The following is a 111910-nucleotide window of genomic DNA, read 5'->3' as shown; positions in this document are numbered from 1 at the left end:
GAGCGCCTTCGGCCACTCGTCCACCCGCGCCGCGTCCTTCGACAGACCGCGCGGCCACAGCCGGTCGACCAGGATGCGCACGCCGTCCTCGGGCTCGGGCGGGTCGTAGACGCGACGGACGCGAACGCTCACGGCGGTGCCTTTCGACAGGGAGATTCGGCGTCGGGGAGAACCAGGACAACCTGTTCCATTCCTGACTCTATGCGCCGGGCCGGCCGAACACCGCCTGGAAACTGACCAGTTCCTTACAAGTGTCGGTCAAGGTCGAAGCATGATCACACGCAAGCCCGGTGTGGCCCTGCTCGCCGCATCCCTGCTCCTGACCGGATGCGGCGGCGGTGCCACGGCTGCATCCGACCACGAGGCCTCGACCGCCACGGCCCCCGCGCCGAACACCCCCGCCCCCGAGATCTCCATCGAGGCGGCTCCGCAGCAGCTGCCCGGACTCGGGCCGAAGACCCGGGCGCAGGTGCCGTCCGACGCCCGGCAGGCCGTCGTGGTGACCGGTCAGGGCAAGAACTCCTCGCGCTCCACCGTCGTCCTGTACGAACGCACCTCCGCAGGCTGGCAGGCGGGCGCGAGCTGGCCCGCGCACAACGCCTTCAAGGGCTGGACCGACCACCATGAGCTCGGCGACCTGCGTTCACCGATCGGTGTCTACGCCCTCACGGACGCCGGCGGTCTGCTCGACGACCCCGGAACCAAGCTGACGTACGACCGCTCCAACGGCTTCACCTCAACCGGCACCGGCTTCGAGGGCGAGCCGCTGGCCGGCTCCTTCGACTACGTCGTCGCCATCAACTACAACCGGCAGCCCGGCATGTCGCCCCTGGACTGGACCCGCCCCCTCGGCGGGAACCGCGGCGGCGGGATATGGTTCCACGTCGACCACGGCGGCCCCACACACGGGTGTGTGAGTATCGCGAAGGGGCACATGAAGGAGCTGCTCCGCACGCTGGACCCGGCGCTCCATCCCGTCGTCGTCATGGGCGACGCCACGTCCCTGGCCCGCTGAACCGCTTAGGATCCGCCGCGTGTGCGCACATGTACTGGTCGCCGAGGACGACGCGATGCAGGCCGAACTCATACGCCGCTCCCTGATCGCGGAGGGTCACACCGTCACCGTCGTCCACGACGGACGGGCCGCCCTCGACGCGGCCCGGCGGCTCGCCCCCGACCTCGTCGTCCTGGACCTGATGCTCCCCGTGATCGACGGCTTCGGGGTGTGCCGGGTGCTGCGCGCGGACGACGAGATCCCGGTCCTGATGCTCACCGCGCGCTCGGCCGAGGACGACGTCCTGCTCGGCCTGGAGCTGGGCGCGGACGACTACATGGTCAAGCCGTACAGCCCGCGCGAGCTGATGGCCCGAATCCGGACCGTCCTGCGGCGCAGCGGACGGGCCGACGCCGACCGGCGCGAGGATCCCGTCGTACGCGCCGCCGGCCTCGCGGTCGATCCCGTACGGCACGAAGTGCGCTGTGACGGGTCGCCGGTGGAGTGCACGCCCGCCGAGTTCGAGATCCTGCTGGCCATGACCGGGGAGCCGGAACGGGTCTTCTCCCGGCGGCAGTTGCTGGAAGTCACCCGGGGCACCGACCGGGCGTCCACGGAACGGGCCGTCGACGTCCACATCATGAACCTGCGCCGGAAGATCGAGGCCGATCCGCGCCGCCCCGTCCGGCTGCTGACCGTGTTCGGCGTCGGCTACAAGCTCAGCGGCGGTCACGGATGAGCGGACGCATCCCGCTGCACAAGCGCCTCCTGGTGAGACTGCTGATCGCCTCCGGCCTCATCGCCGTGTGCTCGGTCGCGGCGACCGCGTGGCTGGCCGTGGCGACCACCACCCGCGCCCTCAGGGAGGAACAGGGCCAGGCCCTTGCCACGGACATGGAGGTACTCGCCGAACTCAGCGGCTACGCGGCCACCCACCCCGACTGGAAGGGAGTCACGGCGACCGTGCGGGAGCTGTCCGCGAAGACGGGACGCCGGATCGCCCTGACCACGCCCGGCCGTGCGACCATCGCCGACTCCGCGCCGACCGGCACCTCCCTGCCGCCGAGCGCCGCCGCCACCGTCGACCCGCTGCGCGTCGACACCTCCAGCGAGCGCGGCGCCCAGCTGAGCGGCATCGACCCGCGGGCGGTGGGCCCGTACCGGCTCACGAAGGAGGAACGCACCAAGCTCGACCTCCTGGCCCGGAAACGACGAAGCTGCTTCGACCTCAACGGCGTGGAGACCACCCTCGCGCGCACGCCGAGCGGCCGCCCGGTGGTGGCCGACGCGGAGGGCACCGATCAGCCCTCGTACGTGCCGGAGCAGTGCGCCGACGGACTGCTCAACACGCCGACCCCCACGGAGGAGAAGGCGCTGAGCGCGCTTCAGAGGCTCTCACGCGGCTGTCTGACCCGGGCGGGCCTGGACCCCGGAATGCCCGTGTCCCTCGGGACCGGCCTTCGTGGCCCGGCCTACCTGAGCCCGTCCATGGATCCCCACTTCGCCAAGGACGGCGCCGTGGAGACGCAGGAGGCGGAGTCCTGCCTCGACGACGCCCACCGCACCCAGCTCGACCCCTATGTCGCACCGGTCGCCGAACTGTTCCTGGGCGGCGGAGACACCCCTGCCGTGCGGTTCGACATGTCACCGGCCAACAAGGCGAAGATCGTGGGCACCGCGGGGCTCGTGCTCGCCGTCACCGTGGCCGTCACCGCCGTGATCGCCACCCGGCTCGTACGGCCGCTGCGCGCACTGACCGCTGCGGCCCAGCAGCCGCCGGAGCGCCATGTCCGCGTCCCCGTCACCACCCGGGACGAGACCGGCATCCTGGCCGCGGCCTTCAACGACCTGACCGAACGCCGCGAACGCCTGGAGGCCCAGCGCAAGGCGATGGTCAGCGACATCGCCCATGAACTGCGCAGTCCGCTCACCAACATCCGCGGCTGGCTGGAGGTCACCCGGGACGGCGTCGTCGATCCCGACCCCGCCCTGCTCGCCGCGCTGCACGAGGAGGCCCTCGTCCTCCAGCGCGTCATCGACGACCTCCAGGACCTCGCGGCCGCCGACGCGGGCACCCTGCGCCTGCACCGCGAGCCCGTGCGCTGCGACGAACTCCTCCAGCAGGTCTCCGCCGCCCACCGCGTCGCGGCCGACGCGGCCGGCGTCGACCTGCGCACCGTCGTGGAGGGCACCCCATGGCTGAACGCCGACCCGGTCCGCATGCGGCAGGCACTCGGCAACCTGGTGTCCAACGCGGTGCGCCACACCCCCGCGGACGGCACCGTCACGCTCGCCGCACGCGACGACGGCGACGATGTCGTCCTGGAGGTCTCGGACACCGGCACGGGCATCGCGCCCGAGGACCTGCCGCATGTCTTCGACAGGTTCTGGCGCGCGGAGAAGTCCCGGAGCCGTCGCACGGGCGGCAGTGGGCTGGGTCTGCCCATAGTCCGTCATCTGGTCGCGGCCCACGGCGGAAGGGCTGAGGCGGTGAGCGAGCCCGGCAAGGGCAGCGTCTTCAGCCTGCGGCTGCCGGGCGGTCCGACGTAGGCCGGGACGTCCTCACTGCTCGCGCATCCTCCAGGGGGAGCCGTACGCCGTCAGCAGGTCGAGGAACGGCCGGGCCGGGAAGGCCTCCGGGCCGAGGACGCCCGAGCCCGACCAGCCGCCGGTGGCGAGGAGTTCGAGGGCGACGACCGGGTTGACGGCCGTCTGCCACACGACGGCCTGACAGCCGTACTCCGCCATGGACCACTGGTTGTCGACCACGTGGTACAGGTACACCTCGCGTGGCGCGCCGTCCTTGGTGCCCCGCACCAAGGTGCCCGCGCACGTCTTGCCGTGCATCCGCTCGCCCAGCGTGGCCGGGTCGGGCAGACACGCGGCGACCACGTCCCGGGGCGACACCGCGACCGGTCCTGCGGTGCTCGGCACGGTCACCGGGTCGGTGCGGTCCAGGCCCAGCAGGTGCAGTGTCCTGAGGGTCTGGATGAACTCCTCGCCCAGGCCGTACTTGAAGGTCACCCGGCGTGCGTCGATCCAGCGCGGCACGAGCAGCACCTCCTCGTGCTCCACGTTCACGCACTCGACCGGGCCGATGCCCTCGGGGAAGTCGAACACCTCGGGCTCGCTGAACGGCGCCGTGGTGAACCAGCCGCGGTCGGCCTCGTACACCACCGGAGGGTTCAGGCACTCCTCGATCGTGGTCCAGATACTGAAGGACGGGGCGAAGTCGTAGCCGTCGACGGTCAGGTTCGCGCCGTCACGGATGCCGATCTCCTCGATCTCGTCGAAGAGTTCATCGGCGGCGTGCCGGGCGAACACATCGGACAGTCCCGGCTCCACCCCCATGCCGACGAGCGCCAGCACACCCGCCTTCTCCCAGTCGGCGGCCTGCGCGAACTGGGCGTCGCCGAGCTTGACCCCGCACTCGTCGTGCGGGCGGTCGGGGTGGGGATGCGACAACGACATCGCCATGTCGACATATGTGGCTCCGGCCGCGTGTGCCGCCCGGAACAGCGGCATCACGAAGCGCGGGTCGGTGGCGTTCAGGAGCACGTCGCACGCGTGCCGCTCCAGCAGTGCCGCCACCGCCGCCTCGTCGCCCGCGTCCACGCGCTCGGCACGGAACCTCCGGTCGCCGACCGCCGTGACGGCCGCGTCCGCTCTTGCCGGGTCGAAGTCGGCGACCACCATCGCCTCGAAGAAGGACCGCCGGGCCGCGATCCGGGTGACGGCGGTGCCCACACCGCCGGCGCCCACGAGCAGTACACGCATGACAGAACTCCCTGTCGGTCGAACGGTGCGGACGAGGCCCCACAGGGATACAACGCCGCCCGCTCGCTTAAGGTCAATGGCGTTGGCATAAGGAGGCTGCCGTGCCCAAACCCGTGGTGCCCGAGGAGAAGCGGCGCCGGCGTCGCCCCACCAAGAGCGGCACGGTGCTGTCCGAGCAGCTGATCGTCGAGACCGCCCTGCGCATGCTGCGCGAGCACGGCAGCGCCGGACTCACCGCCCGTCGCCTCGGCCTCGCCCTCGATGCCGACCCGAGCACGCTGTACCGCTACTTCCGTGGCATGGACGACCTGACCCTCGCCATCGGCGACGCGCTCATCGGCCAGGCACTGCGGGGCTGGCGGCCCACGGGGGAGTGGCGGGCGGACCTGCGCGCCTTCGGGCTGCGCGTCCACGCCGCGTACGTCGCCCATCCGCAGGCGGCACTGCTCACGGCGAGCCGGGTCACCGGGCGGTCCAACGAACTGGCCGCCGACGAGGCCGTCCTGGACGTGCTGCGCACGGCCGGGTTCCCGGTGCCGGACACGGTACGGATCTACCAGGCCTTCATCGACCAGAGCCTGGCTTTCGCCGCACTCGACGCCGCCTCACTGACCCTGCCGAGCGCCTCGCTCCACGACGACGAGGACATGTGGCGCTCGACCTACGCCCGTCTGCCCCGCACCACCCACCCCCGCATCGCCGAGGCGGCACCCCTCCTGGCGACCCGCATGGTCACCAGCGCCTACCCGACGGCCCTGGAGATGCTCCTGGACAGCGCCACCGCAAGACTCGAGGAGCTGCGGGACCAGGCGCCACGATGATCGCCCTCGGCGCGACGCTCATCGCCGGAACCTGAGATCGCGGACCCCGAAGGCTCAGGTGGTGCTGCCATAGTGAACCCTCGATCCGATAGATGTAGCGAGCACCCAGGAACCCCGTGGACACGAGCGAGAGCAACACCCACCCCGATTCAGAGGCCGCCGACCAGGCCGGGCCACCCCGCCGCGGCTGGCGCCGCTGGGCGATGGACACCCGTCCGCTGCGCCGCCCGGCCTACCGCCGCCTGTGGAGCTCGACCATCGTCACCGCGGTCGGCAGCCAGCTCACCGCCGTCGCCGTGCCCAAGCAGATCTACGACATCACCGGCTCCTCCGCCTGGGTCGGCTACGCCAGCCTGGCGGGTCTGCTGCCCATGGTCGTGTTCGCCCTGTGGGGCGGCGCCGTCGCCGACACCGTGGACCGCCGCAAGCTGCTGCTGATCACCAACATCGGCATAGCCGTGACCTCGCTGCTGTTCTGGATCCAGGCCGCCGCCGGCCTCGACTCCGTGGCCGTGCTGATGATCCTGCTCGCCGTCCAACAGGCCTTCTTCGGCCTCAACGCCCCGGCCCGCAACGCCTCCATAGCCCGCCTGGTCCCCGAGCACGAACTGCCCGCCGCGAACGCCCTCGGCTCCACCGTCATGCAGACCGGCCTGGTCGCGGGCCCCCTCCTCGCCGGCGCCCTCATCCCCGTCATCGGCCTGCCCGAGCTGTATCTGATCGACGCCCTCGCCCTGTGCGTCGTGGTCTGGGCCGTCGTACGACTCCCCTCTCTGCCGCCACTGGACGGCCGGTCGGCCCGTCGTGCCGGGCTGCGCGAGATCGGGGCCGGGTTCCGCTACATCTCCCTGCACAAGGTGCTGCTGCTGTCCTTCCTCGCCGACGTCGTCGCCATGGTCCTCGGCATGCCCCGCGCCCTGTTCCCACAGCTCGCCGCCGAGACCTACGCCTCGTACGGCGAAGGGCTCGCCCTCGGCCTGCTGTTCGCGGCGATCCCCATCGGGGCGGTGGCGGGCGGGCTGTTCTCCGGTACGTTCTCCCGGATCCGCCGGCACGGCTGGATGGTCATCGGCGCGGTCGTCGCCTGGGGCGTGGCCATCACCGGCTTCGGGCTGAGCGACAGCCTGTGGCTCGCGGTGGCGTTCCTGGCCGTGGCCGGGATCGCCGACATGGTCTCGATGGTCTTCCGCGGGGCGATCCTGCTGTCCGCCGCCACGGACGAGATGCGCGGCCGTATGCAGGGCGTGTTCACGGTCGTCGTCGCGGGCGGCCCGCGCCTCGCCGACCTCCTGCACGGCACCGCCGGCTCCGCCTTCGGTCCGCGTACGGCGGTGGCGGGCGGCGGCATCCTGGTCGTCACCGTCATGCTGGGCCTGGCCGCCGCGATGCCCGCACTGCGCCGCTACAGCGTCTGACGCCCTACAGCGAACCCCGCCGGTGCATCGAGTACTGCTCCATCAGCTTGCCCCGGGTCATCTCCAGCCGGTGCGCGAGGATCTCCGCCACGACTCGCACCAGGGACAGTCCGAGGGGCGGATCCTCCTCGCACAGCCGGAGCACGGCGGCCGCGTCGAACTCGTAGGCGCGTACGGGGCTGAAGGCCTCCGCCCCGAAGTCCCACTCGTGCGGCGGGAACAGCCAGGACCAGCCGAGCAGATCGCCCGCGCCGAGGCTCGCCACGGTGACCCGTTGCAGGGAGTTCACCCGCTGGGTGAGCGAGACCGCGCCCGAGCGGATGACCCAGAAGCGGTCGGCCCGGTCGCCCGCCTCGAAGATCCGGGAGTCCTCCGGGAAGGAGACCTCCCGCGCCAGTTCCATCAGGTGCTGCCGCTGGGGCGGAGGAAGGGCGGTCAGCAGTTTTATCGCTTTGGTCATGACGCGGGGCTCCTCGCCGGCGATCGGATCCGGTGCTTTCCCTACGCCCATTTCAGCCGCTGCGGACGCGCGGAGCACCTCGGCGGACGGCAGTTGCGGACGGCAACCCCGGGTTCGCCCGGCGGGCATGAAAAAGCCCTGGCTGGACGGGGGAGACCAGCCAGGGCCGTTAGCGGTGGCGGACGGAGGACGGATACGGTCGACCCCGTCACCACGTATGAATGAACGGTAAACCATTCAGGGGCCTCTTGTGTACACGAAAGCCGGTCACGTGTCCTGTTTCACTCCGTGCCCGGTTTCAGGGCCTCACCGCTCCTCACTGTGCCGGCCCGGGGTGACGATCTCGTCCAGCACCCCGAGCACGGCCTCGTACGCCAGCGTCCGCACGGCCGCGTCCCTGGCCTTGTCCGGATCGGTGGGTGTGAGCGCATCGCTGCGCGACCGCCACATCCGCTTCTCCTGTTCCGCGTAGGCCCTGGCCCGCTGGATGCGCCGCAGCAGTTCGTCCGAGTCCACGACATCCGTCATGGTTTCCGGGTACCCCGATGTCGCGCGGGGATGGCCCGCACTCCTGTTTGCGGCAAGAGGTTTGGCGCGATGCGCAGGGGTGAGCCGCATAGGAGAGACCTTTTGTACAGCCGGGCCCGGCTTCTTTCCGCACGAACAGGAGCCACAGGGATGTACGAGGACCGCAGGACCGACCCCGGCCTCGGCGCGTCGGCGGTGAGCCGTCCCGGGCGGCCCTGCGCACCCGCAGAGGCGCGCAGGGCCGTGGAGCGTGCAGTGACCGAACGCTGTCGCGCCACCGGAACCCCGTGCGGCGCCAACGCCCTGGGTGACGCGCTGCTGGTCGCCACGGAGCTGACCACCAACGCGATCCTGCACGGCGGCGGCATCACGGACTTCCGCGTCGACATCGAAGGGCCCGCGGTACGGGTCTCGGTCTGCGACCGCAGCGATGCCCTCCCGGTGTCCGCCCCGCCGGTCGACGGACAGGGCCGGCAGCGGGTCGGCGGGCGCGGCTGGCCGATCGTCTGCCTGCTGGCCCGCGACATACGGGTCGCGGACCTGCCGTCGGGCGGCAAGTGCATCACCGCCGTGGTGCCGCTGTCCTGAACCCCGGGGTCACCGTTTCGGCGCCGCGACCGGCACGTTCAACGGCCGCGCCAGACCGACCACGCCCTCGTCCAGGCGCTGTAGATGCCGCAGCACCCGGTCGGTGACCCGGCCGAACCGGGGGGTGCCGGGGATGTCGGGCTCCAGCAGGGCGGCGATGCTCGCCCCCGCCTCGACCTCGGCGGTGCTGTGCTCGTCCGCGACATGCGCGGCGATGGCTTCGATATTGTGCGCGATCCGCCGTCCGGCCCGGCGCAGCCGGGGGTCCGCCGCGATCGACGGGTGGGTGGGCAGGAGTTCGGCGGTCGCGGCCAGCGCACGCGCGTGGTACGCGCAGGTCTCCAGGAGCGCGACCACATAGCGGGCGGTGTCGCGCCGCGTCCGCATGGGCGTGATCGGGTGGGTGAGCGGCTGCGTGGCCGCGCTCAGCTCGGCCAGCGCCTCGTCCAGGTCGCGCGCCTTGTCCAGCAGGTCGACCTCGGGCCCGCCGCTGAGTTGGTCGATGGCGGCCTCGGCGACGTCGCCGAGCCGTTCCAGCACCGTTCCCAGGAGGTCGTTCGTACGGCGGTCCGTGTGGACCGGCAGCACCAGAGCCGCCGCGGCGATCCCGCAGGCCGCGCCTAGCGCCGTCTCCTCGATGCGCACCAGCAGTACCGAGAGGCTGTAGGTGTGCAGCAGGGTGTAGAGCAGGCCCAGTGCCGCGGTGACGAAGAAGGACATCAGCGTGTAGGACAGCGGTGCCGAGTAGAACATCGCGAACACGAACACCAGCACCAGCCCGAACGCCGGCCAGGTGTGCCCGCCGACCAGGCCCGCGAGCACGATCCCGGCCACCACACCGAGCACGGTCCCGACGAGCCGGCGATAGCCCTTGACCAGGATCTCGCCTGTCGATGCCGTGTTTATGAAGACGAGCCAGCACGTCAGGACCGCCCAGTACCAGCGCTGGCTGGAGAGCAGCTCACCACCGGCGATGGCGAGCGCGGAACCCACGGCCACCTGCACGGCGGCCCGCGTGGTGGCGCGGCGCAGACCGGTTTCCGCCTGCTCGCTCTCCGCGGCGCCGGTGATTGCCGCGTCCTCGGCGTCGAGTTCCTCGCGTGAACGGGCCGCTTCCGGGCTGTCGTCCGAGTCGTCCTGCGGACCGTCGAGGGCGATCCGCAGCCCGAGGACCGCGCGGGCCGTCTCGCCGATGCCCCGGAAGACGTCCTGGACGGCGGGCGGCGCCGGCGGCAGGTTCTCCTCGTCGCGGTAGCCGAGCAGCCGGTTGCGCACCTGGGACAGCCCGGCACCGGTGCTCTGGGAGACGGGCCGCAGGACGAGCAGCCGGAGCGCCTCCAGATCGCGGCGCAGGGTGGCAGTCGCCTCGTCCCGCACCGGAAGCGGGCTGCCCGATGGTGCGGGCGCGCCCGGCAGATGCAGGGTGAGCGTGTCCGCCCGCTCTGCGCTGCGCGCGGTCAGCAGCAACAGGCCGAGCCGTTCGGCGGCGATCTCGGCATCCGCGACCCGGCGTTGCACCAGCCGCGCCACGGCCTCGTCGGACGTTCCGTCATCCAGCCGGTCCTGGATCAGCATGGCCGTCTCGTGCAGACGCGCGGTGCCGTCGCGTACGTCCTCCAGCGCTTTGTCCACGTCGTCGGGACCTGCGTCCAGCAGGTCGAGCTGTGCGGACACGAGTTGTGCCATCCGGGCGCGGAACGCCTCCCGCAGCCGCTCCAGCGTTCCCGTCGCCGTCTGAGGCACGAGCACGAACCGCACCACTGCACTGCACAGGAAGGCGACGACGATCGCTCCGCACAGCTCGGGCAGGGCCGAGACGGTGGCACCGACAAACAGGGACAGGAAGTACACCTGGAAGCCGATCAGCCCGAGCGCCGTGCCCCGGTCGCCGAACCGGCGCACATACACACCGGCGAAGACGAGCACGACGAAGAAGACGTCACCGGCCACGACGCGGGAGTGCAGCAATGCCCCGAGGCTCACGGCGGCCAGCGCCACCGGCAGCCCCAGCGCGAGCGTGACGGCCTGCTGGGCGCGCTGTTTCTCCCGGATGGCGAAGGTGGCGACCATCGCCGCCATGGCCCCCGCCACCAGATGGGTCACGTCGGATCCCAGCAGGGCCAGCACGGCCAGCGCGAGGGCGATGGCGCCCACCGTCCGCAGCCCGGCGGTCAGCCGGAGCAGTCCGGGGTCGGACGCCGCCGCGAGGTCCCGCAGCCGCGCCCGGTCCCCTCGTCCCGCTGCTCTCACGCCGCCGTACTCACTCCCCGCCGCCCGCCAAGATCCGGACCTCAGCATCGCACGCCGGGCGCCTCCTCAGGAGTGCCGGTCGGTCGAGCGCGGCAGGGTCACTGTTCCTGCCTCTCCGTGCCCTCGACATGCGCCTGTACCTGTTCGTGCGTCAGATACGCGTTGGTGTACTCGAAGTCATGCAGCTTGGCGGGCTTGCGGGACTGGAAGCCGGTGCGTACGAAATCGTCGCCGGCGAGCGCGTTGAGCACCCAGTTCGTCATCACCCGCGTCTTGGCGACGTTGGTGCGCAGCGCCGACCAGTGGTAGCCGCGGGCCACCGCCTGGGCGGGCACGCCCCGCAGTTCGATGCCGAGCGGCTTGGACACGGCGTCCTTGCCGCCGAGGTCGACGACCAGGCCGAGGTCCTTGTGGACATACGGCGACATCGGCTGGTTGCGCAGAGTCGAAATGACGTTGTCGGCGACGTGCTTGCCCTGGCGCATGGCGTGCTGCGCGGTCGGCGGGCAGACCGCACCCTCCTCGTCCTTGGCCTTGTCGGGCACCGCGGCCGCGTCGCCGAGCGCGAAGACGCCGTCGTGGCCGGGCAGGTTCATCTCGGCGGTGACCGCGAGCCGCCCCCGGACCGTCTCCGCGCCGAGTGTGGCGATGAGCGGGCTGGCGACCACACCGGCGGTCCAGATCAGGGTGCGGGTGGGCACCACGCGCCCGTCGGTGAACGTGACCTCCTCGGGCCCCGCCTTGTCGATGGACACGCCCAGGGAGATCTCGATACCGCGCCGGCCCAGGATCTCCTGGGCGCTGCGGCCGAGTTTGTCGCCGAGCTCGGGCATCAGCTTCGGGGCGATGTCGATCAGATGCCACTTGATCAGGGCGGGGTCGATGCGCGGGTAGCGCTTGACGGCGGCGTGCGTGAGGCGCTGGAGGCACGCCGCGGTCTCGGTACCCGCGTATCCGCCGCCGACGACCACGAACTGGAGCCGCGAGGCGCGTTCGGCCGGGTCCTGGCTGGCGTCGGCGACATCGAGCTGGGAGATGACGTGGTCCCGGATGTAGGCGGCCTCGGCAAGGGTCTTCATGCCGAACGCGTGGTCCGTGAGCCCGGGGATGTCGAAGGTACGGGTGACGCTGCCGGGCGCCAGCACGATGTAGTCGTACGGCTCGTCGACGATCTGGCCGTTGATGGTGCGGATGACGCAGACCTTCGCCTTGAGGTCCACGCCTATCGCGCCGCCCGGGATGATCCGGGTGCGGTACTTCTTGCTGCGGCGCAGCGAGACGGCGATCGACTGCGGCGTCAGCACGCCGGAGGCGACCTGGGGCAGCAGCGGCAGATAGAGCTGGTAGGCGAACGGCGTCACCAGGGTGACGTCGGCCTCGTCCGGGGCGAGTTTGCGTTCAAGGCGGCGTAGGCACCCCACTCCGGCGAAGCCTGCGCCAACCACCAGGATCCTGGGTCGTGTCACGGTGTTCATCCCTTCTGCGGCTCCAGGCGGTCGCACTGGACGCTGTTCGCATGCCCCTGGATCGCTGCTTCGCACCTCTGATCCCACCGTGCCTCCAGCCGTTCCGCCAGCTGGGCGCGGCAGGCAGACGAACGCGTCGATGACCACCATGCCCCGCCCGGAGCTCCGGCGCACCGGACCGGTGTGAATGAGGTGTGTGCGCGATGCCTTGACGGGTGATTGGTCTGGGCCTACCGTCCGAAACGTTCGTTCAGGACAGGGATCGAAATTCATGGATGTGAACCTCTCGATCACCCCCCACCCCCAGGAGGCAGGATGTTCCCACGCCTGCGGACGGTCACCGTGGCCGGCGCGGTCTGCGCCGCGTCACTGCTGGCCGTCCCACACGCCGCCGCCGAAGTGGAGCCCGGCGGCTGGACGTCCGTATCACCCACCTACACCGTGCAGGAACGCGGCTGCGGACAGGTCGACGGTCTGACCTTCCGGCTCACCTGCTCGACGGCGAGCGGCGACCAACGGGCTGAACGGCGTTACGCCACCTACACCGGCGGCACCCGGCAGTTCGAGGGCTACTTCCGCATCACCGGCCTCAGCGGCACCCGGATCAGCCTCAAACAGACCTTCAACGAGTCGGCTGCGGGTCCGTACTTCATGCTCGCCGTCGAGCGCGGCGGCCGGCTGTACGCGGTGCACGGCGGCGCCACGCTGTCGAACGCCGGGACCGTCGGCGCGACCGTACGCGTCAACACCGTCCATGTGGTCGGCGACGAGCACCGCACCTACATCAACGGCTCGCTCCAGCACACCTACGACAGCCCCGGCGGCAGCTTCTACGACAAGTTCGGCGCCTACCGCACCAACAGCGGCAACGGGACCGCCACCGTGGAGTGGAGCGGCATCCGTTTCTGGCGCAAGTAGAGCAAGTAGCCGTATGCCCAGGAAGTCACGTATCGCGGTGCCGGCAGTGCTGTTCCTGGCGCTGTCGGCCTGCACGACCCACGCGGCGGAACCCGACCGGCCGCTGAAGGCCGCCCTCACCACACCCACCGACATCGACCTCGTCTGGCACGACGACCGGCCCGGAGTCGCGGGCCACGTCCTGGAGTTCGCCACCGAGGCGGACGGCCCGTTCACGGTGCTGAAGTACCTGCCCCGGCAGGTGACGACCTACAGGCACCCCGACCTCATCCCGCACACGACGTTCCACTACCGGCTGCGGTCCTATCGCGGTCCCACATCCGAACCGGCCCGCGTCGACCGCACGGATACCATCCGCTTCACCTGGAACGACGAGTCGGCCGACGAGGACGGCTTCCTCCTGGAGATCCGCAGGAAGGGCAGCGCCCGCTACGAACCGCTCGCGGTCCTCGATCCGGACGTCACCTCCACCGAACTGGCCACGCTGCCCGGCGAGAAGGACGCCTCGTACCGGGTGCGGGCCTTCGTCCTGGGGGCGCAGTCGAACGTGGTCCGGCTGACGACCGGGGAGTAGGCGGTCACCGGAAAACGTTGTCGGACTCCTCCCAACCCGTCAGCTCATCCGGCGCTCCCTGCCGCCAACTGCGCGAGCGTGCCTGGTACATGGCGTCGATCTCGAACGCGTAGTGCTCGACGATCGCGTCCCGGCGCAGCTTCATCGACGGCGTCAGCAGCCCGTTGGACAGGGCGAACGGCTCCGGCAGCACACGGAACACGCGGATGGACTCCGAACGCGACACGCTGCTGTTGGCCGCCGCCACGGCACGAGCGATCTCCTCGCGCAGCGCGTTCTCCTCCCGGGCGTCCCGGCTCGGCGTGTCGCTCGGGAGGGCGAGGACCCCGCGCCAGTGCGCCAGGAACTCCGGGTCCAGGGTGATCAGGGCGCCGACGCAGGGCCGGTTGTCACCGACGACGACGGCCTGATGGACCAGGGGATGCATGCGCAGCCGCTGCTCCAGGGGCGCGGGGGCGACGCTCTTGCCGCCGCTGGTGATGATGATTTCCTTCTTGCGGCCGGTGATCGTCAGATAGCCGTCGGGATCGAGCCGTCCGATGTCGCCGGTGGCCAGCCAGCCGCCGTACAGAGCAGCCCGCGTGGCGGCCTCGTCGTTGACGTAGCCGTGGAAGACAGAGGGACCGTGCACCAGGATCTCCCCGTCGTCGGCCACCCGGATGTCCGTGCCCGGCAGAGCCTTCCCCACGGTTCCGGACCTCTCCCGGCCCAGCGGCTGCGCCGTGATGCCGCCGCTGGTCTCGGTGAGGCCGTACGCGTCGTGCACGTAGATGCCGATGCCCTCGTAGAAGAGGGAGAGTTCGCGGTTGAGGGGTGAGCCGCCGGATGCCGCCACGAGCATCCTGCCGCCGAGCGCGGCGCGCAGCTTGCGGTACACCGTCCGCTCGTACAGGGCGTGCTGAAGCCGCAGATCGAATCCGGGCCCAGGACCCTCGCCGAGCCGGTTCCGCTCCGCGGCCATGGCGAAGTCCCGCGCCGTGTCGGCGGCCCGCTCGAACAGCGCGCCGCGGCCGGCCTGTTGGGCCGTGCGCAGGAAGTTCTTGTACATCTTCTCGAAGATGGACGGGACGGCGCAGAAGTACGTGGGCCGGAAGGAGCGCAGGGCCGCCGACAGTGCCGCCTCGCTGAGGTCCGGTTCGTGGCCCATCATCATGCCGCCGCGGATGCACACCCCCTGAACCACCAGGCCGTACACATGGGAGAAGGGGAGGAAGGCGAGCACCGATGCCTGCCCTCCCGGGGGTACCACCGTGTGGCCCCAGCCCGCGAGCAGGGTGTCGCAGGGACTCGCCAGTCCGCGATGGCTCAGCGCGCAGCCGAGGGGCCGGCCCGTCGTGCCGGAGGTGTAGGTGATGGCCGCGGTGGAGTCCGGCATCACGATGCGGCGCAGCGAGTCGACCGTGGTGAGCGGGATGAGCGCACCCCGCTCGGTGAGCTGTTCCAGCGCCCCCGCGTCCAACTGCCAGACATGGCGCAGCAGCGGCAGCCCCGAGCACACGGAGCCGACCGTCATGATGGCCTGCTCGTCCTCCACGACCATGGCCACGCAGGCGGCGTCCCGCAGGATCCACTCGATCTGGTCGCGGGACGCCGTCGGATAGATCGGCACGACTTCGGCGCCCACCGCCCACAGGGCGTAACTGAGCACCGTCCACTCGTACCGGGTGCGCGCCATGATCGCCACGCGGTTGCCCGGCAGGATCCCGGACGCGATGAGCCCCTTGGCCAAGTCGACCACTTCGTCGCGGAGTTCCACGGCGGTCACCTCCTCCCAGTCCGGGGAGGAGGGGTCGGGGCGGCGCGCGACCATCGGCAAGGTGGGTTGGTGGGCCGCCGTTTCGAAGATGCTGTCGGCGAGTCCGCCGTTCATGGACGAGGTGGTCGGGGGAGCGAGGGCGAAGTCGCGCATGCGCTGCTCCTGCTGCTGTTTACCGGGTGTGACTTCGCCGACGAGCACGGTTATCGGCGGGCTCGAATCTAGCCCAGGTGACAGCTCGTGGTGCAAGGAACGGAGAAGTCACCTCCCCAGGAGCTTCACACGATGTACGGCGTCCACCACACCGTGGCGAGCGGCGGCAGCGTGATCCGGATGCTCTGGCCCTCCGTTTTGACCGGGTCCGGGTTGGTGACGTCGCTGCCCCCGTAGTCCGAGGAGTCCGTGTTGAGCGTCTCCTGCCAGGCGGGGACGGAGTCCGGGACGCCGAGGCGGTAGTCGTGGCGGACGACGGGGGAGAAGTTGGAGACCGAGAGCAGGGGGGCGCCCTCCGCGTCGTACCTGAGGAAGGCGAAGACGTTGTCCTCGGTGGCGTCTCCGACGACCCACTGGAAGCCGGCCGGTTCGGTGTCCCGCTGCCACAGGGCCGGAGTCGCCCGGTAGATCGTGTTGAGGTCGCGGACGAGATCCCGTACTCCGCGGTGGTCTGCCTCGGCGCCGTACGCGGGGTCCAGCAGCCACCAGTCGGGCCCGTGTGCCTCGGACCATTCGGCGCCCTGGGCGAACTCCTGGCCCATGAAGAGGAGTTGTTTGCCGGGGTGGGCCCACATGAAGCCGAGGTAGGCGCGGTGGTTGGCGCGCTGCTGCCACCAGTCGCCGGGCATCTTCGAGACGAGGGCCTGCTTGCCGTGCACGACCTCGTCGTGGGAGATCGGCAGGACGTAGTTCTCGCTGTACGCGTAGACCATCGAGAAGGTCATCTCGTTGTGGTGGTGCTTGCGGTGGACGGGCTCGTGCTGGATGTAGCCCAGCGAGTCGTGCATCCAGCCCATGTTCCACTTCAGCCCGAAGCCCAGACCACCGCTGTCGGTGGGCCGCGTCACCCCGTCCCAAGCCGTGGACTCCTCGGCGATCATCACGACTCCCGGCGCCCGCCGGTACACGGTCGCGTTCATCTCCCGCAGGAACGCAACCGCGTTGAGGTCCTCGCGCCCTCCGTACACATTCGGAGTCCACTGACCGGAGTCGCGCGAGTAGTCGAGGTAGAGCATCGAGGCGACGGCGTCCACCCGCAGCCCGTCGATGTGGAACTCCTCGCACCAGTACACGGCGTTGGCGACGAGGAAGTTGCGTACCTCGGTGCGCCCGTAGTCGAACTCGTACGTCCCCCAGTCCGGATGCTCGGCCCGCCGCTCGTCTCCCGGCTCGTACAGCGGATCCCCGTCGAAGCGGGCCAACGCCCAGTCGTCCTTGGGGAAATGGGCGGGCACCCAGTCCATGATCACGCCGATCCCGGCCCGGTGCAGGGCGTCCACCAGATACTTGAAGTCGTCGGGCGTGCCGAGACGGGCGGTCGGTGCGTAGTACGAGGTCACCTGGTAGCCCCAGGAGCCCCCGAAGGGGTGTTCCGCGACCGGCATCAGCTCGACGTGGGTGAAGCCGAGATCCGCGACGTAGGCCGGTAGCTGCTCGGCCAGTTGACGGTACGTCAGTCCCGGTCGCCAGGACGGCAGATGGACCTCGTACACGGAGAACGGCGCCACATGCACGGGCACGTCACCGCGCCGCCTCAGCCACTCCGCATCGCCCCACTCGTAGGCGGACGCCGTCACCACGGACGCCGTGTCCGGCGGCACCTCGGTTCGGCGGGCCATCGGGTCGGCCTTGAGGAAGCGGCCGCCGTACCGGGAGGTGATCTCGAACTTGTAGCGTGCGCCCTCGCCGATGCCGGGGAGGAACAGCTCCCATACGCCGGACGACCCGAGGGACCGCATCGGGAACGCCGTCCCGTCCCAGCAGGTGAAGTCCCCGGCGACGCGGACACCTTGGGCGTTCGGCGCCCAGACGGTGAAGCGGGTGCCGGTGACGCTCTGGTGTGTCATGGGCTCGGCGCCGAGCGCCTGCCAGAGCTGCTCGTGCCGGCCCTCGCGGATCAGGTGCAGATCGAGATCATCGAGGGCGGGCAGGAAGCGGTACGGGTCGTGTACTTCGTTCTCCCCGTCCTCGTACGTGACCAGCAGCGTGTACGACGGGATCTCGTCCAGCGGCAGTACGGCGGAGAAGAGGCCGTCCCCGTCCGAGGTGAGCCTGTTGCGCTGTCCGTCGGCCACGACGCTCACCGCGCGGGCGAACGGACGCAGCGCCCGGAAGGCGATCCCGCCCGGCACCGGATGGGCGCCGAGGAGGGCGTGCGGGTCGTGGTGTGCGCCGGACAGAAGGCGCTCACGGTCGGCGGGGTCCAGAGGCGCGGCCGTGGGCGGCAGCGGGCCGGACGGCTCGGGGAGGGAGGTGTCACGCAGGGCCACGGTTTCAGCTTCCTCTCACGGCGAGACGCTCGATCGCCGCCATCGGCACCGAGAGCCAGTCCGGGCGGTTTCTGGCTTCGTACAGCACTTCGTACACGGCACGGTCGGTCTCATAGGCACGCAGCAGCCCGTGCTTCTTGCGTGGATCCCAGCCCGCACGGGTGGCGTAGCCCGCACAGTAGGCCTCCCGGCAGCGGCGCGCCCACTCGGGGCGCCACGGTCGGCGCTGCCGGGCCGCGTAGTCGAAGGAGCGCAGCATGCCCGCGATGTCCCGCACCGGCGACTGGGCACTGCACCGCTCGACGAGCGGGCGGGACGGCTCGCCCTCGAAGTCGATGACGAACCACTCGCGGCCCGCGCGCAGCACCTGTCCGAGGTGCAGGTCGCCGTGGATCCGCTGGGCGGGCGGCCCGGGATCACAGGTCGTGAGTGCGGAGAAGGCGGTCCGCAGTCCGGGGACGAACGGCGTCAGCGCCGGTACGCAGCGCGCGGCGGCGTCCAGCCGCGCGATCATCGCAGCCGCCGCGCGGCTGCTCTCCTCGTGCGCACCGGCCGGAAACGCCGAGGCCAGCGCGAGGTGCACCTCGGCCATGGCCTGCCCCAACTGGTGCGCCTGCGTGGTGAAGTCGGCACCGGAGGACAGCGCCTGAAGCGCCAGGGCCCAGCCGTCGGACGCATCGCGCAGATACGGCTGGAGCACGCCGAGCGTCGCCTCCTGCGGGTGCGTGGTCCGGAACCAGGCCACCGGGGCGGGCACCCGGCGGCAGCCCAGCCCGGCCAGCGCGCCGGGCACCTCGAGATCGGGGTTGACGCCCGGCTGGATGCGCCGGAAGACCTTCAGGATGAAGGCGTCGCCGTACACCAGCGAGGAGTTGGACTGCTCGGCGTCCAGCAGCCGGGGCGGCAGCCCGGCGGGGATCTCCGTGGACGGGGCGGCCTCGAAGCGGAGAGGGCCCACCGTGCCGGGATGCCGCAGCCGCTCCAGGAGCAGCTGTGCCGAGCGCGGGTCGTGCAGCGCGTCGTACACCGTCAGACCGGCCAGCGGCCCTTCCTCGGCCCGCCCGATCAGGGCCCGGCCGAGGCGGGGCGAGAGGTGCCGGCGTACACCGAGCAACAGCTGATAGCAGTCGCCGGCCGGGGAAGCACCCGTGCCGCCGGGGGCGGGTACGCCCGCGGGACCGGCGTGCACCAGCAGGTGCAGACAGCCCGGATACAGCTCCGTCATGGACAGCAGGGCGAGGTCGGTCACGGGCCGGTCCTTGCCCGCGAACCACCGCTGCCGCGGCAGCCATTCGCGCAGCAGCCCGGCGAGCGAGGCCATGGGCCCCGCGACAGCCGTACGACCGGGTTGCAGCGATGCGGTCTTCGGCATGGTGACGCGTCCTTTCCTCGGCGCACACTCAGTGGCGTCGGCCGATGCGGGATGCGACTCGGACGAGCCGGAACCAGTAGAAGCCGTGGCCCCCCAGGGTCAGCAGATAGGGCAGTTCACCGATGGCGGGGAAGCGGACTCCGCCGAACAGCTCAACGGGATGCCGGCCGCTGAACTCGCGCAGGTCCAGCTCGGTGGGCTGCGCGAAACGCGCGAAGTTGCTCACGCAGAGCACCAGGTCGTCCTCGTACTCGCGCAGGAACGCGATGACCGCCGGGTTGGAGGACTGTAGTTCGGTGTACGAGCCGAGTCCGAAGGCCGGGTTCTGCTTGCGGATCTCGATCATGCGGTGGGTCCAGTGCAGCAGGGAGGACGGCGAGGACATGGACGCCTCGACGTTGGTGACCTGGTGGCCGTAGACCGGATCCATGATCGTCGGCAGATAGAGGCGGCCCGGGTCGCAGGTGGAGAAGCCCGCGTTGCGGTCCGGGGTCCACTGCATCGGCGTGCGGACGGCGTCGCGGTCGCCGAGCCAGATGTTGTCGCCCATGCCGATCTCGTCGCCGTAGTAGAGGATCGGCGAGCCCGGGAGGGACAGCAGCAGGGCCGTGAACAGCTCGATCGTGTGGCGGTCGTTGTCCAGCAGGGGCGCGAGTCGGCGGCGGATGCCGATGTTGGCGCGCATACGCGGGTCCTTCGCGTACTCCGCCCACATGTAGTCGCGTTCCTCGTCGGTGACCATTTCCAGGGTCAGCTCGTCGTGGTTGCGCAGGAAGATGCCCCACTGGCAGTTGGAGGGAATCGCGGGGGTCTTCGCCAGGATTTCCGAGACCGGGTAGCGGGATTCCCGCCGTACGGCCATGAAGATGCGCGGCATCACCGGGAAGTGGAACGCCATATGGCATTCGTCGCCGCCCGACGAGTAGTCGCCGAAGTAGTCGACGACGTCCTCCGGCCACTGGTTCGCCTCCGCGAGCAGCACGGTGTCCGGATACAGCGCGTCGATCTCACGGCGGACGCGTTTCAGGAACTGGTGGGAGGCGGGGAGGTTCTCGCAGTTCGTGCCCTCGGCCGCGTACAGATACGGCACCGCGTCGAGCCGGTAGCCGTCGATGCCGAGGTCGAGCCAGAAGCGGAGGGCGGCCAGGATTTCCTCCTGGACGGCCGGGTTCTCATAGTTCAGGTCCGGCTGGTGGGAGAAGAAGCGATGGAAGAAGTACTGACCCCGCACCGGGTCGAAGGTCCAGTTGGAGGCCTCGGTGTCGACGAAGATGATCCGGGCGTCCTGGAACTGCTTGTCGTCGTCGGCCCACATGTAGTAGTCGCCGTAGGGGCCGTCGGGATTGATGCGGGATTCCTGGAACCACGGGTGCTGGTCGCTGGTGTGGTTCATGACGAAGTCGATGATGACGCGCATGCCGCGTTGATGGGCGGAGTCGACGAACTCCACGAAATCGGCCAGGTCGCCGAATTCCGGCAGGACGGCCGTGTAGTCGGAGACGTCGTAACCGCCGTCCCTCAGGGGCGATTGAAAGAAGGGCGGCAGCCAGAGACAGTCGACGCCCAGCCACTGGAGATAGTCGAGCTTGGACGTCAGGCCCTTGAGGTCGCCGACGCCGTCGCCGTTGCTGTCCTGGAAGGAGCGGACGAGGACCTCGTAGAAGACGGCTCGTTTGAACCAGTCCGGGTCGCGGTCCCTGGCCGGAGTGTCCTCGAAGGTGTCGTGGACGGGCTCGTTGACAGTCATGACGCTGCTGACCCTCCGTTCTGCGGCGAGGCGGACGGTCGCTCCACGTGGAGCACGTGCGCGGGGGCCCGGCCGGGCTCCAGGCGGACGTAGTTGGTCCTGCTCCACCGGTAGGTCTCATCCGTCAGTTCGTCGTGCACGGACACCGACTCGTGCCAGTCCAGGCCGAGACGCGGCATGTCCAACGAGACCGTGGCCTCCTGGGTGTGGTGGGGGTCGAGGTTGGCGACCACGAGGATCGTGTCGTCGCCCGTACGTTTGCTGTACGCGACGAGGGCGTCGTTGTCGGTCCCGTGGAAGGTGAGGTTTCTGAGGTGCCGCAGTGCGGGGTGGCGGCGCCGGATCGTGTTGAGTCGGGTGATGAGCGGGGTGATGGTGTTTCCGGCGGCTTCGGCCGCTGCCCAGTCGCGGGGCTTGAGCTGGTATTTCTCCGAGTCGAGGTATTCCTCGCTGCCCTCGCGCAGGGGCACGTTCTCGCAGAGTTCGTAGCCGCTGTAGACGCCCCAGGTCGGTGACAGGGTGGCCGCCAGTACGGCCCGTACCTCGAAGGCCGGCCGCCCGCCTTGCTGGAGATACGCGTGCAGAATGTCGGGGGTGTTGACGAAGAAGTTCGGCCGCATATAGCCGGCCGCCTCACCTGAGAGCTCCGTCAGATACTCCGTCAGCTCCTGCTTTTCGTTGCGCCAGGTGAAATAGGTGTACGACTGCTGGAAACCGATCTGCGCCAGGGTGTGCATCATCGCCGGCCGGGTGAACGCCTCCGCCAGGAAGATCACATCCGGGTCGGTGCGGCCGATGTCCGCCAGCACCCGCTGCCAGAAGACGACCGGCTTGGTGTGCGGATTGTCCACCCGGAAGATCCGCACCCCGTGGCCCATCCACAACCGCAGCACCCGCAGCGTCTCCGCGACGAGCCCGTCCAGGTCCGCGTCGAAGGCGATCGGATAGATGTCCTGGTACTTCTTCGGCGGATTCTCCGCATACGCGATCGACCCGTCCGGACGGTGATGGAACCACTCCGGGTGCTTCTGCACCCACGGATGATCCGGCGAACACTGCAACGCGAAGTCCAGCGCCACCTCCATGCCCAGCGCCCGCGCCTGCGCGACGAACCAGTCGAAGTCCTCGAAGCTGCCCAGCGCAGGGTGGATCGCGTCGTGCCCGCCCTCCGGCGAGCCGATCGCCCACGGCACCCCGACATCCTCCGCAGTGGGGTTGAGGGTGTTGTTGCGGCCCTTGCGGAACGTGCTGCCGATCGGATGGACCGGCGGCAGATACACCACGTCGAAGCCCATGGCGGCGATCGCCGGCAACCTGCGGGCCGCCGTACGGAACGTCCCGTGCGGCTCCTCGGCTGTGCCCTCCGAACGCGGGAAGAACTCATACCAGGACCCGAACAGCGCCCGCTCCCGCTCCACCAGCAACGGCAACGCCTCCGACACGGTCACCAACTCCCGCAACGGATACCGCGCCAGCACCGCGTCCATCTCCGGTCCGAAGGCCGCAGCCAGGCGCACGGCGGACGGCAGCGAGTCGTCGAGCATCGTCTCCGCGGCCGCCAGCACCGCCGTACGGCCCGCGGCCGCCGGAACGCCCGCTGCCGCCCGGCGGTAGAGCTCCGCGCCCTCCTCCAGGACCAGGCCGGTGTCGATTCCGGCCGGCACCTTGATACGGGCGGCGTGGCGCCAGGTGGCCACCGGATCGCTCCAGGCCTCCACGTGATACGTCCAGTTGCCGACGGCGTCCGGTGTGACGTCGGCGCCCCAGCGGTCGGAGCCCGGCTCCAGCTCGCGCATGGGCGTCCAGGGGCCGGGGCGGCCCTGAGGATCCGTCAGCACGACATTCGCGGCGACCGCGTCGTGGCCCTCGCGGAACACCGTCGCGGTGACCTGGAAGGTCTCGCCCGCGACCGCCTTGGCGGGGTGCCTGCCGCGCTCCACGGCCGGACGGACGCTGCGGACGGGAATGCGGCCGATGGCCGGAGTCGGACTCATGGGATGACACCTCCGTCATGCTGGAGGCCGGGCTGGCGCCCGGCCGGGTGGTTTCGAAGTTGCGCCGGAAGGGGGTCCACTACCTCAGAGTTGCGCTGGAATTGGGCTGGCTATCTCCCTGCCGGGGAGCGCTTCCGCCGCCACAGCGGACCTCGCCGCCGGACGGCGCTCAGCCTGGGCCGTGCGTTCTGTTCCCGCAGGTAGGTGACCAGGTTGGTCCGCAGATAGCGCTCCGCGGCGTCCGCGGCCTCCCGTGCGCACCGCTTCCCCATCAGGACACAGAGGGTGTAGCCCGAGTCCTCGAAGGTGGCCCGCACCGTGCGGTCGGCGGGAGCCGCGAGCATCGCTCGTTCCCAGGCCCGGTACCGCTGCAGTTGCCGGGCCACCTCGGCTTTGGCGGGAAGCAGCATGGCGCAGTTTCACCTTCCGGATCGTGCCCCGACGCAGGGCAGGGGCCTTCACACATGGTGCATGCGCGACGACTCAGCGTCTTGTTAGAGCTTCAACCATCTCGGATGTGCCTCCCATGCCTCGGATGTGCGCTCGTGTTGCACGAATGGCGTAGCGCTCCCACTCTTGAGGTGACTCAGAAGCGATCATCGCTCACGCTTCGTACTCGGGGCTCGTCCCGCCAGGGGCGAGCAGGAGCAGGAGCTTCGCCGGTGAGGAGCCAACGACGATGAAGACCGCAAGTGCCTGCTACTACCACCTCGATGTGGAAGTCAGCCCGGAACGCGTCGGACAAGTCAGGCGCATCCTGGCCGCTCACCTCAGGTTCTGGGATCTCGAGACGCTCGTCGAGCCCGTCTGCGGCGGCGCCGAGATGTTGCTGAAGGCCATCGACGAGCATGCGACGGACAAGCACACCTCGATCGAGATGTGGTGGAACGGCCAGCACCTCATCACAGCCGTCGGGGACAACGACCGCGACCTGCGCCCCGACCAGGACCTGCGTGCCTGTCTGGAACGGCTCGCCGCCACCAGCGACGGCTGGGGCTGCTGCGCCACGGACACCGGCAGCAAGGTCATCTGGTTCTCGCAGCGGGCCCGCGCCGGCGAACGCATCCCGCTCGTCGCGACGGCCCCCGCGCCGAGCCTGCGGGAGGTCCTCCGGGTGCCCCGCGAGGTACCGGTCGCCGCCCTCGCCGGTTCGGTGCGCATGGCGGACGGCGCCCTGGAGGCCGCCCGGTGACCGCGAAGCGGAAACGGAAGGCAGGGGTGTCCACGTGGAGCGGGCACCCCTACCCGTTGGGTGCCGCCTTCGACGGGAAGGGCACCAACTTCGCGCTCTTCAGCGAGGTCGCCGAACGCGTCGAGCTGGCCCTCGTCGACGACGACGGCACCCACCGGAAGGTCCCGCTGACCGAGGTCGACGGCTTCGTCTGGCACGGGTATCTGCCCGGAGTCGGCCCCGGCCAGCGCTACGGCTACCGGGTGCACGGCCCCTGGGCCCCGGCCGCGGGCCACCGGTGCAATCCGAAGAAGCTGCTCCTCGACCCGTACACCAGGGCGGTGGACGGACAGGTCGACAACCACGCCTCCCTCTTCGAGCGTGCGCCGAACGGACCCGCCCCGGCCGACAGCGCGGGCCACACCATGCTCGGCGTGGTGACCGACCCGGCCTTCGACTGGGGGGACGACAGCCCGCCCCGGCGGCCGTACGCCGAGACCGTGATCTACGAGGCCCATGTGAAGGGCCTCACCCGTACCCACCCCGACGTGCCGCCCGATCTGCGCGGCACCTACGCCGGGCTCGCCCACCCCGCGGCCATCGAGCACCTCACCTCCCTGGGCGTGACCGCCGTGGAGCTGATGCCGGTGCACCAGTTCGTGCAGGACGGCGTGCTCAGCGACCGGGGCCTGTCGAACTACTGGGGCTACAACACCATCGGCTTCTTCGCCCCCCACAACGCCTACGCCGCGCACGGCACCCGCGGCCAGCAGGTCACCGAGTTCAAGGCGATGGTGAAGGCGCTGCACGCGGCCGGGCTCGAAGTGATCCTGGACGTCGTCTACAACCACACCGCCGAGGGCAACGAGAAGGGTCCCACCCTCTCCTTCCGCGGTATCGACAACGCCTCGTACTACCGCCTGGTGGACGGCGACTGGACCCACTACTACGACACCACAGGCACCGGCAACAGCCTGCTGATGCGGCACCCCTACGTCCTTCAGCTGATCATGGACTCGTTGCGGTACTGGGTGACGGAGATGCATGTCGACGGCTTCCGCTTCGACCTCGCGGCCACGCTGGCCCGGCAGTTCCACGAGGTGGACCGGCTGTCGGCGTTCTTCGACCTGATCCAGCAGGACCCGGTGATCAGCCGCGTCAAGCTGATCGCCGAGCCCTGGGACGTGGGGGAGGGCGGCTACCAGGTCGGCAACTTCCCGCCGCTGTGGTCGGAGTGGAACGGCAAGTACCGCGATGCCGTACGGGACTTCTGGCGGGCCGGGGAGCACACGCTGGGCGAGTTCGCATCCCGCCTGACCGGCTCGTCCGACCTGTACCAGCACAGCAGACGGCGGCCGCGCGCCAGCGTCAACTTCGTGACCGCACATGACGGGTTCACGCTGCGCGACCTCGTCTCGTACAACGACAAGCACAACGAGGCCAACGGCGAGGGCGACCGGGACGGCGAGAGCGTCAACCGGTCCTGGAACTGCGGGGCCGAGGGCGAGACCGGCCCCCCGGCCGTGCGGGAGCTGCGCGCCCGCCAGCAGCGCAACTTCCTGGCCACGCTGCTGCTGTCGCAGGGCATCCCGATGCTCTGCCACGGCGACGAACTGGGCCGCACCCAGCGCGGCAACAACAACGCCTACTGCCAGGACAACGAAGTCTCCTGGATCGACTGGCGGTTGACCGGCGAGCAGCGCGAGCTGATGGACTTCGCGCGGTACGTCATCGGACTGCGCGCAGACCACCCCGTACTGCGCCGCCGCCGGTTCTTCCGCGGCGAGACCGTCACCCACGCCGGCCAGCCGGTGCCCGACCTGGTGTGGCTGCTGCCGGACGCGCGCGAGATGACGGACGAGGACTGGCGGCGCTCCGACGCGCACTCCGTCGGCGTGTTCCTCAACGGCGACGCGATCGCCGAACCCGACCCGTGCGGCCGGCCCGTCGTGGACGACTCCTTTCTGCTGTTGCTGAACAGCTACTGGGAGCCGGTCGACTTCCACCTGCCGGGCGTCGCCTACGGCGAACGCTGGACGACACTGATCGACACCGCCGAGCCGGGTGCCCCCGACGAGTCGGAGCACAAGGCGGGCACCGCGATGACGGTCGAGGCGCGCAGCCTGGTACTGCTCTCACGGCCCTCCCGCTCGGCCGGCTGAGGCTCAGCCCGCGCGGCGCGAGGTCACCGTGAACTGTGCGCCGTCGGCGTCGCGCAGCACGGCGTCCTCGGCGCTCTCCGACAGAACGCTGCCGCCGTTCTTCTCCGCCGCGCGGGTGCAGGCCGCGACGTCCGGGACCGCGAAGTGGACCTGCCAGTGCGGCCGGATCGTGGGGTCGGGAGCCGACCCCAGCGCCCCCGACTCGATGCGCGCCACGACCTCACCGCGGCTGCGCAGCACGACCTCACCGCCCTCGTAGTGGACCTCGACGGAGCCGGGGCGGTCCGTGGCCCAGTCGAGGATCTCGCCGTAGAAGATGGCGGCGTCGAAGGCGTCGCGGGTGTGCAGCCGGATGAAGGTCGGGGCCGAGCGTCGCCAGTTCTCCCAGTTGCCGACGAGCTCGCCCTCCCAGATCCCGAAGGTCGCGCCGTCCCGGTCGGCCAGCAGGGCAGCTCGTCCCGGCGGCAAGGAGATCGGTCCCACCGCCGCCGTACCGCCCCGCTCCTGCGCGCGTGCCACGACCTCGTCCGCGCTGCGGACGGCGAAGTAGGGCGTCCAGGCCACGGCCATCTGCCACATCGTGGCGACCGCGGCGATCCCCGCGACCGGTGTGCCGCCCGCCAGAGCCACTCGAAAGCGGTCGCCGAGCTTGGCCGGCCGCCAGCGCCACCCCAGCACCGCCGTGTAGAACGATTCGGTGGCCTCCAGATCGCGGCTGGTCAGGCTCACCCAGCAGGGCGCGCCGAACACGCAGCTGCTGGAGACGACCTCGGCCGCACCACGGGGGAGTGTTGTGTCTTTGTTCATTGCAGTCGCGTCCTGGTCTCGTCGACCGGCGGCCCACCGGTGTCGTACCAGTGTCCAACCGGAACCGCTCCGGGCGCCTGCCGAGTACCCAGGCGTACAGTCAGAAACGGCAGATCGGCGCAATCGACCGGAGGAGCCCATGCCCACCGACGGGGGCTCGGAGCGGATCTCCGAGCTGCAGGAAGAGGTCGATCAACTCAAGGAAGCGGTCGCCTCGCATGCTGTCGTGGACCAGGCGATCGGCATGATCGTCGCGCTCGGCCGGGTGACGCCGGACGAGGGGTGGAAGGTACTCAAGGACGTTTCCCAGCACACGAACATCAAACTGCGCAATGTCGCGGAACTGATTCTGATCTGGGGCCGCAAGGGCATCATGCCGCCGGAGATCAGAGTGGAACTCGAAGACGCCCTGGACCGCTACGGCCCCACGGAGATTCCCGGCGCACCACCACAGCGGTGAGCCGGGAACGGTGTGCGCGGGGCCGCGCGCGTGATCAGCGGGCCTCGGTGACGAGTTCCTCACGCAGACGTGCGCAGCAGCCGCTGAGCAGCCTGGAGACGTGCATCTGCGAGATTCCGAGCTGCTGGGCGATGTGGCTCTGCGTCATGCCGCCGAAGAACCGCAGGTAGAGGATGGTCCGCTCGCGCTCCGGAAGCGACTTGAGGACGGGCCCGGCGGCGACCCGGTCGACCACGACGTCAATGGACGGGTCCGGCCCGCCGAGCGCGTCCGCCAGCGCGTACCCGTCCGTGCCGGGCATCTCGGCGTCCAGCGACAGTGCGGTGAAACACTCCAGGGCCTCCAGGCCGGTCCGCACCTCGCCCTCGCTGAGCTGCGCGTGCTCGGCGATCTCGGCGACGGTCGGAGCGCGCCCCGGAGTCGTCTGGGCCAGCTCCTTCATCGAGCGCCGTACCCGATTGCGCAGGTCCTGGACGCGCCGCGGCACGTGCAGCGTCCACATGTGGTCGCGGAAGTGCCGCTTGATCTCACCGGTGACGGTCGGCACGGCATAGGCCTCGAAGGCGCGGCCGCGCGCCGGGTCGTAGTGGTCGACAGCCTTCACCAGGCCCAGGGCCGCCACCTGGTAGAGGTCCTCCAGGGACTCGCCGCGCCCCTTGAACCGGACGGCGATCCGCTCCGCCATGGGCAGCCAGGCCTCCACCAGCTCGTCCCGGAGCGCTTTGCGTCGCGGCCCCTCGGGCAGTCGTGAAAGCCGTGCGAACGCGTCGTCGGTGTCGGGGGCGTCGTCGTGCGGATGTGGCTTCGTTCTGCCGGCGATACGCATCGTGCGCACCTCCCTCAGCAGGTGCTGGGTGGAGAGTCACCATGGGAGGCGCGGGCTCGGACCGGAACAGAAGACACCCGGGGCCGATTCCGGCTCCCACGGACGTGCCTCCTGTCCGAAGCACTGGGATTGCGATTCCTTGGTCAGCAAGAATACAAACAAATCGGCATATTTCGCGAGTCAGCTTTGACCACTTATTGAGACAGTTACCTCTGCTACAGAGGTAATCTCGACAGCGTGGACGACGAGACCTTCCCGGAAGAACTGGCCGACGCGCTCGTCGGGGTGCAACGGCTGATCCGGCGCCGACTGCGCCGGGAGATGGCCGCACCCCAACTGCGCGGGGCCGAGGTGGAGTTGCTGCGGCTGGTCGTGGCACGTCCCGGCATCGGCATATCGGACGCGGCCAAAGACCTGTATCTCGCGAGCAATTCGGTGTCGACGCTGGTCAACCGGCTGGCAACAGAGGGCTATCTCATCCGCGAGACGGATCCGGCGGACCGCCGGGCCGCGCGTCTGCTGCCCACCCCCGCGGCGCGGTCCCGGCTGCGCGAGTGGCGCGCGCGGCGCGCGGAGCTCGTACGACAGCAGGTGGCCCGGCTCGACGAGGGGGAGCGGGAGGCGCTCCGGACGGCGATCCCGGCCCTGCGCACGCTCGCCGTCCATCTGCACGAGGAGGCCGCGGAGTCATGACCAGGGACGTATCGGCCGAGCCGCATGCGGCCGTCGCCTGCACCGGACTCGCCTATGCCTTCGGTGACACAAACGCCGTGGACGGGCTCGACCTGTCGGTCATGGAGGGCGAGTGCTTCGGGCTGCTCGGCCCCAACGGCGCCGGCAAGACCACGGCGATCCGCTGTATGACCACCCTCCTGCCGGTCCCCGCCGGCATGGTCCGCGTCTTCGGGCACGACGCCGCGAAGGACCGGATGGCCGTACGACGCCTGCTGGGCTACGTGCCGCAGCAGCTGTCCGCCGACGCCGGACTCACCGGCAGGGAGAACATCGCCCTGTTCGCCCGCGTCTTCGACGTGCCGCGCCGCGAACGCGCCGAGCGTGTCGGACAGGCCCTGACCGCGGTCGGCCTCACCGACGCCGCCGACCGGCTGGCGAGCACGTACTCGGGCGGCATGGTCCGGCGGCTCGAGCTGGCGCAGGCCCTGGTCAGCGCACCCCGGCTGCTCATCCTCGACGAGCCGACCATCGGCCTCGACCCGATCGCGCGGACCGACGTGTGGGAACACATCAACGCCGTCCGCACGGCCACCGGCATGACCGTGCTGGTGACCACCCACTACATGGACGAGGCCGACCAGTACTGCGACCGGGTCGGCCTGATGCACCACGGCCGTATCCGGGCCCTCGGCACCCCCGCCGAGCTGCGCCGGGGGCTCGCCGCCCGCCGGGGCACGGACTCGCTGCCCTCCCTTGAGGACGTCTTCCGGGATGTCGCCGGCAGCGGTCTCGATGACCAGTCAGGAGGTTTCCGCGATGTCCGAAGCACCCGCCGCACCGCGCGCCGTGTCGGCTGACCCCGCGCTCGGGCTCCTGCTGAAGGCGCCCGAGCCCCGCGCAGGTTGGCGCCTGCTGCCCGCCCGGGTCGTGGCGATGTGCGTCGTCGAACTACAGAAGCTGCGCCACGACCGTACCGAGCTCTACACCCGCGCGATCCAGCCCGCCCTGTGGCTGCTGATCTTCGGCCAGACCTTCACCCGGATCAAGGCGATCCCCACCGAGGGCATCCCCTACATCGACTACCTGGCACCCGGCATCATCGCCCAGTCGGCGATGTTCATCGCCATTTTCTACGGCATCCAGATCATCTGGGAACGCGACGCCGGGATCCTCAACAAGCTCCTGGTCACGCCCACCCCGCGGACGGCGCTGACCACGGGGAAGGCGTTCGCGGCCGGAGTGAAGTCGCTGATCCAGGCCGTCGTCGTGATCGTCATCGCCGCGCTGCTCGGCGTGTCGATGACCTGGAACCCGCTGCGTCTGCTCGGAGTCGCGGCGGTCGTCGTCCTCGGATCGGCCTTCTTCTCCTGCCTGTCCATGACCATCGCGGGGATCGTGCTCAGCCGCGACCGGCTGATGGGCATCGGGCAGGCGATCACGATGCCGCTGTTCTTCGGCTCCAACGCCCTGTACCCCCTGTCCGTCATGCCGGGCTGGCTCCAGACGGTCAGCAAGTTCAACCCGCTGAGCTATGAGGTCGACGCCCTGCGCGGCCTTCTCCTCGGCACCGACGCACATCTGGCGACCGACTTCGCGGTGCTAGTCGTGGCCGCCGCGCTCGGCATCACCGCGGCCTCCGCGCTCCTCGGCAGGCTGGCCCGCTGATCATGCCGCCGGACGTGATGTGCGGCACGCCCGCGGGGGCGGCCGTACGGTCCGGGGACGGATTCTTCCTGCGCACGGCTTGATCAGTGATCAAGAGGACGAAATCGCTGGCCACAGCCCATTCTGCTCATTTGACAGTGCGCTGAGCCCACAGATAAGAAGCAGCTCTCTGAGGTCGAGAGGTGCACCGTGTACGAGCCGAACGTGGTCGGGGACTGGCAGGAGTACGACGAGCATGCCGGTCTGCGTGTCCGCGTCCACTGCCTTCGGGCGGCCGAGCCACCGCGTGGACGTGACGACGCAGCCGAGGGGATGACGTACTTCAATCTCCGGGTGACCGTCGAGAACCGCGGCGAGCGGCACTTCGGGATCCACCTCGAGGACGGGCAGATCGATGTGCGGGTCGGCCCCGACGGCGAGAGCGCGTTCATCGACTGGCGCAACTCGCAGTTCATCGAGGGCTTCGACGTCTACCCGCTGCGCCGGGCCACCGCCGTGCTCTACGCCGCGGGACCCGAGGCGTCCCTGAGCCAGGTGGACGTCCAGATCCAGCTGCGGGTCGACGAGGAGTGGACCGACCGCAGGCTGTGGGCGGGCGGCGTCGGCCTCGACGAGGGGCAGGCCCACCCGTCCGTGGGCCGGGAGAGCCTGGCGCACCAGGTCAGCAACTTCCTGCGGGAGCAGGCGGATGAAGGCACCGCCTGAGCGTCAGTGCGGGATGCCGTCGATGATCTCGCGGGCACCCTGACGCAGCAGGGCCACGGCGACCGACGTGCCGAGGGTGGCGGGGTCGAGCCGTCCCGCCCATTCGTGGGCGTTGAGGCGGACCTTGCCGTCGGGTGTGAACACACAGGCGCGCAGGGACAGTTCGCCGCTGCGGTCGACGTGCGCGTACCCGGCGATCGGGCTGTTGCAGTGCCCCTGCAGAACGTGCAGGAACATACGCTCCGCGGTGGCCTCCCGATGCGTGTCCGGGTCGCCGAGGGCACTGACCGCGTCGATGAGCTCGGTGTCGCCCTCCCGGCACTGCAGGGCGAGAACGCCCGCGCCGATCGGCGGCATCATGACCTCGGGGGAGAGGATCTCGCTGATCACGTCACGGCGGTCGATGCGTTCCAGCCCGGCGACCGCGAGCAGCAGCGCGTCCGCGTCACCGGCCGCGAGCTTCGCCAGGCGCCGGTTGGCGTTGCCGCGGAACGGCACGCACTCCAGCTGCGGGTGGGTGGCGGCCAGCTGGGCGACGCGGCGCACGGAGGAGGTGCCGATGCGGGTGCCGGCCGGGAGTTCGTCCAGGGTGAGGCCGCCGGGATGGATCAGGGCGTCGCGGATGTCGTCCCGCTTCAGGAACGCCGCGAACACCGTGCCCGCCGGGAGCGGCCGGTCGGCGGGCACGTCCTTCACGCAGTGCACGGCGAGATCGGCCTCGCCGGCCAGCAGCGCGGCGTCGACCTCCTTGGTGAACGCCCCCTTGCCCTCGACCTGCGACAGATCGCCGAGCCACTTGTCGCCGGTCGTCTTCACCGGCACGACCTCGGTGCGTACACCGGGATGTGCTGCGGTCAACTCGGCGCGGACACGCTCCACTTGGGCGAGCGCCATCGGCGAGTCGCGGGAGACGATGCGAATCAGATCGTGCACGGGCATGCGAACACGATAGACCGTCCGCGGGGCCCGCCGGTCGCGTACAGCTCGACCAGCGGTCAGCCGACGACCCGGAGGCTGTACCGGAGTTTCTCCTTCGCACGGGCGCCGAGCCGGTCGTAGAAGCGGGCCGCGCCCTCGTTCCAGGCGGGTGTCTGCCACTGGACCTCGGCGATGCCGAGCCGCCGCGCCTCGTCGACCACGGCGTCCATGAGCAGCGGACCGATGCCCAGGCCGCGGTGGCCGGGGGTCAGGAAGAGGCAGTCCATGTGGAGGTACTCGCTTCCCTCCCAGGTGGAGACCTCGGGTGCGCAGCTGGCATAGCCGGCCAGCTCACCGTCGGGCAGTTCGGCCACCAGACAGCGCAGGCGTGGTGCCGGGGTGTCGAAGAGGAGTACCGCGAGCCGTTCGGCCAGGTCGGGGGCGGGTGGTGCGGCGCGTTCGTAGACCGCGTGCAGGGCGGCCAGTTCGGCGACGCGCGGCAGGTCGGCGCGCTCGGCGTGTCTGACGCGCGGAGTCACCGGAGGTCCGCAGCCACGGTGTCCGCGCTCCAGGCGGCGACACGGTCCGCGACCGGACCGGTGCCGTCGAGCACATGGCGCGCGAACGCGTCCCGTTCGTGCGACAGGACGGCCGCCTCCCATACGCACGGCGCGAGTCCGGCGCGGCCGGGCCGCAGCTGCTCGGGCTGCCCTGCCGGGCCGACGAACACGGCCAGGTCGGACATGTATCCCTCGATCCACGTGTGGACCAGGACGTAGTCCCCGTCGCAGCCGGCGTGCACGAGGAGCACGGCGAGTCCGAGTGATCCCCGCAGCGGGCCCTGTTCCAGCTGGGCCGCGGCGATCCCCAGCGCGCTCTCCGCGTCCCGGTCGGTCACCGTGCGGCCGGGAGCCTCGATCGTGTACGCCTTCACCAGATGACCGGCGATCTCCCGCGTGCCCAGCGGCCGGGTGGCGCGTGCGTGGTGGCCCTCCGCCAGCGAGAGCAGGGCCTTCGTGTCGACCGCCGACGGTAGCTGTTCGTGAAGATCCATCCGTCCATCATCGGGCGCGGGCGGCTTGATCGTCCACCGTCACGACAGTGGCTCGCTGAGCTCGATTGCCCGCATCGCCGCGGCGAGCGCCTGATCGTCGCCGACGTCCAGCGCCGTGTCCGTGAGCTTGATGACGTGCTCGTCGCCGTGGGCGAGCGCATGGTCGAGGACCTCGTCCGCGGTGAGGCGGGCAGGAGACGTGTAGTCGATCGGCTCGGCCGGGGCGTACATGGCGGTGACGGCCGCGGACGCCGTCCAGGCCGCGTGCAGGCTCGGTGCCCACAGGTCACGGGGCAGCGAACCCAGCGTCCGCAGCACGGCGTTGGGGGCCGTCGCCGCGTGCACGAGCATGGTCTCCTCACCGTGCCCATGGGTGGCGTAGCGGTGCGTCGCGGCCCGCACCAGCTCGGCCAGGCGTTCCCGGGCCGTGTCCGGATCGGTCACCCCTTGCGCCCAGAGCGGCAGTTGACGTACGGCGGCCAGTCGGGCCGTGAAACTGCCCTGCGGGTCGTGTACGGCGGGGACGGCGTCGAGGGACTCCGCGGCGGTCGGCGCGCCGGGCAGTGCGGCGATACCGGACACGGGGTGATGGCGGGCCGCCCAGTAGCCCAGCCCATGGGCGAGTTCCGTACGTCGGGGCTCGTTCTCCCCGTGTTCCAGGGCTCGGACGGCGTGGCCCACCCGGATGACCGGGTGGGTCGAGCCGCCGTACAGGCCGGGGAGGAGGTGCGGCCACCAGGTGGCGAGGACGCCGCGCCACGGTTGTTCCGTCAGGGCACGGGAGAAGTGATCGATCCAGTCCGCTGCCCGGCGTGGATCGCCCAGCGCCTCGGCCCAGTTGTCGTCCGTCACGGGCGCGACCCGGTCCGGGAAGTCCTCGAGCTTCCTTCGGTAGAGGTCAAGCCAGCGGTGCACGGCGCCCGCGTGTCCGTGCGCGGAGAGTGCCTCGACGACCATGGGGGCGTGGTTGGTGAGTCGTCCGAGGCGCTCCGGTCCCGTCGCGTGGAGTCTTTCCAGTGCCTCGTCGAGGTGCCCGCTCGTGTCCATGCCGAGGACGCTATTGCGTGTCGCGGGGCCGGGGATCGGGCGCCGGACGGAACCGGGTCCTACGACCTGAGCCCGAGAACGTCGTCGTCGAGGGCGACGTGGACCGTGTGATGCCCGGTTCCGTCGGCGGGCACCACGGGTTCGCCGGGGCGTCCGTCGACCGTGCAGGACCGCACCCGGCTGCCGGACCCGGACAGGCCGATGTCGAGCGTCATGTCCCGGTAGCGCAGCCCGCGCAGACTCACCGGGCCCCATCCCTCGGGCAGACACGGGCGCAGCCGGAGGGCGTTCTCGGTGAACGTCAGCCCGAACAGGCCCTCGTGCAGCAGCCGCAGATACGCCGTCCCCGACCAGGTCTGGTCGGGCTGCGAGACGAAGTGCTCGGCGCGTCCGCTCCCGCCGGTCTGCCAGCCGCCGTCGACGGCCCCGCTCACGGAGTCGTACAGCTCGTAGAAGCCGGTGCCGGAGAACAGGCCGGCGAGCAGGTCGACGGCGCGCGCGAACAGGTCGGTGCGGCCCGCGTCGGCGGCGGCCTGACCGTACAGGCCGTGCACCAGTGGCCAGACCATGACGTTGTGGCGCCCGGGTCTGGTGTCGCCGAAGCGGGGGAAGTGCGGCCAGACGTTGACGATGCCGTGCGGCTGCCAGTGGGTGGTGTCCAGGACCTGGCGGGCTTGGTGGCGGTCCGCGACACCGAGGAGCAGGGCCAGGGCGAGCCCGGCACCCTCCTGCGAGGTGTCCGCCTGCCCGGTGGCGTGGAGGAGGTAGGCGTACGTACCGGCTTCGGGTCGCCACAGATGCCGGTCGACGGCACGGCGCAGCTCTGCGGCATCCGCCCGGAAGGACGCTGCCAGCCCGGTCTCACCGAGCGTCTCGGCCATGTCGGCCAGGACCGACCGGGCGCCGTAGTAGAGGCAGTTGGTCGACAGGCACATCACACGGTCGGTGCCCGGGTGGTCGAGGACGAACGACGAGCGGACGCGGTCCGACGCGGGCGGGTCCGGGTAGCCGGAGATCCCGTCGTTCATGAAGCCGGGCCCCCGGAACAGGCCGTAGGTGGCGTCGAAGTCACGCGCCCGGCGCGCGGCGAGTGTGTGGACGGACGTCTCGTACGCCTGGGCCAGAAAGGCGCGGTCGCCCGTGACCTGGTAGTGGTGCCAGGCGGCCGGGACCCACACGATCTGGTCCCACCACTGGTTGTCCTGCTGGACGATCAGCCCGTCCGGACCCCGTTCGACGACCGACCACAGCGTGTTGCGGCCGACGGCCGGCGCCAGCAGGCTCACCGCATGCCATGCGTTGACGGCCGCGTCCCGGGTCCACCGCTGCGGCGCGGGATACCCGCCACCGGCCCGTACGACGGTGCCGGGCGGGTCGGTGAGCAGTCCGGCCCTGTCGTACACCGACGGGTCGGCACGGACGCTGTGGGCGCCGGCCAGATCCGTCAGCGCGGTCGCGTACAGGCCGCCGAGCCGCCGCTGGGTGGCCGGGTCTTCGAAGACGAGGGAAGGCATGGTGTACCCGTTCCCGCCGGCCGCCTCCTCCGCACGCAGGGGGACGATGCCGGAACCGGCCGCTCCCAGTGCGGTCAGGAAGCGCCGCCGTGAGATCCGCTGCTGCTCGTCGACCGCCATGTGCCGTCCTCCCGGACTCCCGGAGCCGGGGTGGCTCCGGGAGCCTGGAGAACGAGCGGGCCGGTGATCGGTGGCGGGATCAGGCGTTGGGGTCGAACGCGATCCCGGACGGCTTGGCCGAGGACAGGTGGGAGTTGAAGCTGCCGTCCTTCAGGCCGAAGTTGGCGCTGCCCCAGTCGGCCGCGACCAGCTTGTCGCGGACGCCCGAGGGGTAGCCGTTCCAGCCGACCAGCGGCGGGTACTGCCAGGTGCCCTCGTGATTCTCCGGCGGCTCGTCGTTCGAGTTCGCCAGACGGAAGCAGTGCGTGCTGACGCCGTCCTTGTGGTAGACGACCTTCGCGTGCGTGCCGTCGAAGCGGACCGACGAGGCGGCACTCACGGTGAACGAGCCGTGGTTGGAGGTCGACACGTACTGGACCGAGTTGTTCTGCACCCACACCACGACGTGCTCCCAGTCGTGCCGGTGCCCGCCGAGGCTGCTGCCCGCGACGGCCTGGTCCTTCTCGAAGTACAGGCCGTACAGGTAGGCGCACCAGCCGTTGTTGCACTTGTAGCGCGAGTACGAGTTGGTGTTGTCCAGGTCCGAGGCGTCCCGGCATTCGCCGTTGAGCGCCCCGGTCGGGTTCAGACCGCCGTTCAGGGTTCCGTCCGAGCTGATCGCGGGCGTGGAGTAGCAACCGTCCGTGTCGTAGTCGAACGCGGGCTGGTACGTCTGCTCGGCCGACTCCGCGTTGGCGGGAAGCGCCGTGGGGGGAGCTGCGAAGGCGGTGGTGGGGATGGCGACGACGAGGGCGATGGCACCGCCCAGGCCGGTGAGCCACCTCCGGCGGTGTATGGCGGACTTCTTCGACGACACTGCGTCCTCCTCTTGGTACGGGCGCAGCCCAACGGCTGTGGGGGGAAAGGGGAGTTCAGCATCCCGGACTCTTCCCTTCCGGCCAAGAGGTCACAGGCGTCCCAGTGGTGAAGCGCAGCCCAATAATCGGAAGCGCCCATGTCGTGTCACACCGGTTTGTCCGGTAGATACGCCGCCGACTCCCCCGGGGTCAGATCCGGCCGGAGCCTGAGCCAGGACGGCTGGCGCAGCATCCCCGCCCTCGTGCGGGTGCTGTAGCGGACCTCGCCGACGAGCCGGGGCACGGTCCAGTACGCTCCCGCCACCGCCGGGGCGGGAGCGAAGGGGCACCGGTCCGTCTCGGCGGCCCGCAGCAGTTCGGCGAGCTGTTCCCGTTCGGCCTCGCTCCAGCCGGTGCCCACGTTGCCGACATAGCGGAGCCCTCCCGTGCTCCGCTGGCCGACCAGGACGGCACCGGGCAGATCCGCCGCCTTGAGCCGGCCCTTGCCGGGCACCCAGCCGCCGACCAGGACGTCCGCGGTGCGCATGTTCCGGATCTTGATCCAGGCCCGGGACCGCACCCCGGGCTCGTAGACCGAGTCGAGCCGCTTGCAGACCAGTCCCTCCAGTCCGTGGTCGCGCGTGGCCCGCAGGGCCTGTTCGCCGTGGCCGACGAGTGCGGCGGGGGTCGACCAGAACGGCCCCTCAAGGCCCAGCGCCTCCAACTGCCCGCGCCGACGGGCATAGGAGAGGGGGAGGAGGGAGCGCTGTCCCAGGTGCATGACGTCGAACAGCACCAGATGGACGGGGCTTTGAGCCGCAAGGCGTGCGGCTCGGGCGGGTGCGTGGGCCAGGCCCATCCGGGACTGGAGCAGCTGGAAGTCGGCCCGGCCGTGGCCGTCCAGCGCCAGGATCTCCCCGTCCAGCACCGCGGGCGTGGCGCCCAGTGCCTCACCCAGCGGCAGCAGTTCGGGGTAGGCGCCGGTGGTCTCCTCCCCGGACCGGGCGCGCAGCACCACGCCGCCGTCCCCGGCGAGATAGACCACGACCCGTTGGCCGTCCTGCTTGGTCTCGTAGGCCCAGCGCGCGTCCTGCGCGGCGGGCGGCAGGGCGCCTGGTGTGGCGAGCATCGGCGGGATCAGCGGCAGGGTGGTCACGGCTCAGTTGTCGACGGCCCCGCCCGCTGTCACTCGCCCCGCCCGCCTGTTTCCCCTGAACGGCGCTGCCTACAGACTGCTCGCGGGTGTGAGCAGGTCGTCGAGGCCCACCCGGCGGAAGAACTCCGCCCGGATCCGGTCGGCCACCGCGGAGACCACCTCGCTGCCGTCGCGGCTGGGATCGACATGGACCCGGAACGGCCGTTGCCCGGAGGGCAGTTCGACGGTGCGCACGACGGCGTCGGCGACCTCGGAGACGTCCGCGTCCGGTGGGATCAGCCCGGCGAGCCGTACGTTGACGTCGTCCATCAGCGCCTTGTAACGGGCGTCGTAGGCGGTGGCCCGGTCGGAGTCGGCGGGGGAGCCGGCGTGCGCGAAGTGGTTCGTGCCGGAGGTGAAGGCGCCGGGAACCACGATCGTCGTGTCGATCCCGAACCGTATGAGCTCGGCGGCATAACTGACGGCCAGGGCGTCCATCGCCGCCTTGGCCGCGAAGTAGGGGGCGAGGAAGGGCGGGCAGCCGCCGCGTGTGCTGGAGGAACCGATCCACACGAGGTGACCCTGGCCCTCGCGACGCAGCTGGGGCAGCGCAGCCCGGTTGACCCGCTGGGCGCCGAGCACGTTGGTGTCGTAGACGTCGGCGAACTGCTCGGGTGTGAAGGCCTCGGCGGGGCCCAGCACCATGTGGCCCGCGTTGTGCACCAGGGTGTCGAGACGGCCCTGTTCCTCGATGACGTGGGCGACGGCTGTGTCCGCGCTGTCCTGGCTGCTCACGTCGAGTTCCACGGCCCTGAGGTCGGCGCCGTGCTCGGTGGCGTATGCGGCGAGGTCGGTGGCGGCCTGCGCGTTGCGGGTGCCGAGGGCGCGCATGCCCGCGTAGACGGTGTGGCCGCCGCGGGCGAGCGCGCGGACGGTGAGGGCGCCGAAGCCGCTGGAGGCGCCGGTGACGAGGACGACCTTGCTGTCGTTCATGACTGGTCCTTGGGGAGTGAGAGGCGATGGGGGGTCAGACGATGCCGCCGTTGGCGCGCAGCACCTGCCCGTTGACCCAGTGGCCGGCCGGGCTGACCAGGAAGGACACGACGGAGGCGATGTCCTGCGGCGTGCCCAGGCGCTCCAGTGGAGGCTGCGCGGCGAGACGGGCGATGGTCTCCTCGTCCTTGCCGTCGAGGAAGAGGTCGGTGGCGGTGGGGCCGGGCGCGACGGCGTTCACGGTCACATCACGGCCGCGCAGCTCTCTGGCCAGGATCCGGGTGAGTGTCTCGACCGCTGCCTTGCCGGAGGCGTAGGCGCCGTAGCCGGGGAAGAGCAGTCCGACGACCGAGGTCGAGAAGTTGACCAGGGCGCCGCCCGGACGCAGTCGGCGCGCGGCCTGCTGGTCGACGACGAAGGCGCCGCGGACGTTGGTGCGGTACTGCGCGTCCAGCTCGTCGAGGTCGAGCTCCGTGACGGGGGAGAGGGCCATCCGGCCGGCCGCGTGCACCACCGCGTCGATCCCGCCGTACGTGGCTTCCGCCAGGTCGAACACGGCGGCGACCTCTGTCTCGTCGGCGACGTCCGCGCGGGCGGCGACGGCCGTGCCTCCGGCGGCTTCGATGGTGTGCACGGTCTGCTCGGCCGCGTCCTTGTTACCCGCGTACCCGACGACGACGGCGAACCCGTCGGCGGCGAGTTGCTGGGCGACCTGCCGTCCGATGCCGCGCGAAGCTCCGGTGACGATCGCGACACGCTGCTCTGTCCGGTGCGGAGTGGTCATGACGAATCCCTTCGTAGCGCTGCTACGTTCATTTCGTATCGACGATAACATGGATTCGTAGCGACGGTAACCTGCAACTCGTATCAGTGCTACGAATGGCGTACTGTGAACGCATGGATGCGAGGGAAAAGATCCTGGAAGCGGCCACGGACCTGCTGGCCGAGGCGTCGGTCGCCGATGTCTCGACGCGCGCGGTGTGCGAGGCCGCAGGAGTGGGCGCGCCGATGCTCTACCGGCTCTTCGGCGACAAGGCGGGGCTGCTGTCCGCCGTGGTCGACCGGGGATTCGAGCAGTACCTCGCCTCCAAGCGTGCGGCCCGGCCCAGCGGCGACCCGGTCGCCGACATCAAGAGCGGCTGGGACAACCACCTGCGGTTCGCGTTGGACCACCCCAACCACTACCGCCTGATGTACTCGCCCGAGCTCACCGCACCGCCCGCCGCGGCGAAGGAGGCCCACGACCTGCTGCACGGCATCCTGGAGCGCTGCGCGGCCGCCGGACGGCTGACCGTCCCGCCCGCCCTGGCGACCCAGGTGATCATGTCGGCGAACGTCGGGGCCGCGCTGTCGATGCTCACCCGGCCCGAGCAGTACCCCGATCCGCAGTTCTCGGCCCGGCTGCGCGACTCCGTGATCGACTCGCTGACCCGCCCGGCCGACTCGGCCGTACGCCGAGAGGACGGAGCCGTCCCGGTGGCGGCCGCCACGCTCGCCGCCCGGCTGCGGGCCGAACAGCCGCAGGAACTGACCGCGGCGGAGGCGGCCCTGCTCCAGCAGTGGCTGGAGAAGCTCTCCGCGACGTGACGCGTCAGCGGTCCCCTGGAGGTGGCTGGACGAGCCCCGACCGGAGAGCCCACCCGGCAGGGCACGTCTCGGCCAATGTTAAGTCAACTGCTTGACTGAGTTGGCGGGGCTCGATTGTCTGGTGGTGCACCGATCCCCCCCACGGCTGAGGAGCCACTCATGCAGTCGAGTGCCGACCAGCAGCTCACCTATCCGATGTACGGACCTACGGCGCTGGGGGCACCCGAGGAGTGGGATCGGCTGCGCCGGGAGTGCCCTGTGGCGCGCGTGACCCTGCCCAGCGGAGACGAGGCGTCCCTGCTGACCCGATACGCGGACGTCCGTGAGGTGCTCTCCGACGGGCGGTTCAGCAGGAGGCTGGACGCGGACGACGCCGCCAGGATCGCCGACAGCGAGTCGGGCGGAGTGTTCAACAGGGGCGCCGACCGCGACCGCTTCTCCCGCTGGTCCGACGCCCTTCTCAACCTGATCCGGTACACCCAGGCGGAGACCGACGCGGCGCAGGACGAGTTCGCCGGCTACCTGACCGGGTACGTCGTTGCCAAGCGCAAGGAACCCGCGGACGACCTGCCGAGCGAGCTCATCACGGCGGTGGAGCCCGACGACTACCGGCTCTCCGAGCGGGAGTCGGTGTTCACCGGCCAGGCGTTGCTGGTGGCCGGGCACGAGACGACCGCGAACATGATCGGCAAGATGGTGGCCATGCTGCTCGCCGACCGGCGACCCTGGGAAAGGCTGCCCGCCGACCGCAAGCTGATCCGGCCGACGGTCGAGGAGGCGCTCCGGCTCGACGCCAACGCCGGGGTCGGCATGCCCCGCTGCATCAGTGAGACCGTCGAGGTCGGCGGCGCGACGTTAGCGGTCGGCGCGACCGTGATGTGCAGCATGGCCGCCGCCAACCGGGATGATGAAACGGCCTTCGAGGCCGCCGAGGAGATGACCCTCGACCGCTCGCCCAACGCTCATCTCGCCCTCGGCGCAGGACCCCACCCCTGCCTCGGACAGGCGCTGGCCCGCACGGAGCTGCAAACCGTCCTCGACGTGCTCTTGCGTAGGCTTCCGTCTTTGGAACTCGCCGTCGACGCGGCGGACCTGCGGCGGCTCGAGGGACTGGCCGTCGGAGGGCTGAGGGAAGTCCCGGTGAAGTGGTGATCATGGCAGGCAGGGCGGTACGTGCGGAGCAGGTCAACGCGACCCGGGAGCTGATCCTGACCGCGGCGGAGCGGCTGTTCGCCGAGCGCGGGGTGTACGCGGTGTCCAACCGTCAGGTCAGCGAGGCCGCCGGTCAGGGCAACAACGCCGCGGTCGGCTACCACTTCGGCACCAAGGCCGACCTGGTCCGCGCGATCGTCCGCAAGCACGACGGACGCATCGAGGAGATCCGCTCCCGGCTGCTCGCCGGGATCGGTGCCTCCACCGACGTACGCGACTGGGTGGACTGCCTGGTTCGGCCCGTGCCCGAACATCTCGCGGCACTCGGCAGTCCCACCTGGTATGCCCGCTTCTGCGCCCAGGTGATGACCGACCCCACGCTGTACGAGATCATGATGGAGGAGTCCCTCAGCTCGCCCTCGCTGCGGCAGATCATCGATGGTCTGCGGCGCTGTCTGCCCGACCTGCCGCCCGACGTGCGCGCCGAACGCGGCGACATGGCACGCCATTTGATCCTGCACATCTCCGCCGAACGGGAGCGCGCACTCGCCGAGCAGGCTCCCACCCCGAGGGCCAACTGGAACGACGCCGCGACCGGGCTGACCGACGCGGTCGTCGGTATCTGGCGGGCACCTGTGACGCCGAGCCCGTGACGTGCTACTTGAGTCAGGCAAGCACATATGCGTTACTTGAGTCAAGCAATCCGAGCCGAATTACTTGAGTAAGGCAAGCAGTGGGGTTAGGGTGATCGGCATGTTTCCCTTACCGCCGACGGCCGCTCCGTCACTGGAAGCGATCGAGATCGAGCGGGCCCTCACCCGTGCCGCCTACCTGAATGCCAGCGCTCGGCGGCATGCCGTGCTGGCGGCCCTGGCCGGCGTGCCGCTCGACCGGGCCGCGGTGGCGCTGCTGCGCAGGCTCGCCGACTCGGAGCCGCTGCGGCTGGGGGAGCTGGCCCAGCAACTCGCCGTGGAGGCATCCCATGTCACCCGGCAGGTTCAGCAGTTGGAGAGATCCGGTCATGTCGTACGTGTCCCCGACCCCGACGACGGGCGCGCCCTGCGTGTACGGCTGACACCGCTCGGCGCGGACGCCGTCGCCCGCGTCCGCGACATCGGCGCACGCGGCATGCAACTGGCCCTGGCCGACTGGTCGCCGGAGGAGCTGCGGCAACTGGCCCTGCTCTTCGGGCGGATGGTGGACGCTCTCCTCGCGTACGCCGTCGACGAGGGCCAGGCGCCCGACACCCCCACGGACTGACGGACGGGGCCCGGACGTGTCCATGTACGGAAGCACCAGCGAGAAACCGGCGCTTGCCCGCGGGTCCGGTCAGCACGTCCTGATCGTCGCCGGCGAACCGGACATTGCCGAACTCCTGTCGACCACGCTGGAACTGGCGGGCTACCGCATCAGCACGGCCGACAGCGGGGCCGCGGCGCTCGCCCGGGTCCTGGAGAGCCAGTTCGACCTGGTGGTCTTCGATGCGACCCTGCCGGACGTTCCGGGCCTCGGCCGGGCACGCAGGCCGCCCGCCGAGCACCGCCCGCCGGTCCTGTTCCTGACGGCCTACGACACCCTCGACAGCCTCCTGCCGGAACTCGGCCTGGGGGAGCGGGACTACGTCACCAAGCCCTTCCGGGTGGCCGAAGTCCTGGCCCGCGCCCAGGTCCTGCTGCGCGGCGCCGGCCCCGTACGGGTCCGTGACGGCGCCCTGCGCCACCAGGACCTGGCCCTGGACGACACCCTGTGCCAGGCGCGGCGCGGGACGCGCGTACTCGACCTCACGCCCGCGGAGTACCGGCTCCTGCGCTACCTCCTGGTCAACGCGCACCGGGTGCTGTCCAAGGAGCAGATCGGCCGTTACGTCTGGGGCGACTTCCGCGGCGACAACGCCATCGAGCAACTCGTCTCCCGGCTCAGGCGCAAGGTGGACCAGGACGCGCCCACGCTGATTCACACCCGGCGGGGCTTCGGCTACTGGCTCGGCCGTGAGGAGGCGGGATCCTGACGGGCCTCCGAGAGGTCTGAGCTCGGTCAAGTCCCGGGTGCTGTACGCAAGTTGGGCACCGGTGGGGTGTGATCCGGGTCACGTCAGCCTTCTGTCAGGTAACTGACCGGAAGGAGTCAGCCCGGCCTGTTTGCATGTGCTCATCGAGGCCTCGACGACTTGATCCCGGCGCTCCGCCCCGACGGAGCCCCCACCACCGAGGAGAGCCATGGCCGACACCCTGACCGGCACCCCGTCCGACGCGGCCGCGGAGGTACCCGCCTATCCCATGCAGCGCGACGCGCGGTGCCCCCTCGCGCCGCCGCCGGCGGTGCACCCCATCCGTGAGACGGAACCGATCAGCCGCGTGCGGATCTGGAACGGTGCCACCCCGTGGCTGATCACCCGCCACGCGGACCAGCGCGCCCTGCTCACCGACCCGAGGGTCAGCGACGACGACCTCGACCCCGGTTTCCCCTACGTCAACGCGCACCGGGCCGAGATCGCACCCCACACGCCCCGCCTCATTACCAACACCGACGCGCCCGAGCACACCCGGCTGCGCCGCTCGGTCAACGCCCCGTTCATCGTCAAGCGGATCGAGGCCATGCGGCCCTACATCCAGAAGCTCGTCGACGATCTCATCGACGCCATGCTGGACGGTCCGAACCCCGCCGATCTGCTGACCGCGGTCGCGCTGCCGCTGCCCTCGCTGGTGATCGCCGAGCTGCTCGGAGTGCCGTACCAGGACCACGACTTCTTCCAGCGCAGCAGCAGCCTCGTCCTCGACGGCTCGGCGGACCCGGCCGAGGTGCGGCAGGTGAGCGGGGCGCTGATGAAGTACCTGGCCGACCTGCTCACGGAGAAGATGGAACACCCCGGCGACGACGTGGTGTCCGAGATGGGCGGCAAGGTCAAGGCGGGCGAGATGACCCACGCCGAGGCCGCGAGCATGGGCGTCGCCATGCTGATCGCCGGCCACGAGACCACGGCCACGATGATCAGCCTCGGCACGCTCGCCCTGCTGGAGAACCCCGACCAGCTCGCCCTGCTCCGCGACACCGACGACCCGAAGGTCATCGCGAGCGCGGTGGACGAGCTGCTGCGCTACCTGTCCATCGTCCAGACCGGAGTGCGCCGGGTCGCCAAGGACGACATCGAGATCGGCGACCAGGTCATCCGCAAGGGCGAGGGCATGATCTTCGACCTGCACTCCGCGAACTGGGATGCCGAGGCGTTCCCCGAGGCCGAGCGGCTCGACATCACCCGCGCCGCCCGCCAGCACCAGGCCTTCGGCTACGGCCCGCACCAGTGCCTGGGCCAGAACCTCGCCCGCCTCGAACTCCAGGTCGTCTACGGCACCCTGTACCGCCGAGTCCCCACGCTGCGCCTGGCCGCGCCGATCGAGCAGCTCGCCTTCGACCACACCGGGACTACGTACGGCGTCAAGTGCCTGCCTGTTGCCTGGTGACCGACCCTCTGCACAGCCAAGCGCCCCCACGAACGAAGGAACCAACCATGCGAGTGGAACTCGACGAACCGAAGTGCGTGGCCTCGGGACAGTGCGTCATGGCCGCTCCCGACGTCTTCGACCAGCGGGACGACGACGGCGTGGCGATCCTCCTCGACGAGGAACCCGCCGCCGACCTCCACGACGAAGTGCGCGAAGCCGCCGCGATCTGCCCGGCCGCCGCCATCCGGCTGGTGGAGCAGTGAACCGGATCCTGGTCGTCGGAGCCTCGGCCGCCGGCCTCGCGGCGGCCGAGACGCTCCGCCGCGAGGGCTACGACGGCACGATCACCCTCGTCGGCGAAGAGCCGCACCTGCCGTACGACCGTCCGCCGCTGTCCAAGCAGCTGCTGAGTTCGGAGTGGGACGCCGGACGGCTCGACCTGCGCGCCCCCGACGACCTGGCTGCCCTCGGCCTCGACCTGCGTCTCGGCGCGGAGGCCATCCGCCTCGAACTCCCCGAACGCACCGTGCACTTGGCCGACGGTTCCGAGGTGAGGTACGACGGTCTGATCCTGGCCACCGGGGTCCGACCGCGCCGCCTGCCCGGTGAGGGCGCGCATGTGCTGCGCACGCTGGACGACGCCCTGACGCTGCGGGACCGGCTGGGTCCGGGCCGGCGGCTGGTCGTCGTCGGCGCGGGCTTCCTCGGCGCGGAGGCCGCCGCCGTCGCCTGGCGTCTCGGCGCCCGGGTGACGCTTCTGGAACCCGCGCCGGTGCCGTTGGCGCACGCCGTCGGCACCGCTGTCGGCCACGTCCTGTCGCAGGCCCACCGGGAACGGGGGGTGGACCTGCGCTGCGGGGTCACGGTCACCGAGGTGACCGAGGACGGCGTGCGGCTCGCCGACGGTGAAGTGGTCGAGGCCGACGAGGTGTTGGTCGCGATCGGCTCGCTGCCCAACACCGAGTGGCTCGACGGCAGCGGGCTGACCGTGGGCGACGGCGTGATCTGCGACGAGTACTGCGAGGCCGCGAAGAACGTATACGCGGCCGGTGACGTCGCCCGCTGGTACAACCCGCTGTTCGGCACCGCGATGCGCATCGAGCACCGCACCAATGCCGCCGAACAGGGCATGGCCGCCGCCCGCAACCTGCTCAACCTCCAGGGCCGCAAGGCGTTCGCGCCGGTGCCGTACTTCTGGTCCGACCAGTACGACATGAAGATCCAGGCGTACGGGTTCCTGCGTGGCCACGACGAAGTCGCCGTGGTGGACGGCGACTTGGCGGAACGCCGCTTCCTGGCCGTGTACCGCACCGGTGACCGGGTGTCCGGCGTTCTCGCGGTCGGTATGCCGCCCCGGGCCATCCGGCAGTGGCGGCAGGCGATCGCGTCCGGTGCCGACTGGCGCGAAACCGTACCCGCCGAGGCATCGGCCGCGGCTGAACCGAAGGAGGCAGTCCATGGCGGGATCCCCAGTCACAGAGCGTCGTGACGTCGTCGTTGTCACGGGGGCGGGAGGGATGGGGACGGCGGTCGCACGCCGGCTCGGCAGCGGCCGCACGCTGTTCCTCGCCGAGGCCTCACGCGGCCAACTCGACCGTGCCGTCGACGCGTTGCGTGCCGAGGGGTACGAGGTCGAGGGCATGGTCGTCGACGTGTGCGACCGGGCGTCGGTCGAGCGGCTCGCCGAAGCCGCCTCCGACGCCGGGCGGTTGACGGCGGTCGTGCACACCGCGGGCGTCTCCGCGGCGATGGCCTCGGCCCGCACGATCCTCGAAGTGAACATCGTCGGCACGGTCCATGTGCTGGACGCCTTCGAACCCGTGGCCGTCCGGGGCACCGCGATGGTGTGCGTGTCCAGCATGGCCGGTCACTACTCCTCCCTCACCCGGGAGCAGGAGGCCGTACTGGCCACGGCGCCCGCGGAGGAACTCCTCGGGATGGACGCCGTCGCCGCCGTCGGAGACGACGGGATCATGGCGTACATCCTCTCCAAACGCGCCAACCACGTGCGGGTGGAGGCCGCCGCGCAGGCCTGGAGCCGGCGCGGTGCGCGGGTCAACTCGGTGAGTCCCGGGGTGGTTTCCACGGCGATGGCGAAGGCCGAGGCCGACTCGGAATCCGGCGAGCACATGCTCAAGATGCTGGAGGCCTGCGGCGCGGGCCGGGCCGGGACACCGGAGGAGATCGCCTCCGCGGTGGCCTACCTCACCGGCCCGGAGTCGCTGTACGTCAACGGCACGGACCTGCTTGTCGACGGCGGCCAGGCAGCCTGGATCCGCAGGCACCGCGTGGCGTGACCGGCACGGCAGAATCCGGCGTACGGTTCGGCTCGTCTGCCGCACCTGCGCCTCTTCCTTGGAAAGGGCCTCTGATCCGTGGCGGAGGCCTTTTCCCGGCACCCGGAGGACGAGTTGCCCGGACGGCGTCGGGAGCAGTGCGACCGGCAGGAACCGGGCACGTTGGAGGCAACCGGGGTGCGGGTCGGCGTTCGTCGACTCGGTGATGGCGCGGGCCGGTCGGCAAACCGCTCGTCGAGACCACGATGAAAGAGTTCAACAGGGTCTTCTCACTCGACGTGGCCAGCGGGTTCCTGGCGGTCCGCGAGGGTGGCGGCAGCATCGTCATCATTTCACCAGGGCGTCCGGGCCGACACCGTCCACCCTGGGGCCATCTCGAAGGGCGGGTCCAGGTCGGCGACCAGGACGAGCCGCAGGTTCCTGCCGTTCATGTCCGCGTCGGGCTGCCTCGTACACTCTCCTCCTGCCGCCGGCAGGCCTCGGAGATGTCGCGCCTCGCCGCTTACCCCCGGACTGCCACCACAGGGAGCCATCCGCCCGTCCACCCGTTCGGCAGCACGACGCGCCTGCGGGCCGGGGCACCCCTAGCATGCTGACTGTGCGACCCATTCTCCCGAAGATCGAGGGCGGCCGGGTACAGGGCCTCCTGCAGCTCATCGAGGACGGCATCCACCTCGTCGTCGCGGCGCTCCTCGTACTGCTCGCCGGGATCCTGACCGTCGAGGTCGTCCACGACGTCATCAGGTCGATCCAGGGGCCGTACCGCGAGGAGACGGTCGTTCTCTCTGCCCTGGACAACGGCCTTGTGCTGTTCATCGTGGCCGAGCTGCTCCACACCGTCCGCCTCACCATCCGGAACCAGACCCTCGACGCGGAGCCGTTCCTCGTCGTCGGCCTGATTGCCGGCATCCGCAAGGTGCTCATCGTGACGGCCGAGGCGGAGAAGTCCTTCCGGTGGAACGTCGAGGGGATCGAACTGCTCATCCTGGCCGGGCTGATCCTCGTGATGGCGACAGCGGTGTACGTGTGGCGACGCTCGACGCGGCCGGGAGACTACTTCCCGCTTCAGGAGGCGCGGCGCTCCCCGTCGCCGGAGCCGTCACCCACCCCGGTGCGCAGGTCCTGATCCGTCACCTTGCGCAGCCACGGCCGCCATCACACCCGTTGCTCCTCGCGAGCGGAGCCGAGGGATGGTCCGCGTCAACCGGCCCTGGCTGCTCTTCACCGGCCTCTCCCGAGCGCTCCCTGGCGTGTTCGCCACCACGGCGTTCGGCCTCATGAGCAGCGACACCTGGGGGTCACCCCTCACGTGGGACCGCTCCGCGACGCGGTGTTCACCCTGCTGTCGATCCGCACGCCCGTCCGACCACCCGGGCAGTCGGACGCCTGGGCCTGGCAGGGCAATACGGGGAGGCCAATTGGGCCCGACATGCGCATGCGTTCGCGCGCCCCCGTCGGCCAGGCTGACGGGGAAGCCCAGGGGCCGGGAGCCGCCCCGGCGCCCGCAGCCGGAGGTTGCCGCCATGACCGTGATGTCCATCGCCAGGTTCGAAAGGTTCTTCCGCGCGGCCGCGGGGCTGGACGTCGACAAGAACGATCTCAAGCGCTACAGCGACTTCGTCGACGCCAAGCTCTACGACCTGCTGACCGTCGCCCAGGCCACTGCCAAGGCCAACGGGCGCGACATCATCCGGACCTGTGACCTACCGGTCACGAAAGGCCTGCAAGAGAGCATTCACCACTTCCGGAAGATCGACCAGGATGTAGAACTCAAGCCGATCCTGGAACAGCTCGCCACCCACCCCGCTCTGGACCGCACGCCCGACGAGGAGACCGAGGCGGCCTATCCGGACATCATCGGCGGACTCAGCCTGGCCCTTGCCCAGAGCTTCAAGATCCTCCACCCCGACCTGAAGAACCCCCAGACCCAGCACTGGGGCGAGGCCCGAGCCGTCTTCGACCTCCTGCTGTGAGTGGCGACCGGACCAGGCGGTGCAGGTCACGGCCCAACAGCGTCAGCGCGCTCTGCTACCTCGGCTGACGCACCTGGTCGGTGAGCCGGCCGAGACCGCGGCGGGCATCCGCCGGCTGCTGGAGCAGACCGCTGTGCGGCTTGCGGGGATCCGCACGATCCCCGACCGGCTCGTGTCGTCAGCCGATCCCGATGCCCGACCAATCCGCAAGGGCAAGCCCCAGCACCCCAGGTCGATCGGCTCACATCCCGCGCGTCGGAGAGCTCGGATTGTGGCGGCTCGACCTCGCAGGGATCATCGAAGGCATGGACAGGAAGTCCGAGTGGAAGAAGGCCCCTCCGGCGGGCTGAACGTATGCCTGCCCCTGGCCGACGGAGCGGAGCGGCTGGGCGTCGTGGAGCTGAACATGAGCACCCTGGACGGGCTCAAGCTACGCCGCTGTCGCCATGGCAGGCTGCCGCAACGCCCGGCGCAGCGGGGCAGACCTGAACGACCTCGCCGGCACCGTGGACGAGGCGCTGGCCAAGTGGCTTCCGGAGCAGTTCTGCCCGGGCATCTTCACCCAGTTGCACATGCCCACCGGTGTGCTGCGCTGGTGCAACTGCGGCCACCCGCCTCCGTTGCTCATCCGTCGCCACCGCCTGCTCCACAAGGCCTTGGAGCGGCCAGCTGAGCCTCCTTTGGGTCTGCCCGCCAGTCTCGCCGGGACCGCCCGTCAGGTGCACGACGTCAGCCTCGAACCCGGTGACCGAATACTGCTCTACTCAGACTGCGTCGTGGAGTCACGCGATGATGCAGGCGAAGAGTTCGGCCTGGAGACGTTGACGTCGGTGGATCCAGCAGGAGAGTCCGGGTCCGGGCGAGCAGGCCGATGGCGGTCAGGGACAGTTCCAGCCAGATACTGCACGGATCCCTCACCATCACGGGTGTCGGTGAGGAAGGCCTGGTGGCGCATGCCCTCGTCGAGGTCGAACAGCGCCAACTGGGCTCCGGGGTGCGGGCGTTCGCGCCGCACGATGATTCTTGTGCCGTCGGGACAGCCGTCAGATCGACCATGCCGGTCAACTCGGCGACCTCGGAGCCGGCCCGCAGGTGGGTGAGGAACGCTGCCCGGGCCTTGTCGGCGTTGTCCAAAGTCTCAGTCTTGACGAGACTCGCGAGTTCTTGCACATTCCTCTCGCTGTCGACGGTCGCCGAGGGTTGTGTGCTGCAATCGGAACATGTCTCTGGGCGAGCTTCGCGACCTGCTGGAACGGCATGTGCGTCCCGATTTGACCACTGCCATCGACGGTGTCCGGATCTGCAAGGCCGACCATGCCGTGCCGCCGGAGTCCGCCATGTCCGGCACGGTCCTGGCGGTCATCGCCCAGGGCCGCAAGCGTCTGGCACTCGGAGACCGCGTCTACGAGTACGGCGCTGGTCAGTACCTCATCGCCTCGGTAGACCTCCCGGTGACGGGGCATTTCATCGACGCCGCCCCGGGACGCCCCACGCTCGGTTTCGGGATGACTCTGGAACCTGCTGTGATCGCGGAGCTGCTGTTGCAGGCCGGGCCGGGGGACCTACCGAGGTCCCCCGGCACCGCACCCCCGGGCATCGCGGTCAGCGATGCCCCGGACGAGTTGCTCGACGCTGTCGTACGGCTGGTGCGCCTGCTCGACCGGCCACAGGACCGGAATGCACTGGTTCCGCTGGTCAAGCGCGAAATTCTCTGGCGATTGATGACCGGGGAACAAAGCGGCGCCGTGCGCCAGCTCGGCCTGGCCGACAGCAGCCTGACGCACATCAGACGTGCCGTGCAGTGGATCCGGGAGAACTACACCCAGCCGTTCCGAGTCGAGGAGGTAGCGAAGCTTTCCGGCATGAGCGTCTCTGCTTTCCACCGGAATTTTCAGTCGATAACGGCGATGACCCCGATCCAGTTCCAGAAACACATCCGGCTACAGGCGGCGAGACTGCTGCTGGTGAACAGCCCGAATGACATCACCGGCGTCGGACACCGCGTCGGATACGACAATCCCTCTCAGTTCAGCCGCGAGTACCGGCGTCAATTCGGTGCCCCGCCCAGCATTGACGCGGAGCGCATGCGTGGCGGAGCCGGTCCCGCTGCCGCTGCACTGCCGTAAAAACCGCCTGAGCGAAGAGGATCGTGCAACCACGCGAGAGGATCTTGCTGGCACAGAGCTCGTGGCGCTGTTTGCATGGGGGTACCGGGATTTTCCACGGATTCCGGGACGCGAAGCAGGAGGCGGGTAATGAATTTCGCCGATCGCTCACTGATCGCCTCCGAGGGAGAGAAATATGAATTTCCGCACCGTGGACGACGCCGTCGCCCGCGCCCTCGCGATCGGGCCGGACTCGTCGACGACCGCGCACACGATCGACATCACGACGCTGGGCGCACGCAGCGGCATCGCGCGGCGCATCGAGATCTGGTTCCACCGCGTCGACGGTCGCTGGTACCTGACCGGCATGCCGGGACCTCGTAACTGGTACGCGAACCTGCGGGCCAATCCGCGGTTCATCGTGCATCTCAAACACGGGGTAACGGCTGACCTACCCGCGACCGCGGCACTGGTCGACGAGCCGACACGGCGGCGAGTGATCACCGAAGTCCTCGAATTGCAGAACCGGCCCGAGATCGCGACGCGGGTCAGCCGGCGCCAGAACTTCGACGAATGGTTCGCGGGCAGCCCGCTGGTCGAGATCGTCTTCGACGACGAGCAGTTGCGGACAGCCTCCTCGGCGCCGACCCGGTAGTTCGAAACCTCAGCAATCAGCGATGCCGTATGCGGCCACTGATCAGACAACCGCCGCCCCACTCCGTGGGTTTCGGCGGCGAACGAGTCCAGGAGTCCTCCATGCAAGAGAACGTGATCAACAAGATCTACATAGACGGTGAGTTCGTCACCCCGCACGGCACTGAACTCGCCGACCTGTTCAACCCCGCCACCGGGAAAGTGATCGGGCAGGTCCAGCTCGCCGACGAGGTGGACACGGATGCGGCTGTCACGGCGGCGAAGCGCGCACTGCCGGCCTGGTCCGCGACATCGAAGGAGGAGCGGCTCGACGCGCTCCGCCGGCTCCAGGCCGCCGTCGCCGCGCGGACGAGCGAGATCCAGGAGGCCGTCCTCCTGGAGTACGGCGGGCCGGTGCGCAACGCGTGGATGGTCGGTTCGGCCGTCGGTGCGTTCGCCGACATGATCACGACCTTGGAGGGATTCGACTTCACACGGCACATCGGCACCGCGACCGTGGAGTTGGAGCCGGTCGGCGTCGCGGGCGTGATCACGCCGTGGAATTCCGATCCGTTCTTCATCTCCAACAACGTCGCGACCGCTCTGGCGGCCGGTTGCACCGTCGTCATCAAGCCGAGCGAGATGAGCGCGATGCAGACCTATGCGCTGACCCGGGCACTCCACGAGGCCGGGCTGCCGCGGGGCGTCTTCAACATCGTGACGGGGCTCGGCAATGTCGTCGGGAGCGCGATCACTCGTCACCCCGACATCGCGAAGATCACCTTCACCGGTTCGACCCCGGTCGGCAAGGTCATCCTTCGCGACGCGGCCGAGACCTTGAAGCGCGTGACGCTCGAACTCGGGGGTAAGTCGCCGTCGATCATTCTCGACGACGCCGATCTCGATCAGGCCGTCACCGGCGCGCTCATGGCCGGGTTCGCCAACAGCAGCCAGGCGTGTGTCGCCGGCACCCGCATCCTCGTCCCGGAGAGCCGACTGGACGAGATCATCGCTGTCGCCACGGAGAAGATGGCCGACTTCCCGGTCGGCGATCCCAGCGACCAGGCAACGGCCATCGGTCCGATGGTCAGCGAACGTCAGTGGGAGCGTGTCCAGGGCTACATCCGTCGCGGTGTCGAGGAAGGCGCCCGGATCGTCGCCGGCGGACCCGGCCGTCCCGAGGGACTGGCGGACGGATACTTCGTGCGACCGACTCTGTTCGCGGACGTCACCAACGACATGACGATCGCGCGTGAGGAGATCTTCGGGCCGGTGCTGTCGATCCTCACCTACCGTGACGAGGACCACGCGGTGGAGATCGCCAACGACACCGACTACGGCCTGCACGCCTATGTGTTCTCGTCGGATCCCGCGCGTGCGCATCGCATCGCGTCGAGGCTCCAGGCGGGCCGGGTGGCGATCAACGGCGGTTTCGAGTCGCTGTCCCCGTTCGGGGGGTTCAAGCAGTCGGGCATTGGGCGGGAGTACGGCACCTTCGGTCTTGAGGAGTTCCTCGAGACGCGGTCGGTGATGGCCTGACCGGCGTGCCAGGGCCTCGTGACTGATACGCGAACCTGCGCGCCCATCCGCGGTTCATGCCGACGTCAGTACGCCGAGCCCTCCCGCCGCGCAGCGTGCACCAGTTGCCGACCGCAGGCCTGCTCGGCGTGCTGGGCCGCGTTCATGATCTCCTCCGCCCGGATCACGGCAGGAGCGCGGCAAACGAGTTCGGCACCCGGGATTTGAGGTGCTGCCATTCGCCGGCGCTCACATGGCGCTCCAGAGATTTCAGTACGGTGCGCACCAGCTTCTCGCTGCCGCCCTCGACCGCATAGGGGAATTCGCTCCGGACCCGTGCGAAGAACTCCTCGTTGCTCATCTTCACGGGCGTCTCGGCCGGCTTCCAGCCGTCGTAGTAGATGCCCCGGACGATGGTCGGCAGCTGGGCGCCGAACTGTACGGCCGTCTCGACCGGGAGACGATCCCGGAGCGGGTGCAGCACGGCCAGGAGAAACCTGTCTCAACCATTTTTCGTGGGCCTTTCGTTCTGGGCGCCTCACGGGCTCAGTCCGCGAGGTCGGCCTTGCCGAACAGGACCGCGTAACTGGAGGGGAGTTGGCTGATGATCTGATTCAGCTCTCCGCCGGTGACAGCGTCGGCAACGGTGGTGAGGACCGCGCTGGCGTCCCACTGCGCCGTACGCGGCCGGGCGTGGGTGCGCTCGGCGACCCGGCGGTAGAACTCCTCGATCCCGAAGCTCTTCGCCTGCTGCGGCGTGGCATGGTTCAGGACCTGTCCCAGTGGGCCGGGCAGCTGGGATGCGAGGTCCTTGACCTCTCCCGGGCTGATCCGTTGGGCCAGCACTTCCAGCACGGCGTTGGTGACGTCCGCGGCTTCGTCCTGGTCGTTGTATTCGCCCAGCTCGCGTACACGGGCGAGGAATCCGTCGTATTTCATCGCTGCCTTCCTTCTGCCCGCTCCGGTCACCGCTGGTCATCGGGGTCGCCCGGTGCGCTGTCGTGCCGTCCGGGTCCGTCCGCCGGCGCGTAGCTGCCGTTCGCAAGGCTCTTGGCCCGGGACTCCCGCTCGGACTCACGCAGGGCACGGCGGAAGCGCCCGGGGCCCCAGGAACGGCCGCCCACGGCCTGTTCGAGTCGGTCGCGGCTGGTCGGGCCGGCTTCTTGGAGCGTGTGGGTGATCTGTTCGATCTCTTCGTCGAGGCGTTGTTCGGCCATGGCGGACGTACGGCTTGCCGTGCCCGCGGTGCCGGCCATCCCCGGCGAGTACAGGGTGCTGCCCGGTCCGGTGCCCGGGCGGTAGCGGCGGGCTCCGGCTCGCTCCCGCTCCTGGCGGCGTGCGGTGCGGTCGGCGATCCGCCGTTCCCGCTCGTGCGCGGCCTGCCGGACGTGCGCGGGCCGCAGGCGGTCTCGTCCGTCCTGTGGGGCGGGCTCGTTGCGCCAGGCTGCTTCGGCTTCCTCAGCGGTGAGCGGCCGGGCGATGTTCTCCAGGGACTGCTGTTCGGCCCGGACACCGAAGAAGACCTCGGCCACCCCGCCCAACGCCATTGCTGCCGCTCCGACGAGGAAGCCGATGGCCACCAGGTCGGCCTCGCCACTGTGAATCAGGTGGCCGAACAGAAGCGGGCCGGTGATTCCGCCCACGGCCGTGCCGATCGCGAAGAACAGCGAGATGGACAGGGCTCGGGTCTCCATGGGGAAGACCTCGCTCACCGTCAGGTAGGCCGAGCTCGCTCCCGCGGACGCGACGAAAAAGGTCAGCGAGACCAGAAGGAAGAACGACCATGTCGTCAGGGAGCCGTTGATCAGCAGGACGGCGAGGACGGCTGCCACGACTGCCGAGCCGAAGTAGGTGCCCGCGATCATCGGCTTTCTGCCAACGGTGTCGAAGAGCCGGCCGAGAAGGAGTGGTCCGAGGAAGTTGGCGATCGCGAAGAGGACAAGGAAGTAGGGGATCGAGCCGGAGCCGATGTCGAAGAAGCCGTTCAGGATCGTGCCCAGGTCGAAGACGATCGCGTTGTACAGGAACGCCTGCCCGACGAAGAGCGCCAGACCGAGAACGGCGCGACGCGGGTACCGCCGCAGGGCCACGCCGGCGATCTCCGTGAACGGGATGACGTCGCGCTGCCGTACGGTGACCGCCTCGCCCGGTTCCGGCAGCTCACGGCCGGTCTCCTGGCGCACCTCGGCCTCGATCCGGTCGACGATGCGTTCGGCCTCGGCTTGATGCCCGTGGATGAACAGCCAGCGCGGGCTCTCCGGCACATGGCGGCGTACCAGCATGATGCCCAGGCCCAGAATGCCGCCCAGGCCGAAGGCCAGCCGCCAGCCGAGGTCGGCTGCCAGCAGCCCCTCGTTGAGAAGCAGCACGGCGACCAGGCTGCCGAGCGCCGCACCGATCCAATAGCTGCCGTTGATGGCCAGATCCACCTGCCCGCGGTTGCGGGCAGGAATCAGCTCGTCGATGGCCGAGTTGATCGCGGCATACTCCCCGCCGATGCCCATACCGGTGATGAATCGGGCAAGGTACAGGTACCAGGGGTCATGGGCGAACGCGGTCGCGACGGTGGCGAGGATGTAGATGCCGAGCGTGAGCATGAACAGCTTCTTGCGCCCGTAGCGGTCGGTGAGCCTCCCGAACAGGAGAGCGCCCGCACATGCGCCTGCGACGTAGATGGCGGCGGCAGTGCCTATGTCGGCGCTGGTCAGGTTGATGCCGCTGCCCGGCTCGGTCATACGGGCGGCAACCGCCCCGACGATCGTCACTTCGAGTCCGTCCAGAATCCAGACGGTTCCCAGACCGATCACGATCCGCCAATGGAATGGGGACCACGGCAGCCGGTCAAGCCGGGCGGGGACCTTGGTGGTGACGACACCGAGCTCGGCGGTGGTGGTCATGCCATGCCTCCTCGATCAGGGCCATGGGCTGTTGCCTGGAGAGGGGCAGAACGGGCCGGAATGGGCCGGTCCGCATAGGGTGGTCTGCTGTGCTGCGCTGCCACCTTCTGGGACACCGTTTTCGCTTTCTTCATGAGGGCGACACGATGCTCTGGCACTGCGCGCGTGGGTGCGGAGCGGAGGGCAGCAAGCGATATCCGACGGCCCAGGACGCCGAGCGTTACGCACGGGCATTCGACCGCGAGGACCAGGCGGACATGGGCCGGAGAGCACCGCTGGGCCTGCTCCCCCTTCGGCTGCTGCGCGCCTGGCGGCTGCGGCGCCGAAAGGAAGCCGGTGGGGAGCCGCGTGCCGAGTCTCCGCCGCCGTGAGGGGTTGTGACACGGGACGTCGTTCATGAGTCACCCCGGGTGTCGAGCCTCGCCGGGCCGGCCGCGGTGCCGGACGGGTGCCCGGAACCGCGGCGTTCGCGTCTCAGCCGCCGGTCTCGGTGCTTTCACTCGTCTCGCTGATCTCGACGTGCCGGGGCTTTGTGACCTCGGCCTTGGGGACGGTGATGGTGAGCACCCCGTCCGACATCTGCGCATTGATCTTTTCGGTGTCGATCTCCCCGGGGAGCCGCAGCCGGTACTCGAAGGCTCCGGTGCGGCGGGTGCTCCGGCGCAGGACGCCTTTGCGTTCCTTCTCCTTGATCTCTCCGGTGACCACCAGCTCCTGGCCGTTCGCTTCGGCGTTGATGTCCTTGCTCTTGACGCCGGGGAGTTCGATCTCGACGTGGAAGGCGTCGTCGGACTCCGTGACATCCGCCAGGGGTGTCCAGGCGACTGCGGGAGCAGCGCCTCCCACCGTGGATTCGATCAGTCCGCTCATCTCGCTGAGCAGTTGGTCGAACTCCGTCAGCGGATTGCGTGCCCAGCCAAGAGGCCTGTCCTGCATTGCGCCACCGCGGTGGCGCCGGACGGGCGTGGTCATTCCCATCGCCTCCTTCTCCTTCTCGTGATCTCGTCGCCCGCTGGGTGTCATGCGAGCCAAGCGGACTCCTTCGGACGGGTGTGAGGGGAGCTGTCGGTGCCGCCGGGCGCGGCCGCGTGGCCCAGGTAGCGGTGCACGAAGTGGATGCTCATCGCGCCTTCGCCGACCGCGGAGGCCACGCGCTTCACCGAGCCGCTGCGTACGTCGCCGGCGGCGAAGACGCCGGGCAGGCTGGTCTCCAACGTCAGGCAGTCGCGGCCCTGGCTCTGCCACAGCTCGGGAACGGAGCATGCCTGCGCCTCCGCGCCGGTGAGCACGTAGCCGCGCGCGTCGAGGGCGAGCGCGCCGGACAGCCAATCGGTGTGAGGGTCTGCGCCGGTGAAGACGAACAGGGCCCGCGCCGCGAGTTGGTGGTGCTCGCCCGTACGGTGGTCGACCACGGTGACTGCTTCCAGCGCCTTGTCGCCGAGTGCCTCGGTCACCTCGGTGTGCAGCCACACGCGCACCCACGGGTGGCGCTCGATCTGATCGATCAGGTAGCGGGACATGTGCGCGTTGAGGCTCGGCCCACGGACGAGCAGATACACCTGCGGTGAGTACCCGGCCAGGAAGAGCGCGGCCTGCCCTGCGGAGTTGCCGCCGCCGACCACCGCCACCGGGTCGGTACGGCACTGCTGGGCCTCGTAGACGGTCGCCGAGTAGTGGACGCTCGCGCCCTCCAACGGCTCGATGCCGGGCACATGGAGGCGGCGGTAGCGGGCGCCGGTGGCCAGGACGACGGTACGGGCGGTGATCTCGCTGCCGTCGGCGAACCCGACGGCGTAGTGGCCGTCCCGCCGTTCGAGCCGGGCCGCCTCCGCAGGGACGCTGATCCGGGCGCCGAACTTGCCCGCCTGGAGCACCGCGCGCTCGGTGAGTTCGGCGCCGGAGATGCCGGAGGGGAAGCCGAAGCAGTTGTCGATGCGGGACGACGTCCCGGCCTGGCCGCCGGTGGCCATCGCCTCGACCACGGTCGTGCCGAGGCCCTCCGAGGCGGCGTTCACCGCGGCGGCGAGACCGGCCGGACCGGAGCCGACGATGAGGAGATCGCCGCGGCCGTTGCCCGACGGCAGGGGCGGCAGGCCGATCAACCGGGCCAGTTCGGCGTTGCTCGGATTGCGCAGCAGGCTCGTGTTCCGCCAGATCACCAGCGGCGTCTGCTCCGGACCGACCGCGAAGCGGCGCAGCAGCGCCTCGGCCTCCTCGTCCGTCTCCAGGTCGATCCAGCGGTGCGGCAGCCGGTTGCGGGCGGCGAACTCGCGCAGCCGCCGGGTGTCGGGCGAGTAGCGCGAGCCGATGATGCGGAAACCGGCGCCCTGCCCGACGAGCAGGGCACGGCGGCCCAGGCAGGCGCGAAGCACCACATCACCAAGGACGGAGTCCCGGGTCACCAGGTCACGCAGCTGATCCATCGACAGGGCGAGGACCTCGCCGGGCTCCCTGACCACGGCGGCGTAGAAGGCCACCTGTCCGTTCAGGAGGCCGAGTTCGCCGATGAAGCGGCCAGGACCGTGCACCCGCAGCAGGTGTTCATCGGGCGTGCCGTAGCCCTCGACGATGGCGATCGAGCCACTGAGGACGACGTAGAACGTCTCGCACCGCTCCCCCTCCCGGATCAGGACGTCACCGGCGTCGACCGTGCGCCGCCGGCCGTGCTGCGCCAGACGGGCCATCTGGTCGTCCGACAGGCGGGGATAGGCGCCGTAGATGTCGGGGGTCTCGAAGGGGACGCTCTCCTCCGCCTCGTCCGGCACCGGCGCTGCGCCCGGCCGCGTCTCGTCGCCGGGCATCACACGAGCGCCTCGTGGACGAAGCACCACCGCCAGTCCTCGCCGGGCTCCAGCGACGCCACGATCGGATGGCCGTCGGCGGCGGCGTGACGGCGGGCGTGCCGGTTCGGCGAGGAATCGCAGCAGCCGACGTGGCCGCAGGTCAGGCAGAGCCTGAGGTGGACCCAGGGGGAACGTGTGGCCAGGCATTCCTCGCACCCCGGGGCGCGCGGCGTGACGGGGCGTACGAGGGCGAGATGGGGGTCGGTTCGTACGGTCATGGCCGATCACCCTTTCCCGGCCGGTTCGCGGCCCGCGATCGACTGCTCCACCCACCGCCGCAGGGCAGGGGCAGGTGCGGCACCCGACTGCCGGGCGATGGTCTGTCCTTTGTCGAGGACCAGCAGCGTCGGTACGGCCTGGACCTCGAACCGCCGCGCCAGGCGCGGGTTCTTGTCGATGTCGACCTTGACCAGCTTGATCTTTCCCGCGAGATCGGCGGCGACCTTCTCCAGCGCGGGGCTCACCATGCGGCAGGGGCCGCACCAGGTGGCCCACAGGTCGACGACGACGGGCACGGTGGCCTGCTCGACGACCTCGGTGAAGTCGTCGTCGCCCGCGTCGGCCATCCACGGAAGAGGCTGCTTGCAGTTGCCGCACCTGGGGCGGCCCTCGGCGGCCACGGGTACCCGGTTGGTGCGCCCGCAGTGCGGGCAGGTGACGTTGGTGGCTTGCACGGTACTCATGCCGCCCGCGCTCCCTTCACGTCCTCGGGCTGGTCGTAGGTGACCACCAACTCTGCGTGCTCGGCGTCGACACGGACCTTCGCGCCGTCCTGGACGTCGCCGCGCAGCAGGGCGCGCCCGACCAGCGTCTCGACCTCGTGGGAGATGTAGCGGCGCAGCGGCCGGGCTCCGTACACCGGGTCGTAGCCCTGGTGGGCGATCAACTCCCGGGCCGCTTCGGTGAGTTCGATGGTGATGCGGCGTTCGGCGACCCGCTGCCGCAGCTCGTCGAACTGAAGCTCCACGATCCGCTCGATCTGAAGCTCACCGAGCGGCTTGAACAGCACGATGTCGTCGACGCGGTTGAGGAACTCCGGGCGGAAGTGCCCGCGCAGCTCGCCCATGACCAGGGCGCGGGCGTCCGGCTTGATCTCACCCTCGGCGGTGGCGCCGTCGAGGAGGTGCTCGGAGCCGATGTTGGACGTCATGATGATCACGGTGTTGCGGAAGTCGACGGTGCGGCCCTGAGCATCGGTGATGCGGCCGTCATCGAGGATCTGGAGCAGGGTGTTGAAGACATCGGTGTGCGCCTTCTCGATCTCGTCGAACAGCACAACGGAGTACGGCTTGCGGCGTACGGCCTCGGTGAGCTGGCCGCCCTCCTCGTAGCCGACGTATCCGGGCGGGGCCCCCATGAGCCGGCTGACGGTGTGCCGCTCCTGGTACTCGCTCATGTCGAGGCGGACCATGTTCTCCTCGGAGTCGAACAGGGCCCGGGCGAGGGTCTTGGCCAGCTCGGTCTTCCCGACGCCGGTGGGGCCGAGGAAGATGAACGAGCCGATCGGGCGGCGCGGGTCGCGGATGCCGGACCGGGCGCGGATGATGGCGTCGGCGACGAGCTTGACGGCCTCGTCCTGGCCGATGACGCGCTCGCGCAGGATCTCGTCGAGGCGTAGCAGTTTCTCGCGTTCGCCCTCCTGGAGGCGGGCGACGGGGATGCCGGTCCAGGCGGCGACGATCTCGGCGATCTCCTCCTCGGTGACGACCTCGCGCAGCAGTCGGTTCTGCCCTTGTTTGGCGGCCAGTTGCTCCTCTTCCGCGGCGAGTCGGCGCTCCAGGTCCTGGAGGCGGCCGTAGCGGAGTTCGGCGGCGCGGTTGAGGTCGTAGGCGCGTTCGGCCTCCTCCGCCTCGTGGCGGACCTGCTCCAGTTCCTGGCGCAGTTCCTGCACGCGGCGGATCGCCTGCCGTTCGGCCTCCCACTGGGCGTGTTTGGCGTCGGCCTCGCCGCGCAGGTCGGCCAGTTCCTTGCGCAGTTCCTCCAGGCGGGACTTGCTGGCGGGGTCGGTCTCCTTGGACAGAGCCGCCTCCTCGATCTCCAGCCGGGTCACCCGGCGGGTGATCTCGTCGAGTTCGGCGGGCATGGAGTCGATTTCCGTACGCAGCCGGGCACACGCCTCGTCGACGAGGTCGATGGCCTTGTCGGGCAGGAACCGGTCGGTGATGTACCGGTGGGAGAGCGTCGCCGCCGCGACCAGCGAGGTGTCCTGGATCTTGACACCGTGGAAGACCTCCAGGCGTTCACGCAGGCCGCGCAGGATGGAGATGGTGTCCTCCACGCTGGGTTCGTCGACCAATACCTGCTGGAAGCGGCGTTCCAGGGCGGCGTCCTTCTCGATGTGCTGCCGGTACTCGTCCAGGGTGGTCGCGCCGATCATGTGCAGTTCGCCGCGCGCCAGCATGGGCTTGAGCATGTTGCCCGCGTCCATCGCGCCCTCGGCGGCGCCCGCGCCGACCACGGTGTGCAACTCGTCGACGAAGAGCAGGATCCGCCCGTCCGCGGCCTTGACCTCGCTCAGTACGGCCTTGAGGCGTTCCTCGAACTCGCCGCGGTACTTGGCGCCTGCCACGAGCGAGCCCATGTCGAGGGCGAACACCGTCTTGTCGCGCAGTCCTTCGGGCACGTCACCGCGCACGATGCGCTGGGCCAGCCCTTCCACGATGGCGGTCTTGCCGACGCCGGGGTCGCCGATCAGGACGGGGTTGTTCTTGCTCTTGCGGCTGAGGATCTGGGTGACGCGGCGGATCTCGGCGTCCCGGCCGATGACGGGATCGAGCCTGCCGTCCCTGGCCTCGGCGACCAGGTCACGGCCGTACTTCTCCAGGGCCTCGTAGGCCACCTCGGGGTTGGCGGAGGTCACGCGCTGGTTGCCGCGGACCTGGGTGAGCGCGCCCAGGAAGGAGTCCCGGGTCACGCCGTGCTCCTTCAGCAGGCGCCCGGCGGCGGTCGCCGAGCCCTCCTCGGCCAGGGCCAGCAGCAGGTGTTCCACGGACACGTACTCGTCCTTGAGGCGTTTGGCCTCCCGCTCGGCCGCGTCCAGCAGCCGGGCCAGGCGCTGGGTGACGAAGACCTGGCCCGGCGCCGCGCCGGGGCCGGTCACCTTGGCCCGGCGGGAGAGCTCCTCGCGTACGGCCGCGCGCAACTCCTTGGGCTCGGTGCCCGTCTGCTTCAGCAGCCGCGGGATCAGGCCCTCCTCCTGGTCGAGGAGGGCGAGCAGCAGATGCTCGCCGTCGACCTCGGTGTGGCCCAGGCCGCCGGCGGCGCTCTGGGCCTCCTGGAGGGCTTCCTGGGACTTCTGGGTCAGGCGGTTCATGTCCATGGTGGAAGATCACTCCTCATGCCTGCACGCCGCAGCGCGGCTTCGAGCAGGCTGATGCGGTCGAGCAGGTCGAGCACCAGACCGATGGATGCGTAGTTCAGGCACAGCCCGGTGCGCAACCGCTGGACGCGGGCCAGGGCGGCCGGGGCCGTGGGGGCGAACACCAGCCGTCCGGAGGCGTCATGGCCGGCGTCCACCAGTCCGAGGGCGACGAACCGACGGATCAGGTCGGGATGGACGCCTGAGCGGCGGGCCACGGTCTCCAGGGAGAGCCTGGACACGGGCACGATCGCGTACTGCACGCCCACCTCGGTCGTGCGTGCGTGGGACGGGCGGGCCTCGGCCGGTCGGTCGGTCATCAGGTCCTCCTGGGGTCGAACGAGGAGACAGCGGCAAGTTCCTCCAGCAGCTCGCGCTCCCGGTCGCTCAGCCGGGGCGGCACCATGATCCGCAGCTCCGCGTACAGGTCTCCGTTCGCGCCGCGCGGGCCCGGCATGCCCTCGCCGCGCAGCCGCAGGCGCCGTCCGCTGGAGGACCCGGCGGGCACGGTCACCTTCGCCGTGGCACCGCTCGGGGTGGGCACCGGCACGGTCGCGCCCAGCGCCGCCTCCCACGGAGTGACCGGAAGCCGCACGTGGACGTCCCGGCCGTCGAGGCGGAACTCGGGGTGCGGCTGGATCCGCACCCTCAGGTACAGGTCCCCGGCGGGAGCGTCGTCGCCGCTCCCGCGCCCGCCCTCCCCGGCCAGCCGGATGCGCTGCCCGTCGGTGGTGCCGGGCGGTACGTCGACCTGGTAGCGCCGCTGCCCGGACGGTCCGGCGAGGGTGACTGTACGGCGGCCGCCCCGATAGGCCTCCTCGACGGTGAGCGGCAGTTCGGCCTCCTGGTCGGCGCCGGGCACGCGCATCCGCCCGGCGCCGCCGAACAGCGAGCCGAACAGATCCTCGACGTCGACCCCCTCGCCCCCGAAGCCCGCCGTGGAGTACCGCACCCGGGGGCCGCCGCCGGTGGTCCCCCAGAAGCCGCTGCCGGCTCCGACTCCGGCTCCGGCGCCGACCCGCTCCTCCCAGTCCTCCGGGACCTTCCGGAAGTCCTCGCCGAAGCGGTCGTAGCGGGCTCGCTGCTCCGGATCGGACAGGACGCTGAAGGCCTCATTGACCTCCTTGAACCGCTCCTCCGCCTCGGGGTCCTTGTTGACGTCGGGGTGGTACTTGCGGGCCAGGGTGCGGTAGGCCCGCTGGATCTCGTCCCGGTCGGCGGTGCGCGGAACGCCGAGCACCTCGTAGAAGTCGCGTGCCATGGACGGTCACTCCCGCTTGGCGACGGTCACGGCGGCAGGCCGCAGCTGCCGCTCGGCCTCCCCGTAACCGGGTCGCAGCACCTGGACCACGGTGTTCGGATCGGCGTCGGGATCCTGGACCACGCCGACCACCTCGTGCCGGGCCGGGTCGAACGACACGCCGATCTCTGCGTGGCGGGGGTAGCCCAGCCGCTCCAGGACGTTCACGGCCTGGTCGCGCACGGCCCGGACACCTTCGACAATCGCACCGGGGTCGGCGGCCGCGTGGCTCAGGGCAAGCTCCAGGTTGTCGATGACGGGCAGGAAGGCCGCAGCCGTACGGGCGCGCTCGGCCGCAGCCTCCCGCTCCAGCTCCTTGGCGTGGCGTTTGCGCAGGTTGTCGAGGTCGGCCAGGGCGCGGCGCCAGCGGTCCTCGACCTCTCGCAGCGCGGCCGCGTACTCGTCCTCGGGTGCGGCGGTGCCGGTTGCGGCGTCGGGCCCCGGCTCGGGCTCCTCGGCCGGCGGTCCAGGCTGCTCAAGGTCCCCACGCGGTGGCTGTACGGCGCCTTCCGGCGGCGGGTCGGGCTCTTGGCCCCGGGGTGGGATGGACATCGCGGGCACCTCAGCCCTTGTCGAACTCGGCGTCGATCACGTCGTCGTCGCCCCCGGCGCCGTCCGGCGCGGCCCCGCCTTGGCCGGATCCGTCCGGTGAGCCGGTGCTCGCCGGACCGCCCGCGGCGGCTCCCGCCTGGTGGGCCGCGAGCCCCGCGAAGACCTGCTGGAGTTCGGATGTCAGCGGCCGGACCTTGTCCACCCCGGCCTCGTTCTTGACCGCCTCGCGGGCCTCGGACACCAGCATCTCGGCGCGCGCCTTCTCGTGGGCGGGCGCGGCGTCGCCGAGCTCGCCGAGACGCTTTTCGACCTGGTAGGCGATGGCGTCCAGTTCGTTGCGGGCGTCGACCGCCTCGCGCAGGGCCTGGTCCTGGCCGCGGTTGCGTTCGGCCTCCTGGACCATTCGCTCGACCTCGCCGCGGTCGAGGTTGGAGCTCTCGCTGATGGTGATGCCCTGCTCCTTGCCGGTGTCCTTGTCCCGCGCGGTGACGTTGAGGATGCCGTTGGCGTCGACGTCGAAGGTGACCTCGACCTGCGGCTCGCCGCGCGGCGCGGGGCGGATGTCGGTGAGCTGGAAGCGACCCAGGACCCGGTTGTCGGCGGCCAGCTCCCGCTCGCCCTGGAGGACGACGACGTCGACGGCGGGCTGGTTGTCCTCGGCGGTGGAGAAGGTCTCGGTGCGGCGCACCGGGATGGTGGTGTTCCGCTCGATGATCTTCGTCATCACGCCGCCGCGTGTCTCCACGCCCAGCGACAACGGCGTGACATCGAGCAGCAGGACATCCTTGACCTCGCCCTTGAGGACCCCGGCCTGGATCGCGGCGCCCATCGCCACGACCTCGTCGGGGTTGACACTCATGTTGGGGTCCTTGCCGGCGGTCAGCCTCCGCACCAGCGCCTGGACGGCGGGGATGCGGGTGGAGCCGCCGACGAGGATGACCTCGTCGATGTCGTTGTCACTGACCTTGGCGTCGTCCATGGCCTGCCGCACCGGGCCGAGGCAGCGCTCCACCAGGTCGCCGGTGATCTGCTCGAACGTGGACCGCATGATCGTCGTGGTCAGATGCTTGGGCCCGGAGGCGTCGGCCGTGATGAACGGCAGGCTGACCTGCGTCTGGGTCACCGAACTGAGCTCGGTCTTGGCCTTCTCGGCGGCCTCGAACAGTCGTTGCAGCGCCTGCGGGTCCTGGCGCAGGTCGAGGCTGTTCTCCTTCTGGAAGCCGTCGGCGAGGTGGTCGACCAGCCGGCGGTCGAAGTCGTCGCCGCCCAGATGGCTGTCGCCCGCCGTGGACCGTACCTCCACCACGCCGTCGCCGACGTCGAGGATGCTGACGTCGAAGGTGCCGCCGCCCAGGTCGAAGACGAGCACCGTCTCGTGCTGCTTCTTGTCCATGCCGTAGGCGAGGGCGGCCGCGGTCGGCTCGTTGATGATCCGCAGCACCTCCAGGCCGGCGATCCGTCCGGCGTCCTTGGTGGCGGTGCGCTGAGCGTCGTTGAAGTAGGCGGGCACCGTGATGACCGCCTCCGTGACCCGCTCTCCCAGCTGCTTGGAGGCGTCGTCGGCGAGCTTGCGCAGCACCTGCGCGCTGATCTCCTCGGGCGCGTAGAGCTTGTCGCGCACCTCGAAGCGAGCGGCACCGCCGTCTCCCTCGACCACGTCGTACGCGACGGCCTTGGCCTCTTCGGAGATCTCGTCGAAGTGCCGGCCGATGAACCGCTTGGCCGAGTAGATGGTGCCCTTGGGGTTGAGGATCGCCTGGCGGCGGGCCAGCTGGCCCACCAGGCGCTCGCCCGTGTCGGTGAAGGCCACCACGGACGGCGTCGTGCGGTTGCCCTCGCTGTTGGGTACGACCGTCGACTCGCCGCCCTCCCAGACGGCGATCACCGAGTTCGTGGTGCCCAGGTCGATGCCTACTGCCTTGGCCATGAGGAACTCCTTCCGCGACGGGCGGCCCCGTTCGCCCGCGGAGTCGCGCCCGGTCTTCCGCACTCGCTCAGGTGACGGCGGGACCGCTCCGCGGGCGGCTGCTCTGCCAAGCCCCGCTGTTTGTGCCGGTGCCGGTCCCGCTGGGCAGCTCGGCCAGCAGCTGCACCGCTTCCTCGGCGACCGCGTCGTCGGCGACGACGTCGTACCGGCTGGGCTGCATGAAGCTCACCGAGGCGAAGTCCCGGCGGCCACCCTGGGCCGCGTGCGCCAGCAGGCCGAACAGAGCGCCGACGAGTGCTCCGAAAACCAGCCCGTACAGGGCGAGGAGCAGTCCCGACACGACCGGGTCCAGCCAGTTCAGCAGCCCGAAGATCCACCCGATCAGTGCGCCTGGGAGGGCACCGCTCGCCGCGCCGTGCAGCGCGGCCCCGGCATGTCCCATGCGGCCGGTCACCTGCTCGACCAGGCGCACGTCCTGCCCGATGATGGCCACCCTCTCGACGGGAAAGCCCTGATCGGAAAGGTGATCGACAGCGCGTTCCGCCTCCTGGTAGGTCGTGTACGAGGCGATGGTCCTGCGGGCCTGCGCGTTCATCAGCCAGTCCTTCCCGCCACGGCCACCGGTGCGCCCGGCGATCCCTGACAAACCCAGACTGGCAAGAGAGCAGCGCGCTCCGCCTGCACCCGGCAGGTCAGAACTCGACGCAGCCGGTCGGTCCACGAGAACAAGGCTCAAATCCAGACAAGTCGGATGGTCTTGCCTAGGCTGGGCGCTCAGGGCTCGCCAGGCGTGGATCCCACGACTCGCTCGATCGCCTCCGATGACCGGAGGAGAACGGAGTGATCGATGGCCTGCCATCCGTCACGGAGACCGTCCCCTCATGTCTCCGACCAGGAAGTGACCCGTCACCCGAGCAACACGGCGGACACCGAAGGGCACGACCCCCGTCCGTTCGCGGCGCTGGACCCACAGGGGCTGCTGGTGCTGTCCCACACCCTGTTCACCTGCGCGGAGCAGAGTGAGATCGTGCGGTTGGCCATGCGGCACGTCAGTGCCCTTGGGCCCTACCACGCCGAGGCCGGATACCTCGCGACGGACGACGGTCTGTCCCGCGTCCCCGGCCATGACGCGGGAGCGCCGACGGTCGACGACGCACGGATGAAGGAGCTGGGCGAGGCCGACGGCTCCGTATCCCTTCCAGAGCGGTCCTGGACCTGGGCGTTCGGCCTGCGCGGGGCCGGCGGTCTGCTCGGCTACATCGTGGTCTCCTCCCACTCCGGGCCCGATGAGCGGGGGCACTTCCTCCTCTCGACCCTCGTGGGGCTCACATCGGCGGCCATGTCACTGGCGGCCACGCTCCCCGCGCACCACGACAACGCCGGCGAACTGAGCCGACTCCGCACCGAACGGGACACCGCACTGCGGCAGCTGGACACGGTGCGCTCCGAGCTGCACCTTCAGAAGGCCGTGCACGAGGCCCTCGCCCGTGTCGCAGCCCGGGGCGGCGGCGAGGACGCCATCACCCAAGCGCTGTACGAGCTCACCGGGCTGTCGGCGCTCATCGAGGACCGATTCGGCAACCTGAGGTCCTGGGCCGGTCCCGACCGGCCCGACCCCTATCCGGTGCGGTCCTCGACCTACCAGGAAGAGATGCTGCGGCAGGTCGCGCGCGAGGCGGGCCCGGTCAGAGTCAAGGACCGGCTGATCGTCCTGGCCCGCCCGCGCGGCGACGTCCTCGGCGTACTCGCCATCGAGGACCCCGGGGCGACGGCCAACGAGCACACCATGTTCGCCCTGGATCACGCCCAGCGGTCGCTCGCCCAGGAGCTCATGCATATGCGCGAACTCACCGAGGTCGAGCTGCGGCTGCGACGCCAGCTGATCGACGACCTGTTGGAGGGCACCGACGAGACGAGCGCCTACGCCCGGGCCGAAGCCGTCGGCCAGGACCTGCAACGTACCCATTACGTGGTCGTGGTGCACTGGCCGGGCAACGCCGCGGACGACTCCTTCACCCGTGCCGTCGAGCAAGCGACGGCCACCACGGCGACCCGTCCGCTGATCACCCGTCGCGGCGACCGGGTGGTCCTGCTGACCGAAGCAAGGCCCGACGACGATGCTGTGCACGTGGCGCTGGCCCATGAGCTGGGGACGTCCGACGGAGCGATCGGGGTGAGCACCCGCTGCGACTCCCCGGACGGCGTTCCCCGCTGCTATCAGGAGGCACTGCGGGCCCTGGAGGTGCGGCAGAACTCCCGTCAGCGCAGCGGGACGACGTTCTTCGACGACCTCGGGCTGTACCGGATCCTGGGGCCGGGCAACGATCTCCGGGAGCTCGAAGGCTTCGTGCGAGAGTGGCTCGGCCGGCTGATCGACTACGACGCAGGGCACGGCACGGAGTTGGTGGAGACGCTCTCGCGCTACTTCGACTGCGGGGGCAACTACGACGATGCGGCCGCCGCGCTGACGGTCCACCGCAGCACCCTGCGCTACCGGCTTCAGCGCATCCGTGAGATCAGCGATCGCGACCTGGCGGATGTGGACACCCGGCTCAATCTGCAGGTGGCAACGCGCGTCTGGAAGATCATCCTGGGTGGGAGGCGCTGACCGCGGCCACCGGTCCCCCCAGCGGCCCCGGCCAGCCGCCCCTGAACTGGGCTTTCAGGCAAGTATGAGCCCCCACTTGTCAAGTTTTCTTCTCTGCGTTATATGAATGGTGTACGGGCATCGCAGACCGGATCCGTCGTTCGAAAGGAGATGACCAGTGATGCTCATGCGCACCGACCCGTTCCGTGAAATCGATCGACTCACCCAGCAGGCGCTCGGTACGCGGTCCTGGCCCACGGCCATGCCGATGGAGGCATACCGCGCGGATGACCAATTCGTGGTCCACTTCGACATCCCGGGTGTCGACCCCGAGGCCATCGACCTCGACGTCGACCGGAACGTCCTCACCGTCCGTGCGGACCGCCGCTCGTCGGCGCCGGATGGTGTGCAGTTGATCGCGGCCGAGCGCCCGACCGGGACGTTCAGCCGCCAGCTGTTCCTCGGCGACAGTCTCGACACCGAGCGGATCGACGCCTCGTACGACGCCGGGGTCCTTACGCTCCGCATCCCGGTGGCCGAGCAGGCCAAGCCTCGGAAGATCCAGATCTCGGGCGGCGAGCCTCCGAAGCAGATCGACGCCTGAATCGGGCTGCACCCGGCTCCCGGCAGGAGCCCTCGCTTTGCACTGCCGGGGGCCGGCAGCGGCGAAACAGAGTGAAAGGGAAGGGGTCCCGGAGATGCGATGGAGCGAACTGGTGGAGGAAGTGCGCGAGCGCGGGGAGTACCCCACCACCAAGGAGGCCGAGCGGATCACAAAGATCGTGCTCTCCACACTGGGCGGGCACCTGACCGGTCCGGCGAAGGCCGATCTGGTCAAGCGGCTGCCTGTCGAGGCCGCCACGCTCATTGCCGAGCAGGTGCCCGTCATCAAGCCGCTGACCGGTGCGCAGTTCGTCGACAGTGTGGCGGCCCGGATCGATGGAGCCACTGCCACGACTGCCCGCTGGGACGTCAGCTCGGTCCTGAGTGTGGTGGCGGACGCTGCGGGTGACGAGCTCACGGAGCGCATCATCCGTCTGCTCCCGCCCGGATACGCCCTGCTGTTCGGCCGGATCCAGCTTGCGGCCTGATCGCCCGCCGCCCAGCCCCTCCGAATCCCACCGTCTCACGGGGCGCATCAGCCCACGGGCCTTGCGGTCGAGAGATCCGGGAAGATCCGGACCACATTGGATGACCTGATCACGGACGTGATCCTGCACCCCTGCCTCCAAGGTGAGGACGAGCCCTGCACGCTGAGCATCTATTTTCTCTGAACCGGCCAGTCGCTCGCTGTCTCGTCCGGGTGGAGGGCGTCGAGGATGAGGGTGAGACCGAAGGCGAACTCGTCGGCGTAGTTGTAGCCGGGCTTGAGGACGTGCTCGGTGACCAGTTCGGTGAGGTGGGGGTAGGGGTCGGGGGCGGGCATGTCGCGCAGGATGGCGCCAGCGACCTCGTCCAGCTCCGCCCCGCCTCGAAACGGCAGGCTCAGTTCCTGGAGTACGAAGCCGTAGAGGTAGCCGTCGATCAGTGAGACGGCGTGCGCGGTCATCGGTACGGAGAACCCCGCGGCGCGCAGCGTGCCGAGCACGGCGTCGTGGTGGCGCAGGGTCGCCGGGCCGGGCTGGGAGCGGGAGTCCATCAGGCCGATCGCCCATGGATGGCGGCGGAGGGCGGCTCGGGCCGAGTCCGCGCGGTGGCGCATGGCGGTCTTCCACTCGATGTCGCGCGGCGGCAGATCGATCTCGCCGAACACCGCGTCCACCATGCCGTCGAGGATGTCCTCCCGGCCCGCCACGTGGTGATAGAGCGACATCGCCTCGACCCTCAGCGGTTCGGCGATGGCCCGCATGGTGAGCGCTGCCGACCCCTTCTCGTCCGCCACCGCCACCGCCGTACGAATCACGCGCTCGCGACTGAGCGGGGTGCGCGCCGATGCCCTGCGCCGACCGCCCTTGCCTGCCTCGCGCATCCGCCCTCCTTTTCGTCCCCCTTGACCGCCTTACAGCATAAGGTTAACTTACCTTACAACATAAGGTCAGTATGCTGGCGAGGGGGCTGCGCCATGGGCACGGATCGGATGAAGAAGGTCTGCATCGTCGGGGCTTCGGGGAAGCTCGGGCAGTACATGGTCCGGCACGCACTGGAGCGCGGCTATGAAGTGGTCGGAGTGTGCCGGGAGCGCAGCGTGCCGAAGCTGGCGGCGTTCGAAGGCCGGATGACCGTCGTCCCCGGACCCGCGAACGACTCGGAGGTGATCCGGCGGGCGGTCGCGGGGTGCGACGGGGTGTTGACGGTGCTGGTGCCCTGGCGGGTGCAGCAGTACGCGTCGGGCACGGCACAGGCGGTGCTCGACCACGCACGGCCGGGCGCGCGCCTGATCTTCTCGTGCGGCTGGCACATCACGCGCGACGGCAAGGACAAGTACTCGCGGCTGTTCATCCTGGGCGTCCGGATCGCCGCGGTGCTGGGCAAGCTCGTCCGCTTCGCCGAGATCGACGACCAAGTGGAGGCGTGCCGACGGGTGTTCGGCAGCGACACCCGGTGGACCGTGGTGCGGGGCAGCTCCCTGGAGGAGGGCGAGAGCCAGGGCCTGCCCGTGTGGAGCCGGCACGTGGGCGACCCGGTACTCGGCAGCGATCTGACGCGTCGGGTGGACTTCGCGCTGTTCATGGTGGAAGCGCTCACCGACGACACACTCGTCCAGGAGGCCCCGGCGATCGTCGGCTGCAAAACCCCCAGCGCCCTCGCCCACGCCGGGGGCTCGCACGAACACGCCTAGCCGGGTAGGACAGCTCCCCTACCGACTCGCCGTTCCGTCACTGCACGCCCAACTGCCGCCGGTAGGACGGGAGAGGACCGGCGTTCGCCAGGACGGCCGCGCAGGCCTGGCCGGGGTTGGAGGGAGACAGCAGGGTGTTGTCGGTGAAGGTGAGGTCGTGGGGGTCGCGGTGTCCCAGACGGCGGAGGAGGCGTGGTACTCCGTGCCGGTGCGATGGATCCAGTTGTTCGTGATCCGGGTGCCGCGGTTGGTGCCCTTCTGGTCGGGCGGGGCCACTCCCATCAGGATCCCGCCGTCGGAGACGTCGCTGATGACGTTGCCGTCGACCACGTTGTACGAGCTGTTCTCGGACAACTCCAGCGCCTGGGCGCCCAGGTGAGTGAATCGGTTGCCCTCGAAGGCGATGCGCTCGGCGGTGCGGAAGGCGACCGCACCCGGCACCGTCAGCAACTTCGGCTCCTTGCCCGTCCCCGGCCCGCAGGTACATGCTCCACGCGGCGGGGAACCCCGCGACCGTCGTACGGCGACGGCCGCGGTGCGCGATGGGTGAGGTTAGGGTGGCCTAAGAAAGTGGAACGTCATGGTTCGTCACCGGAGTCCTTCGCATGCTCGTGTCCGTACCGCCCGAGGGCGCACCGCCCCGTCCGCCCCGCCTGGCGCGGCCGCACCCGCTGCCCCGGCTCGCGGAACCGGCCTGCGTGCTGCCCGCACCGGATGGCGTCGAGGAGTTCTGGGAGGACGTCCACCGCCGCGGCACTCCGCTCCTCGGCCCTGATCCGCTCGGCAGCGACGACCACGCGGCCGTGACGTTCCTGTGGCGCGGCGGCCCCGCCACCCGCGCCGTCCAGGTCCTGCCCAACAAGCTCGGCGACCCGCGCGACCCCGAGGGCAACCTGATGCGGCGGGCCCCCGGCACGGACGTCTGGCACTGGACACTCCGCCTGCGCCACGACTGGCGCGGCACCTACGACCTGTACGTCGATGAAGGCGACGGCCCCGACCCGGGCACCCCCGAGTACTGGACCTGGCTGCGCACCCGCAGCCGCACCGATCCGTTCAACTCCCGTACGTTGCCCCGCCGTTGGACGGCAGAGCCGGTCCCGTACGCCGAACTCCCGGCCGCCCCGAGCGCGGGGGACTGGGTGCCCCGGCCCGGTGTTGCCCGCGGCTCGGTCGCCGAGCACAAGGTGTCCGGCCGGCGTGTGTGGCTGTACGAACCGCCGCGCACCGAAGCGGAGGTGGCCGATCTGCTGGTCCTGCTCGACGGCGAACACTGGCAGCCGCTGCTCGGGCTGAACCACCTCCTCGACAACCTCATCGCCGACGGCCGTATCCCGCCTGTCGCAGCCGTCCTGCCGGAGGCCGTCGACGAAGCCACGCGCTGGACCGAGTTGGCCTGCCGACCCGAGTACGTCGCCTTTCTCGCCGACGAGGTGCTGCCCTGGGCTGCGACACGGCTGCCCGTCACGGACGATCCGGCGCGGACCGTGATCGCCGGGCAGAGCCTCGGCGGACTCACCGCCGCCTACGCCGCCTCGGTGGCCCCGCACCGTTTCGGCAACGCCCTTGTGCAGTCGGGCTCGTTCTGGTGGCCCGTCGGCCCGGAGGCGGAGTGGTTCACCCGGGCCCTCGCCGACACGCCACGGCTGCCCGTGCGCTTCCGGCTCTCCTTCGGCGAGCAGGAATGGGTTGCCCTGCCCGCGGCCCGCCGGCTGCGCGACACGCTCGCGCAGGCCGGCTATGACGACGCCTCCTACCGGGAGTTCAACGGCGGCCACGACTACCTCTGCTGGCGTACGGAACTGGCGGACGGTCTGGTGGAGTTGCTGGGGCGCTGAGCACCACGCAGGCGGCCTCCCAGCCCATCGGGACGTCGACGTCGGCGGACGTCCGGCCCGGCAGTTCGGCGGGGCGCTCACCCGTCCCGACGTACAGGCCACGCAGAGCGGCACCGGACACGCCCTCGCCGGTCGCCTTGAGGTAGGCCTCTTTGCGGGTCCAGCAGCGGGTGAACGCACCGGGAAAGGCGCTCGGGGGCAGGCGTTCCAGCTCCCGCTGCTCGGCCGGATGCAGTGACCGGCTCGTGTCCACGGCGACCCGCAGGCCCGGGACCGCCTGGACGTCGACGCCGATCGGCGTCGTGGCCAGACCGATCAGCGCCAGGCCGTCGGAGTGCGAGAGCGAGAAGTGCACGCTCGCCCCGAACGGCCCGGCCACGGCGGGACGGCCGTGCGGCCCGCCGCAGTGCGGACAGCGCAGCCGGACCAGCGGCACCGACGCGGCACGCAGCCCCGTATAGGCGCCGAGCACCCGGCGCAGCGCACTGTGCGCGGTCACGTAGAGCGCCCGTTCGGCCGGGCGCCGCAGCGCAGCCGCCCGGCGCCGTTCGCCCGTGTCCAGCACGGACGCGTCGAGCGGCTGGCCCGGTTCGGGGGCCCGCAGGACCCACAGCAGTGGACCGTGCGCCAGCCGGCGGGGCCGCAGCCCCGGACCCCGTACCAGCATCTGGGGCCGCAGCGAGGGTTCCGCCATCGTGGTCATCCCCGGCCCGCCTCCACCCGCCGTACGCACGCCTCGTACGAAGCCGCGCCCGAGACGGCGGCCCAGCCGGAGGGCACGGCACGCCAGGCCGGCCACAGGGACAACATGCCGTTGGCGTTCTCCAGCACCAGATGGGTGTCCTGGCCCTCGTTCCCCGGATCGAAGGGACCGGTCATGCGTCGAGCTCCTTCAGGCGGGCGGCGAGATGCGTCGCGATGTCGTCCAGGTAGCGGTCCCGCATCAGCTGCGGGTGCGTGCAGTCGAGGTCGTGGTTGACGATCACGCCGGTGACGTGGGGCCGCCATGCCTCGCGGGTCAGCCAGTCCTCGGGACGCGGGGCGGCGGCCGTGAAGAACAGCACATCGCCGTCGTACGAGCCGTGTTCGTGCTCGCGCATCATGCGGGCGTGGTTGGGCACGATGTCGACGATCTTCGACAGGGTGTGCTCGGAGAGTCCGGCGAGGGGGCTGCCCGCGCGGCGCAGGGTGGCCAGTACGTCGTCGCGGTCGCGCTCGTCGGTGCGGTCGAAGCCCGCCATGCGGAGTACGGCGGTGAGCGCGTCGCCCTCCTCGGGTGCGGGCCGCTCCCGCCACTGCTCGGCGGGGAACGCGTCGAGCAGCGCGAGGAGTTCGACCTGTTCACCGGCTTCCTGGAGCAGCACGGCGACGGTGTGTGCGAGGACTCCGCCGACCGACCAGCCGAGCAGGCGGTACGGGCCCTGCGGCTGGACCTCGCGGATCCGCTCGGCGTAGTCGACCGCCTCCTCCTGGAGGGTGCGCGGCAGGGGCTCGTCGCCCACCAGACCGCGGGCCTGGATGCCGTGGACGGGCTGCGCAGGGCCGAGACGCGCGGACAGACCGGCGTAGCACCAGGCGATGCCGCCCGCCGGATGGATGGCGAACAACGGCCGCCCGTCTCCGTCGGCACGCAGCGGCAGTACGACGCCCAGCGCGTCCTCGGACGCCGGTCCCGTGTCCTCCAGTCGGGCGGCGAGCAAGGCCGGTGTCGGCGCCTCGAACAGCGAGCCGATGGTCAGCTCGGTGCCGAACTCCTCCCGCACCCGTGCCACCAGCCGTACCGCGAGCAGCGAGGTGCCGCCCAGGTCGAAGAACGCGTCGTCGGGGCCGACCTGTTCGACGCCGAGCACCTGCGCGAACAGCAGCGTCAGTGCCTGCTCGCGGGCGGTCGCCGGACGTCGGGAGCTGTCGCCGCCGGCGAACACCGGGGCCGGCAGTTCACGGCGGTCGAGCTTTCCGTTGGGGCTGAGCGGGAACGCGTCGAGGGCGACGACTGAGGCCGGGACCATGTGTTCCGGCAACTCGCGGGCCAGCGCCGCCCGTACGACCACCGGATCGGCGCCGCCCGTCACATAGCCGACGAGCCGGTCCTCACGCACCAGCGCACACGCACCGTCCACCCCCGGCTGAGCCGCCAACGCGGCCTCGATCTCGCCGAGTTCGATGCGTTGCCCGCGCAGCTTGACCTGATGGTCGGTCCGCCCGAGGTACTCGATCTCGCCCTCGCCGGTCCATCGGGCCAGGTCACCCGTCCGGTACATGCGGGTGCCGGCCGGGCCGAACGGATCGGCAACGAAACGGGTCGCCGTCAGCTCGGCCCGGTTGAGGTAGCCGTCGGCCAACTGCCGCCCTGCCAAGTGCAGTTCACCCGGCACTCCGGGCGGGCAGGGCTGAAGCGCCGCATCCAGCACGTACAGCCGCGTGTTCCACACCGGCCGCCCGATCGGCACCGGGCCCTCGGAGCCGGGCGCACAGGGGTGGTACGTGACGTCGACGGCCGCCTCGGTCGGGCCGTACAGGTTGTGCAGCCCGACCCCGGGCAGCACCCGCCCGAAGGCGTTCGCGGTCTCCCGGGGCAGAGCCTCGCCGCTACAGAACACCCGGCGCAGTCCACCGCACCCGGCCGCGTCCGGCCCGGAGAGGAACACCTGAAGCATCGACGGCACGAAGTGGCAGGTGGTGACGGCCTGTTCGCGGATCAGCCGGGCCAGGTAGACCGGGTCCTTTTGGCCGCCCGGCTCGGCGACGACCAGGGCCGCGCCCTCACGCAGCGGCCAGAAGAACTCCCACACCGACACGTCGAACGACGACGGCGTCTTCTGCAGCACGCGGTCCTCGGCGGTCAGCCTGTACTCGTGCTGCATCCAGCGCAGCCGGTTGTCGATCGCCCCGTGCGACACGACCACACCCTTCGGGCGGCCGGTGGAACCGGACGTGTAGATGACGTAGGCGGGATGGGCGGGGGTGAGCGCCCGCCCCGGATTCACCCACGGGTACGCCGACACATCCGTGCCGTCCAGGACGACCAGCGGGGTCTCCTCCGGCAGACGGCCCGCCCGGTCCGTGATCGCGCACACCGGCGCCGCGTCCTGGAGCATGTACGACAGCCGCTGCGCGGGATAGTCCGGGTCGAGCGGCAGATACGCGGCCCCGGCCTTCAACACCGCGAGCAGGGCGACGACCAGCTCGGTCGAGCGCGGCATCGAGACCGCCACCACCGCCCCCGGCCCGGCTCCCAGCGTGCGCAGATGGTGGGCCAACCGGTTGGCGCGGGTGTTGAGTTCGGCGTACGTGAGGGAGGTGTCGCCGTACACCAGCGCCGTCGCGTCGGGGGTCTGCGCGGCCTGTGACTCGATCGGCCCGATGAGGGTGGTCGGGGGCAGCGCGATGTCCGTGCGGTTGAACTCGTCGAGGACCAGGGCCTGTTCGTCCGGCGTCGCGATGGTGTGGGCGGCCAGCGGCAGTTGCGGGTCGCTGTCGGCGAGGCGCTCCAGCAGGTGCAGGAACCGTCCCTGGTGCGTGGCCAGTCCGGCGTCGTCGTACAGCGCGGGATTGCCGTCGTGGTCGACGCGCAGGCCCCGGCCGTCGGCGCGGTCGTAGATGTTGACCGTCAGATCGTCGACAGGACCGGCGGACAGGTTCCGGGCCCGTGCGGGCGCGCCCGCGAAGTCCACGCCGTAGTCGAAGGGCATGACGTTGACGAGCGGGCCGACCAGGCCCCGTGACTCGCCGAGCAGACCCAGGTCGCGGCGGATGTCCTCGTAGCGGTACCGCTGATGGCGGCGCACCTCGCGGATGCCCAGCACGACCTGCCGAACCAGCTCGGCGAAGGACGCCTCGGGGGTGACGGTCAGCCGCAGCGGCAGGACGTTCATCACCATCCCCGGTACGCGCAGCGTGACCGAGCCCATGCGGCCCATCATCGGCAGGCCCAGCACCACGTCCGCCCGGGCCGTGGCGCGGGAGGTGTAGAGGGCCTGCGCGGCGATCAGCACGTCGGGCCAGGTCGCCCGCAGCCGGACGGCCAGTTCGCGGACGCGCTCGGTGGCCTCCGGCGCCAGGTACGCCGTACGACGGAGGAAGGTGCGGGACGGCAGCGCGCCGCGGCCGGCGAGCCGGGGTGCCTCCGGGCGGTCGGCGAACGCCTGCGACCAGTGGGCACGGTCGGCCGCGAAGGCGGCGGAGCCGCGGTAAGCGGTGTCGTCCGCGACCAGGTCGGCGAGGCTGCCGAAGGAGCGCGCGGCGGGCTCCTGGCCGCGGGCAAGGGCGGAGTACACCTCGGCGGTGCGCCGCACCAGCAGCGAGTAGCCATAGCCGTCCATCACCAGGTGGTGGATGCGCTGGTACCAGAGCCAGCGCTCCTCGCCGTCCGGGAGACCGACCCGGAACAGGGCGTGTCGGCACAGCGGACCGGTCGCCAGGTCGAGGGGCTCGGCCAGGTCGGCGCGCATCCACGCCTCGGCCTGCTCGTCCGTACTGCGATCGTGCACCGTGAGCGGCAACTCGACGTCGGTACGGATGTGTTGGCGCGGTCCGTCGGGGGTTTCCGCCACGACGACGCGCAGCGCCTCCGCCTCCTGGGCGACCTGCCGCAGGGCGGCGGCGAAGAGGTCCGGGTCGATCGGGCCGTCGATCTCCAGGCACTCCGCGGTGTTCTGCGCGGGGCTCAGCGGATCGAGGGCCTGCGCGAACCACATGCCCGACTGGGCCGACGTCAGCGGGAGTACGGCTTCGGTCGTGACGGCGGTGGTCATGCGACCCCCAGCTTCGATGCCCAGGCCTCGATGGCGGGCTGCTCGGCGAGGTCGGCGAAGTCCGCCGTGATGTCGTGGTCGCGGCGCCAGCGTACGAGCAGCGCCATGATGCGGACCGAGTCCAGGCCGTAGTCGACGAGGTTCTCGTCGAAGGGGATGTCGGCGGCGTCCTCGCCGAGCGCGACGGCGACGTCGGTGCGGATCTGCTCCAGGGTGAGGGCCATGGCTCAGACCTCCTTGAAGAGCGTGTCGGTGGTGGTCACGACCGCGCAGCGGCCGGCGGCCCAGCGCAGGGCCATCTCGTGGTCCTCGCGGGAGAAGTCGGCGACCGCGTCGGCGACGACGAACGCCTGGATGTCCCGGCTCCACGCGTCGGCGGCGGTCATCAGGACGCCGATGTGCGCGTACACGCCGACGATCACCAGCTGATCGCGGCCCGACTCCCGCAGTAGCGCGCCGAGTTCGGTGCGCGCGAAGGCGCTGTACTTCCACTTCGTGAGCGTGGTGTCCCCGGGTTCGGGGGCCACCGGGCCGGGCATGGCGAGCGCCTCCGGGTCGTCAGCGACGCCGGGGCCCCAGAAGTCGAGCTGGAGCCCGCGCTGCTGCGGCGTCTGCCCGCCGCGCTGCGCCGAGTAGACGACCGGCACACCGAGCCTGCGGGCGTCCTTGAGCAGACGGGCCGTGTTGTCGAGCAGGCCGGTCAGCGGCTGGGCGCCGGCGGGGAACGCGGAGAGGAAGTGGTGCTGGAGGTCGTGCACGAGCAGGACGGCGCGCGCCGGGTCCACGGTCCATGACACTCGGTTGGCGGGGAGCTGGTGTGCGGTGGGAAGCGGATAGGGGGAGATGGCGGGGAGTGCCATGAGAACAAGGGCCTTTCAGGACTGCTCGGCGGTGGACCGCAGTTGCTTCTTGCTGACCTTGCCGACACCGGTCTGCGGGAAGGCGTCGACGAACTCGACGAGATCGGGGATCTTGTAGGCGGCCACCCCGCGCTCGCGCACGAACCGTTTGACGGAGAGGGGCTTCAGCGGCTCGGCGCCGTCGCGCAGGATGACGTAGGCGAGGGAGCGTTCGCCGAGGTACTGGTCGGGCACCGCGACCACGGACACGTCGTGCACGGCGGGATGGGCGAGGATGATGTTCTCGATCTCCTCCGGCGCGACCTTCTCACCGCCCCGGTTGATCTGGTCCTTCGCCCGCCCCACCACGACGAGATGGCCGGTCGGGGTGCGCCGGACGATGTCGCCGGTGCGGTAGAAGCCGTCCTCGGTGAAGGCTCTTGTGTTGTGCTCGGGTGCGCGCCAGTAGCCGCGGATGGTGTACGGGCCACGGGTCAGCAGATGTCCGGGCTCGCCGTCCGGGACGTCACGGTCGGCGTCGTCGACGACGCGGATCTCGTCGGCCACGGAGATCGGCCGTCCCTGCGTGCCGACGATCGTCGCCTCGTCGTCGTCCAGCCGGGTGTAGTTGACCAGCCCTTCGGCCATGCCGAAGACCTGCATCAGCCGGCAGCCCAAGGCGGGCTCCAGCCGACGGGCCGCCTCCTCGCTGTATTTGGCGCCGCCGACGAGCATCAACTCCAGGCTGGACAGGTCGTGTTGGGCCTGGGCAGCGGCGTCGGTCCACACCAGGGCGAGTGGCGGCACGAGCCCCGTCATGGTGATCCGCTCGCGCTCGATGAGCGGGAACGCCGTCGCCGGGTCCGGCTTCGGGCAGAGCACCACCGTGCCTCCGGCGTACAGCACGCCCAGCCAACCCGGCGAGCTCATCGGGAAGTTGTGTGCGGCGGGGAGTGCGACGAGGAACCGCGTATCGGCGTCGACACCGCAGATCTCGTTCGAGCCCCACAGCGAGTACATGTAGTCGTCGTGGGTGCGCGGGATCAGCTTGGATACCCCCGTCGTCCCGCCCGACAGCTGGAGGAACGCCAGTTGGTGCGGCTCCGGCCCGGCAGGCAGGCCGACCGGATCGGCGTACACCTCGGACAGCGGCGTGTGCTCGCCCGGGTCGCCGGCCACGAAGACGTGCTCCAGGCTCGGCGTCTCCTTCTTCACCCGCGACGCGAGGTCACGGTGGTCGAAACCGGCGTGCCGGTCCGGGATGACGTACGCGACGGCCTCGGCGAAGGCGCAGAAGTGGCCGATCTCGGACTCCCGGTGCGCGGGCAGCGCGTACACGGGCAGCGCGCCGATCCGGAACAGCCCGAAGACCACCTCGATGAACTCGCCGACGTTCGGCAGCTGTACGACGACTCGGTCGCCCCGGGATATCCCGCGGGCGGCGAACCCGGCGGCCAACCGGTCCGCGCGCTCGTCGAGTTCTCTGTAGGTCCAGGTACGGCGCTCGGGTGCCGGGTCGATCAGGGCGATCCGATCGGGCTGGGCGGCGGCGCGCTCGCGCAGTACGCCGCCGAACGTCTCCCCGCGCCAGTAACCCTCCGCGCGGTAGCGCTCGGCGAACTCCTCGGGCCAGGTGGGCGCGTCCGCGCCGGGTGTGAGGCTCACAGCGAGGCCCCCACCGCGTCCAGGAACGTACGGAACTTCGCCGCCGTCTCCGCGGTCTCGGCCTCGGGCGACGACTCGGCGACCACGCCCGCGCCCGCGAACAGCCGGAGCGTTCGCCCCTCGGCCTCCGCGCAGCGGATGGTCACGACCCACTCGCCGTCGCCGTCCGCGTCCTGCCAGCCGACCATGCCGGTGTAGGGACCGCGGTCGAAGGGCTCCGACTCCGCGATGACGGCCCGCGCCACGTCCGTCGGTGTGCCGCACACCGCCGGGGTGGGATGCAGTGCGAGCGCCAGGTCGAGAGCCGTGGTGTCCACGTCGGTCAACTCGCCGGTGACGGTGGTCGACAGATGCCACATGGCCGCGGTCCGCACCAGCGTGGGCCGCTCCGGCACCTCCAGACTCGTGCAGTACGGCGCGAGCGCCTCGCGTACGGCCGCCACGACGACGGCGTGCTCGTGCAGGTCCTTGGGGGATTCGAGGAGGGCGACCGCACGTCGTACGTCTTCAGCCAGGTCGGTGCTGCGGGGCGCCGACCCGGCGAGGGGGTTGGCGACCAGGCGGCCGTCCTGCCGGGACACCAGCAGCTCGGGGCTGGCGCCGACCAGTGTGCGGCCCGGCCCGCTCGGCACGGCGAAGGTGTATCCGGCCGGGTCCCGGCGGGCGAGGCGGCGCAGCATGGCGGGCAGGTCCGGCTCGCGCGGGGATGTCAGCTCCAGCGTGCGGGCGAGGACGACCTTGTCGAACTCCCCGGCCCGCATCCGCGCGACCGCGGCGGCCACCGCCTCGCCGTACCGCTCCGGCGCGGGTACCTCCGTCACCCGCCAGCGGGGCCGGTCCTCCTGGTGCGGTACCGGCAGGGCGACGAGCGGGTCCTCGCGCAGCGGAGGCGCCCAGTGCACCTCCTCGGGGACGGTGAGCGCGGGCGGGGCGTCCGGGGCGAAGGGCAGCGAGCCGAGGACCACCGGAGCCGGGGCACCCGGGCGGCGCCGGGCTTCGAGCGCCTCCCGTATCCGGAGGGTCAACGGGCGGTCGTCGTGGGGTATTTCGGCGGCTGTGCCCCGGCCCAGCAGGGTGTGGCGGGGTGAGGCGAGGAACCGGTCCGTGGCGGGGCTGTAGGCCTCCAGGAGGGCCGTCGCGGCGCCGGGGGAGATGAGCGGGACGGTGAGTTCGTGCAGTGACGTGGACATGAGTGTCTCCAGTGGGGGGAGGGCACGAGGGGCGGGTTAGGGCGGGTTGCGAAAGTCCCGTCGTCCGCCCGGAGGGCGGGCCGGGCGTCGCCAGGCAGGCGGGACTTTCGCAACCTGCCCTAGGCCCGGAGCGTGGCTCCGCCGTCGACGTACAGGTCGTGCAGGGTGATGTGCCGGGCCCGGTCCGAGACCAGGAAGGCGACCGCGTCGGCGATGTCGGCGGGATCGGCGATCCGGCCGAGCGGAATGCCCGTCCGGTACGTCGCCGGGTCGCCCTCGATGACACGGCGGGCGGCGGCCGACTCGTCGGTGCCTGACGCCGTCCACATCGCCCGCTGCATGTCGGTCAGGGTCGAGCCGGGGGAGACCGTGTTGCAGCGGACGCCGCTCGCGGCCACCTCCAGTCCCAGGCATTTGGTGAACATGACGGAGGCTGCCTTCGAGGCGGCGTAGGCGGCCATGCCCGTGCGGGGGATCCCGGCCGCGTTGGAGGCGACGGTGACGATCGAGCCGTGGCCGCGCTCGGCCATCCGGCCGGCGACGCAGCGCGAGACGTGGAACACACCGGTGGTGTTGACGGCGAAGGTGGTCGCCCAGTCGTCGTCGGTGAGGTCGACGACGTGCGACTCGCGCAGGATTCCGGCGACGTTGACGGCGATGTCCAGCGGGCCGAGCGTGCGCTCCGCCTCGTCGACGAGGGCGTCCACGGCGGCGGCGTCCGTCACGTCCAGCGTGCGCGCGGTGACCTGGTCGCCGTGCTTTGCGGCGAGCGCGTCGATGCCCCCGCCGTCGACGTCGGTGGCGAGCACCCGGGCGCCCTGTTCGACGAGCGCGGTGACCACCGCGGCGCCGATGCCCCGGCCCGCCCCGGTCACGAGGGCGAGGCGGCCGGTGAGTTCGGCGCTCACGAGGCGAGCGCCTTCGTCACGTCGTCCAGGACGATCTGCGCCGCGAGCGGGCCGCCCGCGCTGTTCCACGCGGAGCCCTGGACGACGACGACATGACCCGCCTTCTCGGCCTTCAGCTTGCTGAAGTTGGGGACCTTCGCCGCCTCGGCGTACGCCTTCTCGCCGTCCGCCTGGTCGCCGAGCGTGCCGAAGAACAGCCAGTCGCCGTCGATGGTGGACAGCTTCTCCAGGCTCACCGGCTCGCTGTGGCCGGTACTCGCGCCCTGCTGGTCCGTGGGCCGTTCCAGGCCCAGCGTGGAGAGGGTGGAGCCGACGTGGCCGACGCCCTTGCCGACCACGGACGGCGCGCCGTTCTGCCACCGGATCACGCTGACGACCGAGCCCGCGTTGTCACCCAGCTTCTTCTTCGTGGCGGCGACGCCGGCGTCGAAGTCCGTGAGGACCTTCTCGGCCTGAGACGTCTTGTTCAGCGCCTCGGCCGTCGAGGTGAACGCCTTCTTCCAGTCCTCGTTGAGCTTGGCGGTGACCACGGTCGGGGCGATCGCCTGGAGCTTGGAAACCTCGCTCTTCACGGCGGTCGTCTCGTCCAGCAGGATCAGATCGGGCTGGAGCGCGGCGAGCTTCTCCATGTCGGCCTCGGCGACGGTCGCGACGACCTCGGCCTTCTTCGCCTTGCCGGCGAGATAGGTCGATACGCCCTTCTGACCGCGGCCGGCGGTGGCGCCGACGGGCTCGATACCGAGGGCGAGGGCGGCATCCAGCGTGGGTTCGCTCAGGGTGACGACCTTCTGCGGGGCGGACGGCACCTCCACCTTGCGGCCGGTGGCGTCGGTGACCTGGCGCGTGCTCGACTCCTTGCCGGCGGCGCTGTCTGCGCTGTCGTTGCCGTCGTCACCGCAGCCGGTCAGGAGCAGCGCTCCGGTCACCACGGTGGCAGCGGACGTCAGGACCGCCCTGCGAGAGGCTCGTGCAGAGGACATGAGGGTAAAGCTCCTTGCTGACAAAGAGAGTTGTCGATTAATCGTCAGATGTGGTCTGGGGAACCCGGGAAACCCGGGATCCGTAAATCAGGGAGTCGCGGTGCCCAGCAGGCGCACCAGGCCGTCGGCCAGGGCGCCGTGCCAACAGACGTAGTCGTGGCCGCCGTTGAACTCGCCGTAGGTGACCCGATAACGGGCGGTGCGCAGCGCGTCGTACAGGGCGCGGCTGTGGTCGACCATGGATCCCTCGTGCAGGCCGACGTCCAGGTGGATCGTCACCGGCCGGGGCTCCGTGGCGGCATAGCGGCTCACCAGCCAAGGCGCGCCGAAGACCGGCGGTTTGGGGCCGCTGACGGCCGGTAGTCCGGGCCGCCACCACAGGGAGGCGGACTGGGCGAGGACGTTCCCGAACCGGTCGGGTCGCACATGGCCGGCGTACAGCGCGGTCATGGCGCCCAGGCTCTGCCCGGCGACGACGGTCCGGCCCGCCTCCGTGGTGAGCGGCCAGCGGCCCGCCGCCCACGGCAGCAACTCGTCCGCGAGGAAGCCCACGAACGAGTCGCGCGCGCCCAGTTCACGCCAGCGGGTGTGCCGGTCCACGGCGTCCGGCGCCAGCACGGCGAGCGGGGGCAGCGCTCCGTCGGCGATCAGCGCGTCCAGCGTGTGCCCGAACCCGAGCCGCCCGAACCACATGTCACCGTCGGTCAGGACAAGCACGGGTAGTGGCTCCGCACCACCTCCCGGCGGCCGATACACCCAGGTGTCCCGGTCGCCGCCGAGTGCCGTCGCGGGCACCCGGTGCCGCTCGATCCGACCGGCCGGAACGCCGTCCTTCCGCCCTGCCCACGGCTGCGCCGGGGCGTGCGGGAGGGCGAACACCGAGCTGGACACGGGATGCCAACGGGTGGCGACGGATCGCTGGTTGAGTGGATCCGGTGCGGCGTGCACGGCCAGCGACCGCAGCCGCTGCTGAAGCAGCGCCGGATCCGTGGGCGGCTCCTTGGCCGAGATGTCGGCGGCCATCCGGTACGAACCGCGGTGGTCGGCGCGCAGCCGCAGACCGAGGTGCCATACGTCGGTGCCGGGCACGCGATCGAGGAGTGAACCGGCGAGGTGCTCGCGGTCGACGATGCGGTTCGCGGACAGCAGCACCTGCCGCGTCGCGCGGTGACCGCGCCACAGGAACGTGACGGCCCGGTGGCCCGGCTCGCCGTCCAGTTCCTCGACGAGCGGGGTGCCCACCTGGTCCACCTCGCTCCAGAACTCGGCCGTCAGGTCCGCGCGTTGCGGGTCGTCGGCCCCGGCCAGCTGGGCCACGAGGCGCGCGACGCGCGGCCCGGTGACTCGGACCGGCCGTACCTCGTGGCGGGCGTCCGCCAGGGCGGCGAGGCGCTGAGCGGGCATCTCTTCTCTTCTCGTAGCCGGGAGCGGGAGCAAAGGGCTCGCGCACCGTGAGCGGGTATGCGAAATTGAGCTGTCAACGAAATCGTCAACATGCGAAGTAAGGTTAGCCTAAGCTAAGCACATGTTCCTGTGGATGTGTCCCCGCCCGGAAGGGGCTTTGCTCGACGCCGAGCGGCGCCCCGCCCGCTCTCAAGTGCCGCCCACCGTCCGGACGTACGCGGAGGTCGGGCCATGACCGCCACGGCCACCCCTACACCGGTGAGTGCGGAGAAACTCCGATCCCGGACGTCCCTGCGATCGGCGGGCCTGCTGCTGGGCCTGGCGCTGCTGGTCGCGGCGGCCGCGCTGTCTCTGGCAGTGGGCACCCAACGGATTCCGCTCGACCAGGTCTGGTCGGCACTGCTGTCCCCCTCGGGGACCGAGAACGACGCGATCGTGCGGGATCTGAGACTGCCGCGCACCCTCATCGGCATCGCTGTCGGCACCGCGCTCGGCCTCGGCGGCGGTGTCATGCAGACCCTGACCCGTAATCCGCTCGCGGACCCCGGACTGCTCGGCGTGAACGCGGGCGCGTCGGCCGCCGTCGTCACCGCCATCAGCGTGCTCGGCATCACCTCGTTCGGCGGATACCTGTGGTTCGCCCTCGCCGGAGCGGCTGTCGCTGCCACAGCCGTCAACGCCCTCGGCGGCGGCCGGTACGCCACGCCGGTCCGCCTCGCCCTCGCCGGCACCGCCGTCAACGCGGCCCTCTTCGGCTACGTCAACGGCCTCCAGCTGTGGGACCTGAACACCCTGGACGAGATGCGGTACTGGTCCGTCGGCACCCTCGCCAAACGCGACGCCGACCTGCTGGTCGCCGTACTCCCGCTGCTCGTTGCCGGCGCGGTCCTCGCCCTCGCCCTGGCCAAGCCGCTCGGCGCCCTCGCGCTCGGCGAGGACCACGCCCGGGCCCTCGGCACCAGCGTGCGGCGCACCCGGGTCCTGTCCGTCGTCGCCGTCACCCTGCTGTGCGGGGGCGCCACCGCCGTCTGCGGCCCCATCGGGTTCATCGGGCTGATGATCCCGCACGCCGCCCGCACGTTCTGCGGCCCCGACCCGCGCTGGCTCCTGCCGTACTGCGCCGTGTACGCACCGGTGCTGCTGCTCGTCTCCGACGTGCTCGGACGGGTGGTGGTGCCCCCGTCCGAGATCGAGGTGGGCACCGTCACGGCCTTCCTCGGCGGACTTCTCTTCATTCATCTCGTACGGCAGCGAAAGGCGGCCCAGCTGTGAGCGCGGTCCAGGACCAACGGCACCGGACGGCGGTGGTTCGGATCGACCTGCGGCGTGGGCTGCTGCGTACGGACCGGTGGTCGCTGCGGTTCGACACACGCGCCCTGGTCGTCTGCGTCGCCCTCGTCGTACTGGCCGCGTGCGCGACGGTGCTCGCCATCGGAACCGGCGGCTACGAACTGTCGCCGCCGGAGGTCGTCCGGACCCTCGCCGGGAACGGGCCGCCGGGAGCCGAGTTCATCGTCGTCGACCTGCGGCTGCCGCGCGCCCTCGTGGCCGTCCTGGTGGGTTTCGGGATGGGCATGGCGGGCGCGGTGTTCCAGTCCCTGACCCGCAATCCGCTGGGCAGCCCGGACATCATCGGCTTCGGCAACGGCGCCTCCGCGGGCGCCCTGGTCGCCATCATCATCTTCGACGCCGGGGCGTCGCAGACCGCGATCGGCGCGGTGTGGGGCGGCTTCGCCACCGCGGCCGCCGTGTATCTGCTGGCGTGGAAGCGGGGCGTGCACGGCTACCGGCTCGTTCTCGTCGGCATCGGCGCCTCCGCCGTTCTCGGCTCGGTCACCAGCTTCCTGTACGTCCGCGCCGACATCGGCAAGGCGGCGCAGGCGGCGAGCTGGATGATCGGCTCGCTGAACGCCCGGGACTGGGGCGACGTCCGCATCGCCGCCCTCGGACTGGTGCTGTTCGGTCCCGTCCTCCTGGTGTACGCGCGGCGGCTGACCATGCTCGAGATGGGCGACGACACCGCAGCCGCGCTCGGAGTGCCACCCGAGCGCAGTCGCCTGGTGCTGCTGTGTGCGGGCACGGGACTGACCGCACTGGCGGTCGCGGCCGCCGGGCCGGTCCCGTTCGTCGCGATGGCCGCGCCCCAGCTGGCGCGCCGCGTCACCCGGGCCGCCGGACCGAACGTCCTGCCCGCCGCCTGGACGGGCGCGCTCCTGGTGTCCGCCGCCGACCTGGCCACCCAGCGCGTCACCGGCTCCGCCCTGCTGCCGGTCGGTGTGGTGACGGGTGTGGCGGGCGGCGCCTATCTGGCCTGGCTGCTGCGAGGGGAGCGCAAGGCGGACCGGATATGAGACGAGCGCGGGCCGTAGATTAATTGAGTTACGCAACAAGATGGTAAAGTGGCTCGTATGTCCACACCAGAGCTGCCCGATGCCCCCGCGTCCCCGGAAGTGATCGAGATCGAGCGGGCGCTCACCCGCATCACCTACCTGAGCACGCGTGCCCGGCAGCACGACCGGCTGATGTCCCTGGCCGGTGTGCCGCTGGACCGGGCCGCGGTGGCGCTGCTGCGCCAGGTCGCCGACTCGGAGCCGCTGCGCCCCGGGGAGCTGGCCACCCGGCTCGGTGTGGAGGCCTCGCACGTCACGCGCACCGTGCAGCAGCTACAGAAGGCCGGATACGTCACCCGTGTCCCGGACCCCGACGACCGCCGCGCCCAGCGCATCCAGCTCACCGACGCGGGCCGCCAGGCCATCGACCGCATCCGCGACGCGGGCGCGCGCGGCATGCAGCTGGCCCTGGGCGACTGGTCCCCGGAGGAGCTCCGTCAGCTCGCCGGCCTCTTCCACCGTATGGTCGACGACTTCCTGTCGTACGCCATCGACGACGACGTCGAGGCGGAGTCGGTGGCGCCCGCGGGCACCGCCTGAGCTACGCCCTCGCAGCAGCAGGTGGCCCAGCGCGGGCAGGGCAGTGAGCGGGGGCAGCGCACCGGGGCGACGCCGGGGACGTCGAGGACGCTCAGGGTGTACGACAGCTTCACCACCGTGATCCGGCGGTCGCGCACCGCTGCGGCTGGTTCTCCACCAGCGCGTTCATCGACGTCTTCCGCCGCTCGTTCGGCTACACGCCCGGAGCGCGCAACCGCCGCACCCAGGGCCTCTCTTCGAGGCATGCCCCCCTTCCGGGAAGGGCTGTCGACCGCGCTACCCTCCGGTAATCGCGTGCAGGAATCACATGAGGGGCACACAGTGAGCGGACGCATAGGGGTCGGGGACAAGGCCGAGGACTTCGAGCTGGCGGACGAGACCGGCACCCGCCGCAGTCTGACCGAGCTGCTCGCCGAGGGCCCGGTGGTGCTGTTCTTCTACCCCGCCGCCCTCTCCACCGGCTGCACCGCCGAGGCGTGCCACTTCCGGGACCTGGCCGCCGAGTTCGCCGCGGCCGGCGCCCGCCCCGTCGGTATCAGCGGCGACTCCGTGGAGCGCCAGCAGGAGTTCGCCGACCGCCACACGCTGGGCATGCCGCTGCTGTCCGACGTCGACGGGACGGTCCGGGAACAGTTCGGGGTGAAGCGCGGCTTCTCCATCGCACCCACCAAGCGCGTCACCTACGTCATCGCGGAGGACCGCACAGTCCTCGAGGTCGTCCACAGCGAGCTGCGGATGAACACCCACGCCGACCGGGCCCTCGCCGCGCTGCGTGCCCACCGGAAGTGACCCCGGACCCGCACAGGGCGCGGGCGGCGGTTGATACGGCCCCATAAGAGGGCCATTCTGGACGATATGGAGCACGTCTCCGCCACGGTGATCATCGATGCCTCGGGTGTCGTAACGGGGTGGAGCGAGGGTGCCCGGCGGCTGACCGGATACCCGGCAGAGGAGGCCGTCGGACGGGCGGTGCGGGATCTGCTCGCCGAGGACCCGTCGCCGGAGGCCGTGACCGCGCTGGCCGGCTCCGTCGTGCTGCGTCACCGTGACGGCTCCACTGTCGCGCTGCCCGTGCAGGCGACCGCCGTGCTGGGCCCGGGCGGCGCACCCGGCGGACATGTGATCACGGCCCGGCCCGGCAGCCCCGAACCCACCCTGGCGGGACAGGCCTTCCAGCAGGCGTCCATGTCGATGTCGGTCTTCGACACCCGGCAGCACTATCTGCGCCTCAATGACACGGCCTGCCGGGTGATGGGCGTACCGGAGGATGTCCTGCTCGGCAGGCCCTTCCCGGAGACCGTGGAGGACGCCGAGCACAGCCGGGGCTTCCACAGCAATCTGCGCCGCGTCGCCGAGACGGGTCGGCCGGTCCACTACGAGAGCTTCGCCGGCGCGCCCGCGCACAACCGGGAACACGCCTGGAGCATCGAGATGTGGCCCCTGCGGGACGCCTCCGGTGAAGTGACCGGTGTCGCCCTGGCGGCGCTCGACAGCACCGAGCAGTACTGGGCCCGACAGCGGCTCGCCCTGCTCAATCACGCGGCGGCCGCCATCGGCACCACCCTGGACGTGGTGCGGACCGCCGAGGAACTGGTGGAACTCCTGGCCCCGCGGTACGCCGACTTCGCCAGCGTGGACCTGCTCGACTGGGTCCTCGGCGCGGACGAGTCCCCGACGGCACTGGACGGGGAGGTCGTCCTGCGCCGCGTCGCCCACGGCTCCGGCACCGAGGGCACCCCGGAGGCGGCCGTGCGCGTGGGCGGGACGGACGTCTACCCCGCGTACTCGCCGCCCGCCCGGGCGCTACGGGAAGGGCGGGCCGTCCTCAGCCAGGCGGGCGAGCCGGACTTCATGCGCTGGGTCGCCGAACGCAACGCGCGGGCCCCGGCGGGGAGCTCCTACCGCAGGGGCGTCCACTCGATGCTCGCGGTGCCGCTGCGGGCCCGCGGCACCACCCTGGGCGTCGCGGTCGCCGTCCGTATCGCCCACCCCGACGACTACGGCGAGGACGACGCCGTCCTCGCCGAGGAACTCGCCAGCCGGGCCGCCGTCTGCGTCGACAACGCCCGCCGCTTCGCCCGCGAACGCACGACCGCGCTGGCCCTCCAGCACAGCCTGCTGCCGCGGGGACTGCCCGGACAGGCGGCGGTCGAGGTCGCTCACCGCTATCTGCCCTCCGGGTCCCTCGCGGGCATCGGCGGCGACTGGTTCGACGTGATCCCGCTGTCCGGCAGCCGGGTCGCCCTGGTCGTCGGCGACGTCGTCGGGCACGGCATCCCGTCGTCGGCGACCATGGGCCGCCTGTGCACGGCCGTCCGCACCCTCGCCGACGTGGACCTGCCTCCGGACGAACTCCTCACCCACCTGGACGACCTGGTCACCCATCTGGCGGCGGACGACCGCGACGACGAGGCAGCCGAACTGGGCGCCACCTGCCTGTACGCCGTCTACGACCCGGTCACCCGGTGCCTCACCATGGCCGCCGCCGGACACCCCCCGCCGGCCGTGGTCCTCCCCGACGGCACCGCGCGGCTCCTCGAACTCAACGCCGGGCCCCCGCTCGGCGTCGGCGGGCTGCCCTTCGAGTCGGTGGAGGTGGAACTCCCCGAGGGAGCCGTCGTCGCCCTGTACACGGACGGCCTCATCGAGGACCGGGACCGCGATGTCGACCACGCCACCTCCGAACTGTGCCGTGCCCTGACCGCCCGCACGGACACCCTGGACGCCCTGTGCGACACGGTGCTGAAGGCCGTACTGCCGGAAGACCCCAGCGACGACGTGGCCCTGCTGCTCGCCCGCACCCGGGCGCTGGGCACCGACCGGGTCGCCACCTGGGACGTGATCCCGGACCCCGCGCACGTGGCCGTCACCCGGCAGCAGGCCACCGAGCAACTGGCCGCGTGGGGACTGGACGAGGAGGCCTTCGTCACCGAACTGGTCGTCAGCGAACTCGTCACCAACGCCATCCGCTACGGCGAACCGCCCATCCGGCTGCGGCTGATCCGCGACCGCACCCTCATCTGCGAGGTCTCCGACGGCAGTTCCACCTCACCGCATCTGCGCCGCGCACACGCCTACGACGAGGGCGGCCGCGGCCTCCTCCTGGTCGCCCAGCTCACCCAGCGCTGGGGCAGCCGCCAGACCGTCCGGGGCAAGACGATCTGGGCCGAACAGCAGCTGTCACCGGTGTGATCACTCGAACGGGCAGCCCGGATTCGCCGCGTCCTCGGAGAACGGCGCCCCGTGCGGCAGGACGTACAGCACGTCGAGTACGACCGCCGTGTCGCCCAGATTCCGGCCGATGTGGACATTGGCCTGCCCGGCAGGCTCCTGAATGGTGCTGCCCTTCGGATACAGGCCGTCGGACGCGCAGCTGGAGTCGAAGTGGCTGAGCGTTCCCTCCTGCACGACGCCGTACAGGGGACCGTCGTGGTAGTGCCAGCCGGTCGCCTGTCCCGGCGGGATGGTGATCTCCCGCAGGATGTAGTCGGTGTCCCCGACGGTGGTCTGGGTGATCACCCGGCCGGTGACTCCCGGACCGGCCGGTGTCGCCTGAGCGGTGCCACAGGTCAGAAACGTGGCGGCGGCGACCGCCCCGGTTATGGCGGTACGGAGGACGATGCGCATGGGTACGGGTCTCCCGGTGTGAGCGGACGATCTATGACGTGCCGCTGCGAACATAGAGGCGCGGGAGGCCGGTTGGGGCGAATTCCGGTCATGAACTCCGGGCCGGCTCAGAACTCCTCGTGCACTTCGGGGTCCCCGCCCAGGCGCCGATGGGTGCGGTCGGCAAGAGCCTCCATCTGGGCGGGATCGAGTTCGAAGCCGAAGACGTCGAGGTTCTCGCGCTGCCGCCCGGGGCTGGCCGACTTCGGGATGGGCACCGCGCCCAGCTGTGTGTGCCAGCGCAGCACGACCTGGCCGGGCTGCACCCCGTGTGCCTCGGCGACACCGACGACCACGGGGTCCTCCAGCAGTTGGGAGCCACGGCCCAGCGGGCTCCAGCTCTCCGTGACGATGCCCTTGCCGGCGTGGAAGGCGCGCAGGTCCTCCTGAGGGAACAACGGGTGCAGCTCGATCTGGTTCACGGACGGCAGGACCCCCGTCTCCTTCTCCAGCCGTTCGATGTGCTCGGCCGTGAAGTTGGAGACGCCGATCGACCGCACCAGGCCGTCCTCACGCAGCTTGATCATGGCCTTCCACGAGTCGACGTACTTGTCGACCCGGGGGAGCGGCCAGTGGATGAGATACAGGTCGACGTAGTCCAGGCCGAGACGGTCCCGGGACTCCTCGAAGGAGGCGAGGGTCTCCTCGTAGCCGTGGTGCCGTCCCGGAAGTTTCGTCGTCACCACGACCTCCTCGCGGGGGACGGCGCTGCTCGCGATGCCACGGCCGACGCCGGTCTCGTTGCGGTAGTTCGTCGCCGTGTCGACCAGCCGGTAGCCCGTCTCCAACGCGCCGCGCACCGCCTGCTCGGCCTGCGCGTCGTTCATCGGCCAGGTACCCAGGCCGATGGCGGGGATCGTCGTGCCGTCATTGAGGGTGTGTGCCGGGATGCTGAGCACGGTCGGACCTTCCCGTTGACTGTCTCGTACAGCCAGTATGGGAGCTCCCGCCGGGGCGGGCAGGTCCGATGCGGCCAGGGGCCGGATAGGCTGAGACTTGATCAACCGGACGGGTGGGGGATGAGGGCGGCGGACGGCATGGACAGCGCCGGGGACAGGCATACGACGGGCACCGCGCGTCCCACCTCGCGGGACGTCGCCCGGCTGGCCGGGGTGTCGCACACCGCGGTGTCGTTCGTGTTCAACGGCCGGGCCCAGGGCAACCTCTCGCCCGCCACCCAGGAACGCATCCGGCAGGCCGCAGCCCAGCTCGGCTACCGGCCCGACCCCCTCGCCCGTGGCCTGCGCCGCAGCCGTACGGCCGTGATCGGGCTGGTCACCGACGAGATCGCCTCGTCGCCGTTCGCGGGCAGGCTGCTGCGTGGCGCGATGGAGACGGCCTGGGGCAGCGAGCACCTGATCCTGACCGTCGACTCCGGCGGCGACCCGGCCAAGGAGGACGCGGCCGTCGCCGAACTCCTCGACCGGAGGGTGGACGGCATCATCTACGCGGCCATGTCCCTGCGCCGCGTCCGCGTCCCCGAGGGCCTGCACCGCACCCACTCGGTGCTCGCCAACTGCCTGCCCGAAGACGACTCGCTGCCCGCCGTCATCCCCGCCGAGCGCGCCGGCGGCCGTACGGCCGCGAGGCTGCTCCTCGACCAGGGCCACCGCAGGGTCGCGCTGGTCGGCGGGCAGGACGACATCGCGTCGGTGGAACGTCTGCGTGGCTTCCGCGACGCGCTGCGGGCCGAGGGGATCACCGTGCCCAAGGAGTGGGTCGTACGGACCGGAGGTGAGATCTCCGGCGGCTACCGAGGCGCCGAGCAGCTGCTCGCCGACGCCCCCGCCGCGCGGCGCCCCACCGGGATCTTCTGCTACAACGACCGGGTCGCGGCGGGTGTCCTGCACGCCGCGACCCGGTTCGGGATCGCCGTCCCCGACAGCCTGTCGGTCGTGGGCTACGACGACCAGGAGCACATGGCCGCCTTCCTGACCCCGCCCCTCACCTCGGTCGCGCTGCCGCACCGGGCGATGGGCGAGGGCGCCGCCCAGCTGCTGCTCGACGCCATCGACACCGGCCGCACACCGCCGGCCACCGTTCGGCGGCTCGCCTGCCCGGTGATCAGCCGAGCGTCGGTGGGACCAGTTCCCACCCGGTGACGGCGGCCGTGGGGCCCGCCACGACGAGCTCGGGCACATCGTCCGAGCGCCGGTAGACCCGCTCGGTCACCATGGCCCGGTCCCCGACGAACAGTTCCAGCAGCGAACCGTCGACGAGGACACGCACCTCCAGACGCTCCCCGCCCGGCACGCGCACCACGATCGGCGCGGAACCGTCCACCCCGAGTTCGAACACCACGGTTCGCTCGCCCGGGTCCAGATGAACCGCCGAGCCCGGCAGATTCACCGTCGTCGGGGCGTCGGCGCTCACTGTCACGTCGTACGACTGCGGAAGCGGCACCCGGCCCGCTGCGGTCACGAACGGCTCGGTCGCACGCAGCAGTTCGAGCTCAGGGGCCGGGACGACCCGCAGCGATCCGTCGGGGTGTACGTCGACGACACGGGGCGCGGTGAGGACACCGGCCCAACCGGCGCTGTCCACCTCGCTCTGCTCACGGGCCTCCCAGGACCAGCCCCACATCAACGCCCGGTCCGATTCCTGGAGTACGGCGGGCGCGTAGAAGGCGCGACCGTGGTCGAGCGGGCCTCCGGTGTACGGCCGGAAACGCAATCCGCCGTCGCCGTACGGTTCCAGACGTCCCGTCAGATAGCCCGTCGTGCACGGTTTCCCGTCCCACAGCGACACCACCAGCACCCATTCCCCGGCCGCGGTCACGAAGAGCTGTGGGCACTCCCAGCCGACCGCCCCGTCGCCGAACACGTCGGCGGCCACAGGGTCGTTGCCGTCCAGGAGCACTCCGGCGAACCGCCAGTCGGTCAGGTTCTCGCAGTCGTACAGCAGCACCGACGGGGTGCCGTCCCCGTGACCCGCGCCGACCAGCGCCCAGCGGCGGCCTCCGTGCCGGAAGACGAACGGGTCACGGAACATCACCACGTCCAGACCGGCGGGCGGGCCGGTCACGACGGGTGTGGGCAGCGGCTTCCAGTCGGTGAGCGTCTCGTCCTCCGGGACCAGCGCCCGCGCCAGGCAGATGGTGCCGAGGCCGGTGTGGTGGCGGTCGACACCCGTGTACACCGCGGTCGGCACGTCGTCGTCCTCGACCACACACCCGGACCAGCAACCCGCCTCGTCCGGGCCGCCGGGAGTCGGCGTGAGCGCCACTGGGTGGTGCTCCCACCGCGCCAGGTCGGGGCTGGAGACATGGCCCCAGTGGACGTTCGTGTGGACCGGAGCCTCGGGGTTGTGCTGGTAGAAGAGGTGGTAGCGGCCGCGCCAACGGAAGGGCCCGTTGGGGTCGTTGATCCAGTTGGCGGGTGGACGGACCCGGAAGCGGGGGGCGTCGGGGTCCTGGGGCGGAGCGGCGAGGCTCAACGGTTGACTCCTGCGGAGGTGATGCCCTCGCGGAGAGGGCGCTGGCCGACGACGAAGACGGCGACGGCGGGGATCATGGAGAGGACGACGCCGGCGAGCACGACCGAGATGGAGCCGGTGCCGAGATTGCCCTGGAGGGAGACCAGGCCCAGTGGCAGCGTGTAGTTCTGGCCCGACGTCTCGAGGATCAGCGGCCGGAAGAACTCGTTCCAGTGGTAGTTGAAGGCCAGCACGCCGACGATCGCGAGCCCGGGCGCGGCCAGCGGGGCGTAGACGGACCGGAAGATCCGCCAGGGCCCGGCGCCGTCCAGCATCGCCGCCTCGCCCAGGTCCTTGGGCATGCCGAGGAAGTACTGGCGCATCAGGAACGTGCCGAAGGCGGTGGGGAAGGCGGGGATGATCAGGCCGAGCAGGGTGTCGGTGAGGCTCAGCTGCTTCAGCACGAGGAACACCGGGACGATGGTGACCTGCAACGGCACCATCATGGTCGCCAGGACCAGGCCGAACAGCGGCTTCTTGAACCGGAATTCGAGGCGCGCGAAGGCGTATCCGGCCAGTCCCGCCGTGATCATCTGGCCTACGGCGATCAGCGCGGTCACCAGCGTCGAGTTGAGGGCGAGCAGCCATACGTCGATCTGGTCGAAGACTCCGCTGTAGGCCTCGGTGGTGGGGCTGGTCGGGATGATCTTCGGTGGCAGGTCGAAGGATTCGGCCGGGGTGCGCAGGGAGGTGGAGACGGTCCAGATGACCGGGCCGAGGGTCAGCAGGGCGCACACGGCCAGACCGGTGATCCGCGCCCACGGCGCGAGCGAGTACCGCGCACGGCTCAGGGACAGGGTTGCTTGGCTCAAGGGACTCACCCGGCTCACTCGTAGTGGACGAAACGCCGGCTGAGCCGGAACTGGACGGCGGTCACCGCCATGATCAGCACGAACAGCAGCACGCCCACCGCGGACGCCTCGCCGAAGCGGAGCTGCTCGAAGGCGCTCTCGTAGATCACCATCACGACGGTGCGGGTGGAGTCGCCGGGCCCGCCGTTGGTGAGCACATACGGCTGCTCGAACACCTGGAGCGCGTTGATGATGCCGACCACCGACGCGACCAGCAGCGTGGGCGACAGCAGCGGCAGAGTGACGTGCAGGTGCTTGCGCAGCCCGGTCGCGCCGTCCAGGGCGGCGGCCTCGTGGATCTCCTTGGGGATGTTGTTGAGACCCCCGACGAACAGCAGGAAGGAGAAGCCGAACTGCTGCCAGACGTAGACGAGGACGACGGCCGCCATCGCCGAGTTCTCCGACGTCAGCCAGGGCACCGGCGCGATCCCGACCAGCCCGAGCAGCCAGTTCACGACCCCGAAGTCCTGGTTGAACAGGTACTTCATCACCACCGAGATCGACGCGGCGGACAGCACCAGCGGGAAGAAGAACGCCGAGCGGAACACCGACCGCAGCCAGACCGGCATCCGTCCGTTCACCGCAAGCGCCAGCACCAGGGCGATCAGCAACTGGAGCGCGACCGCCAGCACCATGAACACGAGCGTGTTGCGGAAGGACACCAGCACGGTCGAATCGCCGAATATCTCACGGTAGTTGGCCGCTCCCGCGAAGCTGGGTGAGTCGATCACGTTCCAGTGGAAGAGGCTCAGCACGATCGAGCCGACGATCGGGACGACCGTGAAGACCACGATGCCGACGATCGTGGGAGCCAGGAAGAGCGTCGCGAGCAGCCGGGTGCCGCGCTCGCGGGCGGAGGGACGCGGTGGGGCGGGCGGCGGGGCCGCGGGACGCTCTCGTACGGGTGGAACCTGAGTGTTCGTCATACGTCACGCTCCATGGCCTTCTCCAGGTCGCCCTGCATCCGGCGCAGCGCGCCACGCACCGAGCGTGGCGAGGCCAGGGCGGTTCCGGTGTGCTTGAGCAGCACCTGCTCGACCTCGGCGACCTGTGGTGGTGCGGGGATCGGCCCGGTGTCGGGGAACTTGTCGAGGGTGTCGTAGAAGACCTGCCAGCGGTTCGGGCCGGTCTCCCGGTAGCGGTCGGCGGTCAGCATCGAACGGCGGGCCGGGGTCGTCTGGTTCGTCTCGAACAGCCGCATCAGGGTGTCCCTGCGGGCGGCGAACTTGATGAACTCCCATGCCTCGTCCTGCTTCTTGGAGGTGCGCAGGAGCGCGTAGCCGGCGGCGCCGTACTGCATGCGCTGGGTGCGCCAGCGCGGGAAGTACTGCACGTCGAAGCCGTCGGTCTGCATGCCCGCGAGATGCAGGCCGCCCGCCCAGAAGCCGCCCGCGGGGGTGACGCCGACCCGGCCGGTGGAGAACACGCCGATGAGGTTCTGGCCGTTGCCGCCCTCGGGGCGGGTGCACAGGTCTTCCTGGATGAGGGAGGCGAGATAGTCGTACGCCTCCTCCACCCGGTCGTCCGTGGCCTGCGGCGTCGTCCAGCGGAATCCGCCCCCGCGCCCCTGCCGGTCGGCGGCCGGATAGAAGGAGTCCCAAAGCCAGGCGCCGCCCGGTGCCTTGGACTCGGCGAGCAGGTTCGTGTCGTTCGCGAACAGCCAGGGCACGACACCGCCCCACAGCCGGTTGGTCCAGAAGTACGGCGTGAACTGGGAGCCGCTCGACTTCTTCATGTCCCGCAGCAGCGTGGTGAAGTCGTCGCGGGTCCAGTCGGCGGGCGGCAGCTCAGCGCCGGCTCGTTTCAGGACCTGCGTGTTGAAGTACATGTCGGCCGCGTTGAACTCGACCGGCAGCTGGTAGAGGCTCCCCTCGTACATCATCGACTCCACCAGCGAGGGGTGGACGTCGGCGAAGTACTCGCGCAGCTCGGCCGCGTCCCGCTTCACCCAGCGGTCCAGTGCGACCCCGAGGCGCTGGGCGAACAACTGGACGCCCTCGGTGGCGACGTAGACGAGGTCCGGGGCGGTGCCCGCGGCGATCTGGGTGAGGATCTTCGCGAAGAAGTCCGACCAGTCGACGGCCTGCACCGCGTTGATCCGCAGCTTGATGTCGGGGTGGACCTTCTTGAAGCCCTCGGTGAGCGTGCGTATGGCCTCCGGTCCGTAGGCGGGGCCGAGGGTGGCGACGACGAGGGAGCCGTCGTCCCGGCCGGGGATGTCGGCTCCGGTGAGCCGGTCCCAGCTCGCGGCGGTACCGCCCAGCGCGGCGGCTCCCGCGCCGTAGGCGCCGTACCGCAGCAGTGTGCGGCGAGTGACGTGCGAGTCGGTCATCGGGCAGGCCTAACTCGTGTTAGATCAGGGTTGATGCCCCAGATGATGCGAAGCGGGCCACGAGCATGTCAATACTCGTGAACCACTTGACCTTTAACGAGTTAGGTCGCACAGTCCTGCATCACATGAGCCGCCGTCCCGACGAAGGGAACGATGTGTGATGCGCACGATGACCAGGAGAGCGCTGCTCGCGGGTTCGGCCGCGGGGGCGGCCTCGGCCGCGCTGCTGCCCGCCGCACCCACGGCCGCCGCGAAGCCCAAAGCCGCCGCCACCTGCGCCAGTTACCGGGCCGAGTACCACTTCACGGTCCCCGACCAGTGGAAGAACGATCCGCAGCGGCCGATCTGGATCGACGGCGAGTACCACTACTACTACCTGTACAACCCCGACTACCTCACCGGCGGCACCACCGCTGGCACCGCTTGGCGCCTCGCCACCAGTACCGACCTGGTCTCCTTCACCGACCGCGGGATCGCGGTGCCGAAGGACCTCACCCCCAACGGCGACGTCTGGTCCGGCTCGGCAGTGGTCGACACCGACAACACGGCGGGCTTCGGCGCGGGCGCGGTGATCGTCATCGCCACCATGGCGCCCGACGACGTCACGCAGGCGCAGTACCTGTACTACTCGACCGACGGCGGCCGTACCTTCACGAACCACGGCACCGACCCCGTCCTGCCCAACCCCGGGGTGCGGGACTTCCGCGACCCCAAGGTGATCCGTGACGAGGAACGCGGCCGGTGGGTGATGACGCTCGCCGAGAACAACAAGGTGGGGTTCTACCATTCCGCCGACCTGAAGTCGTGGATCTACGTGAGCGGCTTCATCAAGGACGGCATCGGGGTCCTGGAGTGCCCGGACCTGTTCCGCATCCGGGCGGAGGACGGCGCCTGGAAGTGGGTGCTGGGAGTGAGCGCCAACGGCAAGGGCTCCGGGCTGCCGAGCACCTACGCCTACTGGACGGGCGCCTTCGATGGGACCGCCTTCACCCCCGACGCCTCGGACCCGCAGTGGCTCGACCACGGCTGGGACTGGTACGCGGCCGTCACCTTCGAGAAGCGGGACGCGGGCGGCACCCTCGACCCGGCCGCCCGATACGCGATCGGCTGGCTGAACCACTGGGACTACGCCAACACCACGCCCACGATCGACTGCGACGGCTTCAACGGCACCGACTCGATCGTCCGCGAGGTCACACTGAAGCGTGCCACCTCCGGCACGTACTACCTGGCCTCCCGCCCGGTCGCCGCCCTGGACGACCACGTCTCGCGCACGGTGAACCTCGGTGACCTGGAGGTCGACGGCACCCGACTGCTCGACTACAGCGGCACGTCCTACGAGCTGACCACCGAGATCACCTGGGACCAACTCACGGGCGCCGGGCTCCAGTTGCGCCGATCCTCGGACGGCGGACGCCACATCGACGCCGGGATCTACCGCGACTACGCCTTCGCCAACCGCCGGAACACGGTGAACCCCGACGCCTCCGGCAACTGGCAGGAGAGCAGGAGCCCCTTCGACCCGTCCGCACGCATGGTCCGGCTGCGTGTCCTCGTGGATCGCACGTCCGTGGAGATGTTCGTCGACGACGGCCGGTATGTGCACTCGATGGAGGCCTTCCCGTATCTCGTCGACACCGGGCTGGCTCTGTTCACCATCGACGGCGCCGCGGTGTTCCGGAATACGGTGATACGGGAGTTCACGGTCTGAGCCCCGAGGCCCTGTCGCCGGCCACGGCGAAGGCTGTCAAGATCCTTGACGGACACGACCGACCGACCATCGGAGCACACATGACGACGGACAGGGCCACGGCGGGCATCGAGGTGAACCCCGTTGCGGGGCACATCGGAGCCGAGATCACGGGTGTCGACCTGGCCGGAGATCTGGATGACGCCCAAGTGGCCGCGATCCGGGCCGCGGTGCTGCGCTGGAAGGTGGTGTTCTTCCGTGGGCAGAAGCTGGACCACGCGGGACATGTGGCGTTCGCGCGGTGGTTCGGCGAGCTCGTTGTGCTCGGGCGGCGCGGGAAGGCCTCGCCGCCCGACGTGCCCGAGATCGAGACGACCGCCGACCGTCTGGAACTGGGCGGGCGGTTCGGCATGGAGCACGAGGAGTGGTTGCAGCGCCGGCGGCACACCCTGCTGCGCGGCTGGCACTGCGACCACGGCGCCCGTATCGACCCGCCCGCCGCCACGATCCTGCGCGCCGAGTCCGTTCCGCCGTACGGGGGCGACACGACGTGGTCCAACCTGGCGGCTGCGTACGCCGGACTGTCCGCCCCGGTCCGGGAGTTCGTCGACGGGCTCCGGGCCGAGCACCGGCTGGGCGTCGGGTATCAGCCCCGGCCGGGCGACGACGCGTACGTCCGGCATCTGCTGGACCATCAGGTCGCCTCGGTGCACCCGCTGGTGCGCGTCCACCCGGAGACGGGGGAGCGGGTGCTGTTCGTGAACGGCTACTACCTGGAGCAGATCGCCGGCATCTCCCGCGTCGAGAGCAGGGCGATCCTGGACATGCTGCTGGAGCAGGCGGTGCGGTCCGAGTACACGGTCCGCTTCCGCTGGGAGCCGGGCAGCGTCGCCTTCTGGGACAACCGGGCCACCATCCACCTGGCACCCAGCGACAACGCCCACCTCGGCTTCCCGCGGATCATGCACCGGGTGATGCTGGCCGGTGACGTGCCGGTCGGCGTCGACGGCAAGACGTCCGAGCCGATCGTCGGGACCGAGCCCGGGCGTTGGTGAGGTCAGGCGGTCGGCTGCCGGCCCAGCGCCGGGCCGAGCCTTGTCGCCATGTCGGTGAGGATCTGCACGTAGTCCTCGTGCTCGAAGGTGAACGGCAGCGCGAACGCGACCTCGTCGACCTCGCGGAACGCGGCGTGCGCATGCAGCCGTTCGGCGATCTCCGCGCTGCTGCCGACGAGGTCGGGTGCGAACATCAGGCGGGCCGGGCCCTGGGGTGATGTCGTACGAGGGGTGCGCCGGGCGGCGTACTCCTCGTACCGGGCGCGCTGTTCGGGCGTGGCCGAGTCGGTGGGGATGACGACGAGGCCCTGGGAGACCCGGGCGTCGTCGCCGTCGGGGTGGTGGGCGCGGAACGTGCGGATGTGGGAGAGCTGGATCTCGGCGAAGTCCGCCGATTCATCAGGTCCTTCCGCCTTGACGACGCTGCTGGTGAGGAAGTTCATGCCGTGTTCGCCCGCCCACTGCGCCGAGCCGAGGCTGCCTCCGCCGTACCACAGGCGGCGGCCGAGGCCGGGGGAGTGCGGCTGTACGCGGTCCGAGAACACCTCGAACCCCTCGACGCCGCGGAAGCCGGTGGCCGGTTCGCCGCGTACGAAGTCCAGCAGCCGACGCACCCGTTCGTAGCTGAAGTCCTCCGTGTCGGCCGTGTCCGGGTACAGGGCCTCCTTGACCTGGTCGTAGTGCATCGGCGGGCCCACGCTGACCCCCGGATTGAGGCGGCCGCCGGACAGCAGGTCGACCGTCGCCAGGTCCTCCGCCAGCCGCAGTGGGTTCTCCCAGCCGAGCGGGATGACCGCGGTGCCGAGCTCGATGCGGCGGGTGCGCTGCGAGGCGGCCGCAAGGACGGCGACGGGGGACGAGATGCCGTACTGGAGATGGCGGTGGCGGACCCACGCACTGTCGAAACCGAGTCTCTCGCCCAACTCGATGATCTCCAGGGTCGATTCATGGCCCCGGCGTGGGTCGGTCTCGTCGAACAGTCCGATGGTCAGGAAGCCCAGCTTGCGCAAGGGGCGTGAGATGGATGGCACGGGTTCCTCCGGCGTCGTACGCCAGTTGTGTCCAAGGATCAGTGCAGCGGAATGGTGACGTCGTCCTCGACCGGCGGGTCGATCTCCTGGGCCCGGTTGCCGGTCGCGGCGTAGCAGCGCAGCCGCACCGACTCCGGGGTCACGTCCAGGCGCAGGAAACACTTGAAGAACGGCGGGCTGTAGGTCGCCGAGCTCGGCGAGAACAGTTGCGTGTAGATCTTCCGCACGGGCAGCCGGAACCGCTTGGCCCGGTCGGGTCGGCGTCCCGTGCCCAGCAGCCCGGCGACCAGGCGGGTGCGCAAGGTGATGCGGGTGTCCGGGATCGGTGCACGACCCGGCTTGATCTCCAGCCGCTCGGCGACGACGGCCGTGGCTTCGGCCTCGGTGAGGGTGAAGAAGCGGCGCAGGCGCAGTCGGCGCCCGTACAGCTTGCTGTAGAAGGACAGGGAGTCGCCGCGCAGCGGGTAGCAGCGGAACTCGCTCTCGGTGACGTTCGCGATGTCGACGCGCGGGATGGTGTGCGTGGCGTGCATGAAGGCACCGCCGCCGCCCGCGACGATGTACTGGATGGTGCGGCCGCCCACTCGCACCGGGTAGCGCTGGTAGTTGTGGATGTCGCCGCCTATCGCTGCGACGTAGTGGTGGGCGGGATCGCGGACGATGTCGTCGACCGTGCCGCCGCCGTCGATCACGCAGGGGTCGTGCTTGCCGTCCACGTACAGGGGCGAGCCCGTGATGAGGATCTTCGGCCGAGGTCCCTGGGACACCTCCCGCAGCCAGGCGCCCTGTTCGGCGTCGACGGTTCCGAGCAGGCCCGTGTCGATGCCTATGATCCGCACCGGTCCGGCGTCGATCGCCCAGTACGGGCCGGGCTGGACGGCCTGTTGGGCGGGGGAGGAGCGCAACGTCCGGGCCTCGGCGAGGCGTTGCCCGTCGTTCGCACGCGGCCGGTGCCACAACCGGGACCGCAGCCAGGCCCGGCTCATCGGACGGGGCCGCGGCTCGGGCGCGAGGGCCGGGGCGTCGTCGCAGAACACGCGCATGAAGGCGGCGAGGTCCTCGTACCAGTCGTGGTTGCCGGGTATCGCGTAGATGGGCGCCCGGTAGTCCTGGTACGGGCGGAAGAACTTGGTGCCGTAGTCGTCGGCGCTGCCCACCGGGTAGATCACGTCGCTGGCGAGGACGGCGAACCGGGTGTCCTGGCCGACCTCCAACAGGCCGGGCACGACAGCGTATTGGGGGTCGTCGCCCTCTCCCGTGTCGCCGATCACCAGGAACGAGAACCGGTCCGGATCGTCGCGCCGGATCACCTTGTCGGGGGGCGCGCCGGCGGCAGCGCGCTGTGCCGCCCACCGGCTGCGGGTACCGGCGGTCGGGTCGCCGAACCAGGAGGCCAGCACACCGTTGCGGGCGGCCCACAGCATCCTCGGGTCGAGCCACGAGATCTTCTCGACCTTGGACGGCATCAGCCGCCGGTACTTGCCGGGTTCGGTGGTGCCCCAGCCGGCGCCTTCGGCGGTATCGCGTGAAGAGTCAGACACCGGTGAACCGTAACAACGATCTAGGCGAGCCTCGAAGGCGGCCGCGGTTGCGTCAACGCCGCCTCGCCCCGGGGCTCGAATACATTCGTGTCGCCGGGAGTGTCGAATGCGTCGGTTCCCGGTCGACGTGAGAGTGAAGGCAGCACATTCCAGGACTTCAGGAGCACCGCATCATGACCGTAACCGCGGATTTGGCCATCTCCCTCGACGGCTACATCGCCGGCACCGACGTCTCCCTCGACAACCCTGGAGGCGACGGCGCCGAGCCGCTCTTCGAGTGGATCCACAACCTGGCGAGCTGGCGGGAGCGCCAGGGCATGACGGGCGGGGAGGAGAATCGCGACTCCGAGCTGATGCGCGAGTGGTTCGACGCCACCGGGGCGGTGGTCATGGGTCGGATGATGTACGACACGGGCGAGGAGTTCTGGGGCGAGAACCCGCCGTTCCGGGCCCCGGTCTTCGTGCTCACCCATCGCCCCCGGCCGGCCCTGGCCAAGGAGGGCGGCACCACCTTCACCTTCGTCACCGACGGCATCCACAGCGCCCTCGACCAGGCGAAGGCCGCCGCCGGGGACAGGAACGTCAACATCGCGGGCGGGGCGAGCACGGTGCAGCAGTACCTCTGGGAGGGGCTCATCGACGAGCTCCAGCTGCATGTGGTGCCCGCGCTCCTGGGAGACGGGCTGCGGCTCTTCGAGGGCGTGGGCGCCGGTCGGCGGGATCTCGAGCCGGTCAGGGTGGTCGACACGCCCCTCGCCACCCACGTGAAGTACCGCTTCGTGAAGTGACCCGGCACGGACGGAGCTTGGCCCCGGCAGCCTGTTACCGCTGCCGGGACCGAGGCTCGTCGGATCCGCCCGAATCCGCCGGTGAGCAGAGGCCGTTCACCACCGGTGGCGGGTGTGCGGTGTCGCCTCCGGTTCCGGCTGCCGCCATACGGGGCCGTCCTGATCCTCGTGGAAGGCGTTCGGGCTCGCGGCGGGCCGCGTGAAAGCGGCGGCTTTCCCGTGCGGTACGTCGTTCCACTCGCCGTCGCCCAGGACCAGCAGCGGGTCGAACATCACCACCACTCCGGCCAGCACGAGGAAGATGAACGGCCCCACGAGCATGGGAAGCAGCAGAGAGGTGGGCGAGTCGCCGGCCCAGGAGGCACCGGAGTTGCCGTGCACATGGACGCCCACGGCGGCCATGGCCGTGTAGTGCATCCCGGACACGGCCACGCCCATCACGAGACTCGCCCCGAGGCTTGCGAGGAAGCCCCGGATGCTGACCGCCGCCCACAGTGCCGCGGTCGCGGCGACGATCGCGATCACCACGGAGAGAACGACGGTGAAGGCGTCGTAGTGGACGGTGCCGCTGAGCCGCAGTGCCGCCATGCCCAGGTAGTGCATGGCGGCGACCCCGAGACCGGTGATGACGCCCGCGACGGACAGCGTGACCTTGCTGGCGCCGAGGTAGCCCACGATGAATACGCCGATGCCGACCACGACAATGGCCACGGCGAGGCTGAGGACGGTCAGCCCCACGTCGTAGCCGATCCGGGTTTCCTCGACCTGAAAACCGATCATGGCGATGAAGTGCATCGTCCAGATGCCGCAGCCGATCGACGTGGCGCCGAGCGCCAGCCAACCGGGCTTCCACGACTGTTTGTTGAGCAGGGACCGGACGATGCAGCGCAGTCCCAGTGCACCTCCCAGGCAAGCCATGACATAGGCCGCCACAGGGGTCACCAGCCCATAGCGGAAACCATCTACCGTGCCTTCCATCTTCGCGAACTCCCCCCAGAGCCACGGTTGTTGTGAACGCAAGGTCTACGTGTGATGGGCAAGTATTAGCAAGCCCTTACCGGTGGTTCGGGGGTCAACTCTGAAAATGCGGCTAGTCATCCCAGGTGACGCGGGTCGAAAACAGGCCACGGGGCCGCTTTTCGCGGCTCCGGTGAGTCGTTTCAGTCGTTGTGGATGCGACGCCTGTCAGCTCACCTGTCCCGTAAGGACTTTGGCCGTGAAGGCGGCCAACTCCACCCGCAGCGCCTCACGCGTCATGTTCTGGCGGTCGGCCAGGTGGGCGACGAGGTCGGCGCGGACCGCCGCGAGCAGTGCGTGTGCGGCAAAGTCGCTGCCGGTGAAGCCGGGGACCCGGTCAAGGACGTCCCGGATCGTGCCGTGCCACCACTCGTAGTGCGCCGCCTGGTACGGACTGTCCGAACCCGTTCCCTCCAGGGCCAGCGAGAGGTGCCGGTGGTCGAGCTTGAAGCAGAGGAGGGCGTCCAGCAGGGCGTGGACCCGTTCGGCGGGCGGGGCGTCGGGGCCCAGGGGAGGGGGGCCGTCGGTCACGGCTTGCCGGACCGGTTCGAGGCGGGCCGCGTACAGCGCTTGGATCAGGCCGGTGCGATCGCCGTACCCGCGGAAGAGGGTCGCCTTGCCGACCCCGGCCGCGGCCGCGATGTCGGCCATGGTCACGGCGTCCGGGCTGTCGCACTCGGCGAACAGTGCGTCCGCCGCCGCCAGTACGGCCTCGCGGTTGCGGGCGGCGTCCGCTCGGGGTTTGCGCTCGGGCACGGGAATCCTCTCTTGCGAAAACGGACCCGGAGTCCGTATCGTTTGAGAAGCGGACCCAGGGTCCGTATTCTACTGGACGGAGTCCTCATGACCACCCCTGCGCACCCGGCGGACCTCTTCCGCCACGGCCTCGCCCTGCTCCTCGACAAGAACATCCCCGCCTGGGTCGGTCTCTGGGCCGACGACGGCGTCATGGAGTTCCCCTTCGCTCCAGAAGGCTGGCCGCGGCAGCTGGAAGGCAGGTCCGCCATCGCCGACTACATGCGCGACTACCCCGAGCACATCGACCTCCATGGGTTCCCCTCGGTGGGGATCCACCAGACCGTCAATCCCGAGATCGTCGTCGTCGAGATGCGCGGCACCGGGCGGCTGGTGCAGAGCGGAGACCCCTTCGACATGACCTACATCGCCGTGGTGACCGTAGAAGACGGCCTCATCACCCACTACCGCGACTACTGGAACCCGCTCGCCCTCCCGCGGGACGGCGCAGCCGACTTCACCCAGGGTGCTGCCTGATGACCGCCCCCGCGCACACGCTGGTCATCGGAGCCACCGGCACCACGGGCAGCCGCCTGGTCTCTCAACTCGCCGCACGCGGCCACCGAGTCAGCGCCGCAAGCCGGCGCGCCACCGCTGTCGACGGAGCCCGGGCCGTCCACTTCGACTGGTACGACCCCACCACCTACGCCGGTGCCCTCAGCGGAGCCGATCGCGTCTATCTCGTCCCGCCGTTGGGCTCGGCGGTGCCCGCCGCCACGGTGCTGCCCTTCCTGGAACGGGCCCGCGCCGCCGGAGTGCGCCGTGCCGTGCTGCTCAGCTCCTCGGCCATTCCCGCGGGCGGCCCCGCCACCGGGGAGATCCATCTGGCTCTGCCCGACCTGTTCGACGAGTGGGCGGTTCTGCGGCCCTCGTGGTTCATGCAGAACTTCACCGGCGACCACCTGCACGCGCACGGCATCCGCGAGGACGGCACGTTCTGGACGGCGACCGGCGAGGGGCGCGTCGCCTTCGTCGACGCCGACGACATCGCCGCGGTCGCCGCCCATGCACTGACCGACGACCCCGCGCCCGACACCGACCTCCTCATCACCGGCCCCGAGGTGCTGAGCCACGGCGAGATCGCCGCCACCCTGACGGCGGTGACCGGACGCCCGGTCACCCACCGGCACCTCGGGTACGAGCAGTTGCGCGACCGACTGGCCAAGAGCATGCCCGCCGAGTTCGCGGTGTTCCTGGCGGGGCTCGACAGCGCCATCGCCGACGGAGCCGAGGACCGCACCACCGACACCGTTCAGCGCATCACCGGGCGTCCGCCCCGCACCTTTCGTGCGCACGCGGAACTGGTGACGGGCCCGCCCCCGCCCGGCCGGCTCAACTCAACGGATCCAGCGTGAGGTAGGCCTGCTGCGGATTTCCGTCGTGGACGAGTGACTCGTGCTGGCCGACATCGTCGAAGGCGAACGCGTACGCCTTGCCGTCGGCCATCTGCGCGTGGATGAGGCGGGCGTAGTGGTTGGTCACCCCGTCCTGGTAGAAGTTCGCCGACGAGGTGTCCGGCTGGTTCGGGTTGGCGAGCAGCGTGGACCGGTTGAAGCCCGCGCACAGCGTGCGCGAAATCGGCCCGCGCACCAGGTCGTTGGGCGCGTCGAGCAGCTTGTGGCAGCCGAAGATGCTGTCCGCGTCCGGCTTCTGGAAGGTGGTCACCACGGCTCCGGAACCGTTGGTGAAGTTCATGACCCCGCCCGACACCCGGCCGAAGTACTTGGTGTTCGGCTGGTCGGCGAACGGCGTCACCGTCAGCGTGGAGCCGGCGTACTTCTGCCAGACGCGATTGATGTAGTCGTCCATCACACTGGCCGGAATGGCGCCTGCCCCCACTCCGTGACCGGGGGAGAGGGCCCGCAGTACGGTGCCGTCGGACCGCGTCTGCACGAGACCGGACCAGCCGCCCGCCTGTCCGCGCAGGCCGTTGAGGACCGCGTTGTAGCCGCCCGACTTGAGATGCCCGGTGGTGGCGGTGCTGCCGTCGGCGCGCTGGACGCCCACCGCGTACGGCGCCGAGAACATGTCGACCTGGGTGCTGTTGAGCCATAGCCCGGAGTCGTTGAGCGTGTACTCGGACCAGTTGAAGAGGATGTTGCGGTTCGGGTCGCTCGGGTTCTGTACGGCCGGCTGCACCAACCCGCCGGTCGTCAGCCTGAAGTCGAGCTTCTGGCCGTACGAGAAGTAGATCCGCCCCGAGAACTTCGGGATCCGGATCGTCTTCGACTGTCCGGCCGTCGGTCCCGCGATGGACGCGTCCGGTGCGGGCGTCGGCGGGTTGCCGCCGGCGGGCCACGCGTGGAACGTGCCGTTCGCGTCCGCCCAGCCCTGCTGACCCGTCGTCAGCAAGGTGCCGAGGTTGTAGACGTAGACCGGCTCGCCGCGGCCGGAGTTGTTGGTGATGTTCAGGGGAATCGTGTCGGGCACCGCCTGTGCGGGCGACGGTGCCCCGAACATGAACAGCGCGCCGAGCAGGGCGGCTGTCGCTGCCATGGCCGAGAACCGGTGGGACGGGCGTCCTAGCACTCTCCACCTCCGTGGGGGGTCTTTACTCGAGGAGATTGGTCCGTACCTGTTTTGAGAGCGCTCTCAGCGTTGCGCTGCGACGCGGTCATGTCAACAAGTGGTGCGGAAATGGGGCGGCACGCGCGCGTGCCGCCCGCTCCTCGGAAGATCTCCTCAGAAAGTGCGCTTGAGCAGGTCGAGCAGTGCCGCCCAGTGCCGCTCGTCCCCTTCGCGGTGGTACGCGGACGTGTCGGACTGTGTGTACCCGTGGTGGGCGCCGGGATAGACCTCGCAGTGGTGCCGGACGCCGGCCGTGGTCAGTGCGTCCTCAAGTCGCTTGATCTGCTCGGCGGGCAGCGACGGGTCCTCGTCGGCGTGGCCGAAGTACAGCTCGGCGGTGATGTGTTCGGCCACCAGGTGCGGACTGTCCTGGGCCTCGGTCGCCAGCCGCGCGCCGTGGAAACCGGCCGCCGCGGCGACCCGCTCCGGATACGTACCGGCGGTGCGCAGAGCCAGCCCGGCGCCCATGCAGTACCCGGTGATCGCCACCGGTCCGTCGGCCACCACCGGGCTGTCGGCCAGCCAGCGCAGACAGGCATCGGCGTCCCGCATCGCCCGCTCAGGTGTCAGGGCCCGCATGACCGGCATGATCTGCTCGAAGAGCGCCGGACGCGACGCGTCGTCGATGAACTCCGGCAGCTCGAAGAGCGGCGCACGCCCGTGACGGTAGAACACGTTCGGCACGAGCACCGTGTAGCCGGCCTCGGCGAGCCGGTCGGCCATGGCGTTGAGCCGCGGGCGCACTCCGAAGGCATCCATGTACAGCAGGACCGCCGGATGAGGACTCCCGTCGCCGGGGTGGCTCAGATAGGCGTCGGCGGTGCCGTCCTCGGTGGGGATGTCGACGGTGGTTCCCTGTACGGCGGTCATGGCGTGCGCTGCCTCTCATCGTGGGGAAGTCGGCGAGGGCCGGTCCGTGCGAGAGGCCCGGCCCGGGCCATCGTTGCACGCACGATCAAGGGCGATCCCTGGGGGATCCTCACCCCCTTCTTACTCGAACCGCGCCAGGTCACCGGCCCCACGCCGTACGATCTCGGCCTCGCCGCCCGAGAAGTCGATGACCGTCGTCGGTTCGGTCCCGCAGTCCCCGGAGTCCACGACCGCGTCCACCATGTGATCGAGCCGGTCCTTGATCTCCCAGCCCTGGGTCATCGGTTCGTCCTCGTCGGGCAGCAGCAGCGTGCTGGACAGCAGCGGCTCACCCAGCTCGGCGAGCAGGGCCTGGGTGACGACATGATCGGGGATGCGCACGCCGACGGTCTTCTTCTTCGGGTGCTGGAGCATGCGCGGCACCTCCTTCGTCGCGGGCAGGATGAAGGTGTAGCTGCCGGGCGTCGACGCCTTGATCGCGCGGAACACGTCGTTGTCGACGCGTACGAACTGGCCGAGCTGCGCGAAGTCCTGGCACACAAGGGTGAAGTGGTGCCGGTCGTCCAGGCGCCGGATCGTACGGATCCGCTCGATACCGTCCCGGCTGCCCAGTCGGCAGCCGAGCGCATAACAGGAATCCGTCGGGTAAGCGATGAGCGCACCCGAGCGGACGCTGTCGGCGACCTGAGCGATGGTGCGCGGCTGGGGGTTGTCGGGGTGCACGTCGAAGTACTTCGCCATCCGCTGAGCTTATGCGGTCGCCGCACGGTGTCCGCGCATTCACTCGGGTACCGGCAGCGCACCTTCCGTCAACGTCTGCTGTGCCGCGCGGCGAGGGGGGCGGCCCCTTCGGCCCGTTCACGCTGCGCGGGCATGTCGGGTCGCGAAGGCGAGTTGGCCCACTCTGTGCCAGCTCAGGTGCGGCTTCGCCAAGAACGCGGCTTGACGGTGCCTCGGTACCCGTACGCGCAGTGCCCCCGGCCGGATCCGGCAGCGGACGGGCGTGGGCAGGGTGAGCGCCTCGCCGTCGACGCCGACCGGGATCTCCGCGGTGTCGGCTTCGATGACGGCCTCGTGCGAAGTCATAGCCGTCAGTCCGGAGGCCCCCGCGCCGCGGAGCATGCCCGCGGCCTGGGTCGCGTTGTCGACGGTGACACAGAGGACGCCCAGGACTCCGGAGTCCAGCCGGGGGCGGCGACCGAGACCGGCGGAGTCGCCCATGCGATACGGGTTGTTGCTCACCAGGACGGCCTGCGGGGCGTCGATGGTCACGTTCGCGGCGTGGACGGTCAGCCGCGGACCGGCGTGGTGGGTCAGGAGGTCGGGGAGCGTACGCAGGATGGTGGGGACCTTGTCGTCGCGGTAGGCGGGGCTCTGCACGACGGCGGCGTACGTACCGAACGAGGCGTTGTTGACGAAGACGCGGTCCCCGATGACACCGAGGTCGACCCGGATTTCGACGCCGTCCGTAAGGGCGTCCAGGCACGTCGACGGGTCGTCGCGGTCCAGCCCGAGATCCAGTGCGAAGTGGTTGCGGGTCCCGGC

General features: G+C 70.4%; 108 protein-coding genes and 3 pseudogenes (2 of these 111 cut by a window edge). 48 read left to right on the top strand and 63 right to left on the bottom strand.

The features are described 5' to 3' along the window. On the bottom strand, window positions 1–132 hold the 5' end (the start) of the coding sequence (locus KCH87_RS03525; RefSeq protein ID WP_210583939.1) for a DUF488 domain-containing protein. The gene continues 219 nt to the left of window position 1, outside the view; only the first 132 of its 351 coding nucleotides appear in the window; it begins with the start codon at window positions 130–132; the stop codon falls past the left edge of the window. Between the two features lie 139 nt (window positions 133–271). Here KCH87_RS03525 and KCH87_RS03520 point away from each other — a divergent pair, with 139 nt between their 5' ends. Genes KCH87_RS03520 through KCH87_RS03510 form a run of 3 tightly spaced genes read left to right on the top strand, consistent with a single transcriptional unit; the run spans window position 272 to window position 3544 of the window. Beyond that, window positions 272–1015 (top strand): L,D-transpeptidase family protein, encoded by a 744-nt coding sequence (locus KCH87_RS03520; RefSeq protein ID WP_210583937.1) that lies wholly within the window; start codon window positions 272–274, stop codon window positions 1013–1015. A gap of 19 nt (window positions 1016–1034) precedes the next feature. Beyond that, a complete protein-coding gene (locus tag KCH87_RS03515; RefSeq protein ID WP_210583935.1) occupies window positions 1035–1733 on the top strand; it encodes a response regulator transcription factor in 699 nt (232 codons plus the stop codon). Next, entirely contained in the window at window positions 1730–3544 is a 1815-nt protein-coding gene (locus KCH87_RS03510; RefSeq protein WP_210583934.1) for a cell wall metabolism sensor histidine kinase WalK, read from the top strand. The genes KCH87_RS03515 and KCH87_RS03510 overlap by 4 nt, the downstream gene beginning before the upstream one ends. Before the next feature lie 12 nt (window positions 3545–3556). Here the strand turns inward: KCH87_RS03510 and KCH87_RS03505 are convergent, their stop codons facing one another. Further along, window positions 3557–4771 carry a saccharopine dehydrogenase family protein gene (locus KCH87_RS03505; protein WP_210583932.1) on the bottom strand — a complete coding sequence of 405 codons (1215 nt, stop codon included), beginning with the start codon at window positions 4769–4771 and terminating at the stop codon, window positions 3557–3559. Window positions 4772–4872: 101 nt separating this feature from the next. Between KCH87_RS03505 and KCH87_RS03500 the strand changes: the two genes are divergently transcribed. After that, a complete protein-coding gene (locus KCH87_RS03500; RefSeq protein WP_210583930.1) occupies window positions 4873–5592 on the top strand; it encodes a TetR/AcrR family transcriptional regulator in 720 nt (239 codons plus the stop codon). A gap of 116 nt (window positions 5593–5708) precedes the next feature. After that, a complete protein-coding gene (locus tag KCH87_RS03495) occupies window positions 5709–7007 on the top strand; it encodes an MFS transporter (protein WP_210583928.1) in 1299 nt (432 codons plus the stop codon). 4 nt (window positions 7008–7011) lie between these two features. Here KCH87_RS03495 and KCH87_RS03490 read toward each other — a convergent pair whose 3' ends face one another. Both KCH87_RS03490 and KCH87_RS03485 read right to left on the bottom strand, forming a co-directional pair. Further along, a complete protein-coding gene (locus tag KCH87_RS03490) occupies window positions 7012–7467 on the bottom strand; it encodes a cyclic nucleotide-binding domain-containing protein (protein WP_210583926.1) in 456 nt (151 codons plus the stop codon). A gap of 306 nt (window positions 7468–7773) precedes the next feature. Then, window positions 7774–7995, bottom strand: coding sequence for a hypothetical protein (locus tag KCH87_RS03485; protein WP_210583925.1), 222 nt, complete (start codon window positions 7993–7995; stop codon window positions 7774–7776). Between the two features lie 150 nt (window positions 7996–8145). Here KCH87_RS03485 and KCH87_RS03480 point away from each other — a divergent pair, with 150 nt between their 5' ends. Beyond that, window positions 8146–8583, top strand: coding sequence for an ATP-binding protein (locus tag KCH87_RS03480; protein WP_210583923.1), 438 nt, complete (start codon window positions 8146–8148; stop codon window positions 8581–8583). 9 nt (window positions 8584–8592) lie between these two features. Here KCH87_RS03480 and KCH87_RS03475 read toward each other — a convergent pair whose 3' ends face one another. Together KCH87_RS03475 and KCH87_RS03470 are read right to left on the bottom strand one after the other, a co-directional pair. After that, complete coding sequence (locus KCH87_RS03475; RefSeq protein ID WP_308298737.1) at window positions 8593–10833, bottom strand: FUSC family protein; 2241 nt, start codon at window positions 10831–10833, stop codon at window positions 8593–8595. Window positions 10834–10931: 98 nt separating this feature from the next. Beyond that, window positions 10932–12308 (bottom strand): NAD(P)/FAD-dependent oxidoreductase, encoded by a 1377-nt coding sequence (locus tag KCH87_RS03470; protein ID WP_210583920.1) that lies wholly within the window; start codon window positions 12306–12308, stop codon window positions 10932–10934. Between the two features lie 306 nt (window positions 12309–12614). Here KCH87_RS03470 and KCH87_RS03465 point away from each other — a divergent pair, with 306 nt between their 5' ends. Both KCH87_RS03465 and KCH87_RS03460 read left to right on the top strand, forming a co-directional pair. Continuing rightward, window positions 12615–13217 (top strand): hypothetical protein, encoded by a 603-nt coding sequence (locus KCH87_RS03465; RefSeq protein WP_210583918.1) that lies wholly within the window; start codon window positions 12615–12617, stop codon window positions 13215–13217. Between the two features lie 13 nt (window positions 13218–13230). Further along, window positions 13231–13791: a fibronectin type III domain-containing protein gene (locus tag KCH87_RS03460; RefSeq protein WP_247195566.1), complete on the top strand. Its 561-nt coding sequence runs from the start codon at window positions 13231–13233 to the stop codon at window positions 13789–13791. A gap of 4 nt (window positions 13792–13795) precedes the next feature. Here KCH87_RS03460 and KCH87_RS03455 read toward each other — a convergent pair whose 3' ends face one another. The 6 genes from KCH87_RS03455 to KCH87_RS03430 form a co-directional block, all read right to left on the bottom strand. Beyond that, a complete protein-coding gene (locus tag KCH87_RS03455) occupies window positions 13796–15700 on the bottom strand; it encodes a long-chain fatty acid--CoA ligase (protein ID WP_210583916.1) in 1905 nt (634 codons plus the stop codon). 125 nt (window positions 15701–15825) lie between these two features. After that, complete coding sequence (gene glgB / locus KCH87_RS03450; protein ID WP_210583914.1) at window positions 15826–18030, bottom strand: 1,4-alpha-glucan branching enzyme; 2205 nt, start codon at window positions 18028–18030, stop codon at window positions 15826–15828. A 4-nt stretch (window positions 18031–18034) separates the two neighbouring features. Then, entirely contained in the window at window positions 18035–19402 is a 1368-nt protein-coding gene (locus KCH87_RS03445) for a maltokinase (RefSeq protein ID WP_210583913.1), read from the bottom strand. A gap of 28 nt (window positions 19403–19430) precedes the next feature. Further along, a complete protein-coding gene (treS, locus tag KCH87_RS03440) occupies window positions 19431–21149 on the bottom strand; it encodes a maltose alpha-D-glucosyltransferase (protein WP_210583911.1) in 1719 nt (572 codons plus the stop codon). After that, window positions 21146–23143: an alpha-1,4-glucan--maltose-1-phosphate maltosyltransferase gene (locus tag KCH87_RS03435; RefSeq protein WP_210583909.1), complete on the bottom strand. Its 1998-nt coding sequence runs from the start codon at window positions 23141–23143 to the stop codon at window positions 21146–21148. Before KCH87_RS03435 ends, treS begins: the two co-directional genes overlap by 4 nt. A gap of 110 nt (window positions 23144–23253) precedes the next feature. After that, window positions 23254–23553 carry a DUF5133 domain-containing protein gene (locus KCH87_RS03430; protein ID WP_210583907.1) on the bottom strand — a complete coding sequence of 100 codons (300 nt, stop codon included), beginning with the start codon at window positions 23551–23553 and terminating at the stop codon, window positions 23254–23256. Window positions 23554–23822: 269 nt separating this feature from the next. Between KCH87_RS03430 and KCH87_RS03425 the strand changes: the two genes are divergently transcribed. Continuing rightward, window positions 23823–24335, top strand: a complete 513-nt coding sequence (locus KCH87_RS03425) for a pep a2 (protein WP_210583905.1) — start codon at window positions 23823–23825, stop codon at window positions 24333–24335. Window positions 24336–24361: 26 nt separating this feature from the next. Beyond that, window positions 24362–26476 carry a glycogen debranching protein GlgX gene (glgX, locus tag KCH87_RS03420; RefSeq protein WP_308298736.1) on the top strand — a complete coding sequence of 705 codons (2115 nt, stop codon included), beginning with the start codon at window positions 24362–24364 and terminating at the stop codon, window positions 26474–26476. 3 nt (window positions 26477–26479) lie between these two features. Here glgX and KCH87_RS03415 read toward each other — a convergent pair whose 3' ends face one another. Then, entirely contained in the window at window positions 26480–27283 is an 804-nt protein-coding gene (locus KCH87_RS03415) for a VOC family protein (protein ID WP_210583901.1), read from the bottom strand. A 139-nt stretch (window positions 27284–27422) separates the two neighbouring features. Between KCH87_RS03415 and KCH87_RS03410 the strand changes: the two genes are divergently transcribed. Next, on the top strand, window positions 27423–27743 hold the full coding sequence (locus tag KCH87_RS03410; RefSeq protein WP_210583899.1) for an ANTAR domain-containing protein: 321 nt from the start codon (window positions 27423–27425) through the stop codon (window positions 27741–27743). 34 nt (window positions 27744–27777) lie between these two features. On the opposite strand, the gene KCH87_RS03405 is transcribed toward KCH87_RS03410, so the two are convergent. Next, entirely contained in the window at window positions 27778–28569 is a 792-nt protein-coding gene (locus KCH87_RS03405; RefSeq protein WP_210583897.1) for an RNA polymerase sigma factor SigF, read from the bottom strand. A gap of 237 nt (window positions 28570–28806) precedes the next feature. Here KCH87_RS03405 and KCH87_RS03400 point away from each other — a divergent pair, with 237 nt between their 5' ends. The 4 genes from KCH87_RS03400 (at window position 28807) to KCH87_RS03385 (ending at window position 31614) form a co-directional block, all read left to right on the top strand. Continuing rightward, a complete protein-coding gene (locus tag KCH87_RS03400) occupies window positions 28807–29262 on the top strand; it encodes a MarR family winged helix-turn-helix transcriptional regulator (protein ID WP_210583896.1) in 456 nt (151 codons plus the stop codon). Next, window positions 29259–30101, top strand: a complete 843-nt coding sequence (locus KCH87_RS03395; RefSeq protein WP_210583894.1) for an ABC transporter ATP-binding protein — start codon at window positions 29259–29261, stop codon at window positions 30099–30101. The genes KCH87_RS03400 and KCH87_RS03395 overlap by 4 nt, the downstream gene beginning before the upstream one ends. After that, window positions 30061–30909, top strand: a complete 849-nt coding sequence (locus KCH87_RS03390; RefSeq protein ID WP_210583892.1) for an ABC transporter permease — start codon at window positions 30061–30063, stop codon at window positions 30907–30909. Before KCH87_RS03395 ends, KCH87_RS03390 begins: the two co-directional genes overlap by 41 nt. A gap of 189 nt (window positions 30910–31098) precedes the next feature. Next, the gene (locus KCH87_RS03385; RefSeq protein ID WP_210583891.1) at window positions 31099–31614 is read left to right on the top strand and encodes a hypothetical protein; all 516 of its coding nucleotides are present in this window, start codon (window positions 31099–31101) and stop codon (window positions 31612–31614) included. A 3-nt stretch (window positions 31615–31617) separates the two neighbouring features. Here KCH87_RS03385 and hemC read toward each other — a convergent pair whose 3' ends face one another. From hemC to KCH87_RS03340, 9 genes are all read right to left on the bottom strand, one after another. Next, a complete protein-coding gene (hemC, locus tag KCH87_RS03380; RefSeq protein WP_210583890.1) occupies window positions 31618–32553 on the bottom strand; it encodes a hydroxymethylbilane synthase in 936 nt (311 codons plus the stop codon). 56 nt (window positions 32554–32609) lie between these two features. Beyond that, window positions 32610–33071: a GNAT family N-acetyltransferase gene (locus KCH87_RS03375; RefSeq protein WP_210583889.1), complete on the bottom strand. Its 462-nt coding sequence runs from the start codon at window positions 33069–33071 to the stop codon at window positions 32610–32612. Next, window positions 33068–33586, bottom strand: a complete 519-nt coding sequence (locus tag KCH87_RS03370; RefSeq protein ID WP_210583888.1) for a hypothetical protein — start codon at window positions 33584–33586, stop codon at window positions 33068–33070. The genes KCH87_RS03375 and KCH87_RS03370 overlap by 4 nt, the downstream gene beginning before the upstream one ends. 39 nt (window positions 33587–33625) lie before the next feature. After that, the gene (locus KCH87_RS03365; protein WP_210583887.1) at window positions 33626–34633 is read right to left on the bottom strand and encodes a questin oxidase family protein; all 1008 of its coding nucleotides are present in this window, start codon (window positions 34631–34633) and stop codon (window positions 33626–33628) included. A 59-nt stretch (window positions 34634–34692) separates the two neighbouring features. Next, the gene (locus KCH87_RS03360) at window positions 34693–36267 is read right to left on the bottom strand and encodes a glycosyl hydrolase family 65 protein (RefSeq protein ID WP_210583886.1); all 1575 of its coding nucleotides are present in this window, start codon (window positions 36265–36267) and stop codon (window positions 34693–34695) included. A gap of 79 nt (window positions 36268–36346) precedes the next feature. Next, entirely contained in the window at window positions 36347–37123 is a 777-nt protein-coding gene (locus KCH87_RS03355; protein WP_210583885.1) for an NPP1 family protein, read from the bottom strand. Between the two features lie 146 nt (window positions 37124–37269). Then, the gene (locus KCH87_RS03350) at window positions 37270–38232 is read right to left on the bottom strand and encodes an ATP-dependent DNA ligase (RefSeq protein ID WP_210584049.1); all 963 of its coding nucleotides are present in this window, start codon (window positions 38230–38232) and stop codon (window positions 37270–37272) included. 96 nt (window positions 38233–38328) lie between these two features. After that, window positions 38329–39231, bottom strand: a complete 903-nt coding sequence (locus KCH87_RS03345; protein ID WP_210583884.1) for an SDR family oxidoreductase — start codon at window positions 39229–39231, stop codon at window positions 38329–38331. A gap of 34 nt (window positions 39232–39265) precedes the next feature. Next, a complete protein-coding gene (locus KCH87_RS03340; RefSeq protein WP_210583882.1) occupies window positions 39266–40015 on the bottom strand; it encodes an SDR family oxidoreductase in 750 nt (249 codons plus the stop codon). 113 nt (window positions 40016–40128) lie between these two features. Between KCH87_RS03340 and KCH87_RS03335 the strand changes: the two genes are divergently transcribed. The 13 genes and pseudogenes from KCH87_RS03335 to KCH87_RS48795 all read left to right on the top strand — a co-directional run. Continuing rightward, window positions 40129–40818 (top strand): TetR/AcrR family transcriptional regulator, encoded by a 690-nt coding sequence (locus tag KCH87_RS03335; protein WP_210583880.1) that lies wholly within the window; start codon window positions 40129–40131, stop codon window positions 40816–40818. A 159-nt stretch (window positions 40819–40977) separates the two neighbouring features. Then, entirely contained in the window at window positions 40978–41970 is a 993-nt protein-coding gene (locus tag KCH87_RS03330; RefSeq protein ID WP_210583879.1) for a cytochrome P450, read from the top strand. A gap of 2 nt (window positions 41971–41972) precedes the next feature. Next, window positions 41973–42623, top strand: coding sequence for a TetR/AcrR family transcriptional regulator (locus KCH87_RS03325; RefSeq protein WP_210583878.1), 651 nt, complete (start codon window positions 41973–41975; stop codon window positions 42621–42623). 100 nt (window positions 42624–42723) lie between these two features. Further along, window positions 42724–43230, top strand: coding sequence for a MarR family winged helix-turn-helix transcriptional regulator (locus KCH87_RS03320; protein ID WP_210583877.1), 507 nt, complete (start codon window positions 42724–42726; stop codon window positions 43228–43230). Window positions 43231–43252: 22 nt separating this feature from the next. Continuing rightward, on the top strand, window positions 43253–43978 hold the full coding sequence (locus KCH87_RS03315; protein ID WP_210583876.1) for a response regulator transcription factor: 726 nt from the start codon (window positions 43253–43255) through the stop codon (window positions 43976–43978). A 208-nt stretch (window positions 43979–44186) separates the two neighbouring features. Continuing rightward, window positions 44187–45428 carry a cytochrome P450 gene (locus KCH87_RS03310; protein ID WP_210583874.1) on the top strand — a complete coding sequence of 414 codons (1242 nt, stop codon included), beginning with the start codon at window positions 44187–44189 and terminating at the stop codon, window positions 45426–45428. Window positions 45429–45475: 47 nt separating this feature from the next. Beyond that, entirely contained in the window at window positions 45476–45673 is a 198-nt protein-coding gene (locus KCH87_RS03305; RefSeq protein WP_210583872.1) for a ferredoxin, read from the top strand. Continuing rightward, window positions 45670–46899, top strand: coding sequence for an FAD-dependent oxidoreductase (locus KCH87_RS03300; RefSeq protein ID WP_210583870.1), 1230 nt, complete (start codon window positions 45670–45672; stop codon window positions 46897–46899). Before KCH87_RS03305 ends, KCH87_RS03300 begins: the two co-directional genes overlap by 4 nt. Continuing rightward, the gene (locus tag KCH87_RS03295) at window positions 46868–47707 is read left to right on the top strand and encodes an SDR family oxidoreductase (RefSeq protein WP_210583869.1); all 840 of its coding nucleotides are present in this window, start codon (window positions 46868–46870) and stop codon (window positions 47705–47707) included. The genes KCH87_RS03300 and KCH87_RS03295 overlap by 32 nt, the downstream gene beginning before the upstream one ends. Window positions 47708–48296: 589 nt before the next feature. Continuing rightward, window positions 48297–48833, top strand: a complete 537-nt coding sequence (locus KCH87_RS03290; protein WP_210583868.1) for a phosphate-starvation-inducible PsiE family protein — start codon at window positions 48297–48299, stop codon at window positions 48831–48833. A gap of 397 nt (window positions 48834–49230) precedes the next feature. Then, entirely contained in the window at window positions 49231–49680 is a 450-nt protein-coding gene (locus KCH87_RS03285) for a DUF1931 family protein (RefSeq protein ID WP_210583867.1), read from the top strand. Window positions 49681–49741: 61 nt separating this feature from the next. Continuing rightward, window positions 49742–49921, top strand: a pseudogene (locus KCH87_RS03280) (ISNCY family transposase); the annotation flags it as partial. A gap of 205 nt (window positions 49922–50126) precedes the next feature. Beyond that, a pseudogene (locus KCH87_RS48795) lies at window positions 50127–50453 on the top strand (PP2C family protein-serine/threonine phosphatase); the annotation flags it as partial. Window positions 50454–50593: 140 nt separating this feature from the next. Here the strand turns inward: KCH87_RS48795 and KCH87_RS48790 are convergent. Then, window positions 50594–50772: pseudogene (locus KCH87_RS48790) on the bottom strand (IS1380 family transposase); the annotation flags it as partial. 128 nt (window positions 50773–50900) lie between these two features. Between KCH87_RS48790 and KCH87_RS03270 the strand changes: the two are divergent. The 3 genes from KCH87_RS03270 to KCH87_RS03260 all read left to right on the top strand — a co-directional run bounded on the left by KCH87_RS03270 (window position 50901) and on the right by KCH87_RS03260 (window position 53957). Then, window positions 50901–51806: an AraC family transcriptional regulator gene (locus tag KCH87_RS03270; RefSeq protein WP_210583866.1), complete on the top strand. Its 906-nt coding sequence runs from the start codon at window positions 50901–50903 to the stop codon at window positions 51804–51806. A 190-nt stretch (window positions 51807–51996) separates the two neighbouring features. Then, window positions 51997–52440, top strand: a complete 444-nt coding sequence (locus KCH87_RS03265; protein ID WP_210583865.1) for a nitroreductase/quinone reductase family protein — start codon at window positions 51997–51999, stop codon at window positions 52438–52440. Between the two features lie 101 nt (window positions 52441–52541). Beyond that, window positions 52542–53957, top strand: coding sequence for an aldehyde dehydrogenase family protein (locus KCH87_RS03260; RefSeq protein WP_210583864.1), 1416 nt, complete (start codon window positions 52542–52544; stop codon window positions 53955–53957). A gap of 163 nt (window positions 53958–54120) precedes the next feature. Here KCH87_RS03260 and KCH87_RS03255 read toward each other — a convergent pair whose 3' ends face one another. The 3 genes from KCH87_RS03255 to KCH87_RS03245 are packed head-to-tail and all read right to left on the bottom strand — an operon-like array spanning window position 54121 to window position 56833. Next, the gene (locus tag KCH87_RS03255; protein WP_308298741.1) at window positions 54121–54426 is read right to left on the bottom strand and encodes a DUF2267 domain-containing protein; all 306 of its coding nucleotides are present in this window, start codon (window positions 54424–54426) and stop codon (window positions 54121–54123) included. Window positions 54427–54482: 56 nt separating this feature from the next. Beyond that, window positions 54483–54875 carry a DUF2267 domain-containing protein gene (locus tag KCH87_RS03250; protein ID WP_210583863.1) on the bottom strand — a complete coding sequence of 131 codons (393 nt, stop codon included), beginning with the start codon at window positions 54873–54875 and terminating at the stop codon, window positions 54483–54485. A gap of 26 nt (window positions 54876–54901) precedes the next feature. Next, on the bottom strand, window positions 54902–56833 hold the full coding sequence (locus tag KCH87_RS03245; RefSeq protein WP_210583862.1) for an MFS transporter: 1932 nt from the start codon (window positions 56831–56833) through the stop codon (window positions 54902–54904). Between the two features lie 146 nt (window positions 56834–56979). Here KCH87_RS03245 and KCH87_RS03240 point away from each other — a divergent pair, with 146 nt between their 5' ends. Then, window positions 56980–57204, top strand: coding sequence for a hypothetical protein (locus KCH87_RS03240; protein WP_210583859.1), 225 nt, complete (start codon window positions 56980–56982; stop codon window positions 57202–57204). Between the two features lie 103 nt (window positions 57205–57307). On the opposite strand, the gene KCH87_RS03235 is transcribed toward KCH87_RS03240, so the two are convergent. From KCH87_RS03235 to KCH87_RS03190, 10 genes are all read right to left on the bottom strand, one after another. Then, on the bottom strand, window positions 57308–57805 hold the full coding sequence (locus KCH87_RS03235) for an Hsp20/alpha crystallin family protein (protein WP_210583857.1): 498 nt from the start codon (window positions 57803–57805) through the stop codon (window positions 57308–57310). Between the two features lie 47 nt (window positions 57806–57852). Then, on the bottom strand, window positions 57853–59634 hold the full coding sequence (locus tag KCH87_RS03230; protein ID WP_210583856.1) for an FAD-dependent oxidoreductase: 1782 nt from the start codon (window positions 59632–59634) through the stop codon (window positions 57853–57855). Continuing rightward, on the bottom strand, window positions 59634–59894 hold the full coding sequence (locus tag KCH87_RS03225; RefSeq protein ID WP_210583855.1) for a UBP-type zinc finger domain-containing protein: 261 nt from the start codon (window positions 59892–59894) through the stop codon (window positions 59634–59636). The genes KCH87_RS03230 and KCH87_RS03225 overlap by 1 nt, the downstream gene beginning before the upstream one ends. Window positions 59895–59900: 6 nt before the next feature. Next, window positions 59901–60359, bottom strand: a complete 459-nt coding sequence (gene trxA / locus KCH87_RS03220) for a thioredoxin (protein ID WP_210583854.1) — start codon at window positions 60357–60359, stop codon at window positions 59901–59903. Beyond that, the gene (gene clpB / locus KCH87_RS03215) at window positions 60356–62995 is read right to left on the bottom strand and encodes an ATP-dependent chaperone ClpB (protein WP_210583853.1); all 2640 of its coding nucleotides are present in this window, start codon (window positions 62993–62995) and stop codon (window positions 60356–60358) included. The genes trxA and clpB overlap by 4 nt, the downstream gene beginning before the upstream one ends. Further along, entirely contained in the window at window positions 62986–63354 is a 369-nt protein-coding gene (locus KCH87_RS03210; protein ID WP_210583852.1) for a chaperone modulator CbpM, read from the bottom strand. Before KCH87_RS03210 ends, clpB begins: the two co-directional genes overlap by 10 nt. Further along, window positions 63354–64295: a DnaJ C-terminal domain-containing protein gene (locus KCH87_RS03205; protein WP_210583851.1), complete on the bottom strand. Its 942-nt coding sequence runs from the start codon at window positions 64293–64295 to the stop codon at window positions 63354–63356. Before KCH87_RS03205 ends, KCH87_RS03210 begins: the two co-directional genes overlap by 1 nt. Window positions 64296–64301: 6 nt before the next feature. Next, a complete protein-coding gene (locus tag KCH87_RS03200; RefSeq protein ID WP_210583850.1) occupies window positions 64302–64886 on the bottom strand; it encodes a nucleotide exchange factor GrpE in 585 nt (194 codons plus the stop codon). Window positions 64887–64896: 10 nt separating this feature from the next. Continuing rightward, on the bottom strand, window positions 64897–66813 hold the full coding sequence (gene dnaK / locus KCH87_RS03195) for a molecular chaperone DnaK (RefSeq protein ID WP_210583849.1): 1917 nt from the start codon (window positions 66811–66813) through the stop codon (window positions 64897–64899). Between the two features lie 67 nt (window positions 66814–66880). After that, the gene (locus KCH87_RS03190; RefSeq protein WP_210583848.1) at window positions 66881–67408 is read right to left on the bottom strand and encodes a general stress protein; all 528 of its coding nucleotides are present in this window, start codon (window positions 67406–67408) and stop codon (window positions 66881–66883) included. 303 nt (window positions 67409–67711) lie between these two features. Here KCH87_RS03190 and KCH87_RS03185 point away from each other — a divergent pair, with 303 nt between their 5' ends. The 3 genes from KCH87_RS03185 to KCH87_RS03175 all read left to right on the top strand — a co-directional run bounded on the left by KCH87_RS03185 (window position 67712) and on the right by KCH87_RS03175 (window position 70491). Then, window positions 67712–69421 (top strand): helix-turn-helix domain-containing protein, encoded by a 1710-nt coding sequence (locus tag KCH87_RS03185; RefSeq protein WP_210583847.1) that lies wholly within the window; start codon window positions 67712–67714, stop codon window positions 69419–69421. 160 nt (window positions 69422–69581) lie between these two features. Continuing rightward, a complete protein-coding gene (locus tag KCH87_RS03180; RefSeq protein WP_210583846.1) occupies window positions 69582–70004 on the top strand; it encodes an Hsp20/alpha crystallin family protein in 423 nt (140 codons plus the stop codon). Window positions 70005–70098: 94 nt separating this feature from the next. After that, the gene (locus KCH87_RS03175; RefSeq protein ID WP_210583845.1) at window positions 70099–70491 is read left to right on the top strand and encodes a DUF2267 domain-containing protein; all 393 of its coding nucleotides are present in this window, start codon (window positions 70099–70101) and stop codon (window positions 70489–70491) included. Between the two features lie 170 nt (window positions 70492–70661). Here KCH87_RS03175 and KCH87_RS03170 read toward each other — a convergent pair whose 3' ends face one another. Next, window positions 70662–71369 (bottom strand): TetR/AcrR family transcriptional regulator, encoded by a 708-nt coding sequence (locus tag KCH87_RS03170; RefSeq protein WP_210583844.1) that lies wholly within the window; start codon window positions 71367–71369, stop codon window positions 70662–70664. Window positions 71370–71462: 93 nt separating this feature from the next. Here KCH87_RS03170 and KCH87_RS03165 point away from each other — a divergent pair, with 93 nt between their 5' ends. Then, on the top strand, window positions 71463–72179 hold the full coding sequence (locus tag KCH87_RS03165; protein WP_210583843.1) for an NAD(P)-dependent oxidoreductase: 717 nt from the start codon (window positions 71463–71465) through the stop codon (window positions 72177–72179). 18 nt (window positions 72180–72197) lie between these two features. Here KCH87_RS03165 and KCH87_RS03160 read toward each other — a convergent pair whose 3' ends face one another. Next, on the bottom strand, window positions 72198–72629 hold the full coding sequence (locus KCH87_RS03160; RefSeq protein WP_210583842.1) for a right-handed parallel beta-helix repeat-containing protein: 432 nt from the start codon (window positions 72627–72629) through the stop codon (window positions 72198–72200). A 155-nt stretch (window positions 72630–72784) separates the two neighbouring features. Here KCH87_RS03160 and fes (KCH87_RS03155) point away from each other — a divergent pair, with 155 nt between their 5' ends. Further along, a complete protein-coding gene (gene fes / locus KCH87_RS03155) occupies window positions 72785–74017 on the top strand; it encodes an enterochelin esterase (RefSeq protein ID WP_210583841.1) in 1233 nt (410 codons plus the stop codon). Here the strand turns inward: fes (KCH87_RS03155) and KCH87_RS03150 are convergent. The 10 genes from KCH87_RS03150 to fes (KCH87_RS03105) all read right to left on the bottom strand — a co-directional run bounded on the left by KCH87_RS03150 (window position 73944) and on the right by fes (KCH87_RS03105) (window position 85757). Next, window positions 73944–74720, bottom strand: coding sequence for a 4'-phosphopantetheinyl transferase superfamily protein (locus KCH87_RS03150; RefSeq protein ID WP_247195564.1), 777 nt, complete (start codon window positions 74718–74720; stop codon window positions 73944–73946). The genes fes (KCH87_RS03155) and KCH87_RS03150 overlap by 74 nt on opposite strands. Continuing rightward, window positions 74717–74896 (bottom strand): MbtH family NRPS accessory protein, encoded by a 180-nt coding sequence (locus tag KCH87_RS03145; protein WP_210583840.1) that lies wholly within the window; start codon window positions 74894–74896, stop codon window positions 74717–74719. The genes KCH87_RS03150 and KCH87_RS03145 overlap by 4 nt, the downstream gene beginning before the upstream one ends. Further along, window positions 74893–78771, bottom strand: a complete 3879-nt coding sequence (locus KCH87_RS03140; protein WP_210583839.1) for a non-ribosomal peptide synthetase — start codon at window positions 78769–78771, stop codon at window positions 74893–74895. The genes KCH87_RS03145 and KCH87_RS03140 overlap by 4 nt, the downstream gene beginning before the upstream one ends. Further along, window positions 78768–78995, bottom strand: coding sequence for a phosphopantetheine-binding protein (locus tag KCH87_RS03135; protein WP_210583838.1), 228 nt, complete (start codon window positions 78993–78995; stop codon window positions 78768–78770). The genes KCH87_RS03140 and KCH87_RS03135 overlap by 4 nt, the downstream gene beginning before the upstream one ends. A 3-nt stretch (window positions 78996–78998) precedes the next feature. Then, window positions 78999–79631 (bottom strand): isochorismatase family protein, encoded by a 633-nt coding sequence (locus tag KCH87_RS03130; protein WP_210583837.1) that lies wholly within the window; start codon window positions 79629–79631, stop codon window positions 78999–79001. 15 nt (window positions 79632–79646) lie between these two features. After that, entirely contained in the window at window positions 79647–81275 is a 1629-nt protein-coding gene (locus tag KCH87_RS03125) for a (2,3-dihydroxybenzoyl)adenylate synthase (RefSeq protein WP_210583836.1), read from the bottom strand. Then, window positions 81272–82465, bottom strand: a complete 1194-nt coding sequence (locus KCH87_RS03120) for an isochorismate synthase (protein ID WP_210583835.1) — start codon at window positions 82463–82465, stop codon at window positions 81272–81274. Before KCH87_RS03120 ends, KCH87_RS03125 begins: the two co-directional genes overlap by 4 nt. A 119-nt stretch (window positions 82466–82584) precedes the next feature. Continuing rightward, a complete protein-coding gene (locus KCH87_RS03115; RefSeq protein WP_210583834.1) occupies window positions 82585–83373 on the bottom strand; it encodes a 2,3-dihydro-2,3-dihydroxybenzoate dehydrogenase in 789 nt (262 codons plus the stop codon). Further along, window positions 83370–84353 (bottom strand): ABC transporter substrate-binding protein, encoded by a 984-nt coding sequence (locus KCH87_RS03110; protein ID WP_210583833.1) that lies wholly within the window; start codon window positions 84351–84353, stop codon window positions 83370–83372. The genes KCH87_RS03115 and KCH87_RS03110 overlap by 4 nt, the downstream gene beginning before the upstream one ends. An 87-nt stretch (window positions 84354–84440) precedes the next feature. Continuing rightward, a complete protein-coding gene (gene fes / locus KCH87_RS03105; RefSeq protein WP_210583832.1) occupies window positions 84441–85757 on the bottom strand; it encodes an enterochelin esterase in 1317 nt (438 codons plus the stop codon). A 231-nt stretch (window positions 85758–85988) separates the two neighbouring features. Between fes (KCH87_RS03105) and KCH87_RS03100 the strand changes: the two genes are divergently transcribed. From KCH87_RS03100 to KCH87_RS03080, 5 genes are all read left to right on the top strand, one after another. Further along, window positions 85989–87029 carry an iron ABC transporter permease gene (locus KCH87_RS03100; RefSeq protein WP_210583831.1) on the top strand — a complete coding sequence of 347 codons (1041 nt, stop codon included), beginning with the start codon at window positions 85989–85991 and terminating at the stop codon, window positions 87027–87029. Next, window positions 87026–88108 carry an iron chelate uptake ABC transporter family permease subunit gene (locus KCH87_RS03095; protein WP_210583830.1) on the top strand — a complete coding sequence of 361 codons (1083 nt, stop codon included), beginning with the start codon at window positions 87026–87028 and terminating at the stop codon, window positions 88106–88108. Before KCH87_RS03100 ends, KCH87_RS03095 begins: the two co-directional genes overlap by 4 nt. A 57-nt stretch (window positions 88109–88165) precedes the next feature. Further along, entirely contained in the window at window positions 88166–88687 is a 522-nt protein-coding gene (locus tag KCH87_RS03090; RefSeq protein ID WP_210583829.1) for a MarR family winged helix-turn-helix transcriptional regulator, read from the top strand. 321 nt (window positions 88688–89008) lie between these two features. Next, a complete protein-coding gene (locus tag KCH87_RS03085; protein WP_308298735.1) occupies window positions 89009–89476 on the top strand; it encodes a peroxiredoxin in 468 nt (155 codons plus the stop codon). Window positions 89477–89509: 33 nt separating this feature from the next. Further along, window positions 89510–91879 carry a SpoIIE family protein phosphatase gene (locus KCH87_RS03080; RefSeq protein WP_374198947.1) on the top strand — a complete coding sequence of 790 codons (2370 nt, stop codon included), beginning with the start codon at window positions 89510–89512 and terminating at the stop codon, window positions 91877–91879. Here the strand turns inward: KCH87_RS03080 and KCH87_RS03075 are convergent, their stop codons facing one another. Then, window positions 91880–92314: a cupin domain-containing protein gene (locus KCH87_RS03075; RefSeq protein WP_210583826.1), complete on the bottom strand. Its 435-nt coding sequence runs from the start codon at window positions 92312–92314 to the stop codon at window positions 91880–91882. A gap of 107 nt (window positions 92315–92421) precedes the next feature. Then, a complete protein-coding gene (locus tag KCH87_RS03070) occupies window positions 92422–93252 on the bottom strand; it encodes an aldo/keto reductase (RefSeq protein ID WP_210583825.1) in 831 nt (276 codons plus the stop codon). A gap of 138 nt (window positions 93253–93390) precedes the next feature. On the opposite strand from KCH87_RS03070, the gene KCH87_RS03065 reads away from it, so the two are divergent. After that, window positions 93391–94455: a LacI family DNA-binding transcriptional regulator gene (locus tag KCH87_RS03065; RefSeq protein ID WP_210583824.1), complete on the top strand. Its 1065-nt coding sequence runs from the start codon at window positions 93391–93393 to the stop codon at window positions 94453–94455. Here the strand turns inward: KCH87_RS03065 and KCH87_RS03060 are convergent. The 4 genes from KCH87_RS03060 to KCH87_RS03045 are packed head-to-tail and all read right to left on the bottom strand — an operon-like array spanning window position 94418 to window position 99010. Beyond that, window positions 94418–95788 (bottom strand): glycoside hydrolase family 32 protein, encoded by a 1371-nt coding sequence (locus KCH87_RS03060; RefSeq protein WP_210583823.1) that lies wholly within the window; start codon window positions 95786–95788, stop codon window positions 94418–94420. The two genes, KCH87_RS03065 and KCH87_RS03060, sit on opposite strands and share 38 nt — an antisense overlap. Then, window positions 95785–96639: a carbohydrate ABC transporter permease gene (locus KCH87_RS03055; protein ID WP_210583822.1), complete on the bottom strand. Its 855-nt coding sequence runs from the start codon at window positions 96637–96639 to the stop codon at window positions 95785–95787. The genes KCH87_RS03060 and KCH87_RS03055 overlap by 4 nt, the downstream gene beginning before the upstream one ends. A 14-nt stretch (window positions 96640–96653) precedes the next feature. Next, window positions 96654–97604: a carbohydrate ABC transporter permease gene (locus KCH87_RS03050; RefSeq protein ID WP_210583821.1), complete on the bottom strand. Its 951-nt coding sequence runs from the start codon at window positions 97602–97604 to the stop codon at window positions 96654–96656. Beyond that, window positions 97601–99010: an extracellular solute-binding protein gene (locus tag KCH87_RS03045; protein WP_210583820.1), complete on the bottom strand. Its 1410-nt coding sequence runs from the start codon at window positions 99008–99010 to the stop codon at window positions 97601–97603. The genes KCH87_RS03050 and KCH87_RS03045 overlap by 4 nt, the downstream gene beginning before the upstream one ends. Window positions 99011–99170: 160 nt before the next feature. Here KCH87_RS03045 and KCH87_RS03040 point away from each other — a divergent pair, with 160 nt between their 5' ends. After that, window positions 99171–100721 carry a glycoside hydrolase family 32 protein gene (locus KCH87_RS03040; protein ID WP_210583819.1) on the top strand — a complete coding sequence of 517 codons (1551 nt, stop codon included), beginning with the start codon at window positions 99171–99173 and terminating at the stop codon, window positions 100719–100721. An 80-nt stretch (window positions 100722–100801) separates the two neighbouring features. Further along, a complete protein-coding gene (locus KCH87_RS03035; protein ID WP_210583818.1) occupies window positions 100802–101755 on the top strand; it encodes a TauD/TfdA family dioxygenase in 954 nt (317 codons plus the stop codon). A 2-nt stretch (window positions 101756–101757) separates the two neighbouring features. Here KCH87_RS03035 and KCH87_RS03030 read toward each other — a convergent pair whose 3' ends face one another. Then, window positions 101758–102786 (bottom strand): LLM class flavin-dependent oxidoreductase, encoded by a 1029-nt coding sequence (locus tag KCH87_RS03030; RefSeq protein WP_210583817.1) that lies wholly within the window; start codon window positions 102784–102786, stop codon window positions 101758–101760. Window positions 102787–102824: 38 nt separating this feature from the next. Then, complete coding sequence (locus KCH87_RS03025) at window positions 102825–104327, bottom strand: metallophosphoesterase (protein WP_210583816.1); 1503 nt, start codon at window positions 104325–104327, stop codon at window positions 102825–102827. Between the two features lie 173 nt (window positions 104328–104500). Between KCH87_RS03025 and KCH87_RS03020 the strand changes: the two genes are divergently transcribed. Continuing rightward, window positions 104501–105115, top strand: a complete 615-nt coding sequence (locus tag KCH87_RS03020) for a dihydrofolate reductase family protein (protein WP_210583815.1) — start codon at window positions 104501–104503, stop codon at window positions 105113–105115. A 96-nt stretch (window positions 105116–105211) separates the two neighbouring features. On the opposite strand, the gene KCH87_RS03015 is transcribed toward KCH87_RS03020, so the two are convergent. Together KCH87_RS03015 and KCH87_RS03010 are read right to left on the bottom strand one after the other, a co-directional pair. Next, window positions 105212–106093, bottom strand: a complete 882-nt coding sequence (locus KCH87_RS03015; protein WP_210583814.1) for an MHYT domain-containing protein — start codon at window positions 106091–106093, stop codon at window positions 105212–105214. A gap of 207 nt (window positions 106094–106300) precedes the next feature. Then, window positions 106301–106888 (bottom strand): TetR/AcrR family transcriptional regulator, encoded by a 588-nt coding sequence (locus tag KCH87_RS03010; RefSeq protein WP_210583813.1) that lies wholly within the window; start codon window positions 106886–106888, stop codon window positions 106301–106303. 87 nt (window positions 106889–106975) lie between these two features. On the opposite strand from KCH87_RS03010, the gene KCH87_RS03005 reads away from it, so the two are divergent. Both KCH87_RS03005 and KCH87_RS03000 read left to right on the top strand, forming a co-directional pair. Next, window positions 106976–107404 (top strand): nuclear transport factor 2 family protein, encoded by a 429-nt coding sequence (locus tag KCH87_RS03005; RefSeq protein ID WP_210583812.1) that lies wholly within the window; start codon window positions 106976–106978, stop codon window positions 107402–107404. Next, window positions 107404–108282, top strand: coding sequence for an NAD(P)H-binding protein (locus KCH87_RS03000; RefSeq protein WP_210583811.1), 879 nt, complete (start codon window positions 107404–107406; stop codon window positions 108280–108282). The genes KCH87_RS03005 and KCH87_RS03000 overlap by 1 nt, the downstream gene beginning before the upstream one ends. Here KCH87_RS03000 and KCH87_RS02995 read toward each other — a convergent pair. The 4 genes from KCH87_RS02995 to KCH87_RS02980 all read right to left on the bottom strand — a co-directional run. Then, window positions 108260–109423, bottom strand: a complete 1164-nt coding sequence (locus tag KCH87_RS02995) for a glycoside hydrolase family 64 protein (RefSeq protein ID WP_210583810.1) — start codon at window positions 109421–109423, stop codon at window positions 108260–108262. The two genes, KCH87_RS03000 and KCH87_RS02995, sit on opposite strands and share 23 nt — an antisense overlap. A 186-nt stretch (window positions 109424–109609) precedes the next feature. After that, window positions 109610–110365, bottom strand: a complete 756-nt coding sequence (locus KCH87_RS02990) for a dienelactone hydrolase family protein (RefSeq protein WP_210583809.1) — start codon at window positions 110363–110365, stop codon at window positions 109610–109612. 120 nt (window positions 110366–110485) lie between these two features. Further along, a complete protein-coding gene (locus tag KCH87_RS02985) occupies window positions 110486–111106 on the bottom strand; it encodes an L-threonylcarbamoyladenylate synthase (RefSeq protein ID WP_210583807.1) in 621 nt (206 codons plus the stop codon). 117 nt (window positions 111107–111223) lie between these two features. Then, window positions 111224–111910, bottom strand: the 3' portion of a protein-coding gene (locus KCH87_RS02980; RefSeq protein ID WP_210583805.1) for a diacylglycerol kinase family protein. 660 nt of this gene lie beyond the right edge of the window; the window shows 687 of its 1347 coding nt (coding positions 661–1347); its start codon lies beyond the right edge, outside the window — the gene reads right to left on this strand; the stop codon is at window positions 111224–111226.

Source organism: Streptomyces sp. GESEQ-35 (assembly GCF_017948485.1).
GTDB lineage: Bacteria > Actinomycetota > Actinomycetes > Streptomycetales > Streptomycetaceae > Streptomyces.
This window is presented reverse-complemented; position numbering and strand designations above follow the sequence as displayed.

Excerpts from the sequence above, each read along its gene's own strand:
- KCH87_RS03520 (WP_210583937.1), top strand. The coding sequence starts at position 272 with ATGATCACACGCAAGCCCGGTGTGGCCCTGCTCGCCGCATCCCTGCTC.
- KCH87_RS03510 (WP_210583934.1), top strand. The coding sequence starts at position 1,730 with ATGAGCGGACGCATCCCGCTGCACAAGCGCCTCCTGGTGAGACTGCTG.
- KCH87_RS03505 (WP_210583932.1), bottom strand. The coding sequence starts at position 4,771 with ATGCGTGTACTGCTCGTGGGCGCCGGCGGTGTGGGCACCGCCGTCACC.
- KCH87_RS03490 (WP_210583926.1), bottom strand. The coding sequence starts at position 7,467 with ATGACCAAAGCGATAAAACTGCTGACCGCCCTTCCTCCGCCCCAGCGG.
- KCH87_RS03485 (WP_210583925.1), bottom strand. The coding sequence starts at position 7,995 with ATGACGGATGTCGTGGACTCGGACGAACTGCTGCGGCGCATCCAGCGG.
- KCH87_RS03480 (WP_210583923.1), top strand. The coding sequence starts at position 8,146 with ATGTACGAGGACCGCAGGACCGACCCCGGCCTCGGCGCGTCGGCGGTG.
- KCH87_RS03470 (WP_210583920.1), bottom strand. The coding sequence starts at position 12,308 with ATGAACACCGTGACACGACCCAGGATCCTGGTGGTTGGCGCAGGCTTC.
- KCH87_RS03465 (WP_210583918.1), top strand. The coding sequence starts at position 12,615 with ATGTTCCCACGCCTGCGGACGGTCACCGTGGCCGGCGCGGTCTGCGCC.
- KCH87_RS03460 (WP_247195566.1), top strand. The coding sequence starts at position 13,231 with ATGCCCAGGAAGTCACGTATCGCGGTGCCGGCAGTGCTGTTCCTGGCG.
- KCH87_RS03455 (WP_210583916.1), bottom strand. The coding sequence starts at position 15,700 with ATGCGCGACTTCGCCCTCGCTCCCCCGACCACCTCGTCCATGAACGGC.
- KCH87_RS03445 (WP_210583913.1), bottom strand. The coding sequence starts at position 19,402 with ATGCCGAAGACCGCATCGCTGCAACCCGGTCGTACGGCTGTCGCGGGG.
- treS (WP_210583911.1), bottom strand. The coding sequence starts at position 21,149 with ATGACTGTCAACGAGCCCGTCCACGACACCTTCGAGGACACTCCGGCC.
- KCH87_RS03435 (WP_210583909.1), bottom strand. The coding sequence starts at position 23,143 with ATGAGTCCGACTCCGGCCATCGGCCGCATTCCCGTCCGCAGCGTCCGT.
- KCH87_RS03430 (WP_210583907.1), bottom strand. The coding sequence starts at position 23,553 with ATGCTGCTTCCCGCCAAAGCCGAGGTGGCCCGGCAACTGCAGCGGTAC.
- KCH87_RS03425 (WP_210583905.1), top strand. The coding sequence starts at position 23,823 with ATGAAGACCGCAAGTGCCTGCTACTACCACCTCGATGTGGAAGTCAGC.
- KCH87_RS03415 (WP_210583901.1), bottom strand. The coding sequence starts at position 27,283 with ATGAACAAAGACACAACACTCCCCCGTGGTGCGGCCGAGGTCGTCTCC.
- KCH87_RS03410 (WP_210583899.1), top strand. The coding sequence starts at position 27,423 with ATGCCCACCGACGGGGGCTCGGAGCGGATCTCCGAGCTGCAGGAAGAG.
- KCH87_RS03405 (WP_210583897.1), bottom strand. The coding sequence starts at position 28,569 with ATGCGTATCGCCGGCAGAACGAAGCCACATCCGCACGACGACGCCCCC.
- KCH87_RS03395 (WP_210583894.1), top strand. The coding sequence starts at position 29,259 with ATGACCAGGGACGTATCGGCCGAGCCGCATGCGGCCGTCGCCTGCACC.
- KCH87_RS03390 (WP_210583892.1), top strand. The coding sequence starts at position 30,061 with ATGTCCGAAGCACCCGCCGCACCGCGCGCCGTGTCGGCTGACCCCGCG.
- hemC (WP_210583890.1), bottom strand. The coding sequence starts at position 32,553 with ATGCCCGTGCACGATCTGATTCGCATCGTCTCCCGCGACTCGCCGATG.
- KCH87_RS03370 (WP_210583888.1), bottom strand. The coding sequence starts at position 33,586 with ATGGATCTTCACGAACAGCTACCGTCGGCGGTCGACACGAAGGCCCTG.
- KCH87_RS03365 (WP_210583887.1), bottom strand. The coding sequence starts at position 34,633 with ATGGACACGAGCGGGCACCTCGACGAGGCACTGGAAAGACTCCACGCG.
- KCH87_RS03360 (WP_210583886.1), bottom strand. The coding sequence starts at position 36,267 with ATGGCGGTCGACGAGCAGCAGCGGATCTCACGGCGGCGCTTCCTGACC.
- KCH87_RS03350 (WP_210584049.1), bottom strand. The coding sequence starts at position 38,232 with ATGCTCGCCACACCAGGCGCCCTGCCGCCCGCCGCGCAGGACGCGCGC.
- KCH87_RS03345 (WP_210583884.1), bottom strand. The coding sequence starts at position 39,231 with ATGAACGACAGCAAGGTCGTCCTCGTCACCGGCGCCTCCAGCGGCTTC.
- KCH87_RS03340 (WP_210583882.1), bottom strand. The coding sequence starts at position 40,015 with ATGACCACTCCGCACCGGACAGAGCAGCGTGTCGCGATCGTCACCGGA.
- KCH87_RS03335 (WP_210583880.1), top strand. The coding sequence starts at position 40,129 with ATGGATGCGAGGGAAAAGATCCTGGAAGCGGCCACGGACCTGCTGGCC.
- KCH87_RS03330 (WP_210583879.1), top strand. The coding sequence starts at position 40,978 with ATGCAGTCGAGTGCCGACCAGCAGCTCACCTATCCGATGTACGGACCT.
- KCH87_RS03325 (WP_210583878.1), top strand. The coding sequence starts at position 41,973 with ATGGCAGGCAGGGCGGTACGTGCGGAGCAGGTCAACGCGACCCGGGAG.
- KCH87_RS03320 (WP_210583877.1), top strand. The coding sequence starts at position 42,724 with ATGTTTCCCTTACCGCCGACGGCCGCTCCGTCACTGGAAGCGATCGAG.
- KCH87_RS03315 (WP_210583876.1), top strand. The coding sequence starts at position 43,253 with ATGTACGGAAGCACCAGCGAGAAACCGGCGCTTGCCCGCGGGTCCGGT.
- KCH87_RS03310 (WP_210583874.1), top strand. The coding sequence starts at position 44,187 with ATGGCCGACACCCTGACCGGCACCCCGTCCGACGCGGCCGCGGAGGTA.
- KCH87_RS03305 (WP_210583872.1), top strand. The coding sequence starts at position 45,476 with ATGCGAGTGGAACTCGACGAACCGAAGTGCGTGGCCTCGGGACAGTGC.
- KCH87_RS03295 (WP_210583869.1), top strand. The coding sequence starts at position 46,868 with ATGGCGGGATCCCCAGTCACAGAGCGTCGTGACGTCGTCGTTGTCACG.
- KCH87_RS03290 (WP_210583868.1), top strand. The coding sequence starts at position 48,297 with ATGCTGACTGTGCGACCCATTCTCCCGAAGATCGAGGGCGGCCGGGTA.
- KCH87_RS03285 (WP_210583867.1), top strand. The coding sequence starts at position 49,231 with ATGACCGTGATGTCCATCGCCAGGTTCGAAAGGTTCTTCCGCGCGGCC.
- KCH87_RS03270 (WP_210583866.1), top strand. The coding sequence starts at position 50,901 with ATGTCTCTGGGCGAGCTTCGCGACCTGCTGGAACGGCATGTGCGTCCC.
- KCH87_RS03260 (WP_210583864.1), top strand. The coding sequence starts at position 52,542 with ATGCAAGAGAACGTGATCAACAAGATCTACATAGACGGTGAGTTCGTC.
- KCH87_RS03250 (WP_210583863.1), bottom strand. The coding sequence starts at position 54,875 with ATGAAATACGACGGATTCCTCGCCCGTGTACGCGAGCTGGGCGAATAC.
- KCH87_RS03245 (WP_210583862.1), bottom strand. The coding sequence starts at position 56,833 with ATGACCACCACCGCCGAGCTCGGTGTCGTCACCACCAAGGTCCCCGCC.
- KCH87_RS03240 (WP_210583859.1), top strand. The coding sequence starts at position 56,980 with ATGCTCTGGCACTGCGCGCGTGGGTGCGGAGCGGAGGGCAGCAAGCGA.
- KCH87_RS03235 (WP_210583857.1), bottom strand. The coding sequence starts at position 57,805 with ATGACCACGCCCGTCCGGCGCCACCGCGGTGGCGCAATGCAGGACAGG.
- KCH87_RS03230 (WP_210583856.1), bottom strand. The coding sequence starts at position 59,634 with ATGCCCGGCGACGAGACGCGGCCGGGCGCAGCGCCGGTGCCGGACGAG.
- KCH87_RS03225 (WP_210583855.1), bottom strand. The coding sequence starts at position 59,894 with ATGACCGTACGAACCGACCCCCATCTCGCCCTCGTACGCCCCGTCACG.
- trxA (WP_210583854.1), bottom strand. The coding sequence starts at position 60,359 with ATGAGTACCGTGCAAGCCACCAACGTCACCTGCCCGCACTGCGGGCGC.
- clpB (WP_210583853.1), bottom strand. The coding sequence starts at position 62,995 with ATGGACATGAACCGCCTGACCCAGAAGTCCCAGGAAGCCCTCCAGGAG.
- KCH87_RS03210 (WP_210583852.1), bottom strand. The coding sequence starts at position 63,354 with ATGACCGACCGACCGGCCGAGGCCCGCCCGTCCCACGCACGCACGACC.
- KCH87_RS03205 (WP_210583851.1), bottom strand. The coding sequence starts at position 64,295 with ATGGCACGCGACTTCTACGAGGTGCTCGGCGTTCCGCGCACCGCCGAC.
- KCH87_RS03200 (WP_210583850.1), bottom strand. The coding sequence starts at position 64,886 with ATGTCCATCCCACCCCGGGGCCAAGAGCCCGACCCGCCGCCGGAAGGC.
- dnaK (WP_210583849.1), bottom strand. The coding sequence starts at position 66,813 with ATGGCCAAGGCAGTAGGCATCGACCTGGGCACCACGAACTCGGTGATC.
- KCH87_RS03190 (WP_210583848.1), bottom strand. The coding sequence starts at position 67,408 with ATGAACGCGCAGGCCCGCAGGACCATCGCCTCGTACACGACCTACCAG.
- KCH87_RS03180 (WP_210583846.1), top strand. The coding sequence starts at position 69,582 with ATGCTCATGCGCACCGACCCGTTCCGTGAAATCGATCGACTCACCCAG.
- KCH87_RS03175 (WP_210583845.1), top strand. The coding sequence starts at position 70,099 with ATGCGATGGAGCGAACTGGTGGAGGAAGTGCGCGAGCGCGGGGAGTAC.
- KCH87_RS03170 (WP_210583844.1), bottom strand. The coding sequence starts at position 71,369 with ATGCGCGAGGCAGGCAAGGGCGGTCGGCGCAGGGCATCGGCGCGCACC.
- KCH87_RS03165 (WP_210583843.1), top strand. The coding sequence starts at position 71,463 with ATGGGCACGGATCGGATGAAGAAGGTCTGCATCGTCGGGGCTTCGGGG.
- fes (WP_210583841.1), top strand. The coding sequence starts at position 72,785 with ATGCTCGTGTCCGTACCGCCCGAGGGCGCACCGCCCCGTCCGCCCCGC.
- KCH87_RS03150 (WP_247195564.1), bottom strand. The coding sequence starts at position 74,720 with ATGACCACGATGGCGGAACCCTCGCTGCGGCCCCAGATGCTGGTACGG.
- KCH87_RS03145 (WP_210583840.1), bottom strand. The coding sequence starts at position 74,896 with ATGACCGGTCCCTTCGATCCGGGGAACGAGGGCCAGGACACCCATCTG.
- KCH87_RS03140 (WP_210583839.1), bottom strand. The coding sequence starts at position 78,771 with ATGACCACCGCCGTCACGACCGAAGCCGTACTCCCGCTGACGTCGGCC.
- KCH87_RS03135 (WP_210583838.1), bottom strand. The coding sequence starts at position 78,995 with ATGGCCCTCACCCTGGAGCAGATCCGCACCGACGTCGCCGTCGCGCTC.
- KCH87_RS03130 (WP_210583837.1), bottom strand. The coding sequence starts at position 79,631 with ATGGCACTCCCCGCCATCTCCCCCTATCCGCTTCCCACCGCACACCAG.
- KCH87_RS03120 (WP_210583835.1), bottom strand. The coding sequence starts at position 82,465 with ATGTCCACGTCACTGCACGAACTCACCGTCCCGCTCATCTCCCCCGGC.
- KCH87_RS03110 (WP_210583833.1), bottom strand. The coding sequence starts at position 84,353 with ATGTCCTCTGCACGAGCCTCTCGCAGGGCGGTCCTGACGTCCGCTGCC.
- fes (WP_210583832.1), bottom strand. The coding sequence starts at position 85,757 with ATGCCCGCTCAGCGCCTCGCCGCCCTGGCGGACGCCCGCCACGAGGTA.
- KCH87_RS03100 (WP_210583831.1), top strand. The coding sequence starts at position 85,989 with ATGACCGCCACGGCCACCCCTACACCGGTGAGTGCGGAGAAACTCCGA.
- KCH87_RS03090 (WP_210583829.1), top strand. The coding sequence starts at position 88,166 with ATGTCCACACCAGAGCTGCCCGATGCCCCCGCGTCCCCGGAAGTGATC.
- KCH87_RS03075 (WP_210583826.1), bottom strand. The coding sequence starts at position 92,314 with ATGCGCATCGTCCTCCGTACCGCCATAACCGGGGCGGTCGCCGCCGCC.
- KCH87_RS03065 (WP_210583824.1), top strand. The coding sequence starts at position 93,391 with ATGGACAGCGCCGGGGACAGGCATACGACGGGCACCGCGCGTCCCACC.
- KCH87_RS03050 (WP_210583821.1), bottom strand. The coding sequence starts at position 97,604 with ATGACGAACACTCAGGTTCCACCCGTACGAGAGCGTCCCGCGGCCCCG.
- KCH87_RS03045 (WP_210583820.1), bottom strand. The coding sequence starts at position 99,010 with ATGACCGACTCGCACGTCACTCGCCGCACACTGCTGCGGTACGGCGCC.
- KCH87_RS03040 (WP_210583819.1), top strand. The coding sequence starts at position 99,171 with ATGCGCACGATGACCAGGAGAGCGCTGCTCGCGGGTTCGGCCGCGGGG.
- KCH87_RS03035 (WP_210583818.1), top strand. The coding sequence starts at position 100,802 with ATGACGACGGACAGGGCCACGGCGGGCATCGAGGTGAACCCCGTTGCG.
- KCH87_RS03020 (WP_210583815.1), top strand. The coding sequence starts at position 104,501 with ATGACCGTAACCGCGGATTTGGCCATCTCCCTCGACGGCTACATCGCC.
- KCH87_RS03015 (WP_210583814.1), bottom strand. The coding sequence starts at position 106,093 with ATGGAAGGCACGGTAGATGGTTTCCGCTATGGGCTGGTGACCCCTGTG.
- KCH87_RS03005 (WP_210583812.1), top strand. The coding sequence starts at position 106,976 with ATGACCACCCCTGCGCACCCGGCGGACCTCTTCCGCCACGGCCTCGCC.
- KCH87_RS03000 (WP_210583811.1), top strand. The coding sequence starts at position 107,404 with ATGACCGCCCCCGCGCACACGCTGGTCATCGGAGCCACCGGCACCACG.
- KCH87_RS02995 (WP_210583810.1), bottom strand. The coding sequence starts at position 109,423 with ATGGCAGCGACAGCCGCCCTGCTCGGCGCGCTGTTCATGTTCGGGGCA.
- KCH87_RS02990 (WP_210583809.1), bottom strand. The coding sequence starts at position 110,365 with ATGACCGCCGTACAGGGAACCACCGTCGACATCCCCACCGAGGACGGC.
- KCH87_RS02985 (WP_210583807.1), bottom strand. The coding sequence starts at position 111,106 with ATGGCGAAGTACTTCGACGTGCACCCCGACAACCCCCAGCCGCGCACC.